The sequence below is a fragment of the Mucilaginibacter sp. P2_A4 genome (genome assembly GCF_056405015.1).
The window spans coordinates 115,343-230,685 of the sequence record NZ_JBFUCX010000006.1 but is presented as its reverse complement, the minus strand read 5'-3'; the positions used below and the strand labels follow the sequence as shown (position 1 = coordinate 230,685).

At 41.7% G+C, this 115,343-nt stretch carries 102 protein-coding genes, 2 tRNA genes and 1 riboswitch (2 of these 105 running past the window's edge); of the genes, 60 read left to right on the top strand and 44 right to left on the bottom strand.

From position 1 onward, the window contains the following. The 4 genes from gatB to AC1DYB_RS13660 all read right to left on the bottom strand — a co-directional run. On the bottom strand, nucleotides 1–1,342 hold the 5' portion of the coding sequence (gatB, locus tag AC1DYB_RS13675; protein WP_477435674.1) for an Asp-tRNA(Asn)/Glu-tRNA(Gln) amidotransferase subunit GatB. The gene continues 128 nt to the left of window position 1, outside the view; the window shows 1,342 of its 1,470 coding nt (coding positions 1–1,342); the start codon lies at nucleotides 1,340–1,342; the stop codon falls past the left edge of the window. Between the two features lie 423 nt (nucleotides 1,343–1,765). Then, nucleotides 1,766–4,423: an alanine--tRNA ligase gene (gene alaS, locus AC1DYB_RS13670; RefSeq protein WP_477435672.1), complete on the bottom strand. Its 2,658-nt coding sequence runs from the start codon at nucleotides 4,421–4,423 to the stop codon at nucleotides 1,766–1,768. Between the two features lie 578 nt (nucleotides 4,424–5,001). Next, nucleotides 5,002–7,236, bottom strand: coding sequence for a hypothetical protein (locus AC1DYB_RS13665; protein WP_477435670.1), 2,235 nt, complete (start codon nucleotides 7,234–7,236; stop codon nucleotides 5,002–5,004). After that, nucleotides 7,233–9,113 carry a transglutaminase-like domain-containing protein gene (locus tag AC1DYB_RS13660; RefSeq protein WP_477435668.1) on the bottom strand — a complete coding sequence of 627 codons (1,881 nt, stop codon included), beginning with the start codon at nucleotides 9,111–9,113 and terminating at the stop codon, nucleotides 7,233–7,235. Before AC1DYB_RS13660 ends, AC1DYB_RS13665 begins: the two co-directional genes overlap by 4 nt. Nucleotides 9,114–9,295: 182 nt before the next feature. Between AC1DYB_RS13660 and AC1DYB_RS13655 the strand changes: the two genes are divergently transcribed. From AC1DYB_RS13655 to AC1DYB_RS13635, 5 genes are all read left to right on the top strand, one after another. Next, nucleotides 9,296–9,496: an addiction module protein gene (locus AC1DYB_RS13655; protein ID WP_295712419.1), complete on the top strand. Its 201-nt coding sequence runs from the start codon at nucleotides 9,296–9,298 to the stop codon at nucleotides 9,494–9,496. A 162-nt stretch (nucleotides 9,497–9,658) separates the two neighbouring features. Further along, a complete protein-coding gene (locus AC1DYB_RS13650; RefSeq protein ID WP_295712416.1) occupies nucleotides 9,659–9,994 on the top strand; it encodes a MerR family transcriptional regulator in 336 nt (111 codons plus the stop codon). A 42-nt stretch (nucleotides 9,995–10,036) separates the two neighbouring features. Then, nucleotides 10,037–12,148 carry a ComEC/Rec2 family competence protein gene (locus AC1DYB_RS13645; protein WP_477435665.1) on the top strand — a complete coding sequence of 704 codons (2,112 nt, stop codon included), beginning with the start codon at nucleotides 10,037–10,039 and terminating at the stop codon, nucleotides 12,146–12,148. A gap of 66 nt (nucleotides 12,149–12,214) precedes the next feature. Then, complete coding sequence (locus tag AC1DYB_RS13640; protein WP_295712410.1) at nucleotides 12,215–12,859, top strand: DUF4412 domain-containing protein; 645 nt, start codon at nucleotides 12,215–12,217, stop codon at nucleotides 12,857–12,859. Between the two features lie 68 nt (nucleotides 12,860–12,927). Then, entirely contained in the window at nucleotides 12,928–14,808 is a 1,881-nt protein-coding gene (locus AC1DYB_RS13635) for an LTA synthase family protein (RefSeq protein WP_477435663.1), read from the top strand. A gap of 93 nt (nucleotides 14,809–14,901) precedes the next feature. Here AC1DYB_RS13635 and AC1DYB_RS13630 read toward each other — a convergent pair whose 3' ends face one another. From AC1DYB_RS13630 to AC1DYB_RS13615, 4 genes are read right to left on the bottom strand one after another with little or no spacing between them, the layout of a single operon-like run. Continuing rightward, nucleotides 14,902–15,507, bottom strand: a complete 606-nt coding sequence (locus AC1DYB_RS13630; protein ID WP_477435661.1) for a hypothetical protein — start codon at nucleotides 15,505–15,507, stop codon at nucleotides 14,902–14,904. 1 nt (nucleotide 15,508) lies between these two features. Beyond that, on the bottom strand, nucleotides 15,509–16,774 hold the full coding sequence (bioA, locus tag AC1DYB_RS13625; RefSeq protein ID WP_477435659.1) for an adenosylmethionine--8-amino-7-oxononanoate transaminase: 1,266 nt from the start codon (nucleotides 16,772–16,774) through the stop codon (nucleotides 15,509–15,511). Then, complete coding sequence (locus AC1DYB_RS13620) at nucleotides 16,771–17,214, bottom strand: NUDIX hydrolase (protein ID WP_477435657.1); 444 nt, start codon at nucleotides 17,212–17,214, stop codon at nucleotides 16,771–16,773. Before AC1DYB_RS13620 ends, bioA begins: the two co-directional genes overlap by 4 nt. Continuing rightward, complete coding sequence (locus AC1DYB_RS13615; RefSeq protein ID WP_477435655.1) at nucleotides 17,214–18,188, bottom strand: cation diffusion facilitator family transporter; 975 nt, start codon at nucleotides 18,186–18,188, stop codon at nucleotides 17,214–17,216. Before AC1DYB_RS13615 ends, AC1DYB_RS13620 begins: the two co-directional genes overlap by 1 nt. Nucleotides 18,189–18,278: 90 nt before the next feature. Between AC1DYB_RS13615 and AC1DYB_RS13610 the strand changes: the two genes are divergently transcribed. Next, entirely contained in the window at nucleotides 18,279–19,472 is a 1,194-nt protein-coding gene (locus AC1DYB_RS13610; protein WP_477435653.1) for a pyridoxal phosphate-dependent aminotransferase, read from the top strand. Between the two features lie 151 nt (nucleotides 19,473–19,623). On the opposite strand, the gene AC1DYB_RS13605 is transcribed toward AC1DYB_RS13610, so the two are convergent. From AC1DYB_RS13605 to AC1DYB_RS13590, 4 genes are all read right to left on the bottom strand, one after another. Then, on the bottom strand, nucleotides 19,624–20,196 hold the full coding sequence (locus AC1DYB_RS13605) for a hypothetical protein (RefSeq protein WP_295712393.1): 573 nt from the start codon (nucleotides 20,194–20,196) through the stop codon (nucleotides 19,624–19,626). Between the two features lie 412 nt (nucleotides 20,197–20,608). Beyond that, nucleotides 20,609–23,785 (bottom strand): efflux RND transporter permease subunit, encoded by a 3,177-nt coding sequence (locus AC1DYB_RS13600; protein WP_477435651.1) that lies wholly within the window; start codon nucleotides 23,783–23,785, stop codon nucleotides 20,609–20,611. A gap of 70 nt (nucleotides 23,786–23,855) precedes the next feature. Continuing rightward, nucleotides 23,856–25,031 carry an efflux RND transporter periplasmic adaptor subunit gene (locus AC1DYB_RS13595; protein WP_477435649.1) on the bottom strand — a complete coding sequence of 392 codons (1,176 nt, stop codon included), beginning with the start codon at nucleotides 25,029–25,031 and terminating at the stop codon, nucleotides 23,856–23,858. 51 nt (nucleotides 25,032–25,082) lie between these two features. After that, nucleotides 25,083–26,429, bottom strand: coding sequence for a TolC family protein (locus tag AC1DYB_RS13590; protein ID WP_477435647.1), 1,347 nt, complete (start codon nucleotides 26,427–26,429; stop codon nucleotides 25,083–25,085). A gap of 368 nt (nucleotides 26,430–26,797) precedes the next feature. Between AC1DYB_RS13590 and spt the strand changes: the two genes are divergently transcribed. The 10 genes from spt (at nucleotide 26,798) to AC1DYB_RS13540 (ending at nucleotide 39,236) form a co-directional block, all read left to right on the top strand. Further along, the gene (spt, locus tag AC1DYB_RS13585; protein ID WP_295712383.1) at nucleotides 26,798–28,003 is read left to right on the top strand and encodes a serine palmitoyltransferase; all 1,206 of its coding nucleotides are present in this window, start codon (nucleotides 26,798–26,800) and stop codon (nucleotides 28,001–28,003) included. Between the two features lie 117 nt (nucleotides 28,004–28,120). Next, nucleotides 28,121–29,239 (top strand): GNAT family N-acetyltransferase, encoded by a 1,119-nt coding sequence (locus AC1DYB_RS13580; protein WP_477435645.1) that lies wholly within the window; start codon nucleotides 28,121–28,123, stop codon nucleotides 29,237–29,239. Continuing rightward, nucleotides 29,236–30,222 carry an NAD-dependent epimerase/dehydratase family protein gene (locus AC1DYB_RS13575; protein ID WP_477435643.1) on the top strand — a complete coding sequence of 329 codons (987 nt, stop codon included), beginning with the start codon at nucleotides 29,236–29,238 and terminating at the stop codon, nucleotides 30,220–30,222. The genes AC1DYB_RS13580 and AC1DYB_RS13575 overlap by 4 nt, the downstream gene beginning before the upstream one ends. Before the next feature lie 214 nt (nucleotides 30,223–30,436). After that, the gene (locus tag AC1DYB_RS13570) at nucleotides 30,437–31,762 is read left to right on the top strand and encodes an inositol-3-phosphate synthase (RefSeq protein ID WP_477398917.1); all 1,326 of its coding nucleotides are present in this window, start codon (nucleotides 30,437–30,439) and stop codon (nucleotides 31,760–31,762) included. Nucleotides 31,763–32,374: 612 nt separating this feature from the next. Beyond that, a complete protein-coding gene (locus tag AC1DYB_RS13565; protein WP_477398919.1) occupies nucleotides 32,375–34,936 on the top strand; it encodes a DUF5686 family protein in 2,562 nt (853 codons plus the stop codon). 26 nt (nucleotides 34,937–34,962) lie between these two features. Further along, the gene (locus AC1DYB_RS13560; RefSeq protein WP_295712371.1) at nucleotides 34,963–35,688 is read left to right on the top strand and encodes a CDP-alcohol phosphatidyltransferase family protein; all 726 of its coding nucleotides are present in this window, start codon (nucleotides 34,963–34,965) and stop codon (nucleotides 35,686–35,688) included. 262 nt (nucleotides 35,689–35,950) lie between these two features. After that, nucleotides 35,951–36,574 (top strand): sterol desaturase family protein, encoded by a 624-nt coding sequence (locus AC1DYB_RS13555; RefSeq protein WP_477435640.1) that lies wholly within the window; start codon nucleotides 35,951–35,953, stop codon nucleotides 36,572–36,574. A gap of 1 nt (nucleotide 36,575) precedes the next feature. Continuing rightward, entirely contained in the window at nucleotides 36,576–37,514 is a 939-nt protein-coding gene (locus AC1DYB_RS13550; protein WP_477435638.1) for a phosphatase PAP2 family protein, read from the top strand. Between the two features lie 235 nt (nucleotides 37,515–37,749). Then, on the top strand, nucleotides 37,750–38,520 hold the full coding sequence (locus AC1DYB_RS13545; protein ID WP_295712364.1) for a hypothetical protein: 771 nt from the start codon (nucleotides 37,750–37,752) through the stop codon (nucleotides 38,518–38,520). Between the two features lie 167 nt (nucleotides 38,521–38,687). After that, nucleotides 38,688–39,236 (top strand): CAP domain-containing protein, encoded by a 549-nt coding sequence (locus AC1DYB_RS13540; RefSeq protein WP_295712362.1) that lies wholly within the window; start codon nucleotides 38,688–38,690, stop codon nucleotides 39,234–39,236. 168 nt (nucleotides 39,237–39,404) lie between these two features. Here the strand turns inward: AC1DYB_RS13540 and AC1DYB_RS13535 are convergent, their stop codons facing one another. Continuing rightward, nucleotides 39,405–40,469 carry a polysaccharide deacetylase family protein gene (locus tag AC1DYB_RS13535; RefSeq protein WP_477435635.1) on the bottom strand — a complete coding sequence of 355 codons (1,065 nt, stop codon included), beginning with the start codon at nucleotides 40,467–40,469 and terminating at the stop codon, nucleotides 39,405–39,407. 116 nt (nucleotides 40,470–40,585) lie between these two features. Here AC1DYB_RS13535 and AC1DYB_RS13530 point away from each other — a divergent pair, with 116 nt between their 5' ends. After that, entirely contained in the window at nucleotides 40,586–40,858 is a 273-nt protein-coding gene (locus tag AC1DYB_RS13530; protein ID WP_295712357.1) for a hypothetical protein, read from the top strand. Next, entirely contained in the window at nucleotides 40,855–41,616 is a 762-nt protein-coding gene (locus tag AC1DYB_RS13525; protein WP_477435633.1) for an MBL fold metallo-hydrolase, read from the top strand. Before AC1DYB_RS13530 ends, AC1DYB_RS13525 begins: the two co-directional genes overlap by 4 nt. Nucleotides 41,617–41,635: 19 nt before the next feature. Here the strand turns inward: AC1DYB_RS13525 and AC1DYB_RS13520 are convergent, their stop codons facing one another. Both AC1DYB_RS13520 and AC1DYB_RS13515 read right to left on the bottom strand, forming a co-directional pair. Beyond that, a complete protein-coding gene (locus tag AC1DYB_RS13520) occupies nucleotides 41,636–42,058 on the bottom strand; it encodes a hypothetical protein (RefSeq protein ID WP_477435631.1) in 423 nt (140 codons plus the stop codon). Between the two features lie 185 nt (nucleotides 42,059–42,243). Then, nucleotides 42,244–43,221, bottom strand: coding sequence for a glycoside hydrolase family 5 protein (locus tag AC1DYB_RS13515; protein WP_477435629.1), 978 nt, complete (start codon nucleotides 43,219–43,221; stop codon nucleotides 42,244–42,246). A gap of 193 nt (nucleotides 43,222–43,414) precedes the next feature. On the opposite strand from AC1DYB_RS13515, the gene AC1DYB_RS13510 reads away from it, so the two are divergent. Both AC1DYB_RS13510 and AC1DYB_RS13505 read left to right on the top strand, forming a co-directional pair. Beyond that, nucleotides 43,415–45,046, top strand: a complete 1,632-nt coding sequence (locus AC1DYB_RS13510; protein WP_477435627.1) for an amidase — start codon at nucleotides 43,415–43,417, stop codon at nucleotides 45,044–45,046. 77 nt (nucleotides 45,047–45,123) lie between these two features. Then, the gene (locus tag AC1DYB_RS13505; RefSeq protein WP_477435625.1) at nucleotides 45,124–46,038 is read left to right on the top strand and encodes a DUF72 domain-containing protein; all 915 of its coding nucleotides are present in this window, start codon (nucleotides 45,124–45,126) and stop codon (nucleotides 46,036–46,038) included. Here AC1DYB_RS13505 and AC1DYB_RS13500 read toward each other — a convergent pair. The 4 genes from AC1DYB_RS13500 to AC1DYB_RS13485 all read right to left on the bottom strand — a co-directional run bounded on the left by AC1DYB_RS13500 (nucleotide 46,035) and on the right by AC1DYB_RS13485 (nucleotide 49,509). Continuing rightward, on the bottom strand, nucleotides 46,035–46,733 hold the full coding sequence (locus tag AC1DYB_RS13500) for a DUF1345 domain-containing protein (protein ID WP_477435623.1): 699 nt from the start codon (nucleotides 46,731–46,733) through the stop codon (nucleotides 46,035–46,037). The two genes, AC1DYB_RS13505 and AC1DYB_RS13500, sit on opposite strands and share 4 nt — an antisense overlap. A gap of 74 nt (nucleotides 46,734–46,807) precedes the next feature. After that, nucleotides 46,808–47,011, bottom strand: coding sequence for a YwbE family protein (locus tag AC1DYB_RS13495; protein ID WP_295712337.1), 204 nt, complete (start codon nucleotides 47,009–47,011; stop codon nucleotides 46,808–46,810). A gap of 10 nt (nucleotides 47,012–47,021) precedes the next feature. After that, nucleotides 47,022–48,359, bottom strand: a complete 1,338-nt coding sequence (gene argH, locus AC1DYB_RS13490) for an argininosuccinate lyase (RefSeq protein ID WP_477435620.1) — start codon at nucleotides 48,357–48,359, stop codon at nucleotides 47,022–47,024. 721 nt (nucleotides 48,360–49,080) lie between these two features. Continuing rightward, nucleotides 49,081–49,509, bottom strand: a complete 429-nt coding sequence (locus tag AC1DYB_RS13485; protein WP_295712328.1) for a hypothetical protein — start codon at nucleotides 49,507–49,509, stop codon at nucleotides 49,081–49,083. Between the two features lie 410 nt (nucleotides 49,510–49,919). Between AC1DYB_RS13485 and AC1DYB_RS13480 the strand changes: the two genes are divergently transcribed. Then, nucleotides 49,920–50,786 carry a CHAP domain-containing protein gene (locus tag AC1DYB_RS13480; protein ID WP_477435618.1) on the top strand — a complete coding sequence of 289 codons (867 nt, stop codon included), beginning with the start codon at nucleotides 49,920–49,922 and terminating at the stop codon, nucleotides 50,784–50,786. A 198-nt stretch (nucleotides 50,787–50,984) separates the two neighbouring features. Here AC1DYB_RS13480 and AC1DYB_RS13475 read toward each other — a convergent pair whose 3' ends face one another. Then, entirely contained in the window at nucleotides 50,985–52,313 is a 1,329-nt protein-coding gene (locus AC1DYB_RS13475; RefSeq protein WP_477435616.1) for a sensor histidine kinase, read from the bottom strand. A 319-nt stretch (nucleotides 52,314–52,632) separates the two neighbouring features. Next, nucleotides 52,633–54,000, bottom strand: coding sequence for an amidohydrolase family protein (locus tag AC1DYB_RS13470; RefSeq protein ID WP_477435614.1), 1,368 nt, complete (start codon nucleotides 53,998–54,000; stop codon nucleotides 52,633–52,635). Nucleotides 54,001–54,719: 719 nt separating this feature from the next. Between AC1DYB_RS13470 and AC1DYB_RS13465 the strand changes: the two genes are divergently transcribed. The 3 genes from AC1DYB_RS13465 (at nucleotide 54,720) to AC1DYB_RS13455 (ending at nucleotide 58,883) form a co-directional block, all read left to right on the top strand. Further along, a complete protein-coding gene (locus AC1DYB_RS13465) occupies nucleotides 54,720–55,622 on the top strand; it encodes a helix-turn-helix domain-containing protein (RefSeq protein WP_477435612.1) in 903 nt (300 codons plus the stop codon). Between the two features lie 79 nt (nucleotides 55,623–55,701). Further along, the gene (locus tag AC1DYB_RS13460; protein WP_477435610.1) at nucleotides 55,702–56,577 is read left to right on the top strand and encodes an MBL fold metallo-hydrolase; all 876 of its coding nucleotides are present in this window, start codon (nucleotides 55,702–55,704) and stop codon (nucleotides 56,575–56,577) included. Between the two features lie 1,586 nt (nucleotides 56,578–58,163). After that, the gene (locus AC1DYB_RS13455; protein WP_477435608.1) at nucleotides 58,164–58,883 is read left to right on the top strand and encodes a tetratricopeptide repeat protein; all 720 of its coding nucleotides are present in this window, start codon (nucleotides 58,164–58,166) and stop codon (nucleotides 58,881–58,883) included. Nucleotides 58,884–59,679: 796 nt separating this feature from the next. Here the strand turns inward: AC1DYB_RS13455 and AC1DYB_RS13450 are convergent. Further along, the gene (locus AC1DYB_RS13450) at nucleotides 59,680–60,501 is read right to left on the bottom strand and encodes a universal stress protein (RefSeq protein WP_477435606.1); all 822 of its coding nucleotides are present in this window, start codon (nucleotides 60,499–60,501) and stop codon (nucleotides 59,680–59,682) included. A 293-nt stretch (nucleotides 60,502–60,794) separates the two neighbouring features. Between AC1DYB_RS13450 and AC1DYB_RS13445 the strand changes: the two genes are divergently transcribed. Further along, the gene (locus AC1DYB_RS13445; protein ID WP_295712302.1) at nucleotides 60,795–61,679 is read left to right on the top strand and encodes a cation diffusion facilitator family transporter; all 885 of its coding nucleotides are present in this window, start codon (nucleotides 60,795–60,797) and stop codon (nucleotides 61,677–61,679) included. A gap of 101 nt (nucleotides 61,680–61,780) precedes the next feature. Here AC1DYB_RS13445 and AC1DYB_RS13440 read toward each other — a convergent pair whose 3' ends face one another. From AC1DYB_RS13440 to AC1DYB_RS13420, 5 genes are all read right to left on the bottom strand, one after another. Further along, nucleotides 61,781–62,164, bottom strand: a complete 384-nt coding sequence (locus tag AC1DYB_RS13440) for a nuclear transport factor 2 family protein (protein WP_477435604.1) — start codon at nucleotides 62,162–62,164, stop codon at nucleotides 61,781–61,783. 13 nt (nucleotides 62,165–62,177) lie between these two features. Beyond that, entirely contained in the window at nucleotides 62,178–62,930 is a 753-nt protein-coding gene (locus AC1DYB_RS13435; RefSeq protein ID WP_477435602.1) for an SDR family oxidoreductase, read from the bottom strand. 333 nt (nucleotides 62,931–63,263) lie between these two features. Beyond that, nucleotides 63,264–64,088 (bottom strand): hypothetical protein, encoded by an 825-nt coding sequence (locus AC1DYB_RS13430; RefSeq protein ID WP_477435600.1) that lies wholly within the window; start codon nucleotides 64,086–64,088, stop codon nucleotides 63,264–63,266. A gap of 150 nt (nucleotides 64,089–64,238) precedes the next feature. Continuing rightward, entirely contained in the window at nucleotides 64,239–64,682 is a 444-nt protein-coding gene (locus tag AC1DYB_RS13425; protein ID WP_477435598.1) for a tetratricopeptide repeat protein, read from the bottom strand. Nucleotides 64,683–64,779: 97 nt separating this feature from the next. After that, complete coding sequence (locus AC1DYB_RS13420) at nucleotides 64,780–65,904, bottom strand: GAF domain-containing protein (protein ID WP_295712289.1); 1,125 nt, start codon at nucleotides 65,902–65,904, stop codon at nucleotides 64,780–64,782. Between the two features lie 260 nt (nucleotides 65,905–66,164). Between AC1DYB_RS13420 and AC1DYB_RS13415 the strand changes: the two genes are divergently transcribed. The 4 genes from AC1DYB_RS13415 (at nucleotide 66,165) to AC1DYB_RS13400 (ending at nucleotide 67,802) form a co-directional block, all read left to right on the top strand. Beyond that, nucleotides 66,165–66,488 (top strand): putative quinol monooxygenase, encoded by a 324-nt coding sequence (locus AC1DYB_RS13415; protein WP_477435595.1) that lies wholly within the window; start codon nucleotides 66,165–66,167, stop codon nucleotides 66,486–66,488. A 4-nt stretch (nucleotides 66,489–66,492) separates the two neighbouring features. Then, complete coding sequence (locus AC1DYB_RS13410; RefSeq protein ID WP_477435593.1) at nucleotides 66,493–66,867, top strand: nuclear transport factor 2 family protein; 375 nt, start codon at nucleotides 66,493–66,495, stop codon at nucleotides 66,865–66,867. A 216-nt stretch (nucleotides 66,868–67,083) separates the two neighbouring features. After that, a complete protein-coding gene (locus AC1DYB_RS13405) occupies nucleotides 67,084–67,437 on the top strand; it encodes a hypothetical protein (RefSeq protein ID WP_477435591.1) in 354 nt (117 codons plus the stop codon). Between the two features lie 2 nt (nucleotides 67,438–67,439). Beyond that, nucleotides 67,440–67,802 (top strand): hypothetical protein, encoded by a 363-nt coding sequence (locus tag AC1DYB_RS13400; RefSeq protein WP_477435589.1) that lies wholly within the window; start codon nucleotides 67,440–67,442, stop codon nucleotides 67,800–67,802. 304 nt (nucleotides 67,803–68,106) lie between these two features. Here the strand turns inward: AC1DYB_RS13400 and AC1DYB_RS13395 are convergent, their stop codons facing one another. After that, on the bottom strand, nucleotides 68,107–68,760 hold the full coding sequence (locus AC1DYB_RS13395) for an START domain-containing protein (protein ID WP_477435587.1): 654 nt from the start codon (nucleotides 68,758–68,760) through the stop codon (nucleotides 68,107–68,109). Nucleotides 68,761–69,134: 374 nt separating this feature from the next. Here AC1DYB_RS13395 and AC1DYB_RS13390 point away from each other — a divergent pair, with 374 nt between their 5' ends. Together AC1DYB_RS13390 and AC1DYB_RS13385 are read left to right on the top strand one after the other, a co-directional pair. Continuing rightward, nucleotides 69,135–70,556 carry a tetratricopeptide repeat protein gene (locus AC1DYB_RS13390; RefSeq protein ID WP_477435585.1) on the top strand — a complete coding sequence of 474 codons (1,422 nt, stop codon included), beginning with the start codon at nucleotides 69,135–69,137 and terminating at the stop codon, nucleotides 70,554–70,556. A gap of 356 nt (nucleotides 70,557–70,912) precedes the next feature. After that, on the top strand, nucleotides 70,913–71,530 hold the full coding sequence (locus AC1DYB_RS13385; protein ID WP_477435583.1) for a hypothetical protein: 618 nt from the start codon (nucleotides 70,913–70,915) through the stop codon (nucleotides 71,528–71,530). A gap of 117 nt (nucleotides 71,531–71,647) precedes the next feature. On the opposite strand, the gene AC1DYB_RS13380 is transcribed toward AC1DYB_RS13385, so the two are convergent. From AC1DYB_RS13380 to AC1DYB_RS13365, 4 genes are all read right to left on the bottom strand, one after another. Beyond that, a complete protein-coding gene (locus AC1DYB_RS13380; RefSeq protein WP_477435581.1) occupies nucleotides 71,648–71,794 on the bottom strand; it encodes a hypothetical protein in 147 nt (48 codons plus the stop codon). Further along, nucleotides 71,787–75,482, bottom strand: a complete 3,696-nt coding sequence (locus AC1DYB_RS13375) for an ABC transporter permease (protein ID WP_477435579.1) — start codon at nucleotides 75,480–75,482, stop codon at nucleotides 71,787–71,789. The genes AC1DYB_RS13380 and AC1DYB_RS13375 overlap by 8 nt, the downstream gene beginning before the upstream one ends. A gap of 107 nt (nucleotides 75,483–75,589) precedes the next feature. Further along, the gene (gene arr / locus AC1DYB_RS13370) at nucleotides 75,590–76,003 is read right to left on the bottom strand and encodes an NAD(+)--rifampin ADP-ribosyltransferase (protein ID WP_477435577.1); all 414 of its coding nucleotides are present in this window, start codon (nucleotides 76,001–76,003) and stop codon (nucleotides 75,590–75,592) included. Between the two features lie 15 nt (nucleotides 76,004–76,018). Beyond that, a complete protein-coding gene (locus tag AC1DYB_RS13365; protein WP_477435810.1) occupies nucleotides 76,019–76,369 on the bottom strand; it encodes a DUF2200 domain-containing protein in 351 nt (116 codons plus the stop codon). Between the two features lie 367 nt (nucleotides 76,370–76,736). On the opposite strand from AC1DYB_RS13365, the gene AC1DYB_RS13360 reads away from it, so the two are divergent. Beyond that, nucleotides 76,737–77,525, top strand: coding sequence for a DUF4261 domain-containing protein (locus AC1DYB_RS13360; RefSeq protein WP_477435575.1), 789 nt, complete (start codon nucleotides 76,737–76,739; stop codon nucleotides 77,523–77,525). 73 nt (nucleotides 77,526–77,598) lie between these two features. Here AC1DYB_RS13360 and AC1DYB_RS13355 read toward each other — a convergent pair whose 3' ends face one another. The 3 genes from AC1DYB_RS13355 to AC1DYB_RS13345 form a co-directional block, all read right to left on the bottom strand. After that, complete coding sequence (locus tag AC1DYB_RS13355) at nucleotides 77,599–80,274, bottom strand: alpha-L-rhamnosidase (RefSeq protein ID WP_477435573.1); 2,676 nt, start codon at nucleotides 80,272–80,274, stop codon at nucleotides 77,599–77,601. Nucleotides 80,275–80,759: 485 nt separating this feature from the next. Continuing rightward, on the bottom strand, nucleotides 80,760–81,314 hold the full coding sequence (locus AC1DYB_RS13350) for an arylesterase (protein ID WP_477435571.1): 555 nt from the start codon (nucleotides 81,312–81,314) through the stop codon (nucleotides 80,760–80,762). A gap of 24 nt (nucleotides 81,315–81,338) precedes the next feature. Further along, nucleotides 81,339–81,548 carry a YtxH domain-containing protein gene (locus AC1DYB_RS13345; RefSeq protein ID WP_295712247.1) on the bottom strand — a complete coding sequence of 70 codons (210 nt, stop codon included), beginning with the start codon at nucleotides 81,546–81,548 and terminating at the stop codon, nucleotides 81,339–81,341. A gap of 120 nt (nucleotides 81,549–81,668) precedes the next feature. Here AC1DYB_RS13345 and AC1DYB_RS13340 point away from each other — a divergent pair, with 120 nt between their 5' ends. The 7 genes from AC1DYB_RS13340 to AC1DYB_RS13310 all read left to right on the top strand — a co-directional run bounded on the left by AC1DYB_RS13340 (nucleotide 81,669) and on the right by AC1DYB_RS13310 (nucleotide 88,402). Further along, nucleotides 81,669–82,424 (top strand): YdcF family protein, encoded by a 756-nt coding sequence (locus AC1DYB_RS13340; RefSeq protein ID WP_477435569.1) that lies wholly within the window; start codon nucleotides 81,669–81,671, stop codon nucleotides 82,422–82,424. A gap of 176 nt (nucleotides 82,425–82,600) precedes the next feature. Continuing rightward, nucleotides 82,601–83,299 (top strand): response regulator transcription factor, encoded by a 699-nt coding sequence (locus AC1DYB_RS13335; protein ID WP_477435567.1) that lies wholly within the window; start codon nucleotides 82,601–82,603, stop codon nucleotides 83,297–83,299. Next, on the top strand, nucleotides 83,283–84,641 hold the full coding sequence (locus AC1DYB_RS13330) for a sensor histidine kinase (protein ID WP_477435565.1): 1,359 nt from the start codon (nucleotides 83,283–83,285) through the stop codon (nucleotides 84,639–84,641). The genes AC1DYB_RS13335 and AC1DYB_RS13330 overlap by 17 nt, the downstream gene beginning before the upstream one ends. A gap of 320 nt (nucleotides 84,642–84,961) precedes the next feature. After that, complete coding sequence (locus AC1DYB_RS13325) at nucleotides 84,962–85,441, top strand: hypothetical protein (protein WP_477435563.1); 480 nt, start codon at nucleotides 84,962–84,964, stop codon at nucleotides 85,439–85,441. A gap of 21 nt (nucleotides 85,442–85,462) precedes the next feature. Continuing rightward, complete coding sequence (locus tag AC1DYB_RS13320) at nucleotides 85,463–86,395, top strand: bestrophin family protein (protein WP_477435561.1); 933 nt, start codon at nucleotides 85,463–85,465, stop codon at nucleotides 86,393–86,395. Between the two features lie 419 nt (nucleotides 86,396–86,814). Then, the gene (locus AC1DYB_RS13315) at nucleotides 86,815–87,552 is read left to right on the top strand and encodes a proteasome-type protease (RefSeq protein ID WP_295712229.1); all 738 of its coding nucleotides are present in this window, start codon (nucleotides 86,815–86,817) and stop codon (nucleotides 87,550–87,552) included. 4 nt (nucleotides 87,553–87,556) lie between these two features. Further along, the gene (locus AC1DYB_RS13310) at nucleotides 87,557–88,402 is read left to right on the top strand and encodes a transglutaminase-like domain-containing protein (RefSeq protein WP_477435559.1); all 846 of its coding nucleotides are present in this window, start codon (nucleotides 87,557–87,559) and stop codon (nucleotides 88,400–88,402) included. A 366-nt stretch (nucleotides 88,403–88,768) separates the two neighbouring features. Here the strand turns inward: AC1DYB_RS13310 and AC1DYB_RS13305 are convergent. Further along, a tRNA-Cys gene (locus AC1DYB_RS13305) sits at nucleotides 88,769–88,839 on the bottom strand. Nucleotides 88,840–88,888: 49 nt separating this feature from the next. Next, nucleotides 88,889–88,999, bottom strand: a riboswitch (SAM riboswitch). Between the two features lie 834 nt (nucleotides 89,000–89,833). On the opposite strand from AC1DYB_RS13305, the gene AC1DYB_RS13300 reads away from it, so the two are divergent. Genes AC1DYB_RS13300 through AC1DYB_RS13290 form a run of 3 tightly spaced genes read left to right on the top strand, consistent with a single transcriptional unit; the run spans nucleotide 89,834 to nucleotide 92,546 of the window. Further along, complete coding sequence (locus AC1DYB_RS13300) at nucleotides 89,834–90,574, top strand: (Fe-S)-binding protein (protein ID WP_477435556.1); 741 nt, start codon at nucleotides 89,834–89,836, stop codon at nucleotides 90,572–90,574. After that, nucleotides 90,571–91,956 (top strand): lactate utilization protein B, encoded by a 1,386-nt coding sequence (locus AC1DYB_RS13295; RefSeq protein ID WP_477435554.1) that lies wholly within the window; start codon nucleotides 90,571–90,573, stop codon nucleotides 91,954–91,956. The genes AC1DYB_RS13300 and AC1DYB_RS13295 overlap by 4 nt, the downstream gene beginning before the upstream one ends. Further along, a complete protein-coding gene (locus AC1DYB_RS13290) occupies nucleotides 91,953–92,546 on the top strand; it encodes a LutC/YkgG family protein (protein ID WP_477435552.1) in 594 nt (197 codons plus the stop codon). Before AC1DYB_RS13295 ends, AC1DYB_RS13290 begins: the two co-directional genes overlap by 4 nt. A gap of 73 nt (nucleotides 92,547–92,619) precedes the next feature. On the opposite strand, the gene AC1DYB_RS13285 is transcribed toward AC1DYB_RS13290, so the two are convergent. Then, on the bottom strand, nucleotides 92,620–93,096 hold the full coding sequence (locus tag AC1DYB_RS13285) for a rhodanese-like domain-containing protein (protein ID WP_295712216.1): 477 nt from the start codon (nucleotides 93,094–93,096) through the stop codon (nucleotides 92,620–92,622). Nucleotides 93,097–93,146: 50 nt separating this feature from the next. Here AC1DYB_RS13285 and AC1DYB_RS13280 point away from each other — a divergent pair, with 50 nt between their 5' ends. The 15 genes from AC1DYB_RS13280 to AC1DYB_RS13210 all read left to right on the top strand — a co-directional run bounded on the left by AC1DYB_RS13280 (nucleotide 93,147) and on the right by AC1DYB_RS13210 (nucleotide 104,305). Beyond that, nucleotides 93,147–93,770, top strand: a complete 624-nt coding sequence (locus AC1DYB_RS13280) for a class I SAM-dependent methyltransferase (protein ID WP_477435549.1) — start codon at nucleotides 93,147–93,149, stop codon at nucleotides 93,768–93,770. 105 nt (nucleotides 93,771–93,875) lie between these two features. Continuing rightward, nucleotides 93,876–94,616, top strand: coding sequence for an SDR family oxidoreductase (locus AC1DYB_RS13275; RefSeq protein ID WP_477435547.1), 741 nt, complete (start codon nucleotides 93,876–93,878; stop codon nucleotides 94,614–94,616). Between the two features lie 68 nt (nucleotides 94,617–94,684). After that, nucleotides 94,685–96,226: a DHA2 family efflux MFS transporter permease subunit gene (locus AC1DYB_RS13270; RefSeq protein ID WP_477435545.1), complete on the top strand. Its 1,542-nt coding sequence runs from the start codon at nucleotides 94,685–94,687 to the stop codon at nucleotides 96,224–96,226. Between the two features lie 154 nt (nucleotides 96,227–96,380). Further along, the gene (locus tag AC1DYB_RS13265; protein WP_477435543.1) at nucleotides 96,381–96,986 is read left to right on the top strand and encodes a TetR/AcrR family transcriptional regulator; all 606 of its coding nucleotides are present in this window, start codon (nucleotides 96,381–96,383) and stop codon (nucleotides 96,984–96,986) included. A gap of 95 nt (nucleotides 96,987–97,081) precedes the next feature. Then, on the top strand, nucleotides 97,082–97,471 hold the full coding sequence (locus tag AC1DYB_RS13260) for a response regulator (RefSeq protein WP_477435541.1): 390 nt from the start codon (nucleotides 97,082–97,084) through the stop codon (nucleotides 97,469–97,471). 328 nt (nucleotides 97,472–97,799) lie between these two features. Continuing rightward, nucleotides 97,800–98,612: an oxidoreductase gene (locus AC1DYB_RS13255; protein WP_477435539.1), complete on the top strand. Its 813-nt coding sequence runs from the start codon at nucleotides 97,800–97,802 to the stop codon at nucleotides 98,610–98,612. Between the two features lie 24 nt (nucleotides 98,613–98,636). Next, complete coding sequence (locus tag AC1DYB_RS13250) at nucleotides 98,637–99,446, top strand: helix-turn-helix domain-containing protein (protein ID WP_477435537.1); 810 nt, start codon at nucleotides 98,637–98,639, stop codon at nucleotides 99,444–99,446. Between the two features lie 56 nt (nucleotides 99,447–99,502). Further along, entirely contained in the window at nucleotides 99,503–99,838 is a 336-nt protein-coding gene (locus AC1DYB_RS13245) for a hypothetical protein (protein WP_477435535.1), read from the top strand. Nucleotides 99,839–99,848: 10 nt separating this feature from the next. Beyond that, nucleotides 99,849–100,205, top strand: a complete 357-nt coding sequence (locus tag AC1DYB_RS13240; protein WP_477435533.1) for a DUF1801 domain-containing protein — start codon at nucleotides 99,849–99,851, stop codon at nucleotides 100,203–100,205. Between the two features lie 5 nt (nucleotides 100,206–100,210). Next, entirely contained in the window at nucleotides 100,211–100,579 is a 369-nt protein-coding gene (locus AC1DYB_RS13235) for a DUF1801 domain-containing protein (RefSeq protein WP_477435531.1), read from the top strand. Nucleotides 100,580–100,676: 97 nt separating this feature from the next. Then, a complete protein-coding gene (locus AC1DYB_RS13230; protein ID WP_477435529.1) occupies nucleotides 100,677–101,267 on the top strand; it encodes a GDSL-type esterase/lipase family protein in 591 nt (196 codons plus the stop codon). A gap of 69 nt (nucleotides 101,268–101,336) precedes the next feature. Then, on the top strand, nucleotides 101,337–102,065 hold the full coding sequence (locus tag AC1DYB_RS13225; protein WP_477435527.1) for an esterase family protein: 729 nt from the start codon (nucleotides 101,337–101,339) through the stop codon (nucleotides 102,063–102,065). Between the two features lie 38 nt (nucleotides 102,066–102,103). Continuing rightward, the gene (locus AC1DYB_RS13220; RefSeq protein ID WP_477435525.1) at nucleotides 102,104–103,030 is read left to right on the top strand and encodes an AraC family transcriptional regulator; all 927 of its coding nucleotides are present in this window, start codon (nucleotides 102,104–102,106) and stop codon (nucleotides 103,028–103,030) included. A gap of 127 nt (nucleotides 103,031–103,157) precedes the next feature. Next, a complete protein-coding gene (locus AC1DYB_RS13215) occupies nucleotides 103,158–104,009 on the top strand; it encodes an oxidoreductase (RefSeq protein WP_477435523.1) in 852 nt (283 codons plus the stop codon). Between the two features lie 224 nt (nucleotides 104,010–104,233). Further along, nucleotides 104,234–104,305, top strand: a tRNA-Arg gene (locus tag AC1DYB_RS13210). Nucleotides 104,306–104,376: 71 nt separating this feature from the next. Here AC1DYB_RS13210 and ychF read toward each other — a convergent pair. After that, a complete protein-coding gene (gene ychF / locus AC1DYB_RS13205; RefSeq protein WP_295712178.1) occupies nucleotides 104,377–105,480 on the bottom strand; it encodes a redox-regulated ATPase YchF in 1,104 nt (367 codons plus the stop codon). A gap of 234 nt (nucleotides 105,481–105,714) precedes the next feature. Here ychF and mgtE point away from each other — a divergent pair, with 234 nt between their 5' ends. Beyond that, the gene (gene mgtE / locus AC1DYB_RS13200) at nucleotides 105,715–107,088 is read left to right on the top strand and encodes a magnesium transporter (protein WP_295712175.1); all 1,374 of its coding nucleotides are present in this window, start codon (nucleotides 105,715–105,717) and stop codon (nucleotides 107,086–107,088) included. An 87-nt stretch (nucleotides 107,089–107,175) separates the two neighbouring features. Next, complete coding sequence (locus AC1DYB_RS13195; RefSeq protein WP_477435520.1) at nucleotides 107,176–107,673, top strand: DUF5362 family protein; 498 nt, start codon at nucleotides 107,176–107,178, stop codon at nucleotides 107,671–107,673. A 108-nt stretch (nucleotides 107,674–107,781) separates the two neighbouring features. On the opposite strand, the gene AC1DYB_RS13190 is transcribed toward AC1DYB_RS13195, so the two are convergent. From AC1DYB_RS13190 to AC1DYB_RS13165, 6 genes are all read right to left on the bottom strand, one after another. Further along, nucleotides 107,782–108,114, bottom strand: coding sequence for a DUF3276 family protein (locus AC1DYB_RS13190; RefSeq protein ID WP_295712463.1), 333 nt, complete (start codon nucleotides 108,112–108,114; stop codon nucleotides 107,782–107,784). 245 nt (nucleotides 108,115–108,359) lie between these two features. After that, nucleotides 108,360–110,147, bottom strand: a complete 1,788-nt coding sequence (locus tag AC1DYB_RS13185; RefSeq protein WP_477391784.1) for an ABC transporter ATP-binding protein — start codon at nucleotides 110,145–110,147, stop codon at nucleotides 108,360–108,362. Between the two features lie 197 nt (nucleotides 110,148–110,344). After that, nucleotides 110,345–110,833, bottom strand: coding sequence for a nuclear transport factor 2 family protein (locus AC1DYB_RS13180; RefSeq protein ID WP_477435518.1), 489 nt, complete (start codon nucleotides 110,831–110,833; stop codon nucleotides 110,345–110,347). A 54-nt stretch (nucleotides 110,834–110,887) separates the two neighbouring features. Further along, on the bottom strand, nucleotides 110,888–112,036 hold the full coding sequence (locus tag AC1DYB_RS13175; RefSeq protein WP_477435516.1) for an acyltransferase family protein: 1,149 nt from the start codon (nucleotides 112,034–112,036) through the stop codon (nucleotides 110,888–110,890). A 236-nt stretch (nucleotides 112,037–112,272) separates the two neighbouring features. Further along, nucleotides 112,273–113,142, bottom strand: a complete 870-nt coding sequence (locus tag AC1DYB_RS13170) for a hypothetical protein (RefSeq protein ID WP_477435514.1) — start codon at nucleotides 113,140–113,142, stop codon at nucleotides 112,273–112,275. Nucleotides 113,143–113,269: 127 nt separating this feature from the next. Beyond that, nucleotides 113,270–113,581 carry a hypothetical protein gene (locus tag AC1DYB_RS13165; RefSeq protein WP_477435512.1) on the bottom strand — a complete coding sequence of 104 codons (312 nt, stop codon included), beginning with the start codon at nucleotides 113,579–113,581 and terminating at the stop codon, nucleotides 113,270–113,272. Nucleotides 113,582–114,289: 708 nt separating this feature from the next. Here AC1DYB_RS13165 and AC1DYB_RS13160 point away from each other — a divergent pair. Then, nucleotides 114,290–115,343, top strand: partial view of a Glu/Leu/Phe/Val family dehydrogenase gene (locus AC1DYB_RS13160; RefSeq protein WP_295712151.1) — the 5' portion only. It continues 32 nt past the right edge of the window; only the first 1,054 of its 1,086 coding nucleotides appear in the window; its start codon is at nucleotides 114,290–114,292; its stop codon lies off the right edge, out of view.

The window sequence follows — 115,343 nt, the reverse complement described above, 5'->3', positions numbered from 1 at the left end:
TCACCTTATCGGGGAATTTGGCAATGGCAGCTTTAATAAACTGGCTTACATCGTCATTATCCGCACTAATTAAAAGGTTAAGCTCTTTAGCCAGATCATCAGCCTTTTTGCCTGGTTCTCTGACCATGGCAGGGAATAATTTGTGCGAAGCTACAGAATTATTTATCACCCCTGCGTCAATTAGTTTGATAAGACCGGCCAGTTTTGCCGGGGTAACAGCAAAGTTACCAATAGCCACATCATGATCATTCAGGTATGATTTTACCGCGCCCATCAGCCAGTTTGCCGCAGCTTTATAATGATCGGTTAATTTTATCAGTTCTTCAAAATAATTCGCTACATCCCTGTCGGCTGTTATTACAGATGCATCGTAGGCAGAAAGCCCCAATTGTTCTACATATTTATGGTAAAGCTGGTTGGGTAATTCGGGCAAGCCGGCGCGGATTTGTTCTACATACTCTTTATTCAGCATCAGGGGCATCAGGTCTGGCTCCGGGAAATAGCGGTAATCATTAGCCATTTCCTTTGATCGCAGTACTGATGTTTCGCCGGTATCGGCATTAAAATTTAGCGTATTTTGATCTATACGACCACCGTTTTCGATGATCTCTACCTGCCGGGCAAACTCATGCTCAATAGCGCGCTGTACATTCCGGATAGAATTTAGATTTTTAACCTCGCAACGGTTACCATATTCGGTAGCGCCTTTAAGCCTTACCGAAATATTGGCATCACAACGCATACTGCCCTCTTCCATGTTACCATCACAAATATCAAGGTAACGCAGTATTTTACGGGTTTCGGTTAAAAACTGACCTGCCTCTTCTGCACTACGCATATCCGGCTGGGTTACTATTTCAATTAATGGAACGCCGGCGCGGTTAAGATCTATCAGTGAATCGGCATGATGCTGATCGTGCATACTTTTACCGGCATCCTCTTCCAGGTGAATATGATGAATAGCCAGTCTTTTTTCGGTGCCATCGGCCAATCTTACCGGCACATATCCGCCCAGGCAAATGGGCGCATGATCCTGTGTTATCTGGTAACCTTTAGGCAAATCGGCGTAAAAATAATTTTTACGGGCAAAATTATTACTCAGGTTGATGGTACAGTTACAGCCCAGGCCCATTTTAACCGCGTACTCAACCGCCCTTTTATTTAAAAAAGGCAAAGTACCTGGGTGCCCAAGCGAAATGGCGCTAATGTGGTGATTAGGTTCGGCACCAAAAGCTGCAGAATCAGGCGAAAACACCTTACTTAAAGTAGATAACTGGGCATGTACTTCAAGGCCAACAACCAATTCGTACTTTTCACCTATCCCGTTTGTGAGTACTGTCATAAAAATAAAATTCAGCTGTGATGTGCTGATTGAATTCCAAATATATAAAAGTTAATACACTATAAACAGGTTTGGCTTTTAAACAAATGCAAAAAATATAATGCAGATGTGTTTGATAGGGTAAAGGAGGGTGGAGAATTTTAATAAGTGATGAAATTTCGCGAAACTCCGAAGGATGAAAATGACGCTCAAAAAAGGGCTGTCTTGCTGAGCCTGTCGAAGCATGTGGGCAAAGGGCTCTGCGCGCGAGTCTTCGACAGGCTCAGACTGACAGGCCCACACGCCTCAAAATCCAATACGTCATTGCGAGGTACGAAGCAATCTCTAAACTCTACAGAGGGGACTATACAAGTTCGATCTGCCTATGTAGAGATTGCTTCGTTCCTTATAATGACGCGTGGGAGATGGTTTTATTTGTCAACCCTAAACAAAACTCTTAGCCTTTGCCAGAGCATTATCCAATCCGCTTACATCGCTGCCGCCAGCTGTAGCAAAAAACGGCTGACCACCGCCGCCACCTTTTACTTCTTTAGCCAATTCTTTTACGATGTTACCCGCATGCAAACCTTTTTCCTTCACCAGGTTTTCGGCTATCATTACGGTTAAGCTTGGTTTGCCATCAAAATCGGCGGCAAGCACCAGGAACAGGTTGGGTACAATATCCTTCAACTGGTAAGCCAGGTTTTTAACCGCTTCGGCGTTTGGCAGAGCTACTTTTTGGGCAATGAAGTTGATACCATCTAAAGCTTCCACTTTTTGAGCGAGTTCATTTTTTAAGCCCGATGATTTTTCAAGGATTGATTTCTCAATCTCTTTTTTCAGCTTACTATTTTCATCAAGCAGGCTTTCAACGCTTTTAGGCAAATCTTTAGGGTTTTTAAGCAGATCCTTTAACTGATTAAACATGCGGCTTTGGTTGGTGATATACACCTCGGCACCTACCCCGGTAATAGCCTCAATACGCCTAACACCGGCGGCTACGGCACTTTCGGTAATAATTTTAAAGAAGCCGATTTGCCCGGTGGCCTGTACATGTGTACCTCCGCAAAGCTCCTTGCTAAACTCATCCTCGAAAGTAATTACGCGGACATACTCGCCATACTTTTCGCCAAACAGGGCGGTAACGCCACTGGAAATAGCCTCGGCATATAATACACTGCGTTCTTCTTTCAGTGGAATATTCTGGCGTACCTTTTGGTTAACTATAGCTTCTATCTGCGCCAGTTCCTCATCGGTAACTTTGGCGAAATGCGAAAAATCGAACCTTAAATAGTCACTATTTACCAGTGAACCCTTTTGATTAACGTGGCTACCCAAAACCTGTTTCATGGCGGCATGCAGTAAATGCGTAGCCGAGTGGTTGGCATTGGTTTGACCGCGCAACCCAGGATCAACAATAGCGGTTAAGGCATCTTCAATATCCTCGGGCAGTTGATCTACATAATGAACAGTGAGGCCGTTCTCTTTTTTTGTATCTGTTACCAAAACAATGGTACCATCCGGGAAAACAAGCTCGCCCCTGTCTCCTACCTGGCCACCGCTTTCGGCATAAAAAGGTGTTTTATCCAACACGATCTGGAATTGCTCTTTACCCTTGGCTGTTACCTTGCGGTATTTAACCACATGAGCAATGGTTTCGGTTTCATCATAGCCGGTGAAGATGGAGCCTTCATCTTCTCTTAGAGTAATCCAATCGCCGGTGTCTACTACACTGGCTGAACGCGAACGAGTTTTTTGAGCTTGAAGAGCGGCTTCAAAGCCGACCATGTCAACTTTATAACCTTTTTCACGAGCCAATAATTCAGTTAAATCAATGGGAAAACCATAAGTATCTTGAAGTTGAAAAGCTAATTCACCAGTGATTTTGCCATCTTTATTTAAATTACCATGAACTAACTCTCCAACAACATTATTATTAAAATATGTAATCCCTTGTGCAAGTGTCCTTAAAAAAGCGATCTCCTCTTCTAAAATCACTTTTTGTACAAACTCCTTTTGGCTGTATAAATTATCAAACACGCCTTTAAACTGATCTGCCAGCAATGGCACCAACTGGTTAAAGAAAGGTTCTTTAAAACCTAAGGTTTGATAGCTGTAACGTACAGCCCGGCGTAAAATACGGCGGATAACATAACCTGCTTTATTGCTTGCCGGCAGTTGTCCATCGGCAATGGCGAAACTGATGGCGCGGATATGGTCGGCTAATACACGCATAGCAACGGCTTCGTTCCAATCGGCATCACCGGGTTTGGCTGCGCTGTTATATTTCTTACCACTTTTTTCAGCAATGAACTGGATCATCGGCTGAAAAACATCGCTATCATAATTTGAAGTTTTGCCCTGCAGTACGCGCACCAAACGTTCAAAGCCCATACCTGTATCCACATGTTTGGCAGGCAGTGACTGTAAAGCGCCACCTTTTAAACGGTTGAACTGCATAAACACGTTATTCCAGATCTCTATTACCTGGTCGTGATCAGCATTTACAAGGATTGCTCCGCTTACTTCGGCACGCTCGTTGTCGGGGCGGCTATCGTAATGAACTTCAGAACAGGGACCGCAGGGACCAGTTTCTCCCATTTCCCAAAAGTTGTCTTTTTTGTTTCCGGGCAGGATATGGTCTTCGGCAACCAGTGCTTTCCACAGGTTGTAAGTATCGGTATCTGTTTCAAGGCCTTCCTTTTCATCACCCTCAAAGTAGGTAACATACAGGCGGTCTTTAGGTAATTTATAAACTTCGGTAAGCAGCTCCCAGCTCCAGGCAATGGCTTCTTTCTTAAAATAATCGCCAAAACTCCAGTTGCCCAGCATCTCGAACATGGTATGGTGATAGGTATCAATACCCACCTCTTCCAGATCGTTATGCTTGCCGCTTACGCGCAGGCAGCGTTGGGTATCAGCAACGCGCGATGCTTTTGCAGGTGCTTCGCCCAAAAATATATCCTTAAACTGATTCATCCCCGCGTTGGTGAACATCAGGGTTGGATCGTTTTTTATTACAATTGGCGCAGAAGGAACAATCACGTGTCCCTTAGAAACAAAAAAATCAAGAAAAGCCTGGCGTATTTCGGTAGCTGTCATAGTATGCAAATGTAGTTATTAGTCCGAAAGTGGGAAAGAAGGAAAATCACAAATTGGGATACAGAGTTTCGGGAGGTTATTTAAAAGTGAAAAAGTAGACGTCATTGACGTTATAAAATCCGGTGGACACTGAAAAGGAAATGACGTTTTGAAAGATTTGTCATCCTGAGGCACGAAATCCGCGGCCTCTGAAGATGGAAATGACAAAGCAATTTAAACCCAATGTCATGCTGAACTTGTTTCGGCACCCCACTTGCTAAGTATATAACATGTGGGCTACCTGTCCTGTGGGGTCCTGAAACAAGTTCAGGATGACTTCATTTTTGTAACTTGTCATAGGTAACGTGCGAAGAATCTATTCGCAAGACTTACCGGGCGGAGAAGCAAGGCGAATAATAGATCCTTCACTGCGTTCAGGATGACAAAAGGTTGTTTTTCAAACATGTCATAGGTAGTTGATAAAATTTGAAAAACTCTAAAGGTGGAAATGACAAGCGGCGAAAGACTTACGAAGTTTTTAAAACTTCGTAAGTCTGGGATTCAACAACTTGTCATACGTATGGATGAAGCACTCTTTTTTACTTCTTTTCCAGCAAAATCTTTTGGCTCTCAAATCCCGAAGCGGCATCTATCATAGCTACAAGAAGCGGCCAATCGGTAGCTTTTTCAAAATTATGGTAATAGGCACGGTTTACAGTTATGTTTAAAACATTGCCGTTTACCGCAGCCACTGATGAAAAAGAACCCGCTTTGTTTTCTTTTTTAATGTTCAGCTCTTCCATACCCTTAGCGTTATATCCCGGCGGAACGGTAATGGCAATTGAATATTTAAAGCTTCGGGCCTCGGGCATATAAACATCAAGCGTACGCTTGCGGTCTTTTTCCTGCAGTTTATAAAAAGTACCGGCCAGTTTGCCAGCATCAATAATAAAGTTATTACCGGCTTTTTTTACCAGGTTATCCAACACAAATGATTCGCTAAACTCAAAAACCGGGCTGCTTTTGTCAAGTGCCGCATTAATGATCTTACAATCTGTTACCTGTAGCGGCTCCTGCTCATACTGCGCTTTTATTTCGGCTGTGAACTTTTTTAATGACTTTTGCTGATCATCTGCAAAAGCGAAATCAAAGGCATCGCGCATTTTTTTCGTTTCGGGATTAGCTGCCAGGCGTTTTTCCAGCGGTTCGCTTTTAGATAGCTCCATCATATTGTTATCAATATCGATAACCGGCAGTAAACTGCGCTGATCATCTACTCTTAACGCGCCGGTTTGCTTAACTAACCTTTGCAGCTTAAGCCTTTGCATATTGCCCGGCAAAAGCGAAACTTTAATATCCTCTTTAATAGAATTATCCGCCGCCACAGAAACCGGTAAAACCGTAGTGCCTTCGGTAAATGAATACCTGATAGCGTTTTCTCTTTTTGGCGTAAGCACTATTGCTTTTTCTCCCTGGAAACGGGCTGGGATTTCGTTAAAATGCGTGGTGGCATCATCAAAATACATATACAGCGGCTTGGTATCATTGATACGTATAAACGCATCAAAATCATCATAGGTAAATATGTTATCAAGTGTATTAGCATTACGCGAACATACCAGCAGCACATCATGATCAATTTTCATATCATTAAGCGCCATACTCATTAAAGCCGTGTTAAATTTAGTTTTTATACTCCTGTAATTTACCGCATCTATCTTTTCAACATCATCCTTATCGTAACTGCCCAAGATCATACCTTTCCTGACATTGTAAAGCACTTTCATTAAGCTATCAAGCGGAACGGCTTTCATGTTCTTTTTCCCATCGAAATACTTTTTAAGGCGATCAACCGGCTCGTTAAAAAATGGAAGTGCCCTTTCATTAAAAGTTTTTTCAAATGAGGTTTTATTTGCTTCAAGGCGCTCGGCACTGCTTTCGCCCAGTTGCCCACCGCTAAGAAACCGGTTAAAGCCGCTGGTATAGGATACACTTATTTCAACATATGGAAACTGGCGATACTTTGATGTCCATAATTCACTTTGGTATTTGGGCAGGTTGCGCATTTTAAGGCTAAATAGCTGGTCGCCTGCATCGTTAGTGCTTTGTTCAAATTTAGGGGCCCCATTGGCGCTAATATTTTTTACAATATCTTTTTTGCTATACTGAAAATCAAGACTATAATAAAGTATTGGATATTCGCCGGCAAGCACAAATACCTCGTCATTTGCGGCAAAACTATCACCCATTTCTTTATCGCTTATATCAACTGTGCTTACGTAATAGTCCAATATATCGCCAACCTGCAAATCGGATATAGCCAGCTTGCTTTTTTGATCGTTCTTTTCATTTTTGATCAGCACTTCCTCACTGGTATTTACAATAACTACCTTCCCATTAGGTTTAATAATTTTTGCACCTATGTAAGTATCATGTGTCATCACAAATTTGGCGCTCAGGATCCTTGCGCTTTCATCAAGTCTTTTTTGGTAAGATATGGTAGAAAAACTTTCTAACGCGGATTTGTCATTGATTTTAACTTTTTCATGAAAGGTGGCAAGCTTGGCTACACGCGTAGTTTTTGTAGCCGTAATGATCATAAATTTAAACTTACTGCTTAATGATCGCTGCATGCTGTATGAACGTGCAAAAACCACTGCACTTTCATTACTTAAATTGGCCGGTACCGTTGAGTTTAAAAACTCAGGCACTTTTGTACCCCAAACTTCCTTTTGAATTTCTGCTGCCTTTTGCGCATAGGTTTCGTTATCGTTTTGTGCAAATACAGCAGTGGTTAATGTTAAAAAAAATAAGAAGAGTAAAGTTTGCTTCATTGTGATATAGGTTTTATAATTAAATTTTCGTTGTAGGCTTTGTTTAACAGTTCAATATCCTGGTTCCACTGCGCAAATTTTGCCTTTGCAAGTGTAGTATTCTTAATGATGAGCACTTTCTTGTACACCAGTTTACCCGGCAAGCTCAGGTAACTAATATGAAACTCATAATCGGGTTTAACAATGTTCAGATCGGCGGGGATACTTGAAGCTTTATAATTGGCAGGTATGGCCAGTTCTATTTCGGTAGTAATATTTCTTTTACTTGAAAACCAATAGTCATGTTTTCTTTCGGCAATCTTGAAAGCCGATTCTGCAAACTCCTTACGGCTATCCAAATCAATATAGTATTCTTTGCTAAAGGTTGATATTCCGCTTTTACGTTCAACATCATAAGCCGCGGTTAAATCTTTATCGGGGTTGTTTGTGCTGCTTAGCAACAAATTGCTTATTAAATAATCAGCATTATTAGCAGAAAGGTACCGCTTGGTAGCCTCATCAACATTTTCGTGCTTAATACTGTTTAAGCCAGTTAGCATACCTTCCTTATCCTCCCCTTTCCATACCCTGTTAACCTTACCAACCAGCGCGTTATTAATAATGCTCAGTTTACTTACCTCCTGATCATTGTTTTGCAATGCCTTTGCTACAGGCACTTTGCTTAAAATAAATTTATCGCCTTCTTCCATTAAAACCTCCCTGCCCTGAATACGCTCGGCGTATTCGTTAATACCCAGGTATGTTTCCGTAGCATCCAGGTAATAGGTTTTGCCTTTATAATTTAAGCCGCATATCATGTGGTTATCCACAGCCATTGATGGTGTTTGGTAATCATAGGCAATGTGCCTGGTGCCCAGCCAGCATAGGCGGGCATCAAAACCCTGCGATACGAGCAGGGCCTTTGTAAGGTTTGCCATCCCCTTACAATCTCCATATTTTTTGCGCAGCACTTCATCTGCTTTTTCGGGTTTAAAGCCGGCCATACCATCTTCAAAAGCTATGTACCTTATATTGTCCTGCACATAGTAAAACAGCGCCTTTATGCGGTCCATATCATTGGTAAGCCCGGCGGTTAGTTCTTTGGCTTTTGCGCTAATTACGGTTTCATCCCCAACAACATTTTTGGCCAGTTCGCGGTACCAGGCATACTGATCTGCAAGAGTATTAAAATAAGTAAGCTGTTTACCGCCTGCATTAGCAGTTTTACATAAAATAAGCAGGTGCGGATATATATAGGTTGGCCCGGGACTATTGTCTTCGCGCTTCATAGCGGGAATGTTGCTGAAGGTATACGTTACCAGGTCGGCATTTTCGGCAGTAATATACTCGCTTGTTTTTTTTATGCTGAAGGAGTTGAAATTAAGTTCTTTAATATCCACCTTCATCCAGCGTGGAATTTTAATACTTACTTCGCCTTGCTGCACAATAGCAGCATCAGAAAAATAGATATTGGTAAAATACCGGGGATCATTAAGCGTTTCTTCAAAAGTTACCGTACCTGTACTTCCCTTTTTTGGCAAAACAAGCGGAAAGTAACAAACCCTGGCATCAGAATAAAAAACATCATCCTGCCCGTAATAAGTGTAAGTAGGTTTAAGCCCCCTTTGATTATGACCATCAACCTTACACGATACTGCATCAATGCTAATATTGTTGTTATAAAATTCAGATACTGTGTAATTTACACTATAAGCATTGCTGCTATAGGTGTTGCTAAGCTTTTGCTTTACCTCAACCTTTGCCGTTTGGTTATTCCATTTAAACTCGTACTCGTTTTTTAATGAGGTTATATTTACCAGGGAATCTCCCTGAAATGCAAATGCGCCAAGGGTGCACAACATACAGCAGCTGTATGCAATCAATTGTTTAATTGTCATATAATAATTAGGTGGATGAAAGATATTATTATTTTTTCACTTATTTATCATATTTCCAGAGATGAAAGATGATAATATTATAAGCTAACCCGCAATTTTCCTGACAAGAAAGCACTTTATTTTTTGAGATCATAACTTATTGCTTAATTGGACTTTAATTAAATAAAGATTAAATTTGCAACATGGAGACAGTAAAAATAGAGATTCAAAACGAACAAGAAAAGAAAGTACTTTTAGCTTTTCTTAAAAGTTTAAATTATCGATTCAGCATGGATAATGATGCCCCCATCATTTCAGATGAACATATGCAAGAATTAGCCCGCCGTAAAGCCGATCTGTTAAGCGGCAAAACCTCATCCCTGCCCTGGACAGAAACCAAATAACAGCCCGAAGATATTTGAATGGGATTATTTTCTCTTTTCCGCTATTTGTAATACATCAACCGGGTATTCTGCCGAAGAATCGGGATGATAAATAATTTAGGACCAGACAAAAAATCCGAAATCGAAAATCTCAAATTCGAAATCAAAAGAATACATTTGCATATGCCTTACAAAGACCGCGAGATAAGCAAGATGTATTATACCATGGGCGAAGTTTCGGCCATGTTTGATGTGAATCAGTCGCTGATCCGCTTCTATGAAAAGGAATTTGATGTACTGCAACCCAAAAAGAACAAAAAAGGCAACCGCTATTTTACACCCGAAGACCTTGAAAATTTCAAGATCATCTTTCACCTCATCCGCGATAAAGGATATACACTTAACGGGGCTAAAGATCATCTAAAAAACAACATGGGCGATACCCGCGAGAACCAACGCGTTATTGACTCCCTCGAAAATATAAAAAAATTCCTGCTCGAAGTGCGCGACCAGTTGTAGGTACGGGCCTAAAACATATCTTTATTGCTTGCTACCGAATAAATGATCGCAAATCATAAAGGCGAGGTTCCGTTTGTTGTATTACTCCTGCCGTTTTTGCTGGGGATTGGTTTAGGTATCAGCTTTATTGAGGCTGCTTACCTGCCCGTGCTTTGGGGTATTTTTATCGGGCTCGCTTTAGTCTTTATCCTCCTCAATTTAACCTATCAACGTTTTGCTATTTACAAGGCGCGCTGGCTGGGTGGTTTGCTGATGACTTTTGTTTTACTTGCTGCAGGTTGCATCAGCGCAGTCAACTATAACGAACTGGCTAATGAACGTCATTTTTCAAAGTCGGCCGCCAAGTATTTTGTGGTAAAGGTCACCAATGAGCCGCAACTTAAAAACGGACTGTTGAGGCTTACTGCCGCGGTACAGCAAAATATCAACCATAAAAAAGCTACAGGAACTAATGGCACCTTGCTTATCACTATAAAAGATAGTGCATCAATAGCGCTGCAATATGGCGATGAGCTGCTGATACCTGCTAAGTATAACGCTATTGATCCACCGTTTAACCCGGGCGAATTCAACTATAAAAAATACCTGGCGCATCAAAACATTTACTACCAGGCATTTTTATACCCTGGCATGTACCGCGTAATAAAACATGATACGGGTAATCCGCTTATCGCCTTTTCGCTCAGGTTGCGGCAACAAATGGTGATCAAATTTCGCCGGCAAATGCATGATCAGCAGGCTATTGCCGTGGCATCAACCCTGATACTGGGCTACAAAGCCGATTTAAGCAATGATATTTTGCAGGCTTATTCAAAAACAGGCACCATCCATGTGCTCTCTGTTTCGGGGGCGCATGTGGCTATAATATACCTGTTGCTGCAATGGGTGCTGGGCTTTTTTAACACTTACCGTTATGGCAGGCATATCAAAGCCTGTATCATTATCCTGCTTATTTGGTACTACTCTATGCTCAGCGGCTTTTCGCCGGCAGTTTGCCGGGCCGCTGTTATGATCAGTATGGTTATTATAGGTAAAACTTATGCCCGGTACATCAATATGCTTAATATACTGGCTATATCGGCATTTATACTGTTGCTTTATAATCCGCTTTTTATAGTTGATGTAGGGTTTCAGCTCTCATACCTTGCTGTTGCAGGCCTGGTGGTTTTGCAGCCTTTGGTGTATAAATGGTTTGAGTTTAAAAACAAATGGGCCGATAAACTTTGGGCAGCCTGCTCCATATCCATAGCAGCACAGGTGATAACTTTTCCATTGAGCGCGCTATATTTTCACCAGTTCCCGGTTTATTTTTTGCTCAGCAATTTGCTTATCATTATCCCCACCACCATTATTATGTATAGTGGTATTGCCTACCTTATGTTTTCGTGGGTACCGGTACTATCAGGTGCTTTAGCTTATGTATTGGAGCAAACCATCCTGTTCATGAATAAGGTATTGGCCTTAATAGAACATGCCCCATTTGCAGGCATCAGTAAAATATGGCTAACCATGCCCGAGTACCTGCTACTTTATATCATTATCATTAGCCTGTTTTACTTTTTGTATGATAAAAAGTCATGGCTGATAAAGCTGGCGATAGTTTGCCTGCTGCTGGTTTGTACCAGTATCAGCATAAAAAAATACCGTGCCGAAACTGCTAATTCCGTAGCCTTTTTAAACCTGCGTAAAAACACCGGCATTGTATTTAAAAGCGGCAACAGCGCGGTTATATTAACCAACCTTGCCGATACCGACAGAAACTTCAATTATTCGGTAAGGCCATACCTGGATAGCACGCAGGTAAACGACGCTCAAATTATAAAACCGGATCAAAACATTGGTTTGCCTTACTTAAAAAAACAGGGCGCTCTTATCCAGTTTTACGATAAAAGAATAATTATATTTGATAAGCAATTACAAAACCAGCCTTTACAACAAAAATTAAAAACCAATTTTCTTTATATCACAGGCAATCCGCATTCAAGCTTATTTGCAATTAACAAGTACTTTGATTACCAAATGCTTGTAATTGATGGCAGCAACAGCAACCAAACTATTGTTAAGTTTGAAAGCGAAGCAAAACGTTTGCATATAAAGTACCAAATATTAAAACGTAACATTTCATTAATAACAGCATCTAATTACCAACATTAAACTAAACGCCAATAAATTTGTCTTTTAACTAAAAACAAGTAAATTGGTATTAATCAAACTAAAAAAATGAGGATAAAATTTTTAAATGTTGCCCTGGGTTTGGCCCTTACTGCAACCACCATGAGTGCAAGCGCACAAAAAAAATACACCGAAGGCGTAGTTGACTTTACTACATCAATGATGGGGCAACAAATAAACGCTAAAAGCTATTTCAGGGCCGATTCAAATGCGTTTGCTTTTTCAAATGGCCCGGCCAATATCAAGATCATTACCGACGCAAATAGCAAATCGATGGTGATATTAGTTGATGTTGCTGTTGCAAACATCAAAAAAGCAGCGATAGCCAGCCCCGATGATATTGACCAGGCAATAGCGGGTATGCCTAAATTTACCTTTGCACCCAGCACCGAAACTAAAGTAATCTCGGGCTTTAACTGCAAAAAGGTAGTAGCTACAGATTCAAAAACCAGCAAAACTTATGATATATGGGTTACCAATGATGTGGAGATCCCATTGGCAGGTATTGCAAAATATTACGCGGGTGTTGGCGGCTTCCCGGTTCAGTATACTTCATTTAGCGAAGGACGATCAACCGAGGTTACTGTAAAAAGTGTAACCGAGCAGAAAGTACCTGCAGGCACATTTAGCATTCCTGCTGATTTTGAAAAGATCACCATGGATGATTTGAAAGCTATGCGTGGAGGAAGATAATCCACTTCATTAACTATTCATTAAAGGTTTCTTAACATTGGGGTTAAAGTGCTACTTTTGTACCCCTTATGTTAAGAAACCTTTTTAGTTTAATCAGATTTTTCGTTTTCTGGATATTGTTCTTTGCAATAACCAGGGTAACATTTGAATTATATTTTCTGCCTAAACTTAAAGTAGCCGGTTTGGGCGAAATACTGCAAACCTTTTACTATGGCCTAAGGCTTGATGCATCGGCAGCGGCATATATCAGCGCCATCCCCCTACTGGTATTTATTGTTAACTGGTGCATTTCAAAATCATATATAAAACCCATTTGGCTTAAAGTATATGTTTGGTTTTGCCTGTTTTGTATATCCCTAAATACAGGGCTTAACTTCAATATATTTCGCGAATGGGGCACCAAAGTTGTGTTCAGGGTATTTGCATCACTGTACAATGCGCCCTCAGAAGCACTGGCCTCTTCGGGATCGTCTCCGGTTGGCCGATGTATTATTATTTGCCTGGCATTGTTAGGAGCCGGCATATTGCTATCCAATAAGATAATTGACTACCAGTTTAAAAAGCCTAAGGTTGAACCCCGGCTTAAAGCGGTGCTTATTATCCTGCTGCTGTTCTTCAATTTCCTGCTGATTCGGGGAGGTCTTCAATCTATACCAGTAAACCAAAACTCAGCCTATTTTTCCGACCATGAGTTTCTGAACCAGGCTGCCCTCAATACCGAGTGGAACCTATTTAATAATGTGGTTGAAAATTTGCGTACGCCATACAATCCTTTCCTTTTTTTGCAACCGGGCAGTGCAACGCAAGTAGTAGCAGAAGCTTACAATGTTAAAAACGACAGCACCTTAAGGATATTAACCACCAATCATCCCAATGTGGTGATCATCCAGATGGAAAGTTATACCGCAGATGTTATTGAATCATTAGGAGGCGATAAAGGTGTTGCTCCAAATTTTGAAAAATTCATTAAAAACGGCATCCTGTTTAATAACATTTACTCCTCTGCAGATCGTACTGATAAGGGTATTATCTCTATCATGAGTGGCTTCCCCTCGCAAGCTATACGTACCATAGTTTCGGATACATTGAAACAGGCAAAACTGCCGGCCATAGCTACAACTTTAAAAAATGCCGGTTACGCAACATCATACTTTTATGGCGGTAAAAGCAGCTATATGCACTTTAACACCTTTATGAAAAGCCACCAGGTAGATCAAATTACCGATGAGCTTGCCTTTACCAAAAGCCAGATTAAAACCCAATGGGGTGTATATGATGATGTATTGTTAACCAGGCATTTGCAATACGCGCAACAACAAAAACAGCCTTTTTTTACTTACCTGCAAACTTCAACCAATCACGAACCTTTTATATTACCCGTAAAAGGGCATTTTCCTGAAGACGATAAGGATGGAGACGCGAGCAACAAATTCAGGAGTACCGCTTACTTTACCGACTCATGCCTTAACGCTTATTTTGAGCAGGCCAAACAGCAGGACTGGTATAAAAATACGCTATTCATTTTAGTGGCCGATCATGGTCATCGCCTGCCTCATAATATATCAGAGGCCTACAACCCGGTAAAATACCATATCCCTCTTTTGTTTTTTGGCGATGTGATAAAACCAGCATACCGCGGCAAAAAGATCAGCAAATTAGGCGGTCAAACAGATATTGCCGCCACCCTGTTTGCGCAGTTGGATCTGCCCCATAAACAATTTAAATGGTCGAAAGATTTGCTTAACCCCGGCACGGCCGATTTTGCCTTTTTTAACTGGGATAACGGTTTTTGTTTTATGATGCCTCAGCAAACGGTATCCTATGATAACTCTGGCAAAAGGATAGTTTATACCGGCAATAAAAACGCCGATCAAAAAGATACTGAAAGGGCATTGCTATATGGCAAGGCCTTTTTGCAGGAGGTGTATACGGAGTATATGGGGTATTAACTGTCTGAATCAGAATTTACAGAATTTTAGAATGAGCAGAATGATGAGAAATTCTGTGGATTTTCAAATTCTGTAAATTCTGATTCCGACGCCTTATTTCAGCGAAGTCCCCAACTGCTCTACCCACATATTAAATAACCTGGTTTCAAACGCGACAGCTTTATTGGCGTGCTTTTCCCAGTCGGGAGAGAATTTGTGCAGTTGGTTAAGCATTTCTTCCAGGTGGCCTTCTTCCTCCAGGATGATTGATTTTACATTCACTTTGCTGCCTGCTTCGTCAAGGGCAGCCTGGTAAATGGGGTAAAGTTCATCGGCACGTACTTCAATGGCATAAGTTACCAGCAGGTAGGCAGCAAAACGAAGTTCGGCACCGGTAAGGTTTAAATCGGTTTTAAGGTACCGGCAAACATCAATATCCAACTGGTTTAAATAATATTTGCTTGAACCGGGGGCCAACAGGTATTCGGCAGCGTAGGTTGGTAATTCAACTCCAGTTTTTTCCAGCTGTTTTTTTAAATAGAAGGCATGGCGATGCTCCTCGGCAGCATGCTTCAGGATGATATAAGTCACCGTCAGCGGATCTTCGCTTGCCGAGATCTTGCGCGCACCGGTATTTTCCATCAGCGACAGCGTGTTTAACCACCGTGAGTGTAACTGATTATCGGCTATTATTTGAGGTAAAAGTTTATTTAACATCATGTTATAGTTCTTGAAGGGCCTGCTCTATTTTATTGTAAACATACTGCAGTTCACCGTCGGTAATGCAATATGGGGGTAAAATGTAAATTACGTTGCCCAGGGGGCGCAGTATAATACCGGCAGCTAAAAAGTAATGATATAGTTTATCGCGCAGCGAATTAAAGTACGATGTATTATCCCCGGTTGCCCATTCCATAGCTAAAATGGTGCCTGTTTGCCTTACGGTTTTTATTTTAGGGTGATGTTTGATCTTGTTACCAAACTGAGCGTGTGCAGCCGCTATGCGTTGAATATTGGCTTCAGTATCCGGCTGCTGAAAAAGATCTAAACTTGCCAAAGCCGAAGCACAGGCAATAGGGTTAGCTGTAAATGAATGCCCGTGAAACAAGGTTTTTAATCTATCATCTGATAAAAAAGCATCATAGATCTGCAGGGTACAGGTTGTTAACCCCAGGGCCATCGTTCCACCTGTTAAGCCTTTGGAAAAACACATAATATCGGGCTTGGTTTCCAGGTAATTACAGGCAAATGCCTTCCCTGTTCTGCCAAAGCCGGTAAATACCTCATCATCTATCATCAGCACACCTTCCTGTTTGCAGTGGGCCATTAACTCATCCAGGTATCCTGCTTCGTACATCAGCATTCCGCTTGATCCTTGAACCAATGGTTCAAAAATAAAACAGGCTAATTCTGATTTCAGATTGGAGATATGAGATTTAAGATCATCTATATTTTCCTTATTTGGTGTATCAATAAACTCTACCTTAAACAGCAGGCTATCAAAAGCTTTGGTAAACGCGCTGCGGCCACTCACGGCCATAGCGCCGAAGGTATCGCCGTGATAGGCATTATTAAAGGCCAGTATTTTTGTACGCTGATCGCCTTTGTTTAGCCAATATTGCAGGCACATTTTAATGGCCACTTCAATAGCTGTTGAGCCATTATCTGAGTAAAATGCTTTTTGCTGATTATCGGGCAAAATAGCCAGTAAGCGTTCGGCCAGTTCAACGGCGCCTTCATGGGTAAAGCCAGCAAAAATTACATGCTCCAGTTTTTGCAATTGCTCGGCTACTTTTTTAGCGATGTAAGGATGCGCGTGCCCATGGATATTTACCCACCATGATGATACGGCATCTATATATTGTTTCCCTGTTTCATCAAACAACAACGCCCCTTCGCCCCTCACAATAGGAATAGGAGGCGCGGCAGTTTTCATTTGGGTGTATGGGTGCCATATTACTTTTAAATCCCGTTCCTGTAAAGTCATAATTGTTCTCTTAATAATTCTACCACACGTTTATCAGCCGGGAAGGTTACATGTTCGGGATACAGATCGTCAAGTTTAACCCACCTAAAGGCCTGCAATACGTCACCATCTCCATCAAAATCATACTCCACCGTTTTTATGGTGAAGTTGATAGGGCTGATACTTTTAACTTTATAATAAACACTGATTATTTGTGAGTTATTAAATGCCGACAGCACATAAAAATCGGTTGTATAAAAGTGATCGATGATCTCTACCTGCAAATCGCATTCTTCTACAAACTCACGCTTTAATCCATCTACTAATCCCTCACCTAACTCCAATCCCCCACCGGGAAATTTGATAAAGCGCATGCCGTACTCCTGCTCATCACTCACCAGCACCTCATTATTATCATTAATGAGCAAACCATAAACACGTACATTAAAATAACCTGCCATTACTCAAAGTGTTTTTTATTGCGTACAACAAGATCCAGCGTCCATTCAATAGTTTCTGTTTGCGCCTCTGAGCGTATAGGGCAATTGGGCATGCTGCAATAGTGGCAACAATTTGGTACGCAAGGATCTGTATGGATAAACAGTTCGGTTTTTATACCAACCTCCTGGTTAATCATTTTATCAACCAGTGATACTTCGGTATGCACTGTATTTAAATCAAAATAATTTGGCAGCGTAAGGTGACAATCGATATGCAATTCGTTACCGTATTTCTGGGCGCGCAGGTTATGTACATCTATCCAGGCATCCCGGCGTTGATGGCCTAAAACTTTAACCACATCCCTTACCACCTGAAAATCGGCCTCATCCATTAATCCCGCTACCGATTTACGGATCAGCTTATAGCTGCTATATATTATATATAAGCCAACTAAAATAGATAAGGCGCTATCCAGCCATAGGATGCTGGTAAAATGAATCAGCATTAAACCAACCACCAAACCACTGCTGGTTACCATATCTGCAAGCAAATGGCGGCCATCAGCATCCAAAGTAATGGAATGTAGCGTCTTGCCTTTATGAATCATATAATAACCCAAAGCACCGTTTACAACGCCGGTAGCGCCGATGATGGCCGCACCGATGAGCAGATCATGAATGATATTGGGATAAAATACGCTGTAGGCTGATTTAATGATAATGATAACGCCAGCAATGCCTATAAGCGCTCCCTCAATAAAAACCGAAAAGTATTCAACTTTACCGTGCCCGTAAGGGTGGTTTTCATCGCGCGGCAGCGAAGAAAGGTAAATACTAAAAAAAGCGAAGGAGCTGGCTATTACGTTTACTATGCTTTCGGCGGCATCTGTTAGTACAAAATTGGAGGCGGTTAAAAAGTAGGCAGCAAACTTTGCCATCATCAACACAATACCCGTTATCAACGAAATTAATATGATCCTTTTCTGTTCCTTCAAAGCAAATTGAATAAGGCGACAAATTTATAAATAACAAGCGTAAGTAGCAGTAAAGTTATTTTCTATATTTGCCGCGATAACATAATTTATATGAGCGCATTAAGTAACCGGATAAATAATCTGTCCGAATCACAAACGATTAAAATGGCCAAGATGGGCCGTGAACTTGCCGCAAAAGGCGTGGATGTGATCAGTCTTAGCTTTGGCGAGCCTGATTTTCATACCCCTGAACACATAAAGGAAGCTGCAAAGCAGGCCATGGATAAAAACTTTACCTACTACACCCCGGTAGCAGGTTATCCAGAACTGCGTAAGGCTGTTGTTGCCAAGTTAAAGAACGAAAACAATCTTGATTACGATGTTAGCCAGATAGTAGTTTCCACAGGTGCCAAGCAGGCTATTGCCAACGCGGTATTATGTTTGGTAAATCCGGGCGAAGAAGTGATCATCCCTACTCCTTACTGGGTATCATACAGTGAAGTTGTTAAGCTTGCCGAAGGCGTAAGTGTTTTCATCAACACTACTGTTGAACAAAACTTTAAAATTACTCCAGAGCAGTTAGAAGCAGCCATTACGCCGAAAACCAAATTATTTATGTTTTCATCGCCATGTAACCCTACTGGCAGTGTTTACAGTAAGGATGAATTGGAAGGCCTGGCCAAAGTATTTGAAAAACATCCTCATGTTTATATCATGAGCGATGAAATTTATGAACACATCAACTATATTGATAAACACGAATCAATAGCTCAGTTTGATTATATAAAAGACCGCGTGGTAATCATCAACGGATGGTCAAAAGCATTTGCCATGACCGGCTGGAGAATTGGTTACACCGCAAGCAATAAAGAGATTGCTACTGCCTGCGATAAAATGCAGGGACAAATAACCTCCGGAACCTGCTCTATCACCCAACGTGCCGGTATTGCCGCTTACGAAGGTGGTTTGGAAACAGTACTTGAAATGCGTGCCGCCTTTAAAAAACGCCGCGACATTGTGTATAAACTACTGAGCGAAATTGATGGTATTAAATTAAACCTGCCCGATGGCGCGTTTTACTTTTTCCCAAATGTTACCTCGTTCTTCGGTAAAAGCTATAACGGCAAAACAATTAAGGATGCCGATGAACTGAGCATTTTCTTGTTAGAAGAAGCTCATGTTGCCACCGTTGGCGGCGATTCATTTGGCGATCCTACCTCTATCCGGATCTCTTATGCTGCCGCTGAGGATAAACTGATTGAAGCTGTAAGAAGGATTAAAGAAGCGCTTGGGAAACTGGCGTAGATGTCAGAATCAGAATTTTCAGAATTTAAGAATATTCAGAATTCTGCTAATTCGATAATTCTGTAAATTCTGTAAATTCTGATTCAGACATAACAACAAAGCCCCTCATCATCATGATGAGGGGCTTTGCTATTATTAGTGTTTTGGAATATTATAAACCGAAACCGTAAGCTATACGTAAACCTACCAGGCCGTAGTTATTACCCTGGCCAGAGAAGTTTTCATAACGTGCACCTACATCCCATGATTTGGTTGCATAACCTAAACCAGGAGAAAGAATAAGTTTGGTGTCTTTAGTACCACCGGCTACTGTAGGATGTACTTCAAATCCTGCACCCGCTTCGCCTGAAATATAAAAACCATCAGAAACAAAGGCTTTAATACCAGCCTTAACCGGGATCATCCCAAGTGATCTGCCTTTAAAAGATACGGTTGATGTACCTGTGCTGGTTGTTACAGATTGAGAATAAGTTTTACCAAAGAAATTATAATAACCCGAAGTAAGTGTTAATGCAACATTTTTATTTACACCATATTGCAAACGAGCGGTACCGCCAAGTTCAAAATTCGATCCGTCATGGGCATTACCTGTTGGTATACCTGTCTCTAAACCTACACCAAAACGAAGAGCGTTAGCTGGAGTAGTTTGTGCTTTAACATTTGTTCCGATAAATATAGCTGCTGCTGTAAAAGCACTTGCTAAAATTTTTGTCATTGTTTTCATAGTTGTAATTTTTAGATTAACTCTACAATTTTTTCATTGTATTGATACCACCTTTACAAATACTTTGCCATTATGACAATATTTAACGCTTGTGAGATTGGCATGACCATTTGAATACCCTGTTTTGCATCCGTTATTTTAAGCAGGTTTTCAGCTTAAATATTGATTATCAATATTGTTTTTTGTATTAAAAGGATATTTATATACTATTTATTGAAACTAATTTAACATCAAATTAATGTACAGAAAAACAGAACCTACACAGTACAGAGAGTGTACGCAATTGAAGATTATTGTAGGATTTTGGCTAAAAATTATAAAATAACGGTATCGCGATATGGGCTTATGGTTTGCCAAAAACAAAAAAAGAGAGGGTTTACCTCTCTTTTTTTGTTTTTATAAATCGATATTATTAGTGCGAATCATGTTTTGGATCAGCTTTATAGTTTTTTTCCATCTCGGCCAGTTTATCTTTACCATAAGCAAATTTGGTAATTACATAATATAAAACAGGCACTATAAATATGGCAAGGGAGGTAGCTCCAAGCATACCGCCAAACACTGTCCACCCAATGGTTTTCCTGGCCTCGGCGCCTGCGCCTGATGCTATCATTAATGGCACTACTCCCAATATAAATGCCATCGAGGTCATAATGATGGGGCGCAAACGCAGTCTTACCGCTTCAAGAGTAGCTTTTTCAAGGTTCATACCTTTGTCTACACGCTCTTTGGCAAACTCCACTATCAAAATAGCATTCTTTGCCGCCAAACCAATTAACGTTATCAAACCTATCTGCGCGTATACGTTATTGGTTAAATCGGGCCAGAATGTTAAGAACAGGATAGCTCCAAATGCTCCTAAAGGCACGGCAAGCAGCACCGAGAACGGAACCGACCAGCTTTCATACAGTGCGGCCAGGAAAAGGAATACAAAGCCTATGGAAAGGGCAAAAATGTAAACTGTTTTTGAACCAGACAATAATTCCTCACGGCTAAGGCCAGAAAACTCATAACCAAAGCCCTGTGGTAATGATTTTGCTGCAACCTCTTTCAAAGCTGTAATGGCATCACCGCTACTGTAACCGGGCCTTGTACTCCCATTGATCTCCGCCGACCTGAACAGGTTATAGTGGGCTATCAACGGGGAGTTTTCAATAACTTTATATGAAGTTAGAGTACTTAGCGGCACCATGGTACCAAATTGATTACGCACAAAGTACTGCCCAATATTGCCGATATTACTCCGGTAAGCGGTATCAGCCTGTGCAAGCACCCTAAAGTTTCGCCCATAGATGGTAAAATCATTTATATAGGTACTTCCCATATAAGTTTGCAGGGCGCTGTTAACATCAGCTATAGAAACGCCTAACTTTTTAGCCTTTTCCCTATCAATAGTTAACTGGTAGGCTGGTGTACTCGCGGTAAAAAAGGTGAATGCCCTGGCAATTTCGGGCCGTTTATTAATCTCGCCAACAAATGTTTTCAGTGTTTTTTCAAAAACCTTTATATCGCCTCCCGCTTGCTTTTCTTCTAATATAAACGAAAAGCCACCGGTGCTGCCTAAACCAGGTATAGCAGGCGGTTGAATTACAATAACATTAGCCTCTTTAAACCGGGCCAGTTTTTTTGTAAGCTTGGCCACAAGAGCAGTTATCTGCTGCGATTTTTCTTTACGCTCGTCCCAGGGTTTAAGCTGAACAAACATGGTAGCGCTATTGGCCTTACTGGCAAAACTGATGGCGTTCAACCCGCCTAATGCCGCGTAATGTGCAATTTCTGGAACGCTATCCAGGGTTTTCATCATCTGGTGCAGCACATCAACCGTTCTTACCGTTGATGACGCTTCGGGCAAATCATAGGTGATATAAACACGGCCATCATCCTCCAGCGGAATAAAACCTGATGGCTTACCCCTGAATAAAAGGATAGTACCTATGATAATGACCACCAGTATAATAACGATGAACTTTGAATTTTTTATACCTAAATCAACTGTTTTACGGTACCTGCCGGTTAGGCGGGTAAACCACTCATTAAACACAAAGAAGAATTTGTTGAGTCCTTTTGATTTTTCATCAATTTTATGCGGGCGAAGCAGCAATGTACATAGTGCTGGCGTTAGTGAAAGTGCCACAAAAGCCGAGATCAATACAGATATAGCAATGGTGATAGCAAATTGCTGGTAAAGACGCCCAACTATACCGGGCACAAACCCTACCGGCACAAACACCGCGGCTAATATTAATGCAATGGCAATTACCGGCGCCGATATATCGCGCATGGCGTGTTCCGTGGCTTCGCGTGGAGTCATGCCCTCCTCATCCATATAATGCTGTACAGCCTCAACCACCACAATGGCATCATCAACCACAATACCAATGGCCAGTACAAAACCAAATAGCGTAAGTGTATTAATAGTAAAATGGAGCGGGATAAAGAATATAAATGTACCGATAATGGAAACCGGAATGGCTAAAACCGGGATTAGTGTAGAACGCCAGTTTTGTAGAAACAAAAATACCACCACAATAACCAATCCTAATGCTATAACGAGTGTATCAACCACCTCGCTCACGGATACCTTTACAACTGTTACCGCTTCAAAAGGCACTACATAATCAATATCAGCCGGGAAGCTTTTTTTAAGTTCCTCCATAGTGGCGTATACATTTTCGGCAGTTTCAAGCGAGTTACTGTTTGGCGCCTGGTATACCAATAAGTAAGAGGCCCTTTTTCCATCAACAAATGAATTACCAGAGTAATTGAATTTACCCAATTCAATACGTGCAACATCTTTTAAATGTACAATTGCACCTGTACTTGGCACTGTTTTCACTATCACATTACCAAACTCTTCGGGTTTGCTTAAGCGGCCTTTTACCAGTACAGAATATTCAAAGGTTTGCGCTTTTTGCTGGGGCGTGGCGCCAACTGTACCAGGGGCTACCTGGGCGTTTTGCTCTGCCAATGCCGCGGTAACATCACCGGCGGTCATCCCCAACGATGCCAGCTTATCCGGATTAAGCCATATACGCATACTAAAGTCATCGGCACGGGTAACTACGTCGCCCACACCTTTGGTACGTAATATGGCATCCTTTATAAAAACGTTGGTATAGTTATCAGTAAAAGTAACATCGTGGCTGCCTTTAGGCGCGTACATGGCCACCAGCATTAATATACTGGGGTTACGTTTACGCACAATCATACCTAAACGCTGCACCTCCTGCGGTAAAGTTGGCAATGCAATACCCACACGGTTTTGCACATCAAGCGCTGCTATATTAATATCGGTACCTACATCAAAGTTCACAGTCATGCTCATTTGGCCGTTACTGCTACTGTTACTTTGCAAATAGGTCATTCCCGGCACACCGTTTACCTGCACTTCTACGGGGGTTGCAACAGTTTGCTCCACCGTTAATGCATCGGCACCGGTATAGGTACCCGTAACAGATACTGTTGGCGGAGTAATATCAGGATATTGCCCAATAGGTAAGCTGGTCATTGACAGTATACCCACAATTACAATCACTATGGAGATCACTATTGCGGTAACCGGTCGTCGTATAAAAGTATCTGCGATCATTCTTTTTTAAATTAAGTTTTTCGGGAATTGCCCCCGCTACTCGCTTAAATTCTCTTTTTTTATAACAAACTTATTTTTTAGGTGCAGCGCCTTGCGGTGGCGCGCCAGAACCAAGAGTTATTTTACCCCCATCGCGCAAACGTTGAAAACCATCGGTCACCACCTTGTCGCCTGCATTAATACCGTTCATAACAACAATATCAGTATTAACACGCGGACCAAGCTTTACCTTTATCTGTTTGGCAATGGTATCGCGCCTGTCTTTTATAGTTTTATCCTGGGCGGTATCTTTAACTGTAGTATCCTTAGTTACAAAAACAAAAAACTCTCCCATTTGCTCAGTTACCGCCTTGTTAGGTATTTGTACCCTGTTACCAGACTGTTCGTTGAGCACCTGTAAAACGCAGCTCATACCATCCTTCAACACATCACCCTCATTTGGGAATTGGATCCTTACTTTAACACTTCCGGTTCCGCTGCTTACTCCCCTATCAATAGCTAAAACTTTACCTGTTTTATTGTAAGTGGTACCATCCGGCAACCGCAATTTAAAAGTGGTATCGCTGCTTGTTTTTTGCAGGCCGTAAAAACGGTTGATGTCCTGCTCATTAATTACTACATCTACACCAATAGGGTGCTCGGCAGATATGGTGTTCATCAAAGTAGTACCCACAGCAACCTGTGTACCCAGCCTCACCTGCGAAATCCCTATCCGGCCCGTGAACGGCGCCCTGATGGTGGCATAAGAAAGATCGGTAGCAGCCGAAGCAAGCCCCGCTTTGGCTACCGCTACCTGGCTTTTGTTGGTTTCATAAACCGCCGTAGCCTGGTCAACCGTTTGACGGGCAATAGCATCGTTTTTTAACAGCATATTATACCTGTCAATATCTTTTTGTGCTTTTATCAAATTGGCCTGGGCACTTAACACACTGGCCTGGGCCTGTTGGTAAGCCGCATCATATTTACGTTTATCAATTTCATAAAGCACCTTACCCTTTTCAACAACATCACCTTCTTTAAAAAAGATACCCGTTACAAAACCAGGAACCTGGCTGCGCAGTTCAACTGTATTGATGGATACAACTGTTCCCTGGTAACTGTCATAATATACCGCCTGGGCGGTTTTGGCTTCGGCAATTGCAACCGGTGTTGGTGGCAGTATGGCGCCCTTTTTTCCGGGTTTACCACATGACATCCATGTTAATAATACCGCGGGGGCCAACCAATATATATATCTGTGTTTCATTATAGTGATTTGTTTGTTTGAGTTCTTATTAAAAAAAGCGTGATCGTATAGCTATTGTACAGTTAATGTTCCCAATGATTTCTGCAGATCAATTTTACTGGCCAGCAGCTGGAACAAGGCATTATAATAGTTCAGTTCGGCAGTGCGCAGGTCTGATTGTGCTACAATAACATCAAGGTAAGTTTTAACACCTTCGCGGTATTGCAGACTTACTATTTTATATACATCCTTTGCCAGATCAACATTTTCCCTTACCAGCCTGTAACTGGTATAATTGCTTTTATAACTGGCCAAAGCCTGCACATACTCTGTATTGATACTGTTCCTGGTGTTTACTATATCCAGATCGGTACGCTCAACCTGTAATCTTGCTTTGGCTAAATTCTGAAGGCGCTTGCCACCCTGAAAAATGGGCAAACTTAAAGAAAGGCCCGCGTAGCCTGTTGGATAGGCATTACTATAAAGATTGTTAAAATCATGATTAAAGTATGCATAATTATAACTGCCAACCGCGGATATTGAAGGCAGGAAACCGTAGCGGTAATAATTAATATTTAAATTTTTAAGTGCTTTTGAACTTTGCAGCAACCGATATTCGATGCGGTTATTTACATCCAGGGTTTGATTGGTATCGATAGAAGCTTCCTGTTCATACCGCGTTGAATCATATGCCAGTGTTAATGGCTTTTCGCCACCAATACCCATGATCTGTTTTAAATAGGCTGTTTTACTTTTTATCGATTCTTCTGTTGCCTTACGTGAAGCTATCGAATTATTAAGGGCGATGGTTGCCTGTTTATAATCTGTTTTGTCAGATACGCCGGCCTGGTACCGGTTGGTGGCATCCTTTAAGCTGCGTTGTAACCGGGTGATATCCTCGTTGGTTATGTCAAGTTGTTTTTGCGATAACAAAACATCAAAAAAAGCTTTGCTCACATCTGATATAACCGATATCTGCGTGCTCAGCGTGTTCTCTCTATAATACTCGCGCGAGTATCTGGATGCCTTTGAAGCCAGGAATACATCATTATTATATAATACCTGCGATGCGGTAACCCCCAGCGTTGACAGGTTACGGATACTGCCACTGTTTGACGGAATGTTTGCACCTGATGCGCCTGCCTGCGGATTACCCTTAAAATAGTAGTTATATATACCAGATGAGTTAAGCTGCGGAAGCCAACCTGATAGCCCTATCCTGATATCGCGCTCATTGATTTGCTCATCAATAGAAGCCTGCCGTACTGCTGGCTGATTGCGCAACGCATAATCAACTGCCTGTTTAAGCGATACCGGCCCACCAATAGTATCAGCACCACCTTGCGCAAAAACCGGCAAATGTAAAATTAATGTTAAATTGATTACTGTTAAGAGGGATAGGTACTTTAGTTTTTTCATGCTGTAGAAAATAGATGTCAATGTAAACCGACATGAACTAAAAAACAAAATCGTTATAGTTTTATACAATTACACAGGGGACGTGCGAATATGTGATTAATATCAACAAAATATTGTGAACCACCAAAATATTACGTAAATTATATAAAAGCGTGGCAAAAACCTATGAATTTCTCGTTTTTACAAAAAAATGAAAATATTAGGTGCGAAATAAACAAAAAAATTAATTAATTTGCCATGTGATATGAGCACAGCTTTACCTGTTAGGTTAAACTAATGATAAGCTATTTTTAAAAAAATTACACTTACCGTATAAGTTATTTGCTTATTCATGGTATTTTTACGCAAAATTTAAGCAGAGTTAATACATGGTTAAAAAACTACATGGGAAGATCGCCGAGTTCCAGGTTGCAAATATGCTCCGGGAAAAGGGATTGTATCCTTATTTCAGGCCTATTGAGTCTGCTCAGGACACTGAAGTTTTAATAGATAACAAAAGAGTGTTAATGTTTGGTTCTAACTCCTACTTAGGCCTTACCAATCACCCTAAAATTAAGGAAGCTTCAAAAAAGGCAATTGATAAATACGGCACAGGATGTGCCGGATCGCGCTTTTTAAATGGTACGCTCGATATCCATATCGAGCTGGAGAACAGGCTTGCCAACTATGTTGGCAAAGAAGCCACCGTACTATTCAGCACTGGTTACCAGGTAAACCTGGGTGTACTATCATGCATTACCGGCCGTAATGATTATATCATTTTAGATGAGTATGATCATGCCTGTATCATTGATGGCAGCAGGCTTTCGTTTTCCAAAGTAATCAAATATGCTCACAACGATATGAATGATCTGCGACGCAAACTGGCCTTATTGCCAGAGGACGCCGTGAAAATCATTGCCGTTGATGGTATATTCAGCATGGAAGGTGATATTGTTAAACTACCGCAAATAGTTGCCCTTGCCGATCAGTTTGGTGCCAACATCATGATTGATGATGCGCACAGCCTTGGTGTAATTGGTCACAAAGGTGCCGGTACCGCTTCGCACTTTAACCTTACAGATGATGTTGATCTTATTATGGGTACCTTTAGTAAATCACTGGCATCATTAGGTGGCTTTATTGCCAGCGATAAGGATACTATTGATTACATCAAGCACCGTGCAAGATCACTGATGTTTAGCGCAAGTATGCCGCCGGGATCTGTTGCCAGCGTTATTGCAGCATTGGATATTGTTGAAACGGAGCCGGAAAGAATCCAGAAACTTTGGGATAATACCAATTATGCCATGAAATTGTTACTGGATGAAGGTTTTGACCTTGGCCCTACCGAGAGCCCGATACTACCTATTTACGTACGTGATAACGAAAAAACTTTCCTTGTAACCAAGCAATTACAGGCAGATGGTGTTTTTGTTAACCCGGTAGTTTCACCTGCGGTTCCTTCAGATTCATCATTACTGCGTTTCTCATTAATGGCAACTCATACATTTGCACAAATTGATGAAGCCGTTGAAAAACTTGCAAAAGCATTTAAAGAAGTAGGCGTTACTTCTGTTAAAGAAAAAATATAATAATCTAATAAAATGTCCGTGTGTATATTTGGCTGCTGTTTAACAAAACAAGCCTATACACACGGACTTTTACGTTCATACAGCCCAAGGGCATTCAATTAGTATACACTACTACTCATGATAAAAATTGTAACGGTTAGTTCAAAAAGCGAATTGGCCTCCTTTATTGATTTTCCGCATGATTTGTATGAGGGCGACCCAAATTACGTTCCCGAGCTGTTCATAGCCCAGCGCGATTTGTTAACCAAACACCCTTTTCATAAGCACAATAAAGTACAGCCTTTTTTAGCGTACCGCGATGGTAAGATAGTTGGCAGGATAGCCGCCATCCTTAACAACGCGCACAACCAATACAATAAAAAGAACGATGGCTTTTTTGGTTTTTTTGATTGTGTAGATGATACCGAAGTTTCAAACCTGCTGTTTGATGTGGTTACGGGCTGGCTTAAAGATAAAGGTGTTACCGGCAAATTATTAGGCCCGGTAAACTTTAGTACCAATGAACCCTGCGGCTTACTGATACAAGGTTTTGATAGCCCTCCGTTTTTAATGCAAACCTACAACAAGCCCTATTATGCTAAGCTGATAGAAAGCTATGGTTTGGATAAAGATGTCGACCTGATTGCCTGGCATTGGGATGGGCAGGCTTATGACGATAAATCGGTAAGGTTGTTAAACTCCCTGGAGGAACGCTTAAAACGCAATAACATTATCATCCGCAAGGTTAGCCTTAAAAACTTTAAAGAAGAAACCATTAAACTACGCGAGGTATACAACTCGGCCTGGGATCAAAATACAGGCTTTGTGCCATTAACAGATGATGAGTTTGATTACCTGGCCAAAGATCTTAAACTGATCCTCGACCCCGATTTCGCATTGGTTGCCGAGCAGGATGGCAAGATAGTTGCCTTTGGTTTAGCACTGCCAAACTATAACGAGATCTTTCAAAAAATAAAACGCGGCCGCTTATTGCCAACTGGTATTTTCAAATTGCTGTTTGGCAAAAAAAGCATCCAAAGCATTCGCATTTATGCCTTGGGTGTGGTAGACGGTTACCGTAAAATGGGTATCGAAGCTTGTTTATATGGCACCATCATTCGCGAGTACAAAGCTAAAGGCTTTAAGCATGCCGAGGCAGGATGGACTTTGGAACATAATGAAATGGTGAACCGCGCAATTGAAGCTATTAAAGGCGATCCGTACAAAAAATACAGGTTATATCAGAAAGCGATATGAGGGAACGGGTTTTAATAACCGGGGCAAGTGGGTTTGCAGGATTTCACATTATTGAGGAAGCGTTACAAAACAACCTTGAAGTGTATGCCGCGGTGCGCAAGAGCAGCAAGACAGATCATTTAAAACATTTCGATATCAAGTTTATAAATCTTGATTACAACGATCTTTCAGTCCTAAAACAACAATTAACCGTCATAAAGCCCGATTATATAATTCATGCGGCGGGTGTTACGGCGGCCAAATCAGAGGCAGCGTACAACCATATTAATGCCACTCATACCTTCAACCTGGCATCGGCAGCCACACAGGCAGATATTAATCTAAAAAAATTCGTACTCATCAGCAGCCTTGCTGCACTTGGCCCGCTTAAAACATTGGTGGGTACCATTAGTGAAAACATAAAGCCCAATCCGGTAACCGCTTACGGCCGCAGCAAGCTATTAGCCGAAGAACAACTTAAAACCGTACAAAACTTAAGTTATACCATTTTACGCCCTACTGCCATTTATGGCCCGCGGGATACTGGCATATTCATATTTTTTAAGCAGCTTACACGTGGCCTTGAACCTTACATGGGCAGTGCCGAGCAAAAGCTCACCTTTATATATGTTAAAGATGTTGCAAAAGCAGCCATAAAATCATTGTATGACTGGAATGTTACAGCATATAATTTAAGCGATGGCAATTTTTACAGCAAATATGAGTTAGCTAATTTAGCAAAGGAAGCGCTGAGCTTAAAAACCTTCAAATTTCATTTGCCTGTAATATTTATAAAAATAATAGCGTTGGTATCAGAAAAAGTAAGTTATTTGACCAATAAAGCTGCTATCTTAAATTCAGAAAAGCTAAACGAGCTTATGGCCGTAAACTGGTCTGTTGATATTGAAAAGGCAAAATCAGAACTTGGGTTCTATCCTGCCTATAACTTAAAGAAGGGCTTAACTGAAACGCTGAAATGGTATAGAGCCAATGACTGGCTGTAGCACCGTAATTAAATAATCATTACAAAAACGAATATTTTAAATTGACAAAAAAAGAAACTAAAATCATTTACTTAAACGTTTAAGTAACTTTAAAATCAAGCACTTAGCATAAACTGACACAGTTTGTATTTCATATTAAAACGAGCAAGAAAAACCGGTAAAGCCCAGTAGCGGCTTGGCCACCAAACAACAATTAAAACAATAAATAATTACAATGAAAATCAAAATTTCTCCTGCCGAAGGCAAGCTGGGTATACTTATCCCTGGTTTAGGCGCAGTAGCCACCACATTGATTGCCGGCGTTGAAGCTGTAAAAAAAGGCATCTCGCAGCCAATTGGTTCCCTTACACAAATGGGACACATTCGTTTAGGCAAAAGAACCGAAAACCGCAATCCTAAAATTAATGAGTTTGTTCCGCTTGCGCAATTAAACGATGTTGTTTTTGGCGGATGGGATGTTTATGAAGATAACGTTTTTGAAGCTGCATCAAACGCTAAAGTGCTTGATGCCTCTTTATTAAACGCCGTAAAAACCGAGTTGGAAGCCATTGTGCCTATGAAGGCGGCTTTTGACCATAACTACGCCAAAAACCTTATTGGCACCCACGTTAAAACCGGTACTCGTTATGAACTTGCCCAACAGGTAATGGAGGACATTAAAAACTTCAAAGAAAAAAACGGACTTGACAGAGTTGTATTGATATGGTGTGGATCAACAGAAATTTATTATGAAGCATCAGCTATCCACCAATCACTTGCAGCTTTTGAACAAGCTTTAAAGGATGATGATAAACTGATAGCGCCAAGTATGATATATGCTTATGCTGCTTTAAAATTAGGTGTACCTTTCTCAAATGGCGCCCCTAACTTAACAGTTGATATCCCGGCTTTAATTGAGCTATCTAAACTAACCAAAACCCCTATCGCCGGTAAAGATTTTAAAACCGGTCAAACTTTAATGAAAACAGTTTTAGCTCCCGGCTTAGCTGCACGTTCATTGGGTGTACGCGGATGGTTCTCTACCAACATCCTGGGTAACCGCGATGGCCTGGTATTGGATGATCCGGATAACTTTAAAACCAAAGAAGTGTCAAAATTAGGCGTACTGGAAGATATTTTCAAACCAGAAGATAACCCGGAACTTTATGGTAACATTTACCACAAAATCCGTATCGACTACTACCCTCCGCATGGCGATAACAAAGAAAGCTGGGATAACATTGACATTTTTGGCTGGTTAGGTTACAAAATGCAGATCAAGATTAACTTTCTTTGCCGCGACTCAATCCTGGCTGCTCCTATAGCGCTTGACCTTGCTTTATTTAGCGACCTGGCAAAAAGAGCCGGACTGAGTGGCATACAGGAGTGGTTATCCTTCTACCTGAAATCGCCGCAAACTGCACCGGGCTTACATGCTGAAAATGATATATTTAAACAGCTGATTAAATTAGAAAACACCCTCCGCTATTTAATGGGCGAGGATTTGATAACCCATCTTGGTTTAGATTACTATGATGATATGTTTGCCGAAGAGGCATAATAAAATAACATAAAACAAAAACAGCCGCACTGGGATTTATCACCTGGTGCGGCTGTTTTATTTAAACATACTTTTTAGTTAACAATATCCTTTAAGTTAAGCTGTTAATAATTGTTAAATTACAGCTGTCTATAGCTGTAAAACATATCATTTTACTTAAAATTGCACCCGAACTTAATAATCACATCTAAAAATCAACATTTTACGTAATTTGCATATATTACCTTCAACAAAAGTTATAATATAAATTAATTAGTATCGTTTGCGCATTAGTATAATTTAAAGGTAATTTATTTGAAGGTAAATGGCATTGCAACTGATGTAGGCAATATTTGACTTTTTGACCACATTAGTCTGTAGGGATTTTTTTTACCTTTGAAACGCGGTTACAGACCATGTTTAAAGGTTGTAAAGGGTGCAGGAAACGTGCTAAAAAGCAGGTGAATCACCAGACAGATCGACTGGATAGAAAAGTGCTAAGCGATTGATCGATCTATAATTTTGGACTGATAATTTACAATATCAGCAATCAAAAGGGGTTTCAGTGTTCAGGTTGCTGGTTACTATTTATCAATCAAAAAAAGTTTGTATCTGCATAATTGCATAAAGTACATGGAGTTTAAAAAATTTTACAAAAGTTTATTCTTTTCAATATTTCTTTTATCTGCTACATCATTATTTGCCCAAACTACTATAATAACGGGAACGGTAACTGATGCAAGCAATAAACAAACCCTCCCATACGTAGTGGTTGGTTTTACCGGCACCACTACAGGTGTTACCACTGATAATAACGGTAAGTACCGCCTTTCAACAAACCAACTTTCATACAAACAAATAAAAATATCGTTTTTAGGTTATAAAGATGCTTTTTTAGCAGTTGTACCCGGTAAAGAGCAAGTTATCAATGTAAAGCTATTCCCTTCGGCTCAGCAACTGAACGAGGTTAATATTAAAGCCGGCAAAAAGCCTAAATACCGTAACAAGGATAACCCCGCGGTTGAATTGATTCGTAAGGTTATAGAAAACAAAGAGAAAAACCGCCCCGAACACTACGACTATGTAGAGTATAGGGAATATGATAAAATGATGTTTGGCGCTGCCAATGTTTCGGCACAGTTTTCTGACCGTAAATTTTTCAGAAAGTATAAGTTCATTTTAGATAACCGGGATAGCACCTCCGTGCCGGGTAAATCAATACTTCCTATTTTCCTGAACGAGAAAATTTTGCAAAACTATTACCGCAAAAACCCAGAAAAAAACCGGGAGATAATTTTGGGCGAAAAAAATGTAAACTTTGGCCCCGCGGTTGATAATGCTGGTTTAGCGCAATATTTTAAACACCTCTATGGCAAGGTTGATATTTACGACAACAACGTTTTCCTGATTACAAGTCAATTTTTAAGCCCGATATCAAACAACTCCCCTAATTATTATAAGTTTTTTATCACTGATACAATTACTGATAGTAAAAACCAAAAACTGGTTCAATTAAGTTTTACGCCCCGCAATAGCAATGATGTATTATTTGAGGGTAGTATCTATATAACCCTTGATGGTAATTATGCGGTTCAAAAAGCTACTTTATTAGTAAATAAGCACATCAATATCAACTTCATCAGATCGATCCAGGTCGACCTTGATTTTGAACAAAACCCCGATGGCCGTTACCACCTAAGCAAGAGCAATACCACTGCCGATTTTGGCGCATCAAAAAAAGATGCTAAAAGCAGTTTATTCGGTATGCGTACCATAACCTTCGGTAATTACATAGTAAACAAGCCCCGCCCGGATACAGCATATACCAAGCAATCAGAAGAAGCATCAGATGAAGCACGGAACCGGAGCGAAGCTTTCTGGGCACAAAACCGCCTGGATACTTTAACAACTGCCGAATCAAAAGTTTACAAAAACATCGACAGCTTAAAAAACATGCCATCCTTTAAGCGTACCGTTGATATTGCCACCCTGCTGCTTGCAGGCTACAAGGGCTTTGGTAAGTTTGAAATTGGCCCCGCAAATACTTTCTACAGCTTTAACCCTGTAGAGGGATTAAAATTGAGATTTGGTGGCCGTACTACGCCGGAATTGAGCAAACGTTATTACTTTGAAACGTATGCCGCCTACGGTTTTAAAGATCAACGCTGGAAATATTTCCTGAGCGGCACGTACTCTTTAAACAATAAATCAATTTACAAATTCCCTCAAAATTATATCAGGGCAAGCTTTCAACGGGATACCAAAATTCCGGGGTTAAACCTGCAATTTGTTCAGGAAGACAATTTATTGCTATCATTTAAACGTGGTGTAAATGATAAATATCTGTACAATGATAACTACAAGATAGATTATGTACATGAGTTTGAAAGTCACTTTTCATATAGTGCCGGTTTCAACAGATGGACACAGGAACCTGCAGGCTCACTCTATTTTAACAATATTTTAAACGGACAGCCAAATTCGGTTCATGACCTTACAACCACGCAGTTTACTGCCGGGTTACGTTATGCACCGCATGAAGAATTTTACCAGGGAAAAATTTACCGTATACCCATCCCAAATAAATACCCAACTTTTCAATTACAATATACTGCAGCTGTAAAGAGCTTGTTAGGCGGCGAGTACGGTTATCAAAAACTGGACGCACGTATTGATAAGCGTGTTTATGAATCACAATTGGGATATGCCGATGTTAATTTAAGCGGCGGTAAAACGTTTGGTTCGGTACCATATCCATTATTAACTATTCACCAGGCCAACCAAACATATGCGTATGATATTGATTCATACAACTTAATGAACTTTTTGGAGTTTGCGAGTGATAAATACGCAAGCTTCAGGATAGATCAGCATTTTATGGGTTTCTTTTTTAATAAAGTACCTTTGTTGAAAAAATTAAAGTGGCGCGAAGTATTTTCGGCAAAAGTTTTGTACGGTGGTTTAAGTGATCAAAACAATCCAAACCTACATCCGTCATTATATCAGTTTCCAATTGATGGCAATGGCGTTCCTATTACTTATACGCTTGGTAAAACACCTTACGTGGAAGGTAGCGTTGGTGTTGAAAATATATTTAAATTTATACGAATTGATTTTGTTAAGAGGTTAAACTATTTAGATCACCCGGATATCTCCTCATGGGGCTTCCGCGTAAGGATTAAATTTGATTTTTAATTTTGTAACATAAAACTATTACAAAGATGGAACAGAAAATATCGCTCAGAACAAACCTGCAATTAGGTATTTACAGGGTTATTGATCCCGTTGTAAAAATTCTGATCAAGGTTGGTTTAACACCAAATGCAGTTACATCAATTGGCTTTGTGTTAAACGTAGGCGTAGCCGCAATATTTATTTTAGGTGCCGAAGAAGGTAACCGTGGCGATTTGCGCTACGTGGGCTGGGCAGGTGGCTTAATACTGTTTGCAGGCTTATTTGATATGCTCGACGGGCAGGTGGCGCGTTTGGGTAATATGAAATCAACCTTTGGAGCGCTGTATGATTCTGTTCTTGACCGTTACAGTGAGCTCATTATGTTCCTGGGTATTTGTTATTATTTGGTTGCCCATCACTATTTTTTAAGTTCGATAGCGGCCTTTATTGCCTTAATAGGTTCTATGATGGTAAGCTACGTGAGGGCACGTGCCGAAGGTTTAGGCGTTGAGGTTAAAGGAGGTTTAATGCAAAGGCCGGAGCGTGTAGTTACCATTGGTCTATGTGCTGCATTAAGCGGAATTGTGGCCCAGTATATTGGCGGTAATTATAAATTATTTGTTCCGGGTATCAAATTCCATGTATTTGAAACCATATCGATATTTACCATTCCAATTGTAATACTGGCTGTATTAACCAATATTACCGCTTTTAACAGGCTTAGGGAAGCTAAAAGGGCTTTAATAAAACAAGAGGAAGAAGATAGGCTATAAGCTTTTAATAGGGCATAAGTTTAATAGTATCCATAAAGGTTCATCCGAAATTGCGATTTCGGAGCACACTCAAGACTTAGCACTTCAGGCTTCAGAGCTGAGCAAAATATCATATCTTCGCGACAATTAAATAATGGCGTTTACTTTAGGTAAATGTTTATTAAAATTTAACCGGATAAATGATTAGTTCCGGCTAATACATTCAACTAAAAAATAAAATAACAGGCAGACAAATCATTAAACATTTTAAACCTGATATGCTATGAAAAAGAATTATGTATCAAACTCACAAGAGTCTGTGAGGATGTTTAAAAGCGACTTTTTAGAGGGTTTATCAAAGGTGCATTATACTGTACCCCTGTATATTTTTGTGCCCGTTATTATATACTCAACATACCTTTCTTTTGACAAGGGTATTGATGTATTAACATACATTGCGCTTTTTATTTTAGGCTTATTTGTGTGGACCATTACGGAGTATATTATGCACCGTTTTGTATTCCATCTTAAACCAAACGAAAACTGGGATTGGGCAAAAAGGCTGCATTTTATCATGCACGGTGTTCATCATGATTACCCCAGCGATGCCAAACGCCTGGTATTGCCCCCATCGCTAAGTATCCCTTTAGCTACAGGTTTTTACTTTTTATTTAAGGCGATATTGCCTGTAAATCATGTTTTCGGTTTTTTCCCTGGTTTTATATTAGGCTACCTGTTTTATGATATATCGCATTACGCTATGCATCACTTTAACTTTAAAAGCGGCTTATTTAAAAAAATTAAACAGCACCACATGTTACATCATTACCAGGATCCCGATAGGGGTTACGGTGTAAGTTCACCACTGTGGGATAAAATATTCCGTTCAGGATTCTTAAAAAAATAAGGTGAATAACACGGCACACACTGGTGTAACAATCAATACCAAAACTGTACTTGTTGTTTCGCTGATTTCATTAGGTTATTTAATACTCTCCTACTTTTTAATAGGTTACAAAACCGATGAACTGATATTGGTATTAATATTCAATTCTCTTTTTTACGCGTCGGCAGTTACCCGCAAGTTTATCCTTGGCTTTAGTATATTCATTGTATACTGGATCATATTTGATTATATGAAAGCCTTTCCAAACTACAAGTTCAACGCTGTACACATAGCCGATATTTACAATTTCGAGAAGCATTTATTTGGCATTCAATACAAAGGCAACCTGTTAACACCTAACGAATACTGGCGGGTAAATGGCAATACATTTATTGATGTGGCTGCAGGCATATTTTATTTATGCTGGATTCCGGTACCGCTTGCTTTTGCAGCCTTCCTGTTTTTTAAAAACAAAAGGCAGTTTCTTAAATTCTCGCTTACGTTTGTGCTGGTAAATTTATTGGGTTTTGTGATATATTATACTTTCCCCGCTGCTCCGCCATGGTATGTACAATATCACGGTTTACTTTTTCATCCACTAACACAAGGCAATACCGCAGGCCTGGCAAAATTTGATGCTTATTTTAACGCGGGTATATTTAAATCTATCTACGCTAAAGGCTCAAATGTTTTTGCGGCAATGCCATCCTTACATTCATCATACCCGGTAATTGTTTTATATTATGGCATTAAAAACCGCCTGGGCATTGTCAATGTTTTTTTTGCAATTGTAATGCTTGGTATTTGGTTTACCGCGGTATATGCAAGTCATCATTATGTGCTTGATGTATTAGCAGGTATCATCTGCGCCAGCATCGGTATTACGCTGTTCAATTTCATACTTTCAAGGTTTAAGCCATTACAGCATTTCATAAGCCGGTACGAGCAGGTTATTGTTTAGTACTGCTATTGAGTAATAACTGTACTGTTTACTATACTACTTGTAACGCGCAATTGAAGCAGAGAAATTCCACTTTATAATCCTGGCCCTGCACTTCTTCTTAAAAACCGCCGTTTCCGCCCCGTATTCGTCATTTCTATCCGCCGTGTATTATTTAGTACAAAGTATTTGATAAAACAGGCACACTATTTGACTATTCAATATTCAAAATATATTGGTATTCGATAGCCCCTATATGAAAAAACTTTTTACCTGTCTCATCTTCATCCTTTTAGCCGGATCAAAATTATCTGCATCTGCGAGTGACCTTGATAGTTTGAAACAAAAACTACAACTCACCAGCGATTCTTTAAAAGGACCTATATACACCCAGATAGCTGCCCAATATTTAAATTATGATACTGTTTTAAACAGGCACGTAAGGTATTATTATCAGGGCGAAGCTTTAAACTATACCATGCTGGCGCTGCATAGCTATTCACGCTTTAATGATACATTGGGCTTACGCACATGTTATAATAACCTGTCGAAAATTTATCGCTCGCAACGCAAATACAGCCAGGCTAAATGGTTTATTTTGCAATCAAATACCATATCGCGATTAAAGAACGATGTACCCAATATAATAGCCTCCTTAATTGAACTATCGGCTATAAAAACCGATATTAAGGACTATACCCTGGCCATGCGCGATTTGAATGAAGCCCTTAAACTTGCAGTCAAAAATATTGATCCTAAAAACGAATCGACCGTACAGGTGGGTTATGCGGCTTTGTACCGGCATATGAAAGATTATGAAAAAGCCACTATCGCAATAAAAAGGCATGAATTTTTGGATGATAGCATCTTACACAAGGCCGAGGAAGACCGCCTTGCACTTATAAATAAAAAGGACTCGGTACAGATAAAAAAACAAGATTCAATCATCGTCAAAAAAAAAGTATATACCTCGACTTACAAAAGAGGGCCCAAACTCAGCTCGGCAAGGCATACAGTCTCGTTATAACGCTCATTATCGCCCTTGCCCTAATGGCCATAGCTGTTATGGTTTATTACTGGCGACGTAAAAAACGCAGTCGCTGGCGCCTTCGGCTCAGGAAACGCAAACAATAAGTGCAACCCGCTATACTATTGAAAATTAAACCTCGTTTCATTTAATTTGTCATACACCATATGAGGAATTTAATTGCAAAAGTAATTTGCATACTTACTATATCATTATCGTTTGGAACCGCCTACGGGCAAAGCGAGCCTTTTAAAAGTGAATTTTTAGCCCGTATAAATGCAGCCCGCAGTAAAGGCTGTAATTGCGGCAATACTTACTTTCCGCCGGCCCCTCCCCTCACCTGGAACAATAAACTATTTGATGCCGCTACAGGCCATGCAAAAGATATGGCAAGAAGCAGTTATTTTAGCCACACCAGCAAAGATGGTCGTAGCATGGAGGATAGAGTGGTTTCTGCAGGATATAAATTTAAAGGCTTTAAAAGCTTCGCCATTGGCGAAAACATTGCCCAGGGACAGCAAAGTATAGCCGAAGTAATGGATGGATGGCTTAAAAGCGAAGGCCATTGCAAAAACCTCATGAACCGCGACTTTAAGGAGGTTGGCATAGCCGAATATAAAACTTACTGGGTACAGGATTTTGGCGGCCGAACCTCATTCACCGCCGAACAACAAAAACTCATCAAATCTGGCAGATATAAACTGATACAGAACTAATACTTGATGTGCAGATATGCAGATTTCAGATGTGCAGATTATTTGTCTGAACCGGGATTAAACAGATTCTTCAGATTTCCCTGATTCTTTTATTAAACCCATTTCAGAAAAATACAAGTTTTAAAATCCGATAATCCAAAAAATCTGTTTAATCCCGGTTTAGATACACTATTCAATATCCCCCGCTTTAATCCTTCGTTCCATAACTTCGCGCCAGGTAGTTAAAATAAATCCTTGTTGTTTTAAAAATGCTTTTAACCGTGGGTCGGTCATGGCCAGCAGGTCGCCTTTGCGTTTTTTGCCTGTGTCAGATATATAGTTAAAATTTGGCGTTGGATTGGTGCAATGCATGATCACCATAGTTAATCCCGGCGATAAACGCCCAATACTTTCAATATAATGATCAGTGTACCATTTTTGAATTTCCTTATCTGTCATTTTATCAATATTGGGCATTTGCCAATCATAGCTTGAATTATGCAGATCATCCAAAACAGGCAACCCTCCCTTCCAGATCATTGCGCCAACTTCTTTAGCTTGCGCTAACGCAGCAGGCTCGGCAATAACCATCCCTTCGGTGTATTTGCCCTGCTTTTTCAAATCGGCGACGGTAGCGGATTTTGCTTCTGCGCGATAAAACAGGTCATCTCCACCGGGAAACATAACCGGGATCTGCTTTTCGATACCCAGTTTAATATACTTTTCCATGTAAGAGGGCTTGGCGAAGAGTGTCCCCATGTGCGAGTCGAGGTGCGTAGGCACAAAGCCCATAATCAAAGCTCTATCCAGCTGTGCCCTTATCTCTTTATCAACCTCATCTGCCGATGCCCTGAAGTACACCTCTACAACAGACGGCCATAAACAACCTTGCTTATCAGTAAGGCCAGGTACCGCGGCTTTACCAGCCAATGGCCCCCAGCGATAGTTATCCCACTCAGATGTTAGGGTTAAATGTAAGCCGGCGTCTGTACCGGGATGTTTATCCAGGTATTTTTTAAAATCGGGTACCCAGGCGCAGGGCATCATCACACTGGTTGATGTTGCTACGCCCTTATCAATAGCTGTCTCTACCCCATCGTTTGATTCGTGCGACATGCCCGCATCATCTACATGCAAAATAATTACGCGTGCTCCTTTAGGCCAGCCAAGTTTTTCGGCATAGGTTTTAGTTTGTTGAGCATGAGTTGCTAAACATGCAGCAATGGCTACAACAAACAGAATGAGTTTTTTCATTGTGATATCGGGCTTATAATTGGTTAATAAATATAGGGATATTGATTATTGATAACAACCACCGCGATATCTAAAAATGAATCTGCAATTACACTTAATTTACTATTTTTGAAATAATGCTTCCTCCTACTAACCACACCCTCGAAAAACTGGAGATGCTGCTTAAAGCAGCAGGTTACCGGGTGCGGTATGAAAAAGGGAACTTTAAAACAGGCGCCTGCCTGTTACTCAATAGCCGTATGGTAATAGTTAACCGTTTCTCGAACCTGGAAAGCAAAATATTAGCTCTTGTTGAACTTTTGCGCGAGCTGGAAGTAGATTTTAAACTGCTTGACGAAAAACAGATTGCATTTTTGCAAGATATTAAACAAACAAAACTGCAACTGTGACCATAACATTTTTAGGAACCGGAACTTCACAGGGCGTACCTGTTATTGCCTGCGAATGCGAGGTTTGTACCTCTGCAAACCCTTACGATAATCGCCTGCGTACTTCTGTTTTAATTGAGGCCGAAGATAAAACCATTGTTATTGATTCCGGGCCGGATTTCAGGTATCAAATGCTGCGTGCCGGTGTAAAGCACCTTGATGCTATTGTATTTACGCACGAGCATAAAGACCATATTGCCGGTATGGATGATATCCGTGCCTTCAATTACCGCCAAAACACACCGATTGATGTTTATGCCGACTTCCGAGTGCAGCGGGCGCTTATCCGCGAATTTCCTTATATTTTTGATGGCAATGGTTATCCCGGAGTTCCGCAGGTAACCGTACATCCTATAGGTTTAAATCCATTTTCTATCGGCAGCGTAACATTTACGCCTGTGGAGGTATTACACTACCTGCTCCCGGTAATGGGCTTCAGGGTAAATGATTTTACCTATATCACTGATGCTAAAACTATATCAGAAGCAGAAAAGGAAAAAATAAGAGGAAGTAAAATATTGGTAATAAACGCACTGCAGAAACAAACCCATATCTCGCATTTTACACTTGCCGAAGCTGTTGCCTTTGCACAGGAAATAGGCGCCGAACAAACTTACCTCACACATATTAGTCACCGCCTGGGTAAGCATGAGGATATTACAAAAGAGCTGCCTCCAAACATCCATTTGGCCTATGATGGCTTAAAGCTGACGATTTAATTACTTAGCTTGTTTAGCGTTATAAAGCGATATAACTTATTCTTTCTATCGCACCTTTATATTGGTTTAAATGGCCGGTATCATGAGCATCAACCCTCCCCTTTATAGTGACATGCTTATCATTTATCTGGATAAACTGACCGTCATTATATTGAAACAGGCCTATTCGTGTCCCCTCTAAATAAAGCGGGCAATCAGGGTTAAAATCTATCCAGATGGCTTGCGTAATTGAATGATCTGCAAAAAGGCTATCATTAAATAAAGCCGACTGCTCTGGTGCCTCAACATATTTCCCGGTCACCTCAACATATTGCTTATCATATTTTTTAAGATGATTTACCAGCTCTGTAAAAGCAACACGCTTGTAAACCGGTGAATAATCATCATTGCAATCGCTTTTAAAAATCTTTTTACCGGGGTTGCAGCCAAATAACAATGCCATTAAAACAGCGGGGAGCAACATTTTGATCGGACATCTGGGCATCATCATCAATAAAAAAACAAAGTACATTCCTGAGCATGAATATACCCAAAACTAATGTGCTTAAGTATTTGTAATGCAATTTATACAAAGCCACCTGCTTTAAATTCATGTAATGGTTGCGCCGTATCCTATAATGCTATATTTTATTTATTCAACTCCCTTAGCACATTCCTGATATACACGCCAGCAGGTGTTAAATTAACATCAGTCCAACCACCGTATATGGGAGCATCTTTTTGTAAAATGGCCGTGGTTTCGTGTTTATCTGTAATGTTCCAATTGGCCCAGCTAAGCTGATTATCTTCCATCCATTTTAACCAGGTTTGAGTTTTTTGCAAATTAAATTCACCGTCGCCATTAGCCTCGCCAACACCCCATTCGGTGATGATGAGTGGTAAACCAAGCTTTATAGCTTTATCTGCCTTCGCGCGCAATACTTCCTGGTGATAGTTGTCGCTGGCATAAAAATGAAAGGAGTAAGCAATATTACTAAAACCGGTGATAGGATCGGCGGCGGCTATATCCACATCCTGATTCCAATTGGGGCTGCCTACCACAATTACATTATTTTTATCGTATTTACGAATAATGGGGATTACCTGCATGGCATAATCTTTAATAGTTTTCCAATCGGTTTTTGCCGGCTCGTTCCATATCTCATAAATTACATTGGGTACACCGGCATACTTTTTTGCCATTTGCTTAAAAAAATCTTTTGAATCTCTTAAATGCAGGTTGGCATGATGGTCGTGCCAGTCTATCAGTACGTAAATACCCTCCCTTATAGCCTGGTCTATTGCATCTGTCACCAATTTTTGCTGCTCATCGGGCTGCTGCAAGTAACCGCCATCGGGCTCAACGCCCATTGCCACTCTAAGTATATAGATCTTGAAATCACCGGCAAGCCAGCTCACTACCCCCGGATTATAATATTTACGCCCCTGCCACAAACTCCATGAAAGACTAATACCCCGCAGCTGTGGCGCAATCCCCTGCTGGTTTACCAACTTACCATACTGCACCCTTAACGCGCCATTGCGGGCAACAGGGCTTAAGTTTTGAGCAAATGTTGCCGTAGTAATGGCCAAAACCAATGGAATAATTAAAAGAAGCCTCATCATTTTATATTTAGATGAGACAATGTAAATAATGAAAATTTATAAATGCCGATTTGTAATAATCGCATTATAATATGTTAAAATCTGACTCTATCAGCAGCTAATACCGCCATTATATGTTGTAACATTTTCAGGCTGATAGTTTTTAATTAGCTAAATATTTTGTTATTTGTAGAAGCTTTTTCAAAACCCGGTTATGCACAGAAGAAATTTCATTAAAACAGGCTCATTAGCAGGTTTAACCATATCAACTTTGGTTGCCGCATCATGCAGCCAGCCATCTACCGATAATAAAAAAACGGATACTACGGCAACCGACAGTAAAGATGACCTGTTTGAACTTTCGGAGGCTACGATAACGGAGCTGCAGGAAAAAATGAAATCCAAACAGTACACTTCGCGCCTGTTAACAGAGCTTTACCTGAAACGTATTGATGAAATTGATAAGAATGGCCCCAAACTTAACTCGGTTATCGAGATTAATAAGGATGCCCTCAGTATGGCCGATGCCATGGATAAAGAGCGCTCACAAGGCAAAGTACGCGGCCCGATGCACGGCATACCAGTACTGATAAAAGACAATATCAACACCGGCGATAATATGCATACTACCGCCGGTTCATTGGCGCTGGGCGATAATTTTGCCAAACAGGATGCCTTTATAGTACATAAACTGCGCGAAGCCGGCGCCGTTTTATTGGGAAAAACCAATTTGAGCGAATGGGCCAACTTCCGGTCCACACACTCTACCAGTGCATGGAGCAGCCGGGGCGGGCAAACCAAATGCCCATATATTCTTGATCGTAACCCCAGTGGCTCAAGCGCCGGATCAGGATCGGCAGTTGCAGCCAATTTGTGCACCATAGCCATCGGCACCGAAACAGACGGATCAATAGTATCGCCATCATCCGTGAACGGATTGGTGGGCATTAAACCTACTGTAGGTTTGTGGAGCCGGACGGGGATTATCCCCATCTCCAAAACCCAGGACACTGCCGGACCAATGGCCCGCACCGTTAAAGATGCCGCCATATTCCTGGGAGCATTAGCGGGTATAGATGCACAGGATAGCTTTACTATTGGCAGCAAGGGAAAAGCTGAAACAGACTACACTAAATTTTTGGATGCCGACGGCCTTCATGGTAAACGTCTCGGGGTTGAAAAATCGGCATTGGAAGGCAACGCCGGCATGGTAGCTTTACTTAAAGATGCCATTAAAACCCTGGAAAGCAAGGGCGCTACAGTAGTTGAAATAGAGCTGAACAAAGAGTTGAAAGAAATTGGCAAAAATGAGTTTAACGTGTTGTTGTATGAATTTAAAGATGGCCTTAACCAATATTTAAGTACAGCCAATGGGAAAGTTAAAACCCTTGCAGATGTAATTGCCTTTAACAAGCAGAACGAGGCCAAAGCCATGCCCTTTTTTAAGCAGGAAACGCTGGAACTTGCACAAGCCAAAGGTGGTTTGAACAGTAAAGAATACCTGGACGCTGTAAAACAAACCAACACTGGTACCCGCAAGGCTATTGATAAAATTCTCACTGATAATAAGCTGGATGCCATCATCGGCCCAACCAATGGCCCCGCTGTCTGCATCGACCTGGTGAATGGCGATTATGATAATGGCTTCTCTTTTTCTGGCCCGGCGGCTATGGCGGGCTATCCGCATATCACTGTACCTATGGGTTTAGTGCAAGGCTTGCCCATTGGCCTGTCATTCTTTAGCACGGCTTACAAAGAGGCGGATATTATTAAATTAGGATATGCTTATGAACAGGCCAGCAAAAAAAGGGTTAAGCCTTTGTTTAAGGTTGATTTGTTAGGATAATTTTGCATGAATCAGAATTTTAAAAATTGACTGTCTTTTTTGCAACTTAGCGCAATATAAATTAAATCAACAAACCCATGGAATTTGGCCGTGTATCTCCCGAAGAATTAGCTGTAACAGATTTTACATTGCCGCCTGATGCAGAATTAACGCTTAGCACACTTAAAGCTGCCAAAAGCAATGCACCTTTAAAGGTGCATGTGGGTTGTGCCAAATGGGGCCGTAAAGAATGGGTGGGGCAAATTTATCCGCCTAAAACCAAAGAGGCTAATTTTTTGGATGAATATGTAAAGCATTTTGATTGTATTGAACTGAACGCCACATTTTATAATATTTATGGCGCGGATACTATTGGTAAATGGAAAGCCAAAGCCGATACCAACCCCGATTTTAAGTTTTGCCCCAAGTTTTCGCAAAGCATCAGCCACATTAAAAGGCTAAAAAATGCAGATGAGATCACCACAAGCTATTATGAAGGCATTATGGCATTTGGCGAAAAACTGGGACCTTTGTTTTTGCAGCTGAGCGATAATTATACGCCTAAAAGCTTCCCGGAATTGAAAGCCTACCTGGAAACTTTACCCAAGGATGTGCCTGTTTTTGTTGAGCTGCGTCACAAGGAATGGTTTTCTGTTGCTGAAAACCGGGACAAGGTATTTCAACTTCTTCATGATCTTAATATCGGCGCGGTAATAACCGATGCCACCGGACGGCGTGATGTGGTACATATGACCTTGCCTACGCCCCACGCGTTTATACGCTTTGTAGGTAATGGCCTGCATCCTTCTGATTACGCACGCGTAGACGAATGGGTTTCACGGATCAAAATCTGGCAACAATTGGGTTTAAGATCGGTATGGTTTTTAATGCACCAGCACGAAGAGGAATTTTCACCGAGACTTGCCGATTATGTGGTAGAAAAACTTAACCAAGAATTAGGCATGCAATTGAAACGGCCTCAATTTATTGAAGCACAAAGCAGCTTGTTTTAATTTGAAACCAGGCCCGATATAACGTTGATGCTTAGCGCCACGATGGCAGTGTTGAAAGCAAAGGAGATCATCCCATGAATCCAGGCCAGGCGGCGGATCTGGCGCGACGAGATCTCCACATCAGATACCTGGAACGTCATCCCAATAACAAAAGAAAAATATACAAAATCAAGATAATCCGGCTCCTTTTCATTGCCCGGAAATTCAAGACCACCTAAAGGCTTTTTCTTGTTATCGTCATCGGGATCAGTGGCATAAAACATGTGCGCGTAGCGTAGGGTAAAAATAGTATGCACAAGCACCCATGATACAATTACCGATGCCATCCCCAATAAAACGTGACCTGTTACGACTGCGGGTGATAACTGTTTAGAGGATTTTAGCAGGAAGAAAATAGCCAGCATACTAATTAAGGATGCAATGATAACAAACAAAAATATCAAGGTACGGCTGGAGTCTTCAATCTTCGCTATCCTGCGAATTTCCATAGGATGAGAGGAAAGGATAATTACCCAGTCCATCAAAATAATCATTAAGGCAAAACTAATCCAGGTAACCAATACCAGGGCTGGCGCGCTAAACCGTCCCCAGGAAAAAAATAATGTACCTGCGCCTACACACAAGGAAACAAGTAAACGGTGATGAGCATCTATCCGTAACCATAACTTCGATTTTTTTTGAAGGCTTGCAGGCATATAGGCTTATACTATGGTAAGTATCAATGTAAATATGGAGATCAATTATGTAGAATTGATGAACTATAGAAAATTTAATCCTCCTCTTCCACAATCCAGGCCACACGGCCTACCTGCCCGTCATCCAGCTGAACCTTAATTCCGCGGGAATGGTAGGTTGCGCTGGTTAACAACCTCTTTACTATTCCCCGGGTAAGGGTGCCGTTACGCTGATCTTTTTTCAGGATGATATCTACTTCAAGCCCCGGGTATATGTCGCTTCTGTTCTGTCCGTTCATATATTGTGGTTTATTTCCCTACCAGTCCCTTTATCGCTCCTTCAACCTTTCCAAAATCAAAGTTTGATAACAGCTTGTTAAACGCGGCAGTGATATGTTCATTGCCCAGGTTACCTATACTGCCTTCATGGGTATGGTTAACGGTTTTATCGGGGCTAAAGTCGCCTTGCTCAATGGCCAGGCCCACTTGTTTGTAGGCATCGCGGAAAGGCGTGCCGCTGAGTACCATGCGATTCACTTCCTCTACACTGAAGAGATAGGCATACTTAGGATCCTTTAATATATCGGTGTTTACCGTAATGTTTTGCAGCATAAAGGTGGCCATATGCAGGCAGCTCTTCAAATCGGCAAAGGCGGGGAACAGGAGTTCTTTAAGCAACTGTAACTCGCGGTGATAGCCCGATGGCAGGTTGGTAGTCATCATGGCTACATCTGTTGGCAGGGCCTGCAGGCGGTTGCATTTACCACGCATAATTTCCCAAACATCGGGGTTCTTTTTATGGGGCATAATGCTGCTGCCGGTGGTCAGTGTATCGGGGTAGCTTACAAAGGCAAAGTTCTGGCTCAGGTACAGCGCCTGGTCCATAGCCATTTTGGCAAGGGTAGCCGCTATAGATGAGAGCGCCTGCGCTATAATACGCTCGGTTTTACCTCTGCCCATCTGGGCGTATACTACATTATAATTAAGACTATCAAAGCCCAATAACTCGGTGGTTAGGGTACGGTTAAGGGGGAACGACGAGCCATAGCCGGCTGCCGAACCCAGCGGGTTCTTATTGGTGATCTTATACGCTGCCAGCACCAGTTCCAGGTCATCGGCGAGGCTTTCGGCATAGGCGCCAAACCAGAGGCCAAATGATGATGGCATGGCCACCTGCAGGTGCGTGTAGCCTGGTAACAATACATCCTTATGTTTTTCGCTTAGCGTTATCAGCTGGCGAAACAAGGTTTCGGTTTCTTCAACTACCTGTTGCAGCTGGTGGCGGAAGAATAGTTTCAGATCAACTAGCACCTGGTCATTACGGGAACGGCCTGAGTGGATCTTTTTACCGGCGTCGCCAATGCGTTGGGTAAGCAGCATTTCTACCTGCGAGTGTACGTCCTCTACCCCATCTTCGATGGTGAAGTTGCCTGCCTCTATATCGGCATAAATGGCTTTCAGTTCGCGCTGTACAAGTTCAAGATCAGCAACATCCATCAGGCCGATGCTTTGCAGCATGCGGGTGTGCGCCAGGGAGCCCAGCACATCAAAAGCGGCCATTTCCTGGTCGAATTCACGGTCGCGGCCGACGGTAAAACTCTCGACCAGTTGATTAACATTAGTGGTTTTTTGCCATAACTTGCTCATAGTGCAAAGATGTGAAATTTAGTAGCAAGTAGTTAGTATCATGTAGCAAGATTTTAGGAGGGTTTCGTCGGGTCATGGTAATGGATATTATTACCGGGTGTTCGGTTTTTGGTGAGTGTACAGGCGTTGGCGGATTTGGTAAAAATTAGTTTATTGATAGCCAACCAATTAACCGTTCGGTTATTTTTCGCTGAAATAAAAATACACTGATTATCAGTAGTTTATAATTTTAAGAAATCAGTAGCCGAACACCTCCGAACAGTCCTATTGTGCTGACCCGAACACCCTGAAAAGTCAGCGCCAGTTGCCTCGGGAAGGCCGTTTGGGGGCTGAATTTATTTTGTGGGAATGAAAGAGCATTGGCCCGCTCAGTTGCCGCGGGAGGGCTGTTACTTTTGTCTTGATACAAAAGTAACCAAAAAATCAAGTCAGCAGATAGGTTTCTTTGCCGCACAGGCCTACCCTTCGGCAATGTTCACTATGCCCCTCCTGCGCACTATGCCACCAAGTTCTGCCCGCTTTCGCCCGAAACTTATCTGCTGACGGGAAGGGAAACAACAGCAATTCTCATTCTATTAATTCCCGTTCAGACAATTTCCACTGTGGCTGAAAACCTCGTAAAAAAATGTTTTAAACCCTCTTTCCACCGCAGGTGAAGAGAGGGTGGTCCAGCGAAGCGTAGACCGGGTGAGTCGTTGCCGGCATGCAACTACCCTAAGCCTTAAAAAAACAGGCTTGATAGCACGTTACTGGCACTTGGCGCTTTAGGTTTCAGGCCTAAAAACTTGGAGTATTGCGCAACGGTAAGTATGGTTTTCAGTTTGCCCGATAAGCCGCTGATTAAACTTGATGATTTGCTGGCATAAGCAGTTTTATCGGTATTGGCCAAAGGCATAATATCGGCTTTGCTTTTCAAATAATCGGTAATGGTTGATGCTACCGAAGGTTTTTCAATCGCGGTGAGCGCCAATGCCGGTGTCAGCTTGCCCATAATGGCATCTTTTACACCGCCTATATTGCTCAGCGATGGTAACGACGCTGTGCTTATTTTATTTGACGACGCGGCACTTTGCACCTTTTTTAAAAAGCTTTGCGAAAAAGCCGCGCTGCTGGCAATGGTTAATGTTAGGGCTAAAACTAATTTTTTCATGGTAATGATCTTTTTTGATTGTAAACAAAAATATAAAAAGATGGATGAACGGGGGAAGGTTTTTTGGACTTTCGGATTTTTGGACTTTCGGATGGTCGGACTTTGGGACGTTCGGACAAAGGACTAATGGACGTTCGGATTTTCGAACTTTCAGACAAAGGACTAATGGAGCAAGGGTTTTCAGATTTTCGGACAAAGGACTAATAGCGTAAGAATTAACCCGGTTTAAGGTTTCCAAAAATCCTTGCTCCATTAGTCTTTTGTCCGATCGTCCGATAGTCCTTTGTCTGATAGTCCTTTTTCCAAAAGTCCAAAAGTCCGAACCTCCAAAAGTCTGATAGTCTGATAGTCCCCTCCTTATTGATGCTGTAAAAATATTTTCATAGCTTAGAACTTATAATCCTAAGCCAATGACTGTAAGATCAAAAAACAGGTTTTTCTTCTGGATAGAAAAAAACATCGCGATAGTGCTCACCACCATCACAACCGTTTTGGTTGCTTACTTAACCCTCCATGGCTCGTCGCTCGAAAAATTGGAAGACTACAAACACCAAACCCTAAAACAACGGCATGACGACTCCTTATTCACCATGGATTATAATTTTAAAAAAGCACAGCTCATACAATCCTTCATGCCCTTTATCCTCAGTAAAGATTCAACAACGGTAAAACTGGCGCTGCTGAGCTTTTATACCATGGATACCACCTTTGCCATCAACACTGCAAACACATTAAATACACAGGGTGCTCAAGGCGCTTTAAACACCATATTTTTGCGCAAATCCAAGGCGGTGGGTAAGTCGGCTGCCACTCCCGGCAATAGTGCTGCAGTGGCATCTCCCGGCAGTATTGCACTTTCCAACGCATTCATTGAGCTCAACAGCGCCAAATCAGACCCTAATAACAGTCGTAACCTGGTAGCCAAATATTTATATAAGGCCGGCGTTCCCAGCAACGCGCAATGGAGCGTGCCTTTTGTTATCTGGTGCTTTCAAACCAATCAAACAAAAATGCCCGATATAAAGACAAGTGATCTCACTGCTTTTTACAAGCAGCTGAAACAAAAAAATTATATTATTCCCCCTACCGACCATCCCCAACCCGGCGATATTGTTTTCTTTAATTTCCAGGAAAATAAGGGAGCCGAACAATGTGGTATAGTATCAAGCACCGATAACGACTACATCTATACCATTGAGGCTGATGTTAATGGTGAAGCAGTTTCATCACATATCAGGTATAAAGCAGATGCTATGGCCTTTGCCCGCATCAAGTGAGTTTCTTGGACTACCGGACGTTTGGATTTTTGGACGTTCAGACTATCGGACTTTCAGACAAAAGACTAACAGAGCAAGGATTAACCGGTTTAGGGCTTGCGACATGTTTGGAGCAATGATTTTTAAAGTCCTTGTTCCTTTATCCAAAAATCCTTTATCCGATAGTCTGATAGTCCGATAGTCTGAAAATCTCTGTCTTCAGGCCGGGAGGGCGGGTATAAAAATAAAAAAACTGGAGCCTTGCCCAGAAATACTTTCAAAGCCTATACGGCCACCCTGGCGTTCAATAAATTCTTTACATAACAGCAGGCCCAAACCAACCCCTTTTTCGTTATTGGTGCCAAATGTAGGTTTGGCGTTGATAGAAAAAATATTTTCCTGTTTTTGCGGATCAATACCCTTGCCATTATCGCTGACGGCTATCTTGCACTCCTGCTGTAGTAACGCTGCGTTTATGTTAATGATGCCACCGTTTGGCGTAAATTTTATGGCATTGCTTACCAGGTTGCGGACCACCAATTGCAGCATATCTGTATCGGCTACAACCGTTATTCCAGGTTCAATAACATAGTTAAAAGTAATATCTTTTTTCTCTGCCTGGGTTTTCCCCATTTCAAGTGTGCTTGTTATGACCGCAAGCAGGTTTAATTTCGATAAGTTAACAGACGAACCTTCCATTTGCGATCTGGACCATTGCAGCAGGTTGGTTAGCATATCCATAGTGCTATTGGTAGCTTCAAGCAATTCGTTTTCCAATACCCGGCGGTGCTCGTGATCCGGTTCATGATCTTTTAGTAGTTCAAGATAGCCTTGTATGTGTATAAGGGGTGCCCGCATATCGTGCGAGATAATGGACATCAGCTTATTCTTTTCGGCATCGCTTTGTTCCAGCTGATTTTTTTGCAATAAGATCTGTTGGTTGCGCACTTCAATGGCTAAGTTCTTTTCTTCGGTAATAGTTTTTTCTTTGTCGTAGCTTTTCCTGATAAAATTGATGATAATGTAAATTGTTATCACGGGTAATGGGAATGCCGTAATCCTGTCTATCAGTTCGCCCTTCCCTGCGCTAAAAGGATATTTAACCAAAAATGGATACTGAAATGCTACCCAGTGCAGCACCAGGAAGGACAGCAAATAAACCAGTAGCCAGTATATATGCTGCCGGTAGGGCGAAATGGCAAATACCAGCAGCAGGTAAGCCGGCCATATTAAATCGGTTGAGCCGTTGATGCCCGAATTGGCAAAATAGTTGACCGAAAATATCGCCACACCTATTAGGCCAAATACAATACTGTTATGCGGCCGACCATGAAAACGGGAATAATAAAACTGGTAAGCAAAAAAAAGGGCGAGTGTAAAACTTGATAATGAAGCAATGTACAGCCCCGCAAAAAAGTTATAAGGAACATACACCAGCGCTATTATAATTAACCCGATACTAATGGAGTGGAAGATCCGGCTCTCTAACGGGAAAGCCTGCCGGCTGCCAATCAGGCTAAACCATAGATTGTTTATTTTTTTTAGCATAGAGTACAGCTAATGTAAGGTAGCACTGTATATCGCCAAATATAAGATTTTTTGGATTTTTGGACGTTCGGATTTTTGGACGTTCGGACGATCGGACGATCGGACTATCGGACATTCGGACAAAGGACAAAGGACAAAGGACAAAGGACAAAGGACAAAGGACAAAGGACTTTCGGATAAAAGATTAATGGAGCAAGGATTGACCGGATTGGCAGCTTACGTCATTTTGAGAACAAGTATTGTTAAAATCCTTGTTCCTTTATCCAAAAATCCTTTATCCAAAAGTCCGAACGTCCGATAGTCCGATCGTCCAAACGTCCTAAAATCCGACGATCCCATCTTTGATCACTGTTCTTTTTGAAAGGAAATTGCGGTAGTTCAGCATCGGGTTTTGGTCATAAATGATTAGGTCGGCCTTTTTGCCGGGCTCAATGGCGCCATATTTATTGGCCATCCCTAAAGCGTCGGCCCCGTTGATGGTGGCCATCTGGATGATTGAGGGAATCGTAAAGCCATATTGTGCCAATAATATCTGCTCCGACAGAACAGCCTTACCGCCATTGGGAACATCTGTCCCGATCCTGATCTTGATACCGCTGTTGTATACTTTTTTTACCAACGCCATGAGGCCCTTGAAATTATCGCGGTTACGCTGCATCCGGTCCTTACTTACACCTGTATCCGGGCGGTTACCGGGGTTGGAAAAATAAGTTAGCCCGAATTTTTCACCAGGGAGGTGGATAGTGGTAGAAAATGTGGCATGATGCTTTGCGAGCCTCCCGATTAAAGCATCTATCCTGCCGGGCATATAGTCAACACTCCAGCGGATTTCGTTCAGTAAAACTTCCCAGAAAGGTAAGGTCTGCCATTTTTCTTTGCCGTAAAACCGATCCATCCAGGCAACAAACGCTTTGCCATCAGCGTCCGTCCATGGCAGGCTATGGATTATGGTAAAGATATGCTCATAGTTTATCAAACCAATCCGGAGTGTAGTATCCATATTCATAATACCTTCATCAATATGACCGTACACCCGCATGCCCAAGCTGTCGGCTGTTTTAAAGGCAGCTTCAAATTCCGGCCTGCGTAATCGCCAATAGAGCTTGATATGCCGGATCCCCATCCGGTGATAGGCCAGCATCTTTTGCCTCGCCGCTTCAGGAGATGCGACTGTGGTATGGCAGATATAAGGCTTGCGATCCTCCTGCGAGATCAATGCACCACCTACGGTATAAATATCCGTATAATGAGGCGACGGATGTGCCGACCAATTTAAAACCGGGCCGAGCCATGTTTCGGGCTGCCCCATAATCATCACTGCGGTTACCCCAAAAGGCAGGTAGTTATCAGAGAATTTTTTTCTTAAAAAGTTAAGCGAGTCTTTGGCCAGGTATTTTGGCGCGGCGTCGTAGTCGCCAAAGAAATGGGTTGGGTGAATATGCGCGTCGATCATGCCGGGCGTAACAAGTTTGCCACCCGCATCAATTGTCCTGTTGGCTTTAACAGGAATGGCGCTATCTGTTACTTCGGCTATGGTATCCCCGTTAACCAGGATACTTCGATGCGCTAATACAATACCTTTCCTGGTATCAAACACACTGGCATTGATGATGGCCAGGTCATATTTCTTTACCGGTTTACAGGCCTGCATCAACAGCAGCGCCATTAGGGCGAACAGTGTCTTCATCTTTCAGGTTTTGGTGTTCGGTAAGTGGGGCGGTATTAACGTGTTCGGTATACTTGCATTCACAGTAAATCTAATCATTCCGTTTTTTACAATCAATAAGAACACTGATTATAAGCACATTATATATAAAGCTAAAAAAAAACAAGCGCTTTGGCGGGTATTTGTTTCAATCCCTAACACATTGTCTGAATCAGAATTTTTCATGTATTGTCTATCTTTAAGGTATTCAAGAGGGCTACGCCGTTTTTCAGAATTAAAGAATTGACAGAATTTTATCCTGAGCTGAATATTCAACGTTCAAATAATTCTGTGCATTCCTTAATTCGTTTAATCCAGGTTCAGACAGAATTGTCCGCACATCAAAAAATCCTGATACTTGATACTGACTACTTGATGCTTTCTCCGGGCGTTCCCCTCCTGCGTCGGGTCAGGCTGTACGTTCATACGCCTGCAGGCCTTAAGCGCTTTGGCCGGTATCCACTTCCATCCTTAACGCATTGTTTGAACCGGAATTTTTCAGAATTAAAGAATGCACAGAATTCTATCCTGAATTGAATATTCAACGTTTAAATAATTCTGTGCATTCCTTAATTCGTTTAATTCAGGTACAGACCGTTAACGGATCACTAAGGGTATTTCACATTTGCCATTTTTAAAGCGAATAGGGGCGACGTTAACCTTCCTAAATGTCAAAATTTGAAATTCTATACCTTTGTTTAATGAAAGCACGCGAAACGGCAAAAGAATTTTATCAGCGTTACGGACAAGGCCATTTTGAAGTTGGTAAAGTTAACGTTTCTAAAATTGAAGAATTTGATCCTAATTTATCACTTAGCTTCAATCGCAGAGATTTTTTTAAGATAACCCTTCTTACTGAAGGCCAGGGGACCATTACTTATCCAAACAAAGTGATCCAGATAAAACCAAATGTGTTAGTTTTCAGCAATCCAATGATCCCCTATGCTTATGAATCTGTTTCAGGTGGAGAGAAAGGCTATTTTTGCCTTTTTTCTGAGGAGTTGATCAGTAGTCAATTAAAAACAGATTACCTTTCAGATTCGCCCTTATTCAAAGTTGGCGGAAACGCTGTTTTGTTCCCGGACGAAGTATCTACGTCGGTTATCCGCAATATATTCGAACTGATGCTGACGGAAAATCAATCTTCCTACGTCAATAAACAGGACCTGTTGCGCAACTTTATACAAATCATCATTCACGAAGCCCTAAAAATTGATCCGCCGCTTAGTTATGTAAAGGCAAACGCCCCAGCCGAACGACTTACCTCTCTTTTTCTGGAGCTACTGGAAAGGCAGTTCCCAATTCATTCCCCTCATCATACCCTTCGTTTTAGAAATGCCAAAGAGTTTGCTGATCAGTTAGCAGTCCATTCAAACCATCTGAACCGGGTTTTAAAAAAGACAACGGGTTTTACTACTTCTGAGCATTTATCGAAACGGATTATCAAGGAAGCTAAATCATTACTTTTGGAAAGTGATTGGGACATTGCTCAAATTGGTTATTGCCTTGGTTATGATCATTCGCCTAATTTCTACAGCTTTTTCAAAAAAAATACAGGAACTACAGCAAACCATTTCCGTAAGTTGCATATCGCCAATTCATAGTTATTGGTTTGATTTGCATAGTTTCTGAGATTGAAAAGCGATTATTTTTGTGTAGTAAACAAACCTAACATTTTAACTTATGACACAAGAAAACATTACGAATGAAGTACTCAGTTACCAGGTATTTACCTCAACACGACCTGGTCTGAACCGGGATCCGAATACGCCTCCTGGTTTGGATGACCTAAAATGGGTACCTAATAGCGCAACGCTTATCTACGGTAAAAAGGATGCGGTGCTTGTGGACGTTTTCCTCGCCATTGAGCACACTAATACGCTGGCAGACTCCATTGCCGCTACCGGAAAAGAACTTAAATACATTTACATTACCCATCCGCATGGAGATCACTTTTATGGGCTTCAATTGTTGCTCGACCGATTTCCTGGTGCAATAGCAATTGCTACTGAAGCCGTAGCAAAGTATTGTGCCGAACAGGTACAGCCGGAAGTCATCAACGGCTTTTGGGCTCCTCGCTTCCCCGGACAAATACCAGAAAAACTGGCAGTACCACAGGCGTTGCAGGACAATGAATTTGAGTTGGAAGGACAAAAGCTTGTGGTTTTGAACACAGGATTTTCAGATACACATGTTTCTACCAGCCTTTATGTACCTTCCATCGGTCTCATAGTAGCCGGCGATGTGGCTTACAATGGAGTTCATGTATATCTCGCAGAAACGACCTCAGAAACCCGCAAAGAATGGAGGAACTCCCTGGATATGCTAATAGAGCTGCATCCCAAATGGGTTGTTGCAGGGCATAAACAACCATCGTTTACAGACGACCCTGCTATTTTAGGAATAACCAAAAAATACCTGGAAGATTTTGACCGCCTCAACGCAGCAACCTCAACCAATCTTGAACTATATAATGGAATGATAGCACTCTACCCCGATCGCGCAAACCCGGGCTCTCTTTGGGGAGGAGCTTTAGCGGCTAAAAAGGAAGTCAAGTGACCCCAATGCATGGCACACGCGTGCCGTGACCGTCATGCGCTATTCGTTTTTGCGTTAAATTAGGCGGCATGATTATGACACAAATGAAACGCGTGAGCCAGCAATGGGAATCAAGGGATTAGTTAATTACATAGTGGATGGCCCCGAAGACACATAGTGCAGACCTTGCAAACAGACCACAGGGGAAGAGGTGGCTGTAGGGAAAGATTGCATACGTCCACTTTAAACCTCAATAATTATAATTATGAAAGAAAAAGCCCCCGGCGGTTTAAGACCGGGGGCTTAATGCTCCTAACAACAACTCTCAAATAGTTAAAAGAACATTAAGTAATAAATATCCATTTAATTCTAAAAAACCCTGCAACGTTTTAAGATGCAAGGGGTATTGTATATTAAGAGAGAGTTAAGTGCGGTAATATATTTAGCCAAGGGGGAACCAGTATATTAAACCGATTTCCCCTCTTGATTTATTTACAGTGCTTTCCAAATATGAAATATATTTATTTAGGAATAGAATATTTTTCTATAATCCTTGAAAATTGTAAAACACACTGTGCAATTGTGTAAAAATTGTGTAAAGGACTGTAAAACCAAAAAAGGTTAAATATGATGATGCAGGATTTTGAATAGGAAATTGTTCACCCCCGAAACTACTATCAGCACTTTTCGCTGCCACCAGGCTAATGCTTTGTGGCCCGCACGCCAATCACGATGTTTTTTGTAAAACAATAAGCTTAAAATACCCTACAACTTCGCGTTAAGGATGGAAGTGGATACCGGCCAAAGCGCATAAGGCCTGCAGGCGTATGAACGTACAGGCCTGACCCGACGCTTGCGCACGCGTGTCGCGTGTACCTCGCTGACAAGTGACCACCATGCGCTATTCGTTTTTGGGTTAAATTTAGTCTGCATGATTAGCAATGATATAAAAGAATATTCTGCTACATACATATCCAGCTTGACAACACCGACCACAAGCTAAAAGTCCAAGACACATCCCTAACAATCAGGCTGGAACGCGGGGCACATGCGTCAGCAATGGGGTAATACATAATCATCGAATTATCCCTAACACAGTTAGTATCATATATAGTAGAAGACCATGAAGAAGAACAGCAACTACGTAGGCCCATCTATTAAAGAAATTGATAGTGAATCTACCAGTTTTTGGACTCTTGACGAGCAAATTTTTATTGCCTTGTTCGAAATAATATAGGCCAAATTTATAATAGCCGGGAGGCTTTTCTTTTTTTATATCCATGTAATTTATAGAAAATTATATCGATTGTGACAGATTACTCATTTAGTTAGAATGAATAATTTTCATTTAACTTTTGTACGCTAATGGTAAAAAATACTCTTGCAATATCCTCCAATCTTTTGATTCCCACAACAATCAACCGACCTGGAACGCTGGGGCACACGCGACACGCGTGCCCCAGCAATGGGAAAAAAGCCGTGGCTTTATCCCGGCTCAACTTGGAAACCCGAAAATTTATTTGGAGATTTTAAGACCATTAATGATACTAAGTTTAACGGGGAGATTAAATCTAGTAAATTGCCCTAAAATACACAAAAACTACCGTATGACCCAAGTACAGGTCGGTTACAAAAATAATATGGAACAGCAACTAGATGTATGGTCACTGATAGTAAATAATGAGTTTGAAAAAGCTTGTGAAAAGGCCGATGAAGAATATAAAAAAAACCCTGCAGATACGTTGAATTTACGAAATAAAGTTTACGCTCTACTTCATTTAAAAAGGTATGCGGATGTAATTTCTTTATGTGAGAAACTAATTGAATATGAAAAGGGTGAATCGGAGTCAAGTTTCGTATTTGGGGGCATTGCAAATTGGATTCTTGATAATGTAGACAAAGCAATTGAGGTGTGGGAACTTGCACAAAACAGTATTTATAAAGATGCAGCCGGAGGCGTAGGGACCCAAGTGTTTTTATATTTCGCCAGCATTAAAACCAACCAGGAGAAGTTGAAGGCAACTGCGATAAAAACGATTAAAAAATTACTCAAGTCTAAAAGGTCTATTAACTTTCCAGGCCCGCTTGGTCATTATTTGATTGATAATATTTCCGAAAATGAAATGCTTTCATGTGTATCTAAAGTCCCGATACTTAGAGAAAGAGAGTTGTCCCAAGTTCATTTTGTATCAGCAATAAAAAGGCTTGAGGCAGGTGATACAGTGGGTTATTATAAAAAACTAAGAGAATGTATTAGTTACGGTTCTAGATCATATCTATCACAGATGTATTACTTAGCTAAAGGCGAATTAGAATTGATGCGCTAATTACCCCATTATCTGGTGCGCCTGCAATGGGGTCGCAAGGGCTTTGATCCCATGCTGCCGCAAGGGTCTTCCTTTGTGGCACGCTGTACAGAGACACCTCACAGATCGGCCATACAGAGTCTTTATATTTTTAACCATATTTGATATAAATATGCAAACCCCGATGTATTAATTTAATAACCCGGTTGTAGCTGGCTTTGTAGAAAACGACTACGAATATTTACATAGCAATTCCAATAATTATATAAAAATCAATAGATTGGTTAATATTATAATTACATAGTGGATTGTTCCGAAGGCATAGCGCAGACCTTGCAAACGGACCACAAGGGAAGACCCTCAATGCTATTAAGTTAATGAGTTTCTCCCCCAGTGGGGGAATAGCTTTGTAGCAAAAATGAAGCTCCGTGCCAGAGGTATGGAACCTTAGGTAGCGTACCTCTGGCACGCAAAAGACAATTTATTTATGTTTTTCTACAAAGCTTTTGCTCCTCTGGAGCAACCCATCACTCTCCTAACTTAATAACATTGGGAAGACCCTTGCGGCAGCGAAAGATGTTTTTTTCAAGCAATAAGCTTAAAATACCCTACAGCTTCGCGTTAAGGATGGAAGTGGATACCGGCCAAAGCGCGTAAGGCCTGCAGGCGTATGAACGTACAGCCTGACCCGACGCAGGAGGGAAACGCCCGGTTGGCTTATGGTGGGTGTTTTCACCGCTAAATGTTGTTTAACAGGTTTTTCCTGATATTAAAAAAGCCAGGAGTTATCCGATACTCCTGGCTTTCATTGTTCTGTTTATACAGGAATTGAAAATAAGGGAATATTGAGGCCGGAGGCCATGATGCGTGTTTTGCTGCGATGCACCATCGAGCCCCAAAATCCGTGCTGCTCGGGCACCATAATTAACAGGTCGGCTGATAAATTCTTCACCTCGTCGGCAATCCCTTCGATGATGGAATCTGATTTCACATTTTTATAATAGTAATCAATGCCTTCCAAACCATCGTCAATGCGGTTTAATGCCGCTGCATCAACGCCCATTTCTTTCAATTCCGCTACGGTTTGGTTAATTAAAAGCACTTCTACTTCGGCCTGAGTAGTTAAGGCCACATTTTTGATCCGTACCAATATTTGTTCAGAAACTCCATTTAATACATCACACGCAAAAAGCACCTTTTTGGGGATCTTGAATTTTGCATTGGCAGGCACCGCCAACACCGGCGATCGCAGCTTTTTGATAATGGATGTGGTGGTGTTTCCTAAAAGTTCCTGTTCAAGTGATTTTTCTTCCATTCCCATCACGATCATCTCGGGTTGGTATTCGGAAACCACTTCCTTAATGGCATTATCGATAAAGGAAAAAGTAGTCTTGGCAAGTACTTCAATTCCATATTCATTAGCAAGTAATAAAGCCTTTGATTCCAGGAGTATCCTGTTTTCATCTATTAATTCCTCAACTCCCGCCGCCGAAAGAAGTCCATTTGTAGCATGTACAGAGATGGCGAAATCATTTAACAGGATTAATTTATAATTGTTTAGACGGGCTACGCCTGCGGCATACCTAACTGCGTTTTCCGCCAGATCTGTATAATCGGTAGCGGCTAATATGGTTTTCATAATGTATATGATTAAAATTATAAAGCTCAAAATTACCTGCAATTATTACATCAATTGTTGTAGCAAGGTAATAATGACTTCTGCTACCCTAAGTGTTTTTTTCGCTGCCCTAAGCCTCCGGGCTTGTGTGTCCGCATATGCAAATCCCGGATAGTTATTTGATCCGGGATTTGCACATTTAGGGTATGGCCACTGGCATCCCCAAAAAAAATGTAAACAATTACATCATAATAAGTAGGATAATTACGGTTTAAGCTTTTACCTTTGCCGCCTAAATTTGAAATATTTGAATTATGGCTGCAATTGATGTCCATCCATCGGTAAAAGCGATCAGAACTACCCAAATAGGTATAGGGATCAGTATTATACTGGTTTTTATAAAAGCCATTGCGGGTCATTTAGGGCATTCCTACGCTCTGATTGCAGATGCGACAGAAACAGGTGCAGACGTATTCAGCTCTACCTTATTGTGGATAGGCCTAAAAATTGCCATGAAACCGGCAGATCCCGAACATCCCTACGGGCATGGCAAAGCTGAACCTATTGTATCAATCATAATCTCTTTTTTCCTGATGGGTGCCGCCGTATGGATTGCCTGGCACGCGATAACATTTGTAGCTACTCCGCATGCTATGCCAAAAAAATTTACTTTGTATATCCTTTTGGCGGTTATCATTATTAAAGAGGGCATGTTTAGATATGTGCTGAACGTAGGAAAGCAAATTGGCAGTAATGCGGTGAAGGCCGATGCCTATCATCACCGGAGCGACGCTATTACATCGATAGCAGCTTTTATCGGCATTGTTATCGCGCTAATCGCCGGTAAGGGCTATGAAGGAGCGGATGATTGGGCCGCGCTTCTGGCATCTGGAATTGTATTTTATAATGCCATACAGCTTTTACGCCCCGGCCTGGCCGAAATTATGGATGCCGCTCCATCGGGCGAGATCGTAAACCAGGTGAGGGATTTGGCAGCCGAAGTTAATGAGGTAAAGCTTATAGAAAAATGCTATGTTAGAAAGATGGGCTTTGATTATTTTGTCGACCTGCACATCCAGGTAGATCAACATTTGTCGGTTGCAGAAGGGCACCGTATTGCGCATCAGGCAAAAGACAAATTATTAGCAAGCAGTCTTTCCATCAGGGATGTGCTTATTCATATTGAGCCATTCTCCTAAAAAAATTAATGGCTCAAGCGGCAGCCATGGGCTATCGTTTTTAAGTTAAATTTAGGCAGAGCATAGCCACACACCTTCATCAATCTTGCCTGAATGTGCCATCAGGCCATCTGCTGAACCCACTGACTTCGCCAGGCCGGCGCCTCGAAAGGATCTGCAAAATACTGTGTTTCGTGTACCACCTTACCGTTGCTGAACTCCATTATGCTAACGGTGAATGCCGGTTGCCCCTGGTAGGTGATGGTGTATTCGGTGATCCAGAGATTACCTTTTCCAACAATCCGCCTTACATTAAAGCCTGATGGCTTACCCGGATGATGACTCCGCAAGGCCTGCAAATTGTTTCGCCCGAGGATTCGCTCACCCGACTGGGGATAATCACAGATGGCATTGTCATCGTAAATATCATGTTCCGCGTTTACATCGCCCGCTGCCGATGCCTGCCAGTGCGCATTCAGGGCTTCGCGTATTTGTTCTTCTTCCATTATATCTTTCCGTTTATTTGGTTTTCCCGTTCATTGCCAGTACAGCCTGGGGCGATAGCGGGAAAAAGTTGTTAAATATTTCTGCCGTGCGACCTATGTGTATCTCAAATTCGTTGTTCTGCATGGCGGTAAGCAGGTCGTCGGCCACTTGTTTTGGAGGGATACCGTTTGCGGCACCGCCAATTTCTGCCGAGAACTCAGTATCCACCAACGGCGGCATCAGCTCAAATACTTTTACCGGGGTATCTTCCATCATAATGCGCAAACTATTGGTATACGAGTGTAGCGCGGCTTTGCTCGCGCCATAAGTGGGCAGGCTATTGGCCCTTGCAGCAAACGCCACTATGGATGATACATTAACAATGGCTGCTTCGGGCTGTTGTTTAAGCAGGGGCAGCAGCAATTCGTTCAGGCGGATAACAGACAGGTAATTGGTTAGTATTTCTTCGCTGGCTTTGCCGAACGCGTTAATGCCAGGTATAGTCATATCGTAATAATTGGCGGTACCTGCGTTGTTGATCAATACGTTCAGCCCGGGAAAATCTTTATTTAGCTGCGCTACCAGTTTTTCTACGTCTTCGGCGTTTGTTACGTCGCTTACTATGGCACTGGTGTTTTTTAGTTTGGAGATGGCTTGTGCCATTCTTTCCTGGTTACGACCGGTGATAATGACCTGGTTGCCGTTTTCTGAAAACAGTTTTGCCATTTCGAATCCGATGCCGGCACTCCCGCCGGTGATGAGGATGGTGTTACTTGTTGTTTTCATTTGTGCTGTTTTATGGTTTTTTATTTGTTGCCTGAGTTGGATTGGTGCCACAATTAACAATCAAACAATATTGTTTGTGTGCAAGTAAATCACATTTACCGGCCAAACAGATATCAAAGAAATCAATTCACATTACCTGTACAAAATTTCGCACTTATGTTACAGTTTAACAATAGTTTATTAATTATCAAATGGTTATCCTGATATTTAGATAAACGATTTAATAATTAGGGTTGGGGAGGTTGATTAAAGGCAGCCTTCCCTTAATTATAAATGTTATCTGCCTGCCCCCCATCCAAAAAAGGATTGATGACGACACTCATAGGCCAAAATTCACTTAACTTCTTCAACAATTTCCGACCGAATAAGTTGCTGATAATACCTCTTTAATACTTTCAAATCGCTCACTGTGGCACCATGCTTTAGTTTCACATTATTAATTAATAACAAGGGCTTTTCTCCATGCCCCAAAAAACCGAATTGTATGGCTTCAATGGTATCTTTTCCACCATCCAAAACAACGTTTTTCATGATATAATAATCGGCCTTTGTCCCGGTATGTTGTGAGGTATCTGGGGTGATGAAAAATCCCTTCGCCTTAAGTTTAGCTAAGGCTTGCTCCCCGGATATTTTCATTTTGTAGGATTTACCTATATGAATATCCCCATCGGGTTGCATATAATAACTTATTGGAGGCGATGTGGCCATAAAAACTATAGCTGCCGGTATTACCATTAAATAGCCGGCAAAACTACCCGAAATACGGCTTACCCTGTATTGATCAATCCGCCAAATAAGATATTGGGAGAAAGGAAGGATTGATAAGGCAATAAAATCGCTGTAATCAACTGTTCTGATAATGGGGATAAGCGCGACTTTGTTATAGATATCAATAAAATATGCTGAAACAGGCAATTTCCAAAAAACAAACAACAGCCCTGTCAGCAATACTGATACCCTGGAAAGTCGCGGAAACAGGAATTGCAGAAACATAGGAAAGATGAGTAGTCCGGCGAAATCAGATATTTTCCCTGTAAACCAATTGGAGAATTTCCACTTGAACAAATGGTCATTAAGCGCCAATAATAGCAGCCCAACGATAAAAATCCAATTGAAGATCAGGATGTGGTTTCGGGTGGTTGGATTTTGCTTAACCATTTGACGCCTTGGATTGATAAATTTAACGGAAAAACGAATTGGCCTTTTTATACCTGCATTAAAATTACTTAAATTAAAAAATATCTGGTTATGAAATAGTTTGTATGATGATGACACGAGCAACGCGCACAGCAGCAGCAATCTTATTATTTATTTTAAGTACCTACCTGTTTTAGCCAAATCTTTAAGCTTCATCTTATAATTCTTTTTACCAAGAACAGATCCCAATTCAGCAGATCGCTTAAGCAATCCCAGGGCCATATCAAAATCCTGTTTACAGCCATCACCTAAAGCATAAAAATTCGATAAATTATTGCAAGCCTCGGCATGTCCTTTCTCAACTGCTTTAGTATACCAGTATACACATTTTTTAGCATTATACATGGGATTGGGCACACCCAGAAAACCAATATCTTCATATTGTTGCCCCATATCAAATAAAGCTTCCACATGGCCTTTATAGGCAGCCATTGTAATAAACTTTAAATATTGGTCATACAACTTCCTCTTCTCTTCTTTTGTAACACTGCTTGAACTTCCATACATTGCTTCATGTACGAGCAGGGCTAAAGCATATTTTTTTTGTCCTTTCATAATTGGATTCCTGGGAAGCCTGCCATCCCAATGCAGGCAAGTGAATGCCATACAGTATTCTTTTTTAAATTACCCTACTGACTATAAACGAAGCAAATTAATTACCCGTCTCAACTATCTTATTAACGGTATTAATCACTTCATTTATTTTTCTGTCAAGTTTATTTGCGGCGCCGTCTAATAAACTTATTACTTCATCGGGTAAGTTATAAGATTCATCTTTAATTACGTTCACCATGCCCATTATGGACGTTAGCGGCCCACGGTACTCATGTGCCTGAATATAGGCTATATTTATTAATGATTCATTTTGATCTATGATCTTCAATTCCTGTAGTTTTCGCTCGGTAACATTTTGTATTAAATAGGATACGCCTATAATTTTATCATCATTGTTTTTTGCCGGTTCAAAAGTTGCCTCCCAGTAAATTAAGCCGTGCTTATGATAGTCTGTTTTACCTTCTGCTACAGATTTTTTTCCGGATAAGGCTAAATTATACTTTTTTAAAAACGCGTTTTTAAACCCCATATCTATGAAACTGATCATCTGGCAGCCAATATTTATTTCGGCATTATGAATTCGTTTAAGAAAATTATAGGCTGTTTTATTAAAGTCCAACACTTCGCCCCTGGCACCCAACAGAACATGAAAGCTGGAAGAGCTTTCAAAAAAAGACCGCAACCTGGTTTCGGCATGTTCAATTATTCTTCTCTGTTCTGCTACCTCCGCCGCATGTTTGCTGAGTAAATCCCGGCTTACCTTAAGCTCCATAATGTTGATAGCCTGCCTTGAAAGTATTTCAAGCATTAGCTGTTGATATTTATTTAACTCATGCGGTTGCATGTCAACTACGCACAGTGTTCCCAGACGAAACCCATCACGTGAAATCAATGGCGCTCCGGCATAAAACCGAATATTAGGATCGTTAACAACCAGCGGATTATCAACAAAACGAACATCATTCAGCATATCGGGCACTATCATAATCCGGTCATGCTCAATAGCATGGCTGCAAAACGAAAATTCCCGCGGAAGAACTGTTTCATCGGTGCCGAGTCTTACTTTCAGCCATTGCTTATCCTTATCAATAAGCGTAATCAAAGCAACCGGTGTTTCGCAAATTTCGGATGCCATTAAGGTGAGCTGTTGTAATTCGTTGTCGAGCTGTAAATTATAATTTACAAATCGTTCAACAGCTAATAATCGGAGAGCTTCACTCATTAAAATACGATGGAGGAATTAAGATGAAAATATCTATAATTATATTGGATAAAAAAATTAAAATCAGCAATTTATGTTTTTGCCGAAGATATTAGGGACAATAGTACCTGGTTTAAGTCAATGTCAGCATTCTCGCTATGAGGATGCCTTCAATTTAAATCAGTTCAATTTTTACATTCAATCAATCTCAGTCTTTTTTTGCTACTGTACCTTTATGTCATCAATTAACCGGGCATCTATCAGCTCATAAAAACAAAAAAATGAAACTGCTCACATTATCCATAAAGTTTACGGCCACTCCCGAAACTAAAGATGAATTTAAAAAGGTTATAACTGATCTTTTCCACGTCATAAGCAAAGAATCCACCTTTGTAAATGCGACCCTTCATGAAGGGCTTGAAAAACCAGAAGAATTCCTGGTTTACGAAACATGGAATTATAGCATGGAAGATTTTTTAAGTATCCAGATGAAGAAACCCGAGACTGTGGCTTTTGAAAAAACCCTGGCAGACCTCGGCGTTACACGCGAGCCGACAGCATATACGCCATTTGCTCATTTTGAGACACACCAGATAAACAAATAATACAATGGCAACCCTAACAGCAGAACAATTGCTTAAAAAGCATTTGGAAATATGGAGCGAAACCGATGCGGAAAAACGCAAAAGTAGCATAGCGGAAATTTACACCAATGATGTGGAATTTATTGACCCGTTTTCACTCTTTGCCGGTACCCGGGAGCTTGACCATTTTATTGATGAACTGCAAAGCAAAAATCCGGGATTTGTATTTACGCCTGCGGGTCCAGTGAATAGTCACCACCATATTGCCAGCATATTTTGGCATTTTGGGCCTCCGGATAAACCAGATACTGTTAAAGGGCAGGATGTGGTAGTGCTTAAGGATGGGCGAATACAAAAGTTATACGCTTTTATTGATGGATTACCACCCCAATCTATATAAAAACTGAAAGCAGAAACATTTAAAGCCGCGTACCGCATATAGTACACTGTATGCGGTACGCGGCTTTGTTATTTATTGTTACAGCAACACCCCTATTGAAAATGAAGAAATTTAAAAAACCAAAATCCGTTTTCATTATGTGGAAAATAAACCTTCTTTCCATTTGTTATTTTGCTAATTTTATTAGCAATTTTGTTTTATTAAATACAAAGGCAGATGGAAGAGTACACAATAACGATAGAGGACGGGTTAACCATTGTACAGCGGCTGCATAACCCGTTTAAAATGAGTGTTAAAAAAAACAGGAAGCCGCTGCCGGAAACTAATTCGGCTTTGCTGGAGGCTACGTTATATATTGAAGATGGTGTGTTTGTGAAAGATAGCAGCTACCTTTTTGAGGCTATTGACAATCAAAACCAGCCCATAAGCGCGGATGTAAATATTGATCATTTTAAAGCTGCGGTTGATTATTTTTTTACCAGGGTACTTAAAACAGAATACTATTTGCAAACCATACCCCGGTGCAGCACCCTATGTACAAAAGAGTTGAAACTGTTCCTGTTTGAATAGCCATGGCCGAAGCTTATTTAAACGAGATTTTTCCGGTTTTGGAGGCCGGACTGGTAGATTGGGTTATGAGTAACCCCAAAACCAACGAAAACATTACTGGCAAAAACGCCAGGCAGCTGTTTAGGCTCAATCTGCATACCGGCCTCACTATTGATCTTACGCGCTTTAATGAGGATTATTATTTTACAGCCTTTGCCTACGTACAAGGCGAAAAAAACCAACTGCTATTTGTAAAAAAGGCATTGTTGATTATAAAAGACGGCCTGCTAAGAAACGGAAAGGCTACCCTTAAACTCAACGTTATGCTCAAAAACCGTATGCGCACCACCACCAAAAGTTATTTTATTCACGAAGGCTTTCGTTAGGTGAAACAAGGGACGAAGGGCGCAAGCAGAGAAATCGCGTTTTAAATTAATAGTGACTTTCACATTAGCCTGAGGAGTTCGAAAATCAAAAAGCAGACGTCGTGCCGAATTTATTTCGGCATCCCACAGGATATTCAGGTCTGCAAGGTCTACGACTTGTCTAAAGCAGACCCATCCCGCGCTTACTTGCATTTGGGGCGCCGATCCGTCAGCCGACGGACGGCATGACGCGGTGGTGTTTTTAAAAAGCGATTTTCCAGGGGATGAAAGGGAATAAAACAGATAAATATCTGCAGCTACGCAATTATTCCGCTATAAAAGCAAGCTTTACATTTTTATAGGCCGGCTTTTGTAATTGCAGCTTTAGCTTTTTAAAGCTTTCTGCCGGGCCTTGTGTTACAAACATATTGCTTAACCATGCGGGGATGCTACCACCCGGATCGGCATGCAGGGTGTATACAATTTTTACCTGGTGCTTGCTTATAGGGGTAATCACCCATTTGCCTTTTGAATCGGCAACGCGTACTGTTTTGGGTTTTACTGGCACCATATCGGCCACGCAAGGGGCATCAATGGTAATCACCTTGGTTTCGGTATCCTGCGATACCTTGATGTGAGCAATAAAATCGCGGTTTTGTACCGGCCAGGGCACTTCAACAACCGAGTAATAATATAACTCCGACGGTGACACCTGCTTTACAATATAGTTTGACGAGGTATGATACAACCAATCCTCACTGTTTTTTACATCCAATAATACCGCTACCAGCTGTGAAGGAGTGGCATCAAAAGAGCACTCCACCTTTATGGCCTTAATGCTTGAATTGGCTACTTTACGGGTAAAAATCTTTACGCCATCGTTATTGGTTTTTAATACCCAGTTTTCGTCGCCCTGCGCTAAAGCAACATTTACTATCAGCAGTAATAATAAGGTTAGTTTTTTGTACATGTTTTTCATTGAGTTTCGATATTCAATGTAACAAATCTATATACAAAACAGGCTAAATGCTCATTTTACCTGTCAACACAGGGTCATTTGCTCATTGGGTTAACATAAATGTGAAATTGGCGTGGCAATTGGGTGTGTCGGGGCTGTGAGTTTATTTTGTTGTGATGGCATTGCCCCCTTAGTTGCCGCGGGAAGGCTGTTACTTTTGCCTGGACAAAGAAATCAAGCTGTTTCCGAAAGTTCAATAAAGCGAGAAATAAAATGCAAGACAAAACATAAGTCACTGATAACCTTTATCTTTATACACCATAATGATCATTACATCAAAATAATGCCTCATAATAAAGCAACGAAAAATGCACTGCTTTTACGTAATTCGAACCATGTCTGTACTAAAGATCAAACATGTATTTACAATTATTTTTTCGTTTGGTGTATTTGCCGCTTATGCACAGATAGCCACCACCGCGGATTTGAAACAAAAGCTGGCTGCCGCTAAAACAGACAGCGACAGGATATATATTTTAGCCAGTCAAAGCATAAGCTACCGGGACGTTAATCCCGATTCAATGGTATATTATGCACAGCGGGTAGTGCTGCTAAGCATAAAAAATAGAAATATTTATCCGGCGGATTTTGAAGTGGATGCTTTAGCCCTCCTGGCCTACCAATTGTGGTATGCCGGAAATTATCCTGATGCACAGGAGACCTATTTTAAAGCACTGGCCAAAGCAGAACCTATTGGTGACCCCACATTGACGGCCGGGATATACAACGGCCTGGCGTTAGTAAACAGGAACGAAGGGAATTTCAGACTAGCTATATATTATTATTCAAAGGCTGAAGCTTTGGTCAGGCACTTGCCTGATAATGGTCAATTATCCGCGGCCATCGTTGACAAAGGAAAAGCTTACGAGCAGCTCGGTATATTAGATTCTGCCTTTATCTATGTGCAGGAAGGCATGGCAATGATAGTGAGAAAGTATCATAATAAAAATGTAGGAGGCGGGGGCATTCAGGCTGAAATGGGCATCATCTATTCAAAAATGGGTAAAGAAAAACTGGCTGAGGATTATTTCAGGCTGGCTTTTTCACTAAATTCAGCAATAAATGAACACAGGTTGCTTGCAAGGTCTTATTACGAATTTGCAGAACATTTTGACCGGTATAATCAGCGCGACTCAGCTATTTACTATGCAACCAAGGGTCTGTTAATGGATAAAAAATACCATTACATTGTTCAGCAACTGGCCGCAAGTACCCTGCTGTCAAAACTGTATAACGAAAGACACAATATTGACAGCGCTTTTAAATACCAACAGTTAATGATCGGTATAAGAGATAGTGTATTCAGCCTTGATAAGATCACCCGGTTGCAAAACCTGGAATTTAACGAACAATTGCGGCAGCGGGAAATCGCATCCGAGAAAAAGCTGGCTGCTCAGGAACGAAAAGAAAATATACAATATGCATTGATCGCTGTCGGGCTTTTCATTTTTACAACCCTGTTTTTATTACTAAGCCGGAGTTTTATCACCAGTTCAAAATGGATTGAGTTTTTAGGGGTGATCACCCTATTGATTCTTTTTGAATTTATCAATTTAATATTTCACCCATTTTTGGAGCAATTAACTCATCATTCTCCGGCATTGATGCTACTGGCTTTGGTTTCTATAGCAGCCTTACTGGTACCCCTGCACCACAAACTTAAAAAGCTTGCGACTGAAAAACTTATTGCTAAAAACAAGGAGATACGTTTGAAAAAGGCAAAAAGGACTATTGAAGAATTGGGCGGCGAAAAGTAATACTTCAATAATCACAGGGCTGAATGCCGTAGGAGACCGATCTCAAGCGCAGGGAACCTCGGGAAATCTCTAATGGTGTTAAATTAAGGTTTTTGCCTGCTCCAGGAGAGCAAACGCTTTGTAGAAAAACATAAATAAATTGTCTTGTGTGCCAGAGGTACGCTACCTAAGGTTCCGTACCTCTGGCACGGAGCTTCATTTTTGCTTTTTCTACAAAGCTTAGACCTCTCTGAGGTCTTAACTCCCTAACTTAATAGAATTTTGGAGAGACCCTGCGGGGACATAAAGACGATCGTGGCATTAAAATATCGGAGTAAATAAAATTTTTGAATAAATTAGAGGTCAAAGTTTATCACATGCGTACTATTTATCTTTATACATTATTCCTGTTTATGGGAATAACGGTTTATGCCCAAAAGATACCATTATCAAAGGATAGTTTGGAAGATATAAAAACATACGACTACCAAACTAAATTAATTGGTGGGTATAAGATTTTATTAGAAACCGATAATAGTACCGAATATCTTTACCTTACAAGAAAAAGCAAAAAGATTGCCGAATTATCTTCGGGTTCAAGAGGGATGCTTTATAAAAATCTGGGGTATGTAGGAGCAGATTTTAGGGAATACTTCGTATTGGTACATTCATTTGGATCAGGTAATCCCAATGAAATTGAATTAATTAAGAAATCTACCGGAAAAAATATCCTTATTACAAGTGCCTGCTGGATAGATATCGTTGAAAAAAGAGAGATTTTGCTCTACAGCAACCAAGGTGTGCCAGTAGCAAAAGACAATATGATCTTATATAATATAAGAACGGGGCAAAAAAGATATTTTCATTTTCCAAAAGATATTTTTAATGAGCCGATGATATTGCACCGCATAAAGGTTAAAACGTTAACTGATAAATTCCTGACAATTGAATACGAAACCAACGGACGCACTAAAACGAAGAAATATTTATTTTAAGAGTAATAAAAATACAAAGGCCGTATCCTTAACATACGGCCTCTGTTGTAAAGAAGAGCATTTTCAGTTTTACCAAAGTTCTACCAAGTATCCCAAAAGCACAGATATCGAACACTTTTATTGAGGATGTAAAGAAAATAGTGCCTTTAAAAGAGAGCGCCGCCAGCCCCCATGAGGGAAATAAGCACCCAACTGAATATCCAGGTAATCCACCAAACAGTAAACCGGCAATAGTAGGCCCGATGGCAATATAAATTTATTCATTTCGCAAACTATTCACCGGGTTCGCCATACCAGCCCTAATCGTTCGGAAACTTAAGGTAAATAATCCTGTTAGCAGCATCCCTGCGCCGCTGATAACGAATACCCACCAGCTAATAGCTACGTGGTCAGCAAAGCTTTCCATCCATTTATTTACGGCGTACCATGCAATCGGCGTTACTATGATAAAAGCCAGTAAAATAAGCGATATCAGTTCGGTTGATAGCAGGGTTACTATTTGAGCAACGCTTGCGCCAAATACTTTGCGTATGCCAATTTCCTTTGTTCGCTGATTAGTGGTGTAAATGGCAAGTCCCAACAGCCCGAGGCAGCTAATCAATATCGAGAGACCCGTTGCCCAGGTAAGCAGGGTTGATGTGTGTTGTTCTTCGTCGTAAAATCTGGCTATCGTGTCATCATAAAAATGGCAATCGAAATCATCGTCGGGATAAGCCTTCTTCCATACCTTTCCCATATTTGTAATTGCGGTTTTCCACTCATTACCGCCTGCGGTTTCAGGTTTCAAACTAACATGTAACGTCATCATTGGCCGGGGGATTGGACTGCCCGATGTTATGATTGATGGATAAATGGTGGAATGCAACGACCGCTGATTAAAATCGGCAACTACGCCAATAATACTAATATTTCGGCCACCAAACCAATTCAACTGCTTCCCGATAGCTTCATGGGGGTTAGTAAAGCCTAATAATTTAGCGAAAGTATTGTTGATGATGACGGCTTTCCCGGTGTCGGCTTCGGTTATGTTTCTGCCGGCAAGCAATTTTAGCTGATATATTTTGATGTAGTTTTCATCACCAGACTTAACTATTATTTCTTCTGTTGTAATTTGTTTTTTTCCATCGTTATAAGTCATACGCGTCCTGTTAAATGCATCAGCCGAAGGTGGATCATTACCTAAACCCACAAGGGCAACCTGCGGCATCAACCTAAAATCGTTCAGCAGTACCTGGTTGGTGCTGGCCTTACTGGTTTGCCAGGGTGTATTAATAATCAGGATGGCATCCTTTTTAAACCCCAGGTTTTTATGCAAGGCGTAATAAATTTGTTGGCTTACCAAAATGGTAGCCATTATAAAAAATTGGGCTACAACAAACTGCGAAACCGTAAGCGACTTACGGAGCCAGGCGTTTCGTGTTTTATTGCTATTGCCCTGCACCTGGTTTTTTAGCACCGATGCCGGCTTGTAGCCCGATAACACAATTGCGGGATAAAAACCCGACAAAATACTTATCAAAATAGTTAATATCAGCAGAAAGAGTATGATATCCGGCTGCAGCATATTCGCATGAATATCGGGGGATATAACGTCGGCAAACATTTTTAAAATAATTGGCGCAAGCAACACCGATATGCAAACCGCAAAGAATGTTATAAAAAATGTTTCGCCTAAAAACTGAACTACTAATTGCATCCGGCTGCTACCCAAAGTTTTGCGGATCCCAATTTCTTTTGCCCTTTGGGCCGCCTGGGCGGTAGTTAAATTCACATAATTGATACATGCCAGCAACAACAAAAAGATAGCGCTGGCCAATAATCCGTAAAGTGTTGTTTTGCTGGCTGGCCATGAGAAATTAAAAATATTGTAGTCGGGATTGAAGTGAATATCGTCCAATGGCTGCAAGGCCAGATCCACGATGGGTGCAGGCATTTTTTGTTCGGCACGCGGCGGATTACTTTTCCTGAAAATGGTATTGATCTGTTTTACAACCCCGGGTAACGGGGCGCCAGGCGCCAGCTTTACAAAAACCTCTGATGCCGAAGAGATTCTGCCCCAATTGTTTATATGCAGATCATCAGCTAAATATTTATTAGTTGTGGCGGTACTAAAGGAAATAAAATCGTGAAAGGTAAAGTCGCTATTTTCGGTAAACGTTTCAACTATGCCACTGACTGTTGTCTTAAGGGTATCATATATAACTACTTTACCAATCATTTCATGATAGGATAACGAGGGGAAGTAAAGCCTGGCTTGTTGGGATGTTAACACTACCAGGCTGGGCGCATCAAGCGCGTGTTGCGATGAGCCGGCAAGCCATGCATAATTAAAAATTTTAAAATATTGCTGATCGACAAGTGTTATCCTGTCCGGGTCTTTGAACCGTTTTTGTGCGTTTTTATCTTTGTCGATATAGACAAAATGAGGCGACAGTGAATATACCGGCGTAATTTCCTCTATTCCTGTGGCCTGGCTTTTAATCGCCTCCGCCAGTGGGCCAGGTCCGCCACTCGAATAAATTTTATGCCCCTGAGATGATATATTCATAACAACGCGGTAAATCCGGTCGCTGTCCTTGTGAAATTTATCAAACGTAAAATCGTAGTGTACAATAAGGTAAATGACCAGGAAAGCGCTTATACCGATGGATAAACCGATAATATTTATCAGTGTAAATAGCTTATGCCTCCAAAATCCGCGGAATGCAATTTTAAAATAAGTTTTAAACATACGACAGCCGGTTAATTTTTCATGTGTCCACCCCGGAGGGTTTACATGGCTCAATATTAGCGGCATATGCTGAGTAAAACCTCTCAAGTTATAAGATGGGAGAACTTTTTGAATACGGTTTTTATATTCCAAAGGGGTTTCGCCTGTAAATTGCTTAAAAACACGATGGAAACTACTTTGTGAATTAAAGCCCGATTCGTAAGCAATACCAAGCAGCGTGATATGATCATAGGACGCGTCCTGCATTTTGAGTGCAACCTCGCGAACACGGTATTCATTGATAAAATCGTTGAAGCTTTTTTTGAAAACTGTGTTAATAATTCGGGATACTTCATGGGTATGCAATCCAAGTTTTTCAGCAAGAGAGCTCAGGCTTAATTCCGCATCCCGGTAGTGGCCTTTTTCCTTTACTTCCATTTTCAACCAGGATCCTTTTTGCTTCAGATCTGCCGGTAATAATAGCTTTACTGTAGTATCCGTCTTCTCAGGAGTGTCTGCTTTTAAATGGCTCTTTGCAGCAATCCAAATGATCAGGGATATGAAAAGAAGGTACAAAGGGAAATAATGCTGTGCTCCTGACTGATGATGGTAATATAAATAATCTGCGGCGGTAAAGGGTATCCATAACAGCCACAATAAGCCTAAACCTACCAGCAAGTTATCCAGCCAGCGCAGCTCGTACCTATACCGGTCACCCCCATTAAATTTTAACCGCCGGTAAAAGCTTTCTATCTGCCTGTGAGCCAGGTAAAGGTAAATTGTGACCGAAACAAACGCCAGCAGTTGCAATACCGGGTTCAGTTGCTTAAAGGCCGGCGTTTCATAAGTAGTTGCACCGGTATTTATACTATCCCTAACTTCCAATGCCTGGGCACCCAATTCCAGCAGCAACGGACTAAAATGCAGCAGATCCTTAGGCCGGAATTTATATTCCGGCCGGGTTATTTTAAGCACGAAAAAAAAAATAAGGGGACCAAGAGCAAGCGAAAATTGCAGCGGTAGCCGGCTCCAATTAGTAATATAAGTTGACAGCCCGATGTCGATGCCCAATATCCGGGCTATCCACAAAACAATCGTAACCATTGCCAGGGCCAAAAGCCGGTTTGCAGCCCGGTTTATTTTTGGGGTGAACCATAAAAGCAGGATGAAGGTGAGCGCGATAAAGATCGTACCAAAGAGAGCCAGGTCGTAGGTATTAACATGGAAAGTATATGTATCCATTTGAAATATTATAACCCAATCGCTGTTACAAACTTACAACATCGTAGTTTTAGCAAAGTGGTATTAGCGGGATAACAGGGTATTAGTTAGCCTTATTTTCCTTTTTTTTAGTCCTCGATGGCCTCAATACCCTGTTGTTTAAGTTTCTCCAGGTGATCCTTCATCGCATTAAGCTGTTCCGGGAGATGTCCTTGCCAAACCGTGACTTCACCAACAACCCGAAGCGGACTCTTAGTGCGGTATGACTTGGTTGGATTGCCCGGAAATTTCTTATCCGTCAAATTGGGATCGTCTTCAAACAATCCAGTTGGTTCTACTATATAGATTCTGCCAGGTCCTTCGCCGGCAGCGAGTTCTGCACCCCAGGTTGCTGCATCTAAGGTGGCCGTCAGATAAACAAACCTGGCCTTATTTCTTTGCCCATAGATTGAATTAAAACCAGGTTCAATAAGGTCGCCATGTTTTAGATTTGCCTTAGTGCCGTGATAGAGTGTTTCTGAAGTTTGCGTTGATTTGTCCATCCAAATTGTTTTATTTCAATTCTTCCTTAAAATCTTATCCATAGTCCTTCCTTTTGCTAATTCATCAATCAGCTTATCTAAATAACGAATTTTTTGCATGAGTTTGTCCTCAATTTCCTCCACACGATAGCCGCAAATTACACCTGTAATTTTTGAAACATTTGGATTTATCTGTGCCTGGGCAAAAAAGGTTTCAAAGTCAGTTTTATCGTCGATATGTTTTTGCAGTGTTTGTTTATTATATCCTGTTAGCCAAAATATGATGTCATCTACCTCAGCTTTCGTGCGACCTTTTCTCTCTGCTTTTTGGATATAATGCGGATAAACACTGGCAAAAGACATTCTGTATACTCTTGAATTATCCATCTTACTTGTATTAATAATTAAAGATAATTTTTTTCTCAGCAAGTAGTAGAGGGCTGCGAAAACATGATGTTGAAAATTTTGTCTTTGCGAACCTTTCAAGTTAAGAGATAAGACCTCAGAGAGGTCTAAGCTTTGTAGAAAAATCAAATAGAATGTTTTCCGCTCCAGAGGTGCGGCCCATTATGTGGCGTACCTCTGGCACGCTAAATTATTGTTCATGTTTTTCTACAAAGCTTTTGCTCCCCTGGAGCAGGCAAAACTTTAACTTAATAATATTAGGGAGACTATACAGGGACATAATATAAAATTTCAATAAAATTATACAGATTATGGTATCTTTCGGTGAAATATAACCTTCAACAAAAAAATGAGCCTATTTGATCTTTTCAAAAAAGAAACCAAATCAAAAGACCCTGAAAATAATATTTTGCTTGCGATGCCAATTTTTAATAATGGGGATAGCTATCAAATTAATAAAGTAATAGAAAACCTTAAATCACAGTGGGGCTTTGAGATCACTGATATTGAAGGAGACGATGAAGCCGCTTCATTCAATCTAAACGGAGAATCTATTGCCTTAGCAAACATCCCCGTACAGATACCATGGGGAGATATAGAGGGCACGGCTAAATATGCTTATAATTGGCCGTCAGCATTAAAAGATTTAAAAGGGCATACCGGGCATGCTATTTTGTCAATAATGACATCACAAAAAAGCCCCATAGACAGGTTTAGGATATTAAGTAAAGTTTTGGGCTCAATTTTAATTACATCCAATGCCATTGCTGTATATCAAGGGAGTCAATCGCTGCTTATACCCCGACAACAGTATCTTAGCTATATTGCAGAACTCGAAGAAAACGGCTCTCCTGTCATGTTATGGATTTATATTGGGCTTAAAAAAATCGAAACAGGAAATTGCGCGTATACCTATGGCTTAAAAGACTTTCAAAAAACAGAAATTGAAATTATTAATTCAAAATTAAGCTTAGAGGAATTATTCGATTTCTTACTCAATATTAGTTCTTATATAATTGGGAGTAACATTACTCTAAAAAATGGCGAAACCATAGGAATCACCGCTAACCAAAAAATACCCATTAAATTATCAAAAGGGCAGTTTGTCGAAGGGCAATCTCTTAAACTTGAAATATAACTGTGAAAAAGAAAAAAGACCATATCATAGCATACGGCCTTTCTTCACATAAATCGGAGAGGGCTTCGTAACCCTACCTCACCTCAAACACATAACTTCCTGCTTTTGCCTGGTAGACGTTGGCAATCGGCTTGCCACCCAAATAAGCTTTACCTGCCGGCAACTGCACGGTGGCCGTTGAATTGGCCGGGATAGTTACTTTGTAGGTGACACCATTACCGGTACGCGCCCATGAAGAAATTATCTTTCCATACGGACCATCATGCGTGGCAGTAAACTCGTTTAATCCGGTTACAAAATGCGGCGCCAGGATCACGTTCTTAAAACCCGGCTGCTTAACATCCGGGTGAATGCCCGCGATACCTTTGTATAACCATGCGCCAATCTCGCCAAACATGATATGGTTAAGGGAGATATCAGATTTGGCATCTATCTGCCAGTTCTCGTACAGGGTTGTAGCACCGTTAACCATCCACCAACCCCATGAAGGGAAGGTTTCCTGCGATGCTATTTTGTAGGCCACATCGGGGTAGCCGTTATCGCTCAGCGCGCCTAATATCGCTTTAGCACCCAGAATGCCCACATCCAAGTGGAAATTATCGGCGACTACACGCTGAGCCAGGTTGGCGGCCACTTTGCTTTTTAAATTTTCCGGCACTACATCCCAATACAGCGGAACGCTCAGTTCTGTTTGCAAACCCTGCCCGTAGATGCCCGTTTGCGTGTTAAGGTATTTGGCGTTAATGGCATTTTTTATTTTAGTGGCCAGGGCCGAGTATTTTACAAAGTCGGCCTGTTTGCCTAATATTTTGGCGGCTTTAGCCAGTATGTTGGCATCGGCATAATAATAAACCGAAGAGGTTAACTCAACCGGCGATACTGATTTTACCGGCACCCAGTCGCCAAGGCCCCAGCTGGTCAGGCCGGTTGGGTACAGCTCATCAATATGATTCACGTATTTTTCAATGCTGGTATAGCTATCGGCCAGCAGTTTGCTATCGCCATAAAACATATAAATATTCCAGGGGATGATAGCGATGGTGCTGGTCCAGTCGGGCCCGTTCCCCCACTCGTAACCCCAGCCGCCGGTTGGGATGATGGATGGCAGCACACCATTAGGCTGCTGCTCGTCGCGGTGGTCGGCTAGCCATTTTTCATAAATGGTAATGGCATCAAAGTTATATAAGCCGGTTTCGCTGGCTATATGAGCATCACCCGTCCAGCCATTCTTCTCACGCTGCGGGCAGTCCGTAGGATATCCAAACAGGTTGCTCAGGTAACTATGATTGGTGGCACTCCATATTTGGTTAATGGTTGGGTTTGATGATTTCACGTCACCGATGGGCTGCACATCGCTATGCATAAAATAAGCTTTCAGACTCTCTTTGGTAAGCTGAATGGGTTTACTGCTGCTTACCTCTACATATTGAAAACCCTTGTAGTTAAACTTCGGCATAAAGGTTTCTTCGCCTTTGCCGCCAAGAATGAAGATATCCGTCTGGAAAGGATCTTTATCATCAGTTGGGCGATAATGCAGATCGATATTGGATTGATCTACATGACCGTTCTTGTTGAGGCGTTCTGCATGTTTAAGGCGGATGATGGTGCCTGAATCGCCCTTTACGGTGATCTGGCTTACACCGGAGATATTGCGGCCAATATCAAACACCCACAAATTATTGTCGATTTTGGTGATGGTTTTGCTGGCAATCTCCTCCACATTGCGAATCGGCTGCAGGCTTTGCGCTACGATATTCGTAGATGGCGCCGAGCGGTTGATAACCGGTTTCCAGGCGCTATCAATAAACCCGGCCGTGTTCCAACCTGGTTGCTCTTTACGGGCATCATAATGTTCGGCTGTGTAAATGCTGTTAAACACTACCGGACTTAAAGCTGTTTTCCACTGCGTATTGGATGATACGGTTTCTACCGTACCATCGGTATAAGTGATGCGCAGATCCATACAAAAAGTTGGGCGGTTGCGCCATGGGGCCTGGTGAAAATACCATACGGCTGTACTTTGGTGATTATACCAGCCGTTCCCCAGCAGCACCCCTACAGCATTTTTGCCGTTTTGCAGGTTGGCAGTAACATCATAAGCTACGTAAAGGGTGCGCCTGTCAAACCGGGTATACATAGGATCGAGCCGGTGGTTACCTATTTTTTTGCCGTTGATATATAGCTCATACAAACCCGCCACCGCGATATAGGCCCTTGCCGATTTGATGGTTTTGCCCACCTTAAATGTATTCCTGAAATACGGTGCCGGATTTACCGCGATACCTTTGTTATCGCTGATCCAGGAGCCTTTCCAGTTACGCATCTCCATCATACCGGTTTCAAAACTGGTTATTGCCGATGAACTTAGCTTTTTGCCTGCCTGATCCCATAACTGAACACGCCAGTAGTATTTGGTGAAAGGCTGTAAAACCTTACCATTATAAGTAACCAGGTTTGTAGCGGATGTAATTTTAGTGGTTGTCCAGCTATCTCCCTTGCCAGCGCCAACTGCAACAGAATCAGTACCCACAAAAAGTTGGTAGGCCGTTTGAGCAGCTCCCTGCTGTGCATCGGCCATGGCCCAGGTTAAACGCGGATGTTTGGCATCAATACCTATCGCATTGCTGAGATATTCGCACTTTAGATTGACAGCCTGGGCCGGTTCGGCAGCTTTAGCGGATTGGATTATTAAAATACTGTTGAATAATAACGCGATGTAAAGCATGAGCTTACATAAAGGTTGTTTCATATGGGAACAAGATATATCGGTTTATAAAAGTAGTAAAAGGTTTTAGCAAAAACATTAAAAAATAGTACCCTGAAAGCGGGCTTTCAAAATACGATTGGCAATGTAAAGTGATATTTTTATTTGCGCGTCCTGCACTGTCTTGTACGGAGAATTGAATTTTTGGGGCGTTCAAGTTGATAAAAGTGACCATGCTTTGTCCTGAAAATGCTCCGTAGGAGCTACCTGTTTGTAGCCCTCATCCAAAAAAACAAAATTGCGCCGTAGGTGCTACCCTAATCAACAGACCTTCAAAGAAGGGTAGCATCTACGATGCAAAAAAAGGCTCTGTGCTATTGCTACAAACAGATTCTACAAACAGGTAACTCCTGACGGAGTAACTGGGTATGATGGAAATTTTAAAGTGGGAATATGGAATTGACTTATATTAGGGAGATAAACTTTCTGTTGATATCTATTTGCCTGTGGTTTGCAACTAATAATACATTCTACAACAAACCCTTCAGCACCGGCCAAACCTTATCGGCCATCACCTTATACCCCGCCGAGTTGGGGTGTAGCATATCCGGTAAATTAAGGTGTGCTTTACCTGCCACACCATCCAAATAAAAGGGCACAAAGGCCATCCGGTTAATATCGGCCAGCTTACGAAAAACCGCTTTAAAATCCATACCGAATGGCCCCGGAATAAACAATGGAATTTCCATGCCCATCATCACCAGTTTTATACCGGGATACTTGAGTTTTACCTTATCAATAATTTCCTGTAGGTTTTTAGCGGTGGTTTGAGGTGATATCCCCCTGATGATATCATTAACACCTAGCTCCAGCACAAAAATGTTCAACGGGCGGTTCATCCAATACTCCAATCGCCTAAGGCCGCCGGAGGAGGTATCACCGCTGAGGCCGCCATTAATACAATGATATGGCAAGCCTTCCGCGTCTATTTTTTGTTGTATTAAGGCAGGGAACGATTCGGTTTTATGATTAGGCAAACCATACCCTGCCGTTAGGCTATCGCCAAAAAAAAGAATATTCTGCATATAGTGAAATGCGCAGGTACAAAATTAATACCTGGTGTTATCCTTGAAATTTTGCGCGCGTACAGCTATTTGCTCTAAAGTAAGTTCACCATATTTTTTAGCGCGGTCCAGCCATTCGGGGGCTTCATCCACCAGGTTATCTATGATTGATTTGCCATCTGGTCCTTTTTTGGTAACATAATTTATGCCGTAGGCAACTGCTGCACCAATGGCAAGTGTTTTTATAAAGCCCATATTTTTATTTGTTTATTGAGTAAGTATATGACAATGATGGTGCCAGTTTGTTACGCACCGTAATGATAAGATACAAAGCGTTGTAAAAAGTTTAATGTTTTAACTATTTTTACTTCAACTATGTTTTTTATCCTCTCAAAAGTACTGGCATTTTTACTTATCCCATTACTATATATCTTTGTTTTACTGGCTATTGCCGTTTTTTCAAAAAAGCCTAAAGCTAAGCGTAACTGCCTGTTATCAGGACTTGTTTTACTTTGGATCTTCTCGGCCCCACTATTCTTAAACTTATTCGCCAAAGCCTGGGATGTAGCGCCGGGAAAGTTGGATGCGGGCAAAACCTACAGTGCTGTTATTGTATTGGGGGGCTTTGCCGGCGATAACGGCAAAGGCAAGTGGGCATTTAACTGGGCTGCGGACAGGTTTATACAGGGCGTTTTACTGCAACGCACCGGAAAGGCAAAAAAGATTGTGATCTCGGGCGGGAACGGCCACCTTTTCGCCGATGGCTTTAGGGAGGCTGATTGGGCAAAAGAGAAACTAATAGCTTTACAAATACCGGATAGTTGTATACTGGTAGAAAACCAATCGCGCAATACGCTTGAAAATGCATCCTTAACAAAAGCATTGTTAATTAAAAACAAACTGAAAGGGCCCTATATATTGGTAACATCGGCCTTTCACATGCGCCGGTCACTGCAAATATTTAAAAGCAAAGGCTTTGATGTAATTGCTTATCCGTGCAATTATTTTGCAGGAACCGGCAACCCATCTTTTGGAGATCTGATACCAGAAGCGGGTGTACTAACCGGATGGAATACATATATCAAAGAACTCATCGGTTATATGGTTAACCATATAACCGGCAAAGTTTAGCAATAGGATATTCCCAATAGCTCTGCTGTACTATATATATTGCCCTGAGCCGGGCAGTTACGAGCCTTTGCATTAAATAATGCCGCCGCTATATTTCAATAAATATCCCTATCAACAGATTATTTAATTATTTTGGCAACCGGAGGATTAAACAAATATTAATAAATCGGCCTTTTATGGGTATATTATTAGTGGAGGATGAACCTAATGTGGTATCGGTTATAAAACGCGGACTTACAACATACGGGTTTGAGGTAAGTGTTGCCGCTAATGGCGTTACAGGCTTGCAAATGGCGCTCGATCATAATTTCGACCTCGTTATCCTGGATGTAATGCTGCCTTTAATGGATGGCATACAGGTATGTAAACGCATCAGGGAGCAAAAAAAAACTGTCCCCATTATCATGCTTACGGCGCTCGACTCTACCGAAAATATTGTTGGCGGCTTGGATAGCGGCGCCGACGATTACATGGTAAAACCCTTTAAAATAGCCGAACTTGCCGCCCGCCTGCGTACACTACTGCGCCGCAGCGGTGCCGAAATACAAACAAACAATAGTTTTGCTATTGATAATCTGCACATTGATACCGAATCAAAAATTGCCAAACGTAATAACGAAGTATTAAAACTTACCGCTACAGAATATCGGCTGCTGGAGTATTTTATAAAGAATCAAAGAAAGGTATTATCCCGTATCCAGATACTGGAAAACGTTTGGGATATTGATTTTAATATGGGGACCAACGTGGTTGATGTTTATGTAAACTACCTGCGTAAAAAACTGGAAAAAAACGGGGGCATTAAATTGATCCATACCGTTTTTGGCATGGGGTATATCATGAAAGAGGGGGATATCGATGAAGATACAAAGTAAGATCACCCTGCTGTTCCTCCTGTTATCGGGCGGAATCCTGATACTGCTCAGTGCATCCATTTTTTACTTTGCATATAAATTCAGTTTCGATGATTTTTATAAGCGACTGGAAGCCCGTGTAAATATCCTGGCCGAAGTGAATCTTTTTCCCGGTGCCAAAAGCGAAGCCACCCAAGAGGTCCGTAATAAATACCTGGAAAAGCTGGATTCGGAGAAAGGATATTTTTTAAGTGTCGATAGCAACAATAAAGTAAAAACACCGGCTGGCAGTAATATCCGTAATAAACTTATTCAAAACATATTAAGCAACGGTTCCGCTCAGTATAGAAATAATAACACTTTTTACGCTGGCTCGGTGTTTACCAAAGACGGCTCCAGGTATATTGTGATAGTCTCGGCATCAAACCCGGCCGGTTTCCAGGAGATGAAGGATCTGCAGGAAATCCTGATCTATGGCTTCCTGGTAGCTATGATATTGATTTATTTTATTGGGAAGATATTTTCTTTCTACACGTTTCAGCCAGTGCGGCGCATCATCAATAATGTAAAAAACATTACGGCAAACAACCTCCATTTCCGGTTGGATGAATTAAGCGGCAAGGACGAAATTGCAGAGCTATCCTTCACTTTTAATGATATGCTTAACCGCCTTGAAACCGCGTTTGAAACACAAAATAATTTTGTAAGCAACGCGTCGCATGAGTTAAGAACCCCGCTTACCATCATCTCATCAGAGGTTGAGCTGGCTTTAAACAAGCAAGACCTGAATCCTCATCAGCGTGAAATTTTAAATACCGTTTATGCCGAGTCGGAAAAATTAGGACAAATCCTGAACAGCCTGCTCACCCTGGCACAATCGGGCTTTGATGGTAAAAGGCAAAACTGGGAAAGCATCAGGATGGATGAATTGTTACTTACCGCTTCAGAATCGGTTAAAAGGGTCCACCCGGATAGCAATATATTCATCAACCTTGAAAATTTGCCCGATAATGAAAAACTGCTATATGTTAAAGGTAATAGTAACCTGTTAAGGCTGGCTATCAACAACATCATCAGCAACGCTTGTAAATACTCTGATAACCGTATGGTAACAGTAGCCTTGCTGGTAGAAAACAACAAGATCATCGTATCCATCAAGGATCAGGGTATCGGCATCCCTAAAACCGAGCTTCAGCATATTTTTGAGCCTTTCTTCAGGGCATCAAACGCGCATGATTATGAAGGGCACGGCATTGGCTTACCTTTAACGTTAAACATCATCCGCCTGCATAAAGGCAGCCTGGGCATCAGTTCGGAAGTAGGCGTTGGTACGGAGATTAAGATTTTTTTGCCGGTGGAGTAGCCTCAGCCCCACGGGAGCTTGTAAAAGACACGTTGTCATTTCGAACGAGGTACGAGGAGAAATCCTGTACGACATGCAGTCAACTATGCAGGTGTAGAAGATTTCTCTTTCGCTCCCCACTTATTCCTCCCATTGCTCTATCGAAATGACGTTTTCTTTTATTAAAAGATGTGTACACACACAGTAGCTCCTTTGGATGGGCCGGGGGCTGCAATTAATTCTAATCAAATTCTAATAAGTTTCTTAAATCATCCTAATTATTGGCTGCTACACTTGTATCAAACAAAACGATACAAGTTTCAACAATAATTAACATGACTATGAAAACGCTATTAATCCCAACCGATTTTACCCAACAATCTATTCAAGGCATCCCGGCATTGGTACATCAATATTACCCCGAAAAGGTAAATATTGTACTGGTGCACATGCTTAAAATTACCGACTCATTAAGCGAGCTGCTGATGTTATCGCGCCGCAGTGTGGAGTACAGGCATATCCCCGATAATTTTTACACCCGCTGTACCGAACTGCAAAATAAGCATAGCCACCTCATTAACCGTATTGCCATTAACTTTTTTTATGGCAGCACTGTAGCTGTATTTAATAATTACCTGGAGGCTAACGAGGTTGATGCTATTGTAAGGCCACATGATAACTACCAGTTGCTTTTTAAAAATAGTATCGCGCCCCAAATGCTGATATCCAAATGCAGCATTAAAATAATCGCGCTGCCCAAAACTCAAGGTATGCCGGCTGATATCTTGATTACCGAGCCGGAATTAACAGAACATCAATAATAACATCTTAAAAAAACATCTATGCTACTAAAAGAAAATATACCGGTAAGCTACGTATTCGGTAAAATAAAAAAAGAACTCATCCTGGTGGCTGTATACTCTGCGGCAATTTATTTTATCCACCAGTACTATAATTTTAAAGCGGTATCAATCCCTTTAACCGTATCAACCATATTGGGTACCATTATCTCCCTGTTGCTGGCTTTCCGCTCAAACCAGGCTTATGACCGCTGGTGGGAAGCCCGCATTTTGTGGGGCGGCATAGTAAATGATAGCCGCACGTTTGCCCGGCAGGTATTAACCTTTGTTGACAGCAGCCACGATGGCGAACAAAAGCGAGCTTTAAAAGAGCGTATCATCAGGCGCCAAATGGCCTGGTGTTACAGTTTAAGCTGCCATTTGCGCGGGCAAAACGCCAAAGAAAACCTGGAAGCCTATTTAAGTGATGATGATGTAAAAAACATCAAAAACCTTGATCATACCCCGCTTGCTATAAACGAGCTGCAGGGCCATGACCTGCGCACGCTGTACAAACTTGGCTGGATAAACGAATATCAGCAGGTAGCTATGGATAGTACATTAACAGGTTTCATGAACTCAATGGGTGGCTGCGAGCGGATCAAAAACACGGTTTTTCCATCTACCTATAGTGTGTATATCCATTGGCTGGTGATGTTTTTTGTGCTGTTGCTACCGTTTAGCCTTATAGAGTTCTTTGGTATTTTCCAGGTTCCGCTGGTAATTGCTATTTCATCAGCCTTTTTCCTCATCGAAAAAATGGCCATACACCTGCAGGATCCGTTTGAGAATAAGCCTACCGATACGCCCACAACAGCCATCAGCCGTACTATTGAAAACAACCTGAAACAAATGATGAAAGATGAGTTGCCGGAGGATATAGGTGCCATGATGACCAACCAACCTCAAAAACAGGCGGTGTTTTATATACTTTAGTTAGAGAGAATCAAGAGGTTAGAGTCAAGAATTAAGACGTTTGCCTTTTGACGCAGAGTCGACTCACCCCGACATCGCTGCGCTCGTCTGCCCCTCTCTCCGCTTCGCGCATAGAGGGGCTTAAAAAATCCGGTACAAAAAGCTGTTTTGACCCTCTTTCCAACGAAGTTGAAGAGAGGGGCGACCGGCGAAGCCTGGTCGGGGTGAGTCGTTGCCAGCATACAGAGCTTATTGCTTAGTCTGAAATAAAAACGTCATTGTTACGTACCTCACTCCAACGTTTTTTACAAAATGCACCAAAAGTCTTAATCCCCTGCTTCAAAATCCTTGCTCCTTACTCCAAAAATCCTCTGTCTTAATAAAATTCTTTTCCCTATTTTGGCAATCGGGAAATTTATAACAAATCCTGGTTTACTAAAATGACTTATTGCCTCGGAATTAAGGTTAAAGAAGGCTTATTGGCTATTGCCGATACCCGGATAACTTCGGGAACAGATACAACTGTAAAAAAGAAGATCACCATAGAACAAAAAGACAATTTTTCCCTTTTCATCATGACCAGCGGCTTGCGGTCGGCAAGGGATAAAGCCATTGTATATTTTAACGAGCTGCTGGAAACCAAAGAGTTTAACAAAATGTACAAGGCCGTAAACGCCTTTGGCGAACAGGTAAGGCGCGTAGCTGTTGAGGATAAGGCATCATTAGAAGCTGCCGGATTTAAGTTTGATTTGAACACCATTATTGGCGGGCAGTTAAAGGATGACGACGAACACAAGCTGTTTTTACTTTATCCCGAAGGTAACTGGGTTGAACTGGGGCAGGGTGCGCCTTACGTGGTTATAGGTAACTCGGGCCATGGCAAGGCGATTTTAAACCGCATACTTACCGAAGACAGCAGCCTGAAACTGGCATTGAAAACAGGTTTTCTTTCGTTCGATTCAACCAGGGTGAGTTCAAATAATGTTGATTTCCCTATTGACGTGGCCCTTTACAAAAAGGACACTTTCGAGATCATTGAAACACGGTACGAAAAGAAAGACCTGGAATACATATCGGCACAATGGGCCGAAGAATTGAAACTGGCCCTGGAGCATATCTCTGAGGACTGGATGGATACAACATTTAACAGATTAGAAGAAATTAAAACCGGAAGCTAAGCAAATGAAATTCGATGTGTTTACCCAAATGGAATATGTAGTACGGTCGCCGGGCACATTGATATTAAACATACACGCTTTACGCACACCAAACCAAACCGTATTAAACGAAGAGTTTACGGTTGAACCCTACGTTAAGATAGAGGAAATAATATCTGCACAGGGCGAAAACCGTTTAATGCGTTTTGAAATTAGCGAACCGGGCACCGTGAAAGTTACCTATAAAGCCTTGGTTGATAATTGTTATGAGCTAACAGATTACCACGAGCAGCACGAGGTAATGGTAGCCCAGCTGGATGCTACGGTACTCCCCTATCTTAACCCCAGCCGCTATTGCCAGTCGGATAAGTTGTACCGTTTATCGCACAACCTGTTTGGGCATATCACCAACCCATTTGAAAAAGTAGTAACCCTTACCGATTGGATCCATACCAATGTACAGTACCTGAGCGGTTACAGCAATGCCCAAACATCGGCATTTGATACCGTTACCGAGCAGGTGGGCGTATGCCGCGATTTTGCTCATTTAGGTATTGCTCTTTGCCGCGCTTTAACCATACCTGCCCGTTACTTTACAGGCTATGCCTACCATTTGAAACCAGCCGATTTCCATGCTTGTTTTGAAGCCTACCTGGGTGGTAAATGGGTTTTGTTTGATGCAACCAAATTGGTACCGCTTAACGGACTCATTAAAATTGCCACCGGCCGCGATGCCGCCGATACTGCCATAGCCAACATTTTTGGCGATGTTACCTTTACTACCATGCAGGTAAGCTGCGAACTGGCCGAAGATGGTTTTGAGCCGATTTATTATACCAATAACGGGTATAATGGGCTGTCGTATTTATAAGATAACTTATATAGTTATAATCGGGAATTTGTAAAAGAGAAAGTGCTTTCTTCATGCCTCATTGCGAGTTTTACTACCCGGGGCGACACTGAAAGGAAAATGACGTTTGAAAAGTTTGTCATCCTGAGGAACGAAGGATCTATTCGCAGACTGTACCGGGCGAAGAAGCATGGCGAATAACAGATCCTTCACTGCGTTCAGGATGACAAAAGTTTTTTAGTAAATACGTCGTAAGTAAGTACGAAGCAATCCCTAACGATACAGAGCAAACTTGCAAGTCAGACCTTTAAATAGGGGATTATTTCGTACCTCTCAATGACGGAGATTAAAGAAAGCTTTTTAAGAAAATGTGTAGTAAAAACTTAGATGTCGCGGGCAGATTCGAACTGCCGTTTAGGGTTTTGCAGACCCCCACCTATCCTCTCGGTCACGCGACTTAAAAAACTATAAAATCACTTATTAGATTGGCAGGGGGCGAAGATGGTATTATTATCTTTCTCCGTTGAATGGAGCAGGAATTAGCACCTTTTACATTATGCGGATGTAGAGGTTGCTAAGACGTCTTTGGGCCTTTCCCTCAGTCTTTCTTGATAAGTTAAATAAAGAACGATTTGTCTCTGATGACGATGCAAACATAAAACTTTATTTATATAAATCCTATAGGAATAGTAGAATATTTTAAAATAAGTTCATTATGTACTATAAATCAGCTTAATAAATTAAAATATTGTCGCGAAATTTCAGCCCATAATAACAACAACTCATAAAAACTCCTGGTTATATTGAATCCATTTTTCACCATGTATATGGACAAGCAGGGTCTTGCATCTCAGAGCCCGTCTAACAATAAGAAACAGGTCGTCCTTGCGGTTTATAAAATCCGGTGACCTCTGAAGGGGAAATGACGTAGCAGAAATGGCTGTCATCCTGAGCCTGTCGAAGGATAGCGGGCAAAGGCCTCTCCGCGCGAGTCTTCGACAGGCTCAGACTGACAGGCCCACACACTTCAAAATCCAATACGTCATGGGGTAGGCACGAAGCAATCCCGGCCTTGCAGAAAAGCTTTGCAAATCCGATCTGCATAGTTTGGGATTGCTTCGTGCCTCGCAATGACGGGTGGGTAAGTGCGTCATTAGAACTATAAAAACATTAATGAATCAAATTTAAACAGCCTCTCAAATAACAACCGAAAACAAAGCAATTATCATATTTAAATCCCCCCATTCACTTTCCCCTCCATTTAATGGATTATCCTATTACGCCATTACGCTAATTCCACTCAACCTTTTGCAAAAAAAACTGAATAACAGTTGCCCTCTATATCTGTAATTTCGATACCTTGTATACAACCGTACTTTTGCAGATACACAAGGATAGTTGTTTAAACCATAAGCGCTAATATTGCTTTAACCAATTAATTAAGCACACAAAATGAAGGTAGCTTTATTTGTACCCTGTTATGTTGATCAGTTTTACCCCAACGCGGCAATTGCCACATTGGAGTTACTGGAGAAACTGGGTTGCGAAGTTCATTATCCAAAAAATCAAACTTGCTGCGGGCAGCCCATGGCCAACTCTGGTTATGAGCACCTTACCGGCGCTTGCAATAATTTATTTATAGATAATTTTTCGGGATATGATTATATCGTATGCCCATCGGGAAGCTGTACGCTGCATATTAAGGAACACCTTCACTCCCACCAAAACGAGGCTATGGCGGCCGACATCCGCAAACGGGTTTTTGAACTGACCGAGTTTTTGGTTGATATTTTAAGGGTCGAGAGCCTGGATGCCAGTTTCCCTTATAAAGTAGGTTTGCACCAAAGCTGCCATGGTTTGCGTGGTTTGCGCATTTCGCAAATGACAGAGCTGGTTGCACCACCATTCAGCAAGCCGGCGCAACTGTTGGATATGGTAAAGGGACTGGAGCTGGTTCCGCTAAGCCGGGCCGATGATTGCTGCGGCTTTGGCGGCACCTTTTGCGTGGTTGAGGAAGCCGTATCATCCAAAATGGGAAAAGATAGGGTTGACGATCATATTGAGCATGGCGCACAGTACATCACATCGGCCGATCTGAGCTGCCTGATGCACATGGAAGGCATTTTACGCCGCCAGGGAAGCGATGTTAAAGTAATACATGTTGCCGAAATTTTAAACCACAGTATCAAATGAGCAGCACCGCGACAAAAGACCACCCTCAATTAGCTGCCATATTTAACCGGGACGAACCCCGTGTTGACTGGCACGACGAAACCCTGTGGTGGGTACGGGCCAAAAGGGATATTGCCGCGCATAAATTACCCGAATGGGAGTTATTGCGCGAAACCGCATCACAGATCAAGAACAATGTATTATCAAACCTGAGCAGTTACCTGGAGCAGTTTGAGGCCAATGCCATCAAAAACGGCGTTACCGTACATTGGGCAGCCGACGCCCTGGAACATAACCAGATAATTCATAAATTATTAAGTGACAAGGGCATCAACCGCATGGTAAAAAGCAAATCTATGCTTACCGAGGAATGCCACCTTAACGAATACCTTTTACAACAGGGCATTGATGTGATCGACTCTGACCTGGGCGAGCGCATTGTTCAGCTGGCAGGCGAGCCACCAAGCCATATTGTATTGCCCTGCATCCACAAAAAAAAGGAAGAAATAGGCGATATATTCCATGAGCATTTAGGCTCGGCCAAAGGTGAATCGGATCCCAAGATCCTGACAGAAACCGCCCGCCAGCATTTGCGCGAGGTGTTTTTAACCCGCCGCGCCGCCCTTACCGGCGTAAACTTTGCCATTGCCGAAACCGGCGAAATTGTAATTTGCACCAACGAAGGCAATGCGGATATGGGCGCCCACCTGGCCGAGATCCACATTGCATCCATGGGCATGGAAAAGATCATCCCCCAAAGAAAACATTTAGGTGTTTTTTTACGCCTGCTCACCCGCAGCGCCACCGGCCAGCCTATAACTACTTACTCCAGCCATTTTGCCAAACCGCAGGATGGTAAGGAGATTCATATTGTAATTGTAGATAATGGGCGCAGCGTTCAATTAGGCAGGGAAGATTTCCGCAACTCTTTAAAATGTATCCGTTGCGGCGCTTGTATGAATACGTGCCCGGTATACCGCAAAAGTGGCGGCCATAGTTACCATACCGCCGTTGCCGGCCCGATAGGGAGTATTTTGGCACCCAACCTGGATATGGAAAAATATGCCGACCTGCCCTTTGCTTCAACCCTTTGCGGATCATGCAGCAACGTATGCCCCGTTAAAATTGATATTCACGATCAGTTGTACAAGTGGCGGCAGGTTATTGTAAAGGCAGGCTACACACCCAAAGCTAAAACTATAGCTATGAAAGGCATGGCTTTTACATTGGCCTCCCCTGCCTTATACCGCGCAGCTGGTAAAATGGGCAGGTGGACATTTAAGTATGCGCCATTCGCGGTTAATAATGGTGCAAACCCATGGTATAAACACCGCGAAATGCCCAAAGCACCCGAACAATCATTTGGCGAATGGTATGCTAAAAGAAAGGATCAACAGAAATGAGCAGGGAAAAAATATTAGCGGCTGTAAAAGCCAACCAGTTTAGCCATGCCGAACTGCCCGATCTTGAAATATTAAGCTCGTTAACAAACACTAACGACAATTTAGTTGAACGATATACTACTGTAGGCAGCGCCGGCGGCAGCTTTGTTTATGAAGTGGCCGATTATGATGCTATTAAAGCTATTCTGCAAAAAGAATTTAAACCCGGCGTAAAGATCATATCAGGCATTCGCGAACTGGGAGATTATACTTTTGTTGATGATGTAAAACACGAACTATCGCACAGTTTTGCCGATGTGGAGCTTTGCATCCTGGCATCAAACCTGGGCGTGGCCGAAAATGGCGCGCTATGGTTAACAGAGGAGCAAATGACGGTGAGGGTATTGCCATTTATTGCCCAGCACCTTGCCATAGTTATCAGTAAAAACAGCCTTGTACCTACCATGGCCCAGGCTTATCAAAAAATTGGCCAATCGGAATATGGTTATGGTGCATTTATTTCAGGTCCCTCAAAAACAGCCGACATTGAGCAATCCCTGGTCATAGGTGCACACGGACCAAGGAGTTTATCGGTGTTTATACTAACATAGCCCCATTTAAATTTGAGTTATATATTTTTAATTAGGCCTGCCGTTTGATTGACGGCAGGCTTTTTTTTTGTGATTATTTAGCGGCTAAAGGGTAGTCTTTGGATACCCAGTTTGTTTTTAAATTGGTTGACAGGTTAAGCAGCTTTATATTGGTAAAACCAGCTTTTTGTAACTCCAGGAATGCAGGGCGGATATTGGGGCATTTAGCAAAAGGGCAGCAACCGCAATAAATAACCACCACTGTAGTTTTAGGCAGCAAAGCAAGCGCGTTTTTGAATTTCTCCAGGTTTTCGGCATTGTTTACTGCACCAATATGTTTAGCGCCCTTTATATCCTCCACCGCGCCAATGTTAAAAATGACGGGCGCTTTCGCGTCCCCTGCTTTAATTTCTGCAGCTAATTCGGCTGGTTCCATTAACTGATCGGCAGTCCAGGGGTTAGTAGAGCTTAACGTTGGCATGGTTGCCGGCGAAGTCTGCGCCTGGGTATTCATCGATATTAAACCAACAAACATTAAACTTAATATAGCAATCAAACAATTTCTCTTCATTTTGGGATATTTATCTTGAACTTTAATTTTTTTAAAGATGAGCATTATCCATGGAAGAAAATAATAAACAGCATTGGGAGCAGGTATATGAAACTAAAAATCCTAATGAAGTAAGCTGGACACAATTGGTTCCGCAAACGTCGCTTGATTTTATTCATAGCTTCCATCTGGCAAAAACTGATAAAATTATTGACATTGGCGGTGGCGACAGCAGGCTGGTTGATTACCTTTTGCAGGAGGGATTTACCAATGTTACCGTTTTAGATATATCTGCAAAAGCATTAGCAAAAGCACAAGCCCGGCTTGGAGATAAAAGCGACCAGGTTACCTGGATTGTTTGCGACATCAACGCTTTTAAGCCCACAGAAACTTATACCCTTTGGCATGATAGGGCAGCCTTCCATTTTTTAACCCATGAAGATCAAATTACGAATTATTTGAACATCGTATCCAATGCGGTTAGTGATTATGTAGTGATTGGTACTTTTTCTGAAAACGGCCCCGAAAAATGTAGTGGCTTACCAATAAAAAAATACTCCGAATTGCAATTACAAAACCAATTCCACCAGCAGTTTAAAAAGATAAGGTGCATTAATGAAGATCATGTTACCCCATTTGAAACCACGCAAAATTTTCTGTTTTGCAGCTTTAAGAAAACCGAAAGCATAGCCTAAAATTCAAGCCTGTAATGATGACACAGAAATGAATTTTCCCTATTGTAAAAATATACCGATTGGTATATTTTTGTGGTGTTGAATTTAATCACTCAGCATATCAAAATGAAAACTTCAGAAAACACCATACTCATTACCGGCGGCAGTGCCGGCATAGGTTTTGAGTTAGCCAAAAAACTATCAGAACAGGATAATCATGTGATCATTATTGGTCGTAATAATGACCGTTTGCAAAAAGCGGCCGATCAATTAAAAAACGTGACAGCCATTAATGCCGATATATCAAATGCAGAAGATGTAGAAGCGTTGGTTACTAAGTTAACTACCGAATTTCCTGAACTAAATATAGTGATCAACAACGCTGGTGCAGCCAACCTCAATAACCTGCTTACCGGTACCAATACCTTTGAAACAGCAGGCGAAGAAATGCTGACCAATTACCTGTCTGTCATCCGTCTTAACGAAAAACTATTACCATCACTCAAAAACCAAAGTGAAGCTGCTATAGTAAATGTATCATCGGTAGTTGCCTTTGCACCAAGCACCAGATTAGCCACTTATGGCGCTACCAAAGCCGCGCTTCATGCCTACACCCGCGCTTTACGATTGGTATTGGCAGAAACCAGCGTGAAGGTTTTTGAACTGATGCCTCCATTGGTTGATACCGAATTTTCGGCAGAAATAGGCGGCAAAAATGGGATCCCACCATCACAGGTTGCTGACGAGTTTTTTGCAGCCCTGGAAACCGATACATACGAGATAAGAGTAGGTAATACAGAGGATTTTTACCGCTTATACCTATCAAACCCAGATGAAGCTTTAAGAGTGATTAACCTGCCAAGGTAATCCATTTAAAAAATTTACTATAAAATATACCAACCAGTATATTTTATAGTAATAAATTTTATACTCCAATGAAAAAAAACATTCTTATCATAACCGTTATCGCGGCGGCAGTAATGGAACTGATAGATACCTCCATAGTAAACGTAGCCTTATCGCACATGAGCGGCAATCTGGGTGCCACGCTGGAAGATACTTCCTGGGTAATAACGGCCTACGCTATTGCCAACATCATAGTAATACCCATGACCAGCTTTTTAGCCACCAAGCTGGGGCGCCGTAATTATTACATCGGCTCTATTATCGCTTTTACTTTTTTCTCGGCAATGTGTGGTCTGGCATCCAATATATGGACACTCGTACTGTTCCGCTTTTTGCAGGGCATGGGCGGAGGGGCTTTGTTATCGGTATCGCAGGCTATTGTATTTGAGGTATTTGGCAAAGCGCGTACAGGTATAGCCAGCGCGCTATTTGGAGTAGGTGTATTTTTAGGCCCAACCATTGGGCCAACATTAGGTGGTTTTATTACAGAATATTATTCATGGCCATGGATCTTCTACATCAATATCCCTATTGGTATAGCTGTAGCCGTATCAAGCACGATACTGGTTACCGAGCCCGAGATAAAAGTTAAAGCCAAGGCGGTAGACTGGTGGGGAATACTGCTGCTGGTTATTGGCATAGGTTCGCTCCAAACCGTGTTGGAGCGTGGCGAAACTGACGATTGGTTTTCGGCCAATTACATCATCGCTTTAACGGCGACGGCTGTATTTAGCATCCTGACATTTATTTGGTGGGAGCTTACCACACCAAACCCGGTTATTGATTTAAGGGTACTAAAAAGCAAGTCACTGGCGGTTGCGGCTATCCTTACCTTTGTAACCGGCGTTGGCCTGTTCACCTCCGTTTTTTTAACGCCGGTGCTGGCGCAGCGGGTACTGGGATTCCCGCCCACCATTACAGGGCTTACCTTGCTCCCTGGTGCTATACTGGCTATTTTTGGTTTACTATTTTCGGCCACTTTGCTTAAAAAAGGTGTATCGCCATTAATAATAATTATCACGGGATTTTTTCTGTTCATGATATTTAGCTATAAAATGGCAGGATTGAATTTAGAAGCTACTCCCGGCAATTTGGCTTTAATCCTTATTTACAGGGCTATGGGTCTTGCGTTTCTTACGGTTCCACTAACAGCGCTTGCAGTTTCGGGACTTGATGCTAAGGACGTTCCGCAGGGCTCGGCCTTAAACAATATGATGCGGCAATTGGGAGGCTCATTCGGGATAGCAATGATCAATACCTATGTGGCCAAAAGATTTGGATCGCACAGGAATGATCTCATCTCCAACATCAGCGTTTACAACCCGCAAGCTACCAATCGCATTAATAACTTAACCCAATATTTTGCTGGGAAGGGATCATCAAGTTTTGATGCGCACAATAAAGCCATGGCTTTAGTTAATAACGGTATCGACAAGCAATCGTTCCTGTTAAGTTATCTGGATGCGTACATACTTGTTGGTTTGCTCTTTTTAATGGCTATGCCTTTGTTATTCCTGGTACTTAACCGTAAAAAACAAGCCGGGCCAATAGTGCTGGTGAGTGATCATTAAAAACGACAAAAAGGGAGGGCTGTGTTAGTCGCGTGTAGAACACACCCCTCCCTTTCACAGTCCGGTGCGCCCCCTCTCGAGAGGGGAACGGGGGAAAGGCCTCACTCAATCTCAAAAATTATAACATTCAAATACCAGTTGGTATATTTGTAATATGGAAAAGGAATTATCAAAGGCAGAAAGAACCCGCCTGTTTATTTTAGAAACCACTGCTCCTATCTTTAATAAAAAAGGATATGCCGGCACTTCCATGTCTGATCTGACAGAGGCGACGGGCCTCACCAAGGGCAGCATCTATGGCAATTTTGCCAATAAAGAAGAAGTAGCATTAGCCGCCTTTGACTATAACTCGGCCAAAATAAGAAAACAGGTACAGGAGCGCATTCAAAAAGCCAGTACCTACTATGATAAACTACTGGTTTACGCCCAGGTTTACCACAGCTTTACCCGGGCAAACTTCCCTGCCGGTGGCTGCCCCATATTAAATACAGCGGTAGATGCCGATGATACCAACCCCCTATTAAAAGATAAGGCCGCACAGGCTGTTCTGCGCTGGAAAAAATCAATAGAAAACCTGGTACAGGCCGGTATTGAGGCCGGGGAATTTAAGGAAGATGCGGACATAAGCGGCACTGCCCTATCTATGATAGCGCTGATTGAGGGCGGTATTATGATAGCCAAAGTAACCAATACACCCGCCAGCCTCGATAAGGTTTTAAAAACCGTTGATGCCCTGGTTTTGGCACTTAAACGCGCGTAGTTGTAACTCAAATATTACAAAAATAAATTCATAGGAAAAAAAACAAAGAACACAGGCAATACGTTATTATCTGACCAATTATAAATACTATGTCTATGTCTAAAAAGATCTTAATACTTGATGATAGCGATGATATCCTTGAGGTGATGAAAGACGTGCTTGAGATGGAAGGCTACGAAATTAAAGCCATCAATTACACCGATGATATTTGCAAGGCTGCCATGGCATTTAATGCCGATCTGGTGATACTTGATTACATCCTTTTCGGCATAAACGGCGGCGAGCTTTGCCACATGCTAAAAACAAACCCGGTAACATCCCATATCCCGGTGGTAATGGTTTCGGCCTATCCGCGGGTACTGGAGTCTTTAGGAAACTACGGCTCTGATGCTTTTATTGCCAAACCCTTTGACCTTATTGATATTGTGAACACAGTAAAAGGTTGTTTATTAAAGACGGGGGATATTGAACATGCTGATTGGTAAGCGGCAGGTTTTAAGTAACTTTTACCAATTGGGCTATTGCTGCGCTTTAACCGCGCACTGCGGTAATATAGCTCGTGATTGTTTCGGGCGTGCCTTTGGCGTGTTTGTTTTAGGCATATAAAAAATTCCCACTTCCGTAGTTTGAGTCCGCACTCCAGTAGTTTGTGTCACACAAAATACTCTTATTACATTAATTGAAACATTACTGCACCTATTTTTGCACCCATCCCTTCTGAGCCCCACACCAAAGCAAAGTTGAGCTTCTCACCAAACCTGCCCTCTTGTTTTACCACGACATTTGTTTTGTAATTAAAACAAAGCAAAAACAATGAAAAAGATCATATTAATAACCGGCGCATCTGCCGGGATGGGTAAAGAAATGGCTATCGCACTATTAAATGACGGGCATACAGTTTATGGCGCTGCCCGCCGGGTTGAAAAAATGGACGACATTCAACAACTGGGCGTAAAAGTTTTGGCCATGGATGTAACCGACGATGCTGCCATGGTTAAAGGAATTGAAACCATAATCAGGGCAGAGGGCCGAATAGATGTATTGATAAACAACGCGGGATTTGGCTCATATGGTGCTGTGGAGGATGTGCCCATGAAGGATGCCCGTTACCAACTGGAGGTAAATGTTATTGGAGCAGCCCGCCTCTCGCAATTGGTTATACCGGCCATGCGTGCTCATAAATTTGGCCGCATCATTAACATATCATCCATTGGCGGTAAGTTTGCCGGCGCTTTGGGCGGCTGGTACCACGCCAGTAAATTTGCTTTGGAGGGCCTGAGCGATGCCCTGCGTATGGAAGTACAAGGATTTGGTATTGATGTGGTAGTGATAGAACCCGGTGGTGTAAAATCTGAATGGAGCGATATAGCCGGCGAAAACCTTTTCAAAATTTCTGGCAGTGGCTATTATAAAAATATGGTGCAAAAATTTATCGATCTGTTTAAAAACCAGGGGCACCGCGCCGCAGAGCCTGAAGTAATTGTAAAACTGGTACAAAAAGCAATCGGGGCCAAACAACCTAAAACCCGCTATGTTGGTGGCTTTTTAGCCCGGCCGTTGTTATTTTTAAGGAAGATACTATCCGATAGGATGATGGATAAGCTTGCTATGAGCCAATTAAAGTAATTGGTATATTTAGTTCGTAACAACATGGAAGATAAAAGTCATATTCTGCTCAATAACCTGCTATACTCCTGTGTTGATAAAAAGCAGCGCAGCAATGAATCATTTGTGCAGGAGCATGCTTTGGGCTATATCATTTCGGGCGAAACCCACCTAAAAACAAATGATGGCATACGCGTTTTTGGGGCTGGCTGCATAGGTTTGGTAGGCAGAAACCAGCTCCTGAAATCAGAGAAGGTGCCGCCTTTGGGCGGTGGGGAGTTCAGGGCAATAAACATATATCTTGACCAGGCCTTTTTACGCAGGTACAGCTCTGATCATAAACTGGCACCGGCAAACAGCTACACAGGTGATAAGATCCTGATATTACCCCCTGATCCTTTTATGAAAGGTTATTTTGATTCATTGGTTCCCTACTTTGAGCACCCCGCTATGGCAACCGATGCCATGGCCAGCTTAAAGACAAAGGAAGCCGTAGAATTGCTATTGAGGCTGGGTGCAGATTATTATGATTTCCTTTTCGATTTTAGTGAACCTTACAAGATAGATCTGGAAGCATACATGAATCAGCACTTTATGTACAACGTGCCAACAGCCCGGTTTGCCACGCTCACCGGGCGCAGCCTGGCCAGTTTTAAGCGTGATTTTGAAAAGGTGTTCCGCGCTTCGCCGGGGCAATGGTTACAGCAAAAGCGGTTATCAGAGGCTTATTACCTTATCCGCGAAAAAGGCCAGAAACCATCCGAAGTTTATTTGAATGTAGGTTTCGAGAATCTTTCGCACTTTAGCTATACATTTAAAAAAACGTTTGGGGTAGCGCCATCGATGCTTGGTTGATTGAATTTTCCGGCATCGTTGAGTGATTATATATCCCATAACATAAAGAGACGTTTATGACCGAAGCAGAAAAACACTTTCATGAACTTACCCGGCAGATCCCCGATGTTGAACCAGGCAAAATGTTTGGCGCTTTATGTTTTAAAACGCCAAATGGTAAAGCAGCGGCCATCTTTCGGCGGGATACCCTGGTAGTTAAACTTAATGGCGAAGCCCGCGATGAAGCCTTAAGCTTGGATGGCGCTCAGCTTTTTGATCCGATGGATAACAGACCCATGAAAGAATGGATCCAGATTCCCTATGTTTATCATGACCGGTGGAAAGAGTTCGCCCTCAGTGCTGCTGAATATGTGCGCACAATCCCGGTAAAAGCAGCATCAAAAAAGAAATAAGTATTTGCCTATGCTAACGGCACTGGATAACTTTTACCTGCAACAGGACGAACCTTTAAAAGGTTGTTTTTTAGCGCTGCGCCAAATAATCCTGAACCATGATGCCGCTATAACCAACGCCTGGAAATTCAACATGCCATTTTTTTTGTACAAGGGAAAAATGTTTTGTTATATATGGACGCATAAAAAACTGCAACAACCTTTTATTGGCTTTAGTGAGGGCAAAAGGCTGAACCATCCCAGTCTCACTTTTGAAAACCGTTCACGCATCAAGATCATGATTCTTGATGCAGAAAAAGAGCTGCCCGTTGAAATTATTGAAGAGGTCTTGAATATGGCCATTGAGTTGGTAAAACGTGATCTGTAAAACCTATGCCAACCCCGCTTGATAACTTTTACCTGCAAAAGGACGAACCCATAAGGGGTTGCCTGCTGGCCCTGCGGGAGATCATCCTGAAACAAGACGCAGCTATTACCGCAACCTTGAAATATGGGATGCCTTTTTTTTGTTACCAGGGCAAAATGTTTTGCTACTTGTGGGTGCACAAAAAACTACTGAAACCTTATATCGGCATTGTTGAAGGCCATCGCTTTGATCATCCCTCCCTGATCATCGAAAAACGATCGCGCATGAAAATTATCCTTTTTAATGCAGATGAAGATCTGCCGGTTGAAACCATATCTGATATCCTGAAACAGTGCATTGAACTGTATAAAACAGGGGTTATAAAAGTTGGATGATTTAACATGATACATAAATGATTATATTATCTTGCCAACGAATGAATTTAATAACCATTCATTAATATTTTTTAATAAAACATAGTAAAATAGTTTCATGTATTGGTACGAAGATGACATTAAACAACTTGAAAAAGTTAGTTTGAATAGGGAATATGAACCTGAAACAATTTTTTATGGCAGCTCATCGGTAAGGTTATGGCCAAACCTTAATGAAGATTTCAAAAACGTTAAACCGATTAATCTGGGGTTTGGCGGTTCTACATTAGCAGCCTGTGTTTGGTTTTTTGAACGGGTGATGTTCAGCTATCACCCTAAACGTTTAATTGTATACGCCGGCGATAATGATCTTGGCGATGGCCGCCACCCCGAGGAAGTATTTATATTTTTTCAGCAACTGGTTACCAAAACGCAGCAGCGCTTTGGCGATCTGCCCTGCTATTATGTTTCACTAAAACCGAGCCTCAGCCGTTGGAACATGATTGATAAGTTTAAATACGCCAATAACCTCATCGAAACAGAAATTGTTAAGAAAACCAATAACTGGCATTTTATAAATGTATATAAAGAGATGGTTGATGCTAAAGGATATCCTAAAAAAGAGTATTTTGTGGGTGATGGTTTGCATTTAAGCCCGGCCGGTTACCAGTTATGGAAACAGGTGATTAATGATCATATTAATCGCTAAGCATTACTATTTATTTAATTTGAAGTAACATCTGTTGTGGAAATTCCGCACCAAAAGACCTAACCTAAAATGAAAAGAGCGTACCATAAATGGTTTAGTGCAAGTTTGCACCGTAATATGGAACTTTTGATATTTGGACATAGCGGCAGGGCGGTGTTATTTTTCCCAACCCGGATGGCCCGGTTTTTCGATTATGAGAACTGGGGAATAGTTGAGGCGCTGCAGAACCGCATAGAAAACGGTGAACTGCAGCTTTTTTGTGTAGATAGTATTGATGCCGAAAGTTTTTATAACCCCTGGATACACCCTGTTGATCGTATTGACCGCCATAAGCAGTATGAGCAATACATATTAACAGAGGTTATTCCCTTTATGAAAATTGAAAATGACAGCAACATTTTTGATGTTGCCGGTTGCAGTATGGGGGCTTATCATGCTATAAACCTGGCCTTAAGGCATCCAACCATCTTTAAAAAGGTAGTATGTATGAGCGGCCGGCAAGATCTTACCCGGCAGATAGAAGAATTCAGGGATCTGTTTGATGGTTACAGAAACGAGGATATCTATTTCAACATGCCGCTGCAATATGTAGCCAACCTTGGCGAAGGGTATGATTTAGATGCTATCCGCAAAATAGAAATTATCATGGCTATTGGCCAAACCGACCCTTTTATTTCCAGCAACCGCGAATTTAGCTACGTGCTCTCGTCAAAAGGAATTGATCATAGGTTATACATTTGGGATAATTACGCGCACAGGCCAAGGTATTGGAAACAGATGGTACAGCTTTATTTGTAAACAGGGGAATTTTTTAACTTTGTGTAAACATTCTTCCAATGATCCCTGCCACCCTGGATAGTAAAGTAATTGATACCCTGCGCGATTTGCCGGATATGATCCCGGTGATGCGCGATTATTTTGAGGACTGGACCATCAGGGTTTTTAATCGCGAGCAGCACGAATGCCGCAATTATCTATCTCCAAACCGCCGCGAATTTTATAAAATATTGTTTGTTACCAAAGGTACCGGCGTGTTTACCATGGGGCTAAACACCTATTTTATTGAAGAACCTACCTTGCTTTACATACATCCCAACGATATTATTTCCTGGAAAAAACTTTCTGAAGAATCTGGTGGTTATTATGTACTTTTTAAAAAATCGTTCATTCACTCCCATCCGCAACTAAAAGCTACCATTGATCAGTTTGGCCTGTTTAATGAAAAAGCTAAAAGCGTTATCCGGCTTGCCCAAAACGAGCTGCCCTTGCTTAACCAGCTTTTTGAAAGTATGCAATCAGAAGAATTATCGGGCAGCGAGTATAAGGATTTTTCGATGCAGGCGTACCTGCAACTGCTGATGGTTGAAAGCATGAAGGTTGCCCGCTACCCAAAGCCCGACCATGTATCTGACGAGTACCGTCACATTCACCAGTTTTTTAATTTACTGGAGAGTGAAGCTTCCAATATCAACTTTGAAAAGCCCATCCGTTTAAAAACCGCGCAGGAATTTGCTGACCAACTGGCCGTACACCCCAACCACCTCAACGCTTTGCTTAAAAAACATACAGGCCAAAATGTAAGCACCCACATCCGCAACCGGATATTGGAAGAAGCCAAAGTACTGCTGTTACAAACCGACTGGACCCTGCAAAACATCAGCTACAGTATTGGTTTTTCCGAACAGCCAAGCTTTAACCTGTTTTTCAAAAAAAATACGGGAGTTACACCTGCCGAATTTCGCAAGGCCTACCATGCTGCCTGAGGGCTTAAGCTTATTAACGTAATTTAATTAATATTTCAATCTTTGAAATTATTAATAAGCCCTTTGTTATTATTACAAGCCCCTCTCCTGCTTCTGCCGACCTTTGGTGTATAAAAACAAAAGCAAAATGAAAACTCAAAAAACATGGTTCATTACCGGCGCCTCAAGAGGTTTCGGTTTAGTTATCACCAAAGCCGTATTGGCATCTGGCGACAAAGTAGTAGCTGCCATCCGGAGCAACCCGGAAGCCTTAGCCGACCAGCTAAATCATCCCGAAAATTTATTCGTAGTAAAACTTGATATCACCAACGAGGCACAGGCCAAAGAAGCAACAGAAAAGGCTATTAATCATTTTGGCCGTATTGATGTGTTGGTTAATAATGCCGGTTACGGCTTACTATCGGCAGTTGAGGAAGCTACCGACCAGGAGGTAAAACAAAACTATGAGGTTAATGTATTTGGAATGTTAAACATCACCAGGGCAATATTACCCTATATGCGGAAACAACGCGCCGGCCATGTGATCAATATATCATCAGTAGGCGGATTAAGCGCTTATTATGGATGGGGATTATATGGTTCAACCAAATTTGCTATTGAAGGCATTACAGAAGCCATGGCACAGGAACTTGCCCCATTGGGTATTCATGCAACTGTAGTGGCCCCGGGATTTTTCCGCACCAACTTTCTTGATGAGTCGTCGCTTACCCGTTCGGCAAATGTAATTGCCGATTATGCCGAAACCGTTGGCGCTATGCGTCAATTTGCCACCGAGGTAAATTATAAACAACCCGGCGATCCCGAAAAACTGGCCCAGGCATTCATCAAACTGGCCGCTGCCGAAAACCCACCGGTTCACCTGCCCTTAGGTAATGATACCCTAAAACGTTTCCGTGAAAAAACCGCCGCGTTTGAAAAAGATATCGAGAACTGGTATGATGTGGTAACCGGTACCGATCATGATGATGTGGCTAAGTAAGCATACAACTGGCACAAAACAAAAAAAGCAGACCAAAACTCTGCTTTTTTTGTTTTGTATGATGAGGGCCGCACCTACAAACCACTGCAGCAAACCGTTACAACAGAGGCACACAATCAAAAGCAGATCCTCAAAATCATTGTAAGCCTGTTGTTTAGCTTTATTATTGCCGTTTTTTAAATTTGCCCGGATAGGTAATGGCATTTTTATATATTTGCGTCTCTGCTCCCGTAGTTCAACGGATAGAATTATGGTTTCCGGTACCATCGATATGAGTTCGAATCTCGTCGGGAGCACAATAATAAAAAAAGGGTTTACTTTTCAGCAAACCCTTTTTTATTATGTTAAAGCTTCCCGCCCTATTCCCTTACACGTTAAACCTAAAGTGCATAATGTCGCCATCCTGCACAATATAAGTTTTGCCTTCAACGCCCAGCTTGCCATTCTCTTTAATGGTAGCTTCAACGCCGTTGTATTTTACAAAATCATCATATTTAATAACCTCTGCGCGGATAAAGCCTTTTTCAAAATCGGTATGGATCACACCTGCAGCCTGTGGCGCGGTAAAGCCCTGCGTAATTGTCCAGGCGCGTACTTCCTGTACACCTGCGGTAAAGTAAGTGGCCAGGTTAAGCAAACGGTACGCTGCTTTAATCAGCTTATTAACTCCAGACTCGGTTAAGCCAAGATCGTTTAAAAACATCTGGCGTTCCTCAAATGATTCCAGCTCGGCAATTTCCGCCTCAATTTGTGCCGAAATGATCAGTACTTCGGCTTTTTCTTCCGCAACTGCAGCTTTCACTTGGTCAACATAAGCGTTGCCGGTACTTACAGATCCCTCATCAACATTACAAACATACATTACCGGTTTGGCGGTAAGCAGCCATATATCAGCAATGTATTCTTTATCCTCTTCGGCCACCGGCGCGGTGCGGGCAGATTTACCCTGTAGCAGGTGGTTTTTATAAACGGTTAAAACATCAAATGTTTTTTTGGCTTCTTTGTCGCCGCCGGTTTTAGCCATCTTTTCAACCTTCTGAATCTTTTTTTCTATCGAATCAAGATCTTTAAGCTGCAATTCGGTATCGATGATCTCTTTATCGCGGATAGGATCAACAGAACCATCAACGTGGATCACATTATCATTATCAAAACAACGTAAAACGTGGATAATAGCATTTGTAGCACGTATATTGGCTAAAAACTGGTTACCCAGGCCCTCGCCCTTGCTGGCGCCTTTTACCAGGCCGGCAATATCAACAATTTCGATAACGTTGGGCACAATAGACTTTGGCTGAACTATTTCGGTAAGCTTTGTTAAGCGCTCATCCGGCACTGTAATTACACCTACGTTTGGCTCAATAGTGCAAAACGGAAAGTTGGCCGCCTGCGCCTTGGCATTTGATAAGCAATTAAAAAGTGTTGATTTGCCCACATTTGGTAAACCCACTATTCCACATTGTAAACCCATTTTGTTATACTCTAAATTCTAAAATATGTCCATAGTCAATGGTCCGCAGACCATAGTTAAAGTTGACTATCAGGCCGATATTTGCTATAGACCATGGTCTATGGACTATCGACCAAAAGGCTGCAAAGATAACAGAAATTTTTGCCTAATAATTTGAAAAAATAAACGACTTTTGCCATCGTTAAAAAAACAGAAAACAGTTTATAATAAGATGTAAAAAAACGAGGGCGTTTTATGGAAGAGATGGTTGAGCAAATAGAATTGTTGCTGGAAACGAAAGACAATACCGGGTTACAGGATTATTTGAACAACCTTAACATATCGGATGTTGAAGAACTGATTGATGAACTTCCTGAACATGGTGCCCTGTTTATTGAAATCCTTTCTATTAACCGCGCCGTTAATGTGTTCCGCATATTGGATTTCCCAACACAGGAGCGTATTATCAAAAAACTTTCTGGCCAAAAAGTGGAAGAGCTTATTAATGAGCTACCGCCCGATGACCGCACATCGCTTTTTAGTGAGTTACACGGTGATGCCGTTCAAAAACTGATCCAGCACCTATCGCCGGAAAACCGCAAGGAAGCTTTATCCCTTTTAGGTTACGAAGAGGATAGCGTTGGCCGTTTGATGACGCCTGATTACATTGCCGTAAAAAGAACATGGGACGTTACCCGTGTATTATCACACATTCGCCGTTACGGTAAAAACTCCGAAACAATTGATGTAATATATGTTATAGACGAGAATGGTCAGTTGCTGGATGATATCCGCATCCGCGAGATATTGCTGGTGAAACCCGAAACAAAGGTGAGCGACCTGATGGATGGCCGCCTGATTTCGCTGAGTGCAAGTGATCCGCAGGAAGAAGCTATCAATATTTTCAGGATGAACAACCGCACGGCTTTGCCTGTGGTTGACAGCGAAAATATTTTGCTTGGGATAGTAACCGTTGATGATATTTTATGGATAGCCAACGAAGAGTATACCGAAGATATTCAAAAAATAGGTGGTACCGAAGCGCTGGATGAGCCTTACCTGGATATTAACCTTTTTAAACTGGTAAAAAAACGTGTTGGCTGGCTTATCATTTTGTTTTTAGGCGAAATGCTAACGGCTACTGCTATGGGCTTTTTTGAAAAGTCGATTGAAAAGGCGGTTGTGCTGGCGCTGTTTATCCCGCTTATTATATCAAGCGGTGGTAATGGCGGCTCGCAGGCTTCAACGTTAATTATACAGGCGATGGCGCTTGGCGAAGTTACCGTAACCGACTGGTGGCGTGTTATGCGTCGCGAGTTACTCTCGGGCCTGATGCTGGGTGCTACTTTAGGTATCATCGGTTTCTTCCGTATTTTTGCTTTTGCCATGCTTTGGCCTCACCTTTACGGTCCGTATTGGATGCTGGTTGGGTTAACGGTAGGTTGCGCCTTGGTGGGTGTGGTTTTGTGGGGGTCGTTAGCAGGATCCATGCTGCCGCTCATCCTCAAAAAATTAGGTGCCGACCCTGCTACGTCGTCTGCGCCGTTTGTTGCTACGCTGGTTGATGTTACCGGGCTTATTATTTATTTTTCGATAGCGTTGCTGTTTATGAAGGGTACGTTGCTTTAACATAAATCCGGCATCCTATTATTGTTTAGTTTAAATATTTATATCTTTAGTACTAACTATATAAATATTTAAACCCTAAACTAAAAAATGGAAACCGAAGAAATCTACGTTGCTCCCTTAGAACCAAACAACAATCTTATTTTAACACCCGAGGCTCAAAGCTATCTGTTATCTGCCGGTAAATGGGCTACCTTTTTAGGTATTCTTGGCTTTATATTTTGCGCCTTATTTTCACTTGTAGCCATATCAATAGGTACTATTTTTACAAAAATGGCCGAAATGATGCCCTATAATCCGGGGCTAAAAATGATGGCGGGTTTTGGCGGCGGCGTTACTGTTTTTTACCTGCTGATTGATTTGCTTTATTTTTTCTTTGCACTGTACATATATCAGTTTGCAACAAAAATTAAAAAGGGTATCAACTTTAGCGATAGTACTCACATTACTGCCGGCCTGGGCAAACTAAAGTCCTTTTTTAAATTATGGGGAATTGTAACCATAGTTATCATATGTATATATGTGTTAGCTATTATTGGCTTTATAGCATTTGCAGCAGTTATGAAAAATTCTATGGTTGGTGTTTAAAAAGACATCTATGTAAATCAGGAATTGGTATTACTTATTATACAAAATGAAAAACCCCGCCAAAAGCAGGGTTTTCTTGTAATAATATAGTTTAGTGGTTGTTCGGCCTTATATCTCGAATGAGAAATCCTCATCAGCAGATGTTTTTGCAACTTCAGAGTTCTCGCTGTATTCGTAACGTTTTTCAACAACGTCCTGGTTAGCCTTTATATAGTCAACTGTATCTTTTAAGCCTTCGGCAAATTTTTCAAAATCCTCTTTGTATAAAAAAATCTTGTGTTTAATAAACACACCGTCCTCCAAACGTTTCTTGCTCTCTGTTATAGTAACATAGTAATCGTTTGATCTGGTTGCCTTTACATCAAAAAAATATGTTCTCTTCCCGGCTCTCACCTTCTTTGAAAATACCTCTTCCCGCTCTCTATTGTCAAAATCTCCCATATGAATATACCCGTAATTAGTTTTGGTTGGCATAAATATAAATAAAAATTCAAACAGCAAGTATTTTATTCAACTTTATTACACATTTTAAAACAAAATGGCACTTTACTTGTGTTGAAGTTAAATTTATTACAGTTTGCAGATTCACTTTACCCGATTTTTAAACGCTTTTGCACCGAATATTTTCGCAAATAAATGTTAAGAAATAGGGCAAAACAGCGCTTTTTTTTAGCGATTTCCCTGGTTTACGCGTCCTGCTCTTCTTCAAGCAATTGCTTTTCGTACAGGTCAAAATAGGTACCTTTAAGCTGCATCAGGTATTCATGGTTACCATGCTCAACAATTTGGCCGTTGTCCATTACCAGTATCTTATCGGCGTTTTTTATGGTCGATATCCGGTGCGAGATAATGATACTGGTTTTACCCTGCATCACCCGGCCCAGGTTATTCAATATCTCCTCCTCGGTACGGGTATCAACCGCCGAGAGGCAGTCATCAAAAATCAATATCTGCGGATGCTTAAAAATTGCTCGTGCTATAGATACCCGCTGCTTTTGCCCGCCCGATAGTGTAACGCCACGCTCGCCAATCAGCGTGGTAAAGCCATGCTCAAGCTCTATAATATTGTTATAAACAGCGGCATCTTTTGCGGCCTGCTCCACAACCGGCAAATCAAGCACATCGGCACTAAAGGCAATATTATTGGCTATGGTATCCGAGAACAGGAAAACCTCCTGCGGCACAAAACCAATTTGCGACCGGTAACCTTCCAGGTTAAATTGTTTCAGGGGAATATTATCAGCTGTTATTTCGCCGCCGGTAGTATCATACATACGCATTACCAAATTGGCAATGGTTGATTTGCCCGAACCTGTACGGCCGATAATGGCCACCATTTGCCCCGGATCAACTTTAAACGAAACATTTTTTAAAGCCTGTATCCCGGTATCCGGGTAAGTAAATGATACATTATTAAACTCAAGAGCACCTTTAATGGTATGCACCACCCCATCGGCAGACATGATCTCTGGCTCCTGTTGCAAAAACTCATTGATCCGTTTTTGTGAAGCCGCCGCACGTTGGATAAGTGAGGTTACCCAGCCAAGTGAGATAACCGGGAAGGTAAGCATGTTTAAATACACAATAAACTCGGCAATGTTACCCGATGTAATATTCCCTTTCATTACCTCAACCCCGCCAACGTACATGGTAATTACGTTGCTTAAACCTACCAGCAGTAACATAATAGGATAAAACATAGCCTGCACCCTGGCCAAAGCCATGGAATGAGTTTTATAGTTTTCGCTTTCGGCAGCGAAGTTTTTGCGCACAAAGCCTTCGCGCACGTATGATTTGATGACCCTGATGCCCGAAATATTTTCCTGTACAAAGCTGGAGAGCCCCGATAACCGCTCCTGGATTTGCTCGCTGCGGTAATTGATTATATTGTTTACATAGTAAATAATACCCGCTAATATAGGCAGCGGCAATACCGAAAAAATGGCCAGCCTTATATTTACCGTAAGCATGGCGTATATCACCAAAATAAACAACACCACCGTGTTAATGGTGTACATAATACCCGGCCCCAGGTACATGCGTACCCGGCTTACATCTTCGGTAACACGGTTCATCAAATCGCCGGTGTTGTGACGGCGGTAAAAAGCAAGCGACAGGAGCTGGTAATGATTATAAATTTCGTTCTTCAGATCATACTCAATATGGCGCGACATGAGGATGATGGTTTGTCGCATAAAAAAAAGAAACAGGCCCCGCAACAGCGCCAGCACTAATACCAGCGCGCCAAAAAGCATCAGGCTGCTGCCAAAAATATCATAGATCATGCTTTGACGGTTAAAGCCGGCAAAAAGCTGGTAAGCGCCAATATTTTCGGTAACCAAATCAAAAGCTACGCGAATAACCTGCGCGGGCAACACACCAAAAATATTGGATATAATTACAAACATTACACCCGGGATTAATCGCCAGCGGTATTTGTAAAAAAACTTATTGAGGTACGCGAGGTCTTTCATGTTTTAGTCCGAAAGTCGAAAATCCGGCAAGTCCGAAAATCCGTCAGATCAAAAGTATTAAAATTTGGGAGGATTGTTCGAGGGTAAAGGTCTGACGGATGTAAATAATTTAACGCCCATTTTTTGCATGAGTGTTATACCTTGCTGCCGGCTACGGCAAAAGCAGCATGTTAAAGTTTAACAGGCCGCACCAGCCGTCAATGCCCAACACTTACAACTCGTGTCACTTTCCATTGGCCATCCTTATATTGCCAGATGTGCACAAATTTCATGACTCCTATCACCGGCTGGCCGTTTTCGGTATGGGTAAAACGGTGGGTTCCCATTTCAATAGCTCCGAAGCCGGGCATAGGGTAGACTTCCAGGCTTTCGGGCAATAGGTCACGCCGCAGATCGGCCGCCTGTTTGTTTTCAAAAATTCCTTTAAAACCAGCCATGGTGGCAGCGTAACCGGTAACTCCCTTGCCATCATTATAAAACTCCACATCGGCGGCAAATAAGGTTTTAAGCACCTCCATATTACGGTTGTTAAACGCGTTAAACATTACGCTATCCATATGGGCAATGGTTTTAAACAGTGCAGGATCCTTCGGTTTAAAAGCTGTGGTTTGGGCCTTAGCGGTAAAACCAACAGCAATAAACATTACAAAAAAACAGATGCGGAAAAACAAATGAGGTGCTTTCATGATCAAACTATTAAATATACCGCAAAGACGCCCGCGGGCCCCCGGTAGTTACAGTTAAGCTACAATATTTGCCTCTACCGTTTTTTTCGCCAAAAAGCGCTTCGCAAGCCATTTTCTAACGGGTTCATCATATAATTTTAGCGAGGCATAAGCAATGACAATGCTTACCACAAACAAAAGCAGGCCAAACCAAATACCATACTCCATGGGTACCTTATTTTTTGAAACCCAGCCTGTATACAGGTATATCAGTGGGTAATGCGTAATATAAATAGGGTATGATATATCGCCAAAAAACCGGCACACTTTGGCCGAAAACTTACCGCTTATGTGGCCTCCGGCACCAATAGCAACAATCAGCGGAAACATCAGAATAATAGCAAACGACTCATACAACCCGTTCATCCACAAGTGTTCGGGGCCGCCAATCCTGGGTATAAATAAAACAAGGGCTATCAACAGGCTGCATACGGTAAAAGCGCCTTTGATACGAATCAGCTTGCCCATACGCGAAAGCAGGATCCCGGCAAAAAACGGGTAAAGCATACGTAGAAAACCAATATTAAGCTGGGTTTTATCAATACTCCAGCCGCCGATAACATCCCCCTGCGGGCCCATTACCAAGTAACGCACAAGTAAACCGCCGAATATAACCACCAATACCGCAAGCACCTTTTGCGAAACTTTGCGAAAAACCAGCGCATACATAATATTGGCAATATATTCAAAAAACAGCGACCATGCGGGACCATCCAGTGGATGCATTTCCTGCCAGCCCCGTATATCCATCGATATAGGCAAGGGAATCATTGTAAAACCAACCACCATCACCAACAGCAACTTCCAAACCGGCGTACCGGCTATCAGCGGAAATACCGGACTGGCCTGGAAATAAAAAAGCAAGGCGCCAATAATAGTACCCACAATAACCATGGGTTGCAGCCTGATCAGCCGGCGTTTGTAAAAGTCCCACTGGCTCATCTTTCCCCAGCGGTCATCATAAGCATAAGCCACCACAAAACCCGACAGCAGGAAAAAGAAATCGACCGCCAGGTAGCCATGATTAATGATCTGGTTGAAGCGGGTACCGGAATAGGTTTCCAAAACGTGGAAAGCCACCACCAGCAGCGCGGCAACTCCACGCAAGCCATCTAAAATTGGATAATGTTTTTTTGAATCAGGATAAGCAGGCGATGCATTCATTTAATTTGTGATAATTATAAATGGTAAAATTGGGTTTAATCAGGTTAATGATGCCGTTTGGTTAAGCGGCAGTATTTAACGCTAAATGTGCTTAAATAAAATGGAAATACATAAATGAATTTTACGCGTTGGGAGTTTCATGCAAAAAAAGCGTTTTAAACTCATTTACAATACTGCGCTAAAGACGTTTTAATTAATCAACAAATTACATAATATGGTAATTTTAAAGACTGATATTACTCGATTACGAAGACCTTTTTCTTTTTCAGTTTTACTTTAAAGTCAATCAATACAGGCCCTGTTACGCGAGACCAAAAAAATCTATGTTGTTGTAAATATTCATACCTGAAAAATATTGGCTCTATTTGATTGGAGCCGGTAATTTTATCCTTATAATATATAAGTAGATAGTAAACAGTAAGGTTGCTTTTTAAACAGTCATCCCATATATTTATTTGAGTGGTAGCTAATGAGGTTTTTTGTAGAATTAAATCTTGATTGCTACTTATCGGAGTAACACTAAAACATGTCCCCAACGGATTATAAAAAGCTAATACTGTACTATCAACATGGGCTGATCTAATACCTTGGTTGGAAAAGTAAAAACGTAATGTGGATCTTATTGAGTTTATTGTTGTTATACTGACACTATCGATAAAGAAAACAGGCCTTTGTTCATACAATTGCTGTTTATATTGTTCCTGCTGCTGATAAAATTGAGACTGAGCAATTTTTGCCTGGGTTTGAATTGCTTTAAGTTGACTTTTGTTTACATCAAATTGCTGTTGGTTTAAAGCGTCTTGTAAATGGTTACGCTGTTCTTGTGCTCTTTCATGTTGCCCCTGCTTAGTAGTATCTTTTATGAAGCGCCCATTAGCAACTCTATCTTTTTGAAATGAAGAAATAGAATCTTCAGTATGAAGCTTTTTAGATTCTATAAATTGTTTTTGTGCCAAATGAAACTGATCATTTGCTGATTTTAGAGATTGACTTGAGTACCAAATAGTAAATCCCAAAGCAATAATTGTCAACCAAAACTGTATTTGAGCTGGATTTTTTTCAAAAAAATCTCTGATAATCCGAATAAAAGGTGATCGACGAGCCATTTGTGGAAGGTTTCGTAAATGTACCTTTTCTCACTCACTCTAAACTGGCTTCGTAAGAAAAGTTTAATCCCAGCATTATACCATTAGGAAATTTCATTTTCCCTATTGTACCTGACCGTATTCTTATCTACCCAAAATACTCCTCTGTTGATGCCACCAAGGTTAACAACTCCAATACCGGTCCCACTTCAAGCTGGCTTGCCCAAAGTTCCTCGTCAAATTTTTTGAAGGACTGAAGGGAGGTAAGTACCTGGTGGGCTTCTTCGTTTTCCAGCTGATCAAAGTGCATAAAGGTTTTCCCGTCGGGCAGTAACCAGGCGCCATATTTTATACCGGGATGGTTAAGCTGTTTTAACTCTGCAACAATGCCGGCAATGTTTTGCTGGTTTGTTGCGGCAAATTGCGCTGTGGTGGTGTATTGTACTCTTACTATTTTCATGGCGAATAAATTTTAATAGTTATCCATTATTATGTTGAATATTTGATTGCGGTGCGCAGACGACTCACCCCGACATCGCTGCGCTTGTCACCCCTCTCTCCACTTCGCATATAGAGGGGATTTAAAAATTCTGATCAAAAAACTGTTTTGCCCTCTTTCCAACGAAGTTGAAGAGAGGGCCGACCGGCGAAGCCTGGTCGGGGTGAGTCGTCCGATATGCTTGGCCCGTTGATTATTTGTCAACCACCACCCGCTCCACCCTATAATTTAAGCCCGCAGTTGTGCCGCTGTATTTTGCTATACAAACCTAAAATTAAATATTTTTATTGCAGGGGGCTATTACAGACAATTTAAGGGTGATATTGCGACGATTACTACCCTCCCCCTTGCAAAAAACAAGGGCTGTATGGTTTTGCGCCGCGCACCGCGTTTGGTATATCGGCCAATTTGATACAGCCTTCTAAACCGGGCTGTTACCCCGGTCTGTAAAAGCATCACTCGGTTAAAGCCCTTTGCCCGGATGCCTCCGGCAGATTCAATATGACGGGTCTTTTTAAAGGTCAATTTTTACCGCTAAATAGCTGCCTTACTAACGTTCCTTATCTAAGTTATGACTTTGAACTAACTACTTTCAGTCTTATTAACTTTGTCAGTCAAAAAAAAACAGCTACTTTTGTACCGCCTTAAAAACATTTACTGCCATATCCAATGTCCGTCCAACTACCATCACAATCCATATTCGGCCAGCTCGAAACATTCGGTCATACAAAGGTTGTTTTTTGCAGCGATCCGGATACAGGTTTAAAAGCCATCATTGCTATTCATGATACTACACTCGGCCCTGCTTTTGGCAGTACACGCATGTGGAATTATAAATCAGAGGCTGATGCCCTGAATGATGTGTTGCGCCTGTCAAAAAGCATGACCTATAAATGTGCTATTGCCGGGCTTAACATGGGCGGTGGCTATTCGGTTATCCTCGGCGATTCGCGCAAGGATAAAACGGAGGCGTTGATGCGCAAGTTTGGCCGGTTTATTAAAAACCTTAACGGCGAGTTTATCACATCAGAAGATGTAGGCACCAGCCCGCGCGATATGGAATACATCCGTATGGAAACCGAGTTTGTTACCGGTATCCCCGAAAGTATTGGCGGTAGCGGCGATCCATCCCCGGTTGCTGCACAAGGGGTTTTGATGGGTATTAAAGCATGTGTTAAAGAACAGTTTGGTACTGATACCCTTACCGGTAAATCCGTAATTGTACAGGGTGTAGGCCATGTGGGCGAGCACCTGGTGCGCCTGCTCAGAGATGAAAATGTTAAAGTTTACATCAGCGACATTCAGGAAGAACGCATTGGGCAAATTGCAAAAAAATATGGTGCTGAAGCTATATCAAATAATAGTATATTTGATATAGATGCCGATATATACGCGCCCTGCGCGTTGGGTGGCACCGTAAATAGCGAAACTATTAACAAATTAAAATGCAGCATTATTGCAGGGTCGGCCAATAACCAGCTCCTGGATGAAAGCGTGCATGGCGAAATGCTGCTGGATAAAGGCATTATGTTTGCGCCGGACTATGTGATCAACGCAGGTGGTATCATCAACTGCTATTCGGAATTAAAGGGCTTTAGTAAAAAACGGACCATGCAGCTTACCGAAAACATTTACGAGGTCACGCGTAACATTTTAAAGCTTTCGAAACTCGAAAATATTTCAACTATTGATGCGGCAAATAAAATAGCCGAAAGACGGATAG

Excerpts from the sequence above, each read along its gene's own strand:
- AC1DYB_RS13400 (WP_477435589.1), top strand. The coding sequence starts at position 67,440 with ATGGCCGAAGCTTATTTAAACGAGATTTTTCCGGTTTTGGAGGCCGGA.
- AC1DYB_RS13435 (WP_477435602.1), bottom strand. The coding sequence starts at position 62,930 with ATGAAAACAACAAGTAACACCATCCTCATCACCGGCGGGAGTGCCGGC.
- AC1DYB_RS13375 (WP_477435579.1), bottom strand. The coding sequence starts at position 75,482 with ATGGATACATATACTTTCCATGTTAATACCTACGACCTGGCTCTCTTT.
- bioA (WP_477435659.1), bottom strand. The coding sequence starts at position 16,774 with ATGACTTTACAGGAACGGGATTTAAAAGTAATATGGCACCCATACACC.
- AC1DYB_RS13590 (WP_477435647.1), bottom strand. The coding sequence starts at position 26,429 with ATGAAAAAACTAAAGTACCTATCCCTCTTAACAGTAATCAATTTAACA.
- AC1DYB_RS13420 (WP_295712289.1), bottom strand. The coding sequence starts at position 65,904 with ATGAGTGAAGCTCTCCGATTATTAGCTGTTGAACGATTTGTAAATTAT.
- AC1DYB_RS13565 (WP_477398919.1), top strand. The coding sequence starts at position 32,375 with ATGGAGTTTAAAAAATTTTACAAAAGTTTATTCTTTTCAATATTTCTT.
- AC1DYB_RS13275 (WP_477435547.1), top strand. The coding sequence starts at position 93,876 with ATGAAAACTTCAGAAAACACCATACTCATTACCGGCGGCAGTGCCGGC.
- AC1DYB_RS13245 (WP_477435535.1), top strand. The coding sequence starts at position 99,503 with ATGACCGAAGCAGAAAAACACTTTCATGAACTTACCCGGCAGATCCCC.
- AC1DYB_RS13415 (WP_477435595.1), top strand. The coding sequence starts at position 66,165 with ATGAAACTGCTCACATTATCCATAAAGTTTACGGCCACTCCCGAAACT.
- AC1DYB_RS13350 (WP_477435571.1), bottom strand. The coding sequence starts at position 81,314 with ATGCAGAATATTCTTTTTTTTGGCGATAGCCTAACGGCAGGGTATGGT.
- AC1DYB_RS13220 (WP_477435525.1), top strand. The coding sequence starts at position 102,104 with ATGATCCCTGCCACCCTGGATAGTAAAGTAATTGATACCCTGCGCGAT.
- AC1DYB_RS13425 (WP_477435598.1), bottom strand. The coding sequence starts at position 64,682 with ATGAAAGGACAAAAAAAATATGCTTTAGCCCTGCTCGTACATGAAGCA.
- AC1DYB_RS13195 (WP_477435520.1), top strand. The coding sequence starts at position 107,176 with ATGGAAACCGAAGAAATCTACGTTGCTCCCTTAGAACCAAACAACAAT.
- AC1DYB_RS13495 (WP_295712337.1), bottom strand. The coding sequence starts at position 47,011 with ATGAACGGACAGAACAGAAGCGACATATACCCGGGGCTTGAAGTAGAT.
- AC1DYB_RS13290 (WP_477435552.1), top strand. The coding sequence starts at position 91,953 with ATGAGCAGGGAAAAAATATTAGCGGCTGTAAAAGCCAACCAGTTTAGC.
- argH (WP_477435620.1), bottom strand. The coding sequence starts at position 48,359 with ATGAGCAAGTTATGGCAAAAAACCACTAATGTTAATCAACTGGTCGAG.
- AC1DYB_RS13560 (WP_295712371.1), top strand. The coding sequence starts at position 34,963 with ATGGAACAGAAAATATCGCTCAGAACAAACCTGCAATTAGGTATTTAC.
- AC1DYB_RS13460 (WP_477435610.1), top strand. The coding sequence starts at position 55,702 with ATGACACAAGAAAACATTACGAATGAAGTACTCAGTTACCAGGTATTT.
- AC1DYB_RS13600 (WP_477435651.1), bottom strand. The coding sequence starts at position 23,785 with ATGATCGCAGATACTTTTATACGACGACCGGTTACCGCAATAGTGATC.
- AC1DYB_RS13665 (WP_477435670.1), bottom strand. The coding sequence starts at position 7,236 with ATGAAGCAAACTTTACTCTTCTTATTTTTTTTAACATTAACCACTGCT.
- AC1DYB_RS13605 (WP_295712393.1), bottom strand. The coding sequence starts at position 20,196 with ATGAAAACAATGACAAAAATTTTAGCAAGTGCTTTTACAGCAGCAGCT.
- AC1DYB_RS13215 (WP_477435523.1), top strand. The coding sequence starts at position 103,158 with ATGAAAACTCAAAAAACATGGTTCATTACCGGCGCCTCAAGAGGTTTC.
- AC1DYB_RS13285 (WP_295712216.1), bottom strand. The coding sequence starts at position 93,096 with ATGAAGAGAAATTGTTTGATTGCTATATTAAGTTTAATGTTTGTTGGT.
- AC1DYB_RS13630 (WP_477435661.1), bottom strand. The coding sequence starts at position 15,507 with ATGATGTTAAATAAACTTTTACCTCAAATAATAGCCGATAATCAGTTA.
- AC1DYB_RS13445 (WP_295712302.1), top strand. The coding sequence starts at position 60,795 with ATGGCTGCAATTGATGTCCATCCATCGGTAAAAGCGATCAGAACTACC.
- AC1DYB_RS13355 (WP_477435573.1), bottom strand. The coding sequence starts at position 80,274 with ATGAAACAACCTTTATGTAAGCTCATGCTTTACATCGCGTTATTATTC.
- AC1DYB_RS13250 (WP_477435537.1), top strand. The coding sequence starts at position 98,637 with ATGGAAGATAAAAGTCATATTCTGCTCAATAACCTGCTATACTCCTGT.
- AC1DYB_RS13505 (WP_477435625.1), top strand. The coding sequence starts at position 45,124 with ATGGAATTTGGCCGTGTATCTCCCGAAGAATTAGCTGTAACAGATTTT.
- AC1DYB_RS13185 (WP_477391784.1), bottom strand. The coding sequence starts at position 110,147 with ATGAAAGACCTCGCGTACCTCAATAAGTTTTTTTACAAATACCGCTGG.
- AC1DYB_RS13230 (WP_477435529.1), top strand. The coding sequence starts at position 100,677 with ATGTATTGGTACGAAGATGACATTAAACAACTTGAAAAAGTTAGTTTG.
- AC1DYB_RS13555 (WP_477435640.1), top strand. The coding sequence starts at position 35,951 with ATGAAAAAGAATTATGTATCAAACTCACAAGAGTCTGTGAGGATGTTT.
- AC1DYB_RS13515 (WP_477435629.1), bottom strand. The coding sequence starts at position 43,221 with ATGATGAGGCTTCTTTTAATTATTCCATTGGTTTTGGCCATTACTACG.
- AC1DYB_RS13360 (WP_477435575.1), top strand. The coding sequence starts at position 76,737 with ATGAGCCTATTTGATCTTTTCAAAAAAGAAACCAAATCAAAAGACCCT.
- AC1DYB_RS13500 (WP_477435623.1), bottom strand. The coding sequence starts at position 46,733 with ATGCCTGCAAGCCTTCAAAAAAAATCGAAGTTATGGTTACGGATAGAT.
- AC1DYB_RS13170 (WP_477435514.1), bottom strand. The coding sequence starts at position 113,142 with ATGGCTCGTCGATCACCTTTTATTCGGATTATCAGAGATTTTTTTGAA.
- mgtE (WP_295712175.1), top strand. The coding sequence starts at position 105,715 with ATGGAAGAGATGGTTGAGCAAATAGAATTGTTGCTGGAAACGAAAGAC.
- AC1DYB_RS13470 (WP_477435614.1), bottom strand. The coding sequence starts at position 54,000 with ATGAAGACACTGTTCGCCCTAATGGCGCTGCTGTTGATGCAGGCCTGT.
- AC1DYB_RS13280 (WP_477435549.1), top strand. The coding sequence starts at position 93,147 with ATGGAAGAAAATAATAAACAGCATTGGGAGCAGGTATATGAAACTAAA.
- AC1DYB_RS13180 (WP_477435518.1), bottom strand. The coding sequence starts at position 110,833 with ATGAAAGCACCTCATTTGTTTTTCCGCATCTGTTTTTTTGTAATGTTT.
- AC1DYB_RS13440 (WP_477435604.1), bottom strand. The coding sequence starts at position 62,164 with ATGGAAGAAGAACAAATACGCGAAGCCCTGAATGCGCACTGGCAGGCA.
- AC1DYB_RS13520 (WP_477435631.1), bottom strand. The coding sequence starts at position 42,058 with ATGGCATTGTTATTTGGCTGCAACCCCGGTAAAAAGATTTTTAAAAGC.
- AC1DYB_RS13330 (WP_477435565.1), top strand. The coding sequence starts at position 83,283 with ATGAAGATACAAAGTAAGATCACCCTGCTGTTCCTCCTGTTATCGGGC.
- AC1DYB_RS13610 (WP_477435653.1), top strand. The coding sequence starts at position 18,279 with ATGAGCGCATTAAGTAACCGGATAAATAATCTGTCCGAATCACAAACG.
- AC1DYB_RS13635 (WP_477435663.1), top strand. The coding sequence starts at position 12,928 with ATGTTAAGAAACCTTTTTAGTTTAATCAGATTTTTCGTTTTCTGGATA.
- AC1DYB_RS13475 (WP_477435616.1), bottom strand. The coding sequence starts at position 52,313 with ATGCTAAAAAAAATAAACAATCTATGGTTTAGCCTGATTGGCAGCCGG.
- AC1DYB_RS13450 (WP_477435606.1), bottom strand. The coding sequence starts at position 60,501 with ATGAAAACCATATTAGCCGCTACCGATTATACAGATCTGGCGGAAAAC.
- AC1DYB_RS13530 (WP_295712357.1), top strand. The coding sequence starts at position 40,586 with ATGCTTCCTCCTACTAACCACACCCTCGAAAAACTGGAGATGCTGCTT.
- AC1DYB_RS13545 (WP_295712364.1), top strand. The coding sequence starts at position 37,750 with ATGAAAAAACTTTTTACCTGTCTCATCTTCATCCTTTTAGCCGGATCA.
- AC1DYB_RS13570 (WP_477398917.1), top strand. The coding sequence starts at position 30,437 with ATGAAAATCAAAATTTCTCCTGCCGAAGGCAAGCTGGGTATACTTATC.
- AC1DYB_RS13295 (WP_477435554.1), top strand. The coding sequence starts at position 90,571 with ATGAGCAGCACCGCGACAAAAGACCACCCTCAATTAGCTGCCATATTT.
- AC1DYB_RS13430 (WP_477435600.1), bottom strand. The coding sequence starts at position 64,088 with ATGGTTAAGCAAAATCCAACCACCCGAAACCACATCCTGATCTTCAAT.
- AC1DYB_RS13510 (WP_477435627.1), top strand. The coding sequence starts at position 43,415 with ATGCACAGAAGAAATTTCATTAAAACAGGCTCATTAGCAGGTTTAACC.
- AC1DYB_RS13300 (WP_477435556.1), top strand. The coding sequence starts at position 89,834 with ATGAAGGTAGCTTTATTTGTACCCTGTTATGTTGATCAGTTTTACCCC.
- AC1DYB_RS13385 (WP_477435583.1), top strand. The coding sequence starts at position 70,913 with ATGCGTACTATTTATCTTTATACATTATTCCTGTTTATGGGAATAACG.
- AC1DYB_RS13265 (WP_477435543.1), top strand. The coding sequence starts at position 96,381 with ATGGAAAAGGAATTATCAAAGGCAGAAAGAACCCGCCTGTTTATTTTA.
- AC1DYB_RS13480 (WP_477435618.1), top strand. The coding sequence starts at position 49,920 with ATGACTGTAAGATCAAAAAACAGGTTTTTCTTCTGGATAGAAAAAAAC.
- arr (WP_477435577.1), bottom strand. The coding sequence starts at position 76,003 with ATGGACAAATCAACGCAAACTTCAGAAACACTCTATCACGGCACTAAG.
- AC1DYB_RS13175 (WP_477435516.1), bottom strand. The coding sequence starts at position 112,036 with ATGAATGCATCGCCTGCTTATCCTGATTCAAAAAAACATTATCCAATT.
- AC1DYB_RS13650 (WP_295712416.1), top strand. The coding sequence starts at position 9,659 with ATGCCTTACAAAGACCGCGAGATAAGCAAGATGTATTATACCATGGGC.
- AC1DYB_RS13465 (WP_477435612.1), top strand. The coding sequence starts at position 54,720 with ATGAAAGCACGCGAAACGGCAAAAGAATTTTATCAGCGTTACGGACAA.
- AC1DYB_RS13165 (WP_477435512.1), bottom strand. The coding sequence starts at position 113,581 with ATGAAAATAGTAAGAGTACAATACACCACCACAGCGCAATTTGCCGCA.
- AC1DYB_RS13345 (WP_295712247.1), bottom strand. The coding sequence starts at position 81,548 with ATGGGCTTTATAAAAACACTTGCCATTGGTGCAGCAGTTGCCTACGGC.
- AC1DYB_RS13575 (WP_477435643.1), top strand. The coding sequence starts at position 29,236 with ATGAGGGAACGGGTTTTAATAACCGGGGCAAGTGGGTTTGCAGGATTT.
- AC1DYB_RS13620 (WP_477435657.1), bottom strand. The coding sequence starts at position 17,214 with ATGGCAGGTTATTTTAATGTACGTGTTTATGGTTTGCTCATTAATGAT.
- AC1DYB_RS13335 (WP_477435567.1), top strand. The coding sequence starts at position 82,601 with ATGGGTATATTATTAGTGGAGGATGAACCTAATGTGGTATCGGTTATA.
- AC1DYB_RS13540 (WP_295712362.1), top strand. The coding sequence starts at position 38,688 with ATGAGGAATTTAATTGCAAAAGTAATTTGCATACTTACTATATCATTA.
- AC1DYB_RS13235 (WP_477435531.1), top strand. The coding sequence starts at position 100,211 with ATGCCAACCCCGCTTGATAACTTTTACCTGCAAAAGGACGAACCCATA.
- AC1DYB_RS13660 (WP_477435668.1), bottom strand. The coding sequence starts at position 9,113 with ATGACAATTAAACAATTGATTGCATACAGCTGCTGTATGTTGTGCACC.
- AC1DYB_RS13640 (WP_295712410.1), top strand. The coding sequence starts at position 12,215 with ATGAGGATAAAATTTTTAAATGTTGCCCTGGGTTTGGCCCTTACTGCA.
- AC1DYB_RS13390 (WP_477435585.1), top strand. The coding sequence starts at position 69,135 with ATGTCTGTACTAAAGATCAAACATGTATTTACAATTATTTTTTCGTTT.
- AC1DYB_RS13485 (WP_295712328.1), bottom strand. The coding sequence starts at position 49,509 with ATGAAAAAATTAGTTTTAGCCCTAACATTAACCATTGCCAGCAGCGCG.
- AC1DYB_RS13595 (WP_477435649.1), bottom strand. The coding sequence starts at position 25,031 with ATGAAACACAGATATATATATTGGTTGGCCCCCGCGGTATTATTAACA.
- AC1DYB_RS13405 (WP_477435591.1), top strand. The coding sequence starts at position 67,084 with ATGGAAGAGTACACAATAACGATAGAGGACGGGTTAACCATTGTACAG.
- AC1DYB_RS13260 (WP_477435541.1), top strand. The coding sequence starts at position 97,082 with ATGTCTAAAAAGATCTTAATACTTGATGATAGCGATGATATCCTTGAG.
- AC1DYB_RS13225 (WP_477435527.1), top strand. The coding sequence starts at position 101,337 with ATGAAAAGAGCGTACCATAAATGGTTTAGTGCAAGTTTGCACCGTAAT.
- AC1DYB_RS13310 (WP_477435559.1), top strand. The coding sequence starts at position 87,557 with ATGAAATTCGATGTGTTTACCCAAATGGAATATGTAGTACGGTCGCCG.
- AC1DYB_RS13255 (WP_477435539.1), top strand. The coding sequence starts at position 97,800 with ATGAAAAAGATCATATTAATAACCGGCGCATCTGCCGGGATGGGTAAA.
- AC1DYB_RS13655 (WP_295712419.1), top strand. The coding sequence starts at position 9,296 with ATGGAGACAGTAAAAATAGAGATTCAAAACGAACAAGAAAAGAAAGTA.
- alaS (WP_477435672.1), bottom strand. The coding sequence starts at position 4,423 with ATGACAGCTACCGAAATACGCCAGGCTTTTCTTGATTTTTTTGTTTCT.
- AC1DYB_RS13580 (WP_477435645.1), top strand. The coding sequence starts at position 28,121 with ATGATAAAAATTGTAACGGTTAGTTCAAAAAGCGAATTGGCCTCCTTT.
- spt (WP_295712383.1), top strand. The coding sequence starts at position 26,798 with ATGGTTAAAAAACTACATGGGAAGATCGCCGAGTTCCAGGTTGCAAAT.
- AC1DYB_RS13240 (WP_477435533.1), top strand. The coding sequence starts at position 99,849 with ATGCTAACGGCACTGGATAACTTTTACCTGCAACAGGACGAACCTTTA.
- AC1DYB_RS13190 (WP_295712463.1), bottom strand. The coding sequence starts at position 108,114 with ATGGGAGATTTTGACAATAGAGAGCGGGAAGAGGTATTTTCAAAGAAG.
- AC1DYB_RS13340 (WP_477435569.1), top strand. The coding sequence starts at position 81,669 with ATGTTTTTTATCCTCTCAAAAGTACTGGCATTTTTACTTATCCCATTA.
- ychF (WP_295712178.1), bottom strand. The coding sequence starts at position 105,480 with ATGGGTTTACAATGTGGAATAGTGGGTTTACCAAATGTGGGCAAATCA.
- AC1DYB_RS13410 (WP_477435593.1), top strand. The coding sequence starts at position 66,493 with ATGGCAACCCTAACAGCAGAACAATTGCTTAAAAAGCATTTGGAAATA.
- AC1DYB_RS13365 (WP_477435810.1), bottom strand. The coding sequence starts at position 76,369 with ATGGATAATTCAAGAGTATACAGAATGTCTTTTGCCAGTGTTTATCCG.
- AC1DYB_RS13455 (WP_477435608.1), top strand. The coding sequence starts at position 58,164 with ATGACCCAAGTACAGGTCGGTTACAAAAATAATATGGAACAGCAACTA.
- AC1DYB_RS13325 (WP_477435563.1), top strand. The coding sequence starts at position 84,962 with ATGAAAACGCTATTAATCCCAACCGATTTTACCCAACAATCTATTCAA.
- AC1DYB_RS13320 (WP_477435561.1), top strand. The coding sequence starts at position 85,463 with ATGCTACTAAAAGAAAATATACCGGTAAGCTACGTATTCGGTAAAATA.
- AC1DYB_RS13535 (WP_477435635.1), bottom strand. The coding sequence starts at position 40,469 with ATGAAAAAACTCATTCTGTTTGTTGTAGCCATTGCTGCATGTTTAGCA.
- AC1DYB_RS13380 (WP_477435581.1), bottom strand. The coding sequence starts at position 71,794 with ATGAATAAATTTATATTGCCATCGGGCCTACTATTGCCGGTTTACTGT.
- AC1DYB_RS13270 (WP_477435545.1), top strand. The coding sequence starts at position 94,685 with ATGAAAAAAAACATTCTTATCATAACCGTTATCGCGGCGGCAGTAATG.
- AC1DYB_RS13315 (WP_295712229.1), top strand. The coding sequence starts at position 86,815 with ATGACTTATTGCCTCGGAATTAAGGTTAAAGAAGGCTTATTGGCTATT.
- AC1DYB_RS13645 (WP_477435665.1), top strand. The coding sequence starts at position 10,037 with ATGATCGCAAATCATAAAGGCGAGGTTCCGTTTGTTGTATTACTCCTG.
- AC1DYB_RS13395 (WP_477435587.1), bottom strand. The coding sequence starts at position 68,760 with ATGAAAAACATGTACAAAAAACTAACCTTATTATTACTGCTGATAGTA.